Origin of the sequence: Kineococcus sp. R86509 (assembly GCF_042466365.1) — a bacterium.
GTDB lineage: Bacteria > Actinomycetota > Actinomycetes > Actinomycetales > Kineococcaceae > Kineococcus.
This window is the reverse complement of record NZ_JAXHCE010000001.1, coordinates 2741681-2857023: the sequence shown is the minus strand read 5'-3', so window position 1 is coordinate 2857023 and position 115343 is coordinate 2741681. Positions and strand designations below refer to the sequence as shown.

Annotated in this window: 110 protein-coding genes and 3 tRNA genes (2 of these 113 running past the window's edge); 66 read left to right on the top strand and 47 right to left on the bottom strand. The window is 72.2% G+C overall.

The window, feature by feature from the left end:
- Positions 1-1804, top strand: partial view of an EAL domain-containing protein gene (locus SJY07_RS14080; protein ID WP_328293613.1) — the 3' portion only. It extends 908 nt beyond the left edge of the window; the window shows 1804 of its 2712 coding nt (coding positions 909-2712); its start codon lies off the left edge, out of view; it ends in the stop codon at positions 1802-1804.
- 42 nt (positions 1805-1846) lie between these two features.
- A complete protein-coding gene (locus SJY07_RS14075) occupies positions 1847-2374 on the top strand; it encodes an FBP domain-containing protein (protein ID WP_328293614.1) in 528 nt (175 codons plus the stop codon).
- 20 nt (positions 2375-2394) lie between these two features.
- Here SJY07_RS14075 and SJY07_RS14070 read toward each other — a convergent pair whose 3' ends face one another.
- Positions 2395-3219, bottom strand: a complete 825-nt coding sequence (locus SJY07_RS14070; protein ID WP_328293615.1) for an SDR family NAD(P)-dependent oxidoreductase — start codon at positions 3217-3219, stop codon at positions 2395-2397.
- Positions 3220-3350: 131 nt separating this feature from the next.
- On the opposite strand from SJY07_RS14070, the gene SJY07_RS14065 reads away from it, so the two are divergent.
- The 4 genes from SJY07_RS14065 (at position 3351) to SJY07_RS14050 (ending at position 6756) form a co-directional block, all read left to right on the top strand.
- Positions 3351-3884, top strand: a complete 534-nt coding sequence (locus SJY07_RS14065; protein ID WP_328293616.1) for a TetR family transcriptional regulator — start codon at positions 3351-3353, stop codon at positions 3882-3884.
- A gap of 180 nt (positions 3885-4064) precedes the next feature.
- Positions 4065-5090: a carbon-nitrogen hydrolase family protein gene (locus SJY07_RS14060; RefSeq protein WP_380159940.1), complete on the top strand. Its 1026-nt coding sequence runs from the start codon at positions 4065-4067 to the stop codon at positions 5088-5090.
- Between the two features lie 104 nt (positions 5091-5194).
- On the top strand, positions 5195-5602 hold the full coding sequence (locus tag SJY07_RS14055) for a YciI family protein (protein ID WP_380159938.1): 408 nt from the start codon (positions 5195-5197) through the stop codon (positions 5600-5602).
- A gap of 8 nt (positions 5603-5610) precedes the next feature.
- On the top strand, positions 5611-6756 hold the full coding sequence (locus SJY07_RS14050) for an RNA polymerase sigma factor (RefSeq protein WP_380159936.1): 1146 nt from the start codon (positions 5611-5613) through the stop codon (positions 6754-6756).
- Here SJY07_RS14050 and SJY07_RS14045 read toward each other — a convergent pair.
- A complete protein-coding gene (locus SJY07_RS14045) occupies positions 6734-7210 on the bottom strand; it encodes a hypothetical protein (protein WP_380159934.1) in 477 nt (158 codons plus the stop codon). The two genes, SJY07_RS14050 and SJY07_RS14045, sit on opposite strands and share 23 nt — an antisense overlap.
- Positions 7201-7773, bottom strand: a complete 573-nt coding sequence (locus SJY07_RS14040; RefSeq protein ID WP_328293621.1) for a sigma-70 family RNA polymerase sigma factor — start codon at positions 7771-7773, stop codon at positions 7201-7203. Before SJY07_RS14040 ends, SJY07_RS14045 begins: the two co-directional genes overlap by 10 nt.
- Positions 7774-7947: 174 nt before the next feature.
- Here SJY07_RS14040 and SJY07_RS14035 point away from each other — a divergent pair, with 174 nt between their 5' ends.
- From SJY07_RS14035 to SJY07_RS13995, 9 genes are all read left to right on the top strand, one after another.
- Positions 7948-8430 carry an Asp23/Gls24 family envelope stress response protein gene (locus SJY07_RS14035; RefSeq protein WP_380159932.1) on the top strand — a complete coding sequence of 161 codons (483 nt, stop codon included), beginning with the start codon at positions 7948-7950 and terminating at the stop codon, positions 8428-8430.
- Complete coding sequence (locus tag SJY07_RS14030) at positions 8427-8735, top strand: hypothetical protein (protein WP_328293623.1); 309 nt, start codon at positions 8427-8429, stop codon at positions 8733-8735. The genes SJY07_RS14035 and SJY07_RS14030 overlap by 4 nt, the downstream gene beginning before the upstream one ends.
- Positions 8736-8767: 32 nt before the next feature.
- The gene (locus SJY07_RS14025; RefSeq protein WP_380159929.1) at positions 8768-8944 is read left to right on the top strand and encodes a DUF2273 domain-containing protein; all 177 of its coding nucleotides are present in this window, start codon (positions 8768-8770) and stop codon (positions 8942-8944) included.
- Positions 8937-9347 (top strand): Asp23/Gls24 family envelope stress response protein, encoded by a 411-nt coding sequence (locus SJY07_RS14020; protein ID WP_380159927.1) that lies wholly within the window; start codon positions 8937-8939, stop codon positions 9345-9347. Before SJY07_RS14025 ends, SJY07_RS14020 begins: the two co-directional genes overlap by 8 nt.
- On the top strand, positions 9344-9883 hold the full coding sequence (locus SJY07_RS14015) for a DUF6286 domain-containing protein (protein ID WP_380159926.1): 540 nt from the start codon (positions 9344-9346) through the stop codon (positions 9881-9883). The genes SJY07_RS14020 and SJY07_RS14015 overlap by 4 nt, the downstream gene beginning before the upstream one ends.
- Positions 9880-10443: a hypothetical protein gene (locus SJY07_RS14010; protein WP_380159924.1), complete on the top strand. Its 564-nt coding sequence runs from the start codon at positions 9880-9882 to the stop codon at positions 10441-10443. The genes SJY07_RS14015 and SJY07_RS14010 overlap by 4 nt, the downstream gene beginning before the upstream one ends.
- A gap of 127 nt (positions 10444-10570) precedes the next feature.
- The gene (locus tag SJY07_RS14005) at positions 10571-11542 is read left to right on the top strand and encodes a glycoside hydrolase family 6 protein (RefSeq protein WP_380159922.1); all 972 of its coding nucleotides are present in this window, start codon (positions 10571-10573) and stop codon (positions 11540-11542) included.
- 17 nt (positions 11543-11559) lie between these two features.
- Positions 11560-11632, top strand: a tRNA-Gly gene (locus SJY07_RS14000).
- A gap of 31 nt (positions 11633-11663) precedes the next feature.
- Positions 11664-12077 carry a hypothetical protein gene (locus SJY07_RS13995; protein WP_380159920.1) on the top strand — a complete coding sequence of 138 codons (414 nt, stop codon included), beginning with the start codon at positions 11664-11666 and terminating at the stop codon, positions 12075-12077.
- On the opposite strand, the gene SJY07_RS13990 is transcribed toward SJY07_RS13995, so the two are convergent.
- Together SJY07_RS13990 and soxR are read right to left on the bottom strand one after the other, a co-directional pair.
- Complete coding sequence (locus SJY07_RS13990) at positions 12064-14124, bottom strand: SpoIIE family protein phosphatase (RefSeq protein WP_328293630.1); 2061 nt, start codon at positions 14122-14124, stop codon at positions 12064-12066. The two genes, SJY07_RS13995 and SJY07_RS13990, sit on opposite strands and share 14 nt — an antisense overlap.
- A gap of 20 nt (positions 14125-14144) precedes the next feature.
- Positions 14145-14630: a redox-sensitive transcriptional activator SoxR gene (gene soxR, locus SJY07_RS13985; protein ID WP_380159917.1), complete on the bottom strand. Its 486-nt coding sequence runs from the start codon at positions 14628-14630 to the stop codon at positions 14145-14147.
- A gap of 62 nt (positions 14631-14692) precedes the next feature.
- Between soxR and SJY07_RS13980 the strand changes: the two genes are divergently transcribed.
- Positions 14693-15361, top strand: a complete 669-nt coding sequence (locus tag SJY07_RS13980) for a VOC family protein (RefSeq protein WP_380159915.1) — start codon at positions 14693-14695, stop codon at positions 15359-15361.
- A gap of 30 nt (positions 15362-15391) precedes the next feature.
- A complete protein-coding gene (locus SJY07_RS13975; protein ID WP_380159913.1) occupies positions 15392-16432 on the top strand; it encodes an LLM class flavin-dependent oxidoreductase in 1041 nt (346 codons plus the stop codon).
- 56 nt (positions 16433-16488) lie between these two features.
- Here the strand turns inward: SJY07_RS13975 and SJY07_RS13970 are convergent, their stop codons facing one another.
- From SJY07_RS13970 to SJY07_RS13955, 4 genes are read right to left on the bottom strand one after another with little or no spacing between them, the layout of a single operon-like run.
- Positions 16489-16770 (bottom strand): DUF3618 domain-containing protein, encoded by a 282-nt coding sequence (locus tag SJY07_RS13970; RefSeq protein ID WP_380159911.1) that lies wholly within the window; start codon positions 16768-16770, stop codon positions 16489-16491.
- A complete protein-coding gene (locus SJY07_RS13965) occupies positions 16767-17231 on the bottom strand; it encodes a phage holin family protein (protein WP_328293635.1) in 465 nt (154 codons plus the stop codon). The genes SJY07_RS13970 and SJY07_RS13965 overlap by 4 nt, the downstream gene beginning before the upstream one ends.
- A 43-nt stretch (positions 17232-17274) precedes the next feature.
- Positions 17275-18909, bottom strand: coding sequence for an L-glutamate gamma-semialdehyde dehydrogenase (gene pruA / locus SJY07_RS13960; RefSeq protein WP_380159909.1), 1635 nt, complete (start codon positions 18907-18909; stop codon positions 17275-17277).
- Between the two features lie 24 nt (positions 18910-18933).
- Positions 18934-19854, bottom strand: a complete 921-nt coding sequence (locus SJY07_RS13955; RefSeq protein ID WP_380159907.1) for a proline dehydrogenase family protein — start codon at positions 19852-19854, stop codon at positions 18934-18936.
- Between the two features lie 89 nt (positions 19855-19943).
- Here SJY07_RS13955 and SJY07_RS13950 point away from each other — a divergent pair, with 89 nt between their 5' ends.
- The 4 genes from SJY07_RS13950 to SJY07_RS13935 all read left to right on the top strand — a co-directional run bounded on the left by SJY07_RS13950 (position 19944) and on the right by SJY07_RS13935 (position 23847).
- Positions 19944-21038 carry a PucR family transcriptional regulator gene (locus SJY07_RS13950; protein WP_380159905.1) on the top strand — a complete coding sequence of 365 codons (1095 nt, stop codon included), beginning with the start codon at positions 19944-19946 and terminating at the stop codon, positions 21036-21038.
- A gap of 250 nt (positions 21039-21288) precedes the next feature.
- Positions 21289-22512 carry an MFS transporter gene (locus tag SJY07_RS13945; RefSeq protein WP_380159903.1) on the top strand — a complete coding sequence of 408 codons (1224 nt, stop codon included), beginning with the start codon at positions 21289-21291 and terminating at the stop codon, positions 22510-22512.
- Positions 22513-22546: 34 nt separating this feature from the next.
- Positions 22547-23359 carry a PHP domain-containing protein gene (locus SJY07_RS13940; RefSeq protein WP_380162323.1) on the top strand — a complete coding sequence of 271 codons (813 nt, stop codon included), beginning with the start codon at positions 22547-22549 and terminating at the stop codon, positions 23357-23359.
- Positions 23356-23847, top strand: coding sequence for a hypothetical protein (locus SJY07_RS13935; protein ID WP_328293641.1), 492 nt, complete (start codon positions 23356-23358; stop codon positions 23845-23847). The genes SJY07_RS13940 and SJY07_RS13935 overlap by 4 nt, the downstream gene beginning before the upstream one ends.
- A gap of 2 nt (positions 23848-23849) precedes the next feature.
- On the opposite strand, the gene SJY07_RS13930 is transcribed toward SJY07_RS13935, so the two are convergent.
- The 3 genes from SJY07_RS13930 to SJY07_RS13920 all read right to left on the bottom strand — a co-directional run bounded on the left by SJY07_RS13930 (position 23850) and on the right by SJY07_RS13920 (position 26865).
- Positions 23850-24350 (bottom strand): GNAT family N-acetyltransferase, encoded by a 501-nt coding sequence (locus SJY07_RS13930; protein WP_328293642.1) that lies wholly within the window; start codon positions 24348-24350, stop codon positions 23850-23852.
- Between the two features lie 4 nt (positions 24351-24354).
- Complete coding sequence (locus tag SJY07_RS13925) at positions 24355-26349, bottom strand: SpoIIE family protein phosphatase (protein ID WP_380159900.1); 1995 nt, start codon at positions 26347-26349, stop codon at positions 24355-24357.
- Between the two features lie 72 nt (positions 26350-26421).
- Positions 26422-26865, bottom strand: coding sequence for a MarR family winged helix-turn-helix transcriptional regulator (locus tag SJY07_RS13920; protein ID WP_380159898.1), 444 nt, complete (start codon positions 26863-26865; stop codon positions 26422-26424).
- A 71-nt stretch (positions 26866-26936) separates the two neighbouring features.
- Between SJY07_RS13920 and SJY07_RS13915 the strand changes: the two genes are divergently transcribed.
- Together SJY07_RS13915 and SJY07_RS13910 are read left to right on the top strand one after the other, a co-directional pair.
- Positions 26937-28757: an ABC transporter ATP-binding protein gene (locus tag SJY07_RS13915; protein WP_328293645.1), complete on the top strand. Its 1821-nt coding sequence runs from the start codon at positions 26937-26939 to the stop codon at positions 28755-28757.
- A gap of 150 nt (positions 28758-28907) precedes the next feature.
- Entirely contained in the window at positions 28908-29606 is a 699-nt protein-coding gene (locus tag SJY07_RS13910; RefSeq protein ID WP_380159895.1) for a DJ-1/PfpI family protein, read from the top strand.
- A gap of 52 nt (positions 29607-29658) precedes the next feature.
- Here the strand turns inward: SJY07_RS13910 and SJY07_RS13905 are convergent, their stop codons facing one another.
- On the bottom strand, positions 29659-30891 hold the full coding sequence (locus SJY07_RS13905) for a diguanylate cyclase domain-containing protein (protein WP_380159893.1): 1233 nt from the start codon (positions 30889-30891) through the stop codon (positions 29659-29661).
- Between the two features lie 99 nt (positions 30892-30990).
- A complete protein-coding gene (locus SJY07_RS13900) occupies positions 30991-31563 on the bottom strand; it encodes a TetR/AcrR family transcriptional regulator (protein WP_328293648.1) in 573 nt (190 codons plus the stop codon).
- 78 nt (positions 31564-31641) lie between these two features.
- On the opposite strand from SJY07_RS13900, the gene SJY07_RS13895 reads away from it, so the two are divergent.
- Both SJY07_RS13895 and SJY07_RS13890 read left to right on the top strand, forming a co-directional pair.
- Positions 31642-33225 (top strand): MFS transporter, encoded by a 1584-nt coding sequence (locus SJY07_RS13895; protein ID WP_380159890.1) that lies wholly within the window; start codon positions 31642-31644, stop codon positions 33223-33225.
- Between the two features lie 44 nt (positions 33226-33269).
- Positions 33270-33695 (top strand): ChaB family protein, encoded by a 426-nt coding sequence (locus tag SJY07_RS13890; protein WP_380159888.1) that lies wholly within the window; start codon positions 33270-33272, stop codon positions 33693-33695.
- 25 nt (positions 33696-33720) lie between these two features.
- Here SJY07_RS13890 and SJY07_RS13885 read toward each other — a convergent pair whose 3' ends face one another.
- Positions 33721-34305, bottom strand: a complete 585-nt coding sequence (locus tag SJY07_RS13885) for a hypothetical protein (RefSeq protein WP_380159886.1) — start codon at positions 34303-34305, stop codon at positions 33721-33723.
- A gap of 18 nt (positions 34306-34323) precedes the next feature.
- Between SJY07_RS13885 and SJY07_RS13880 the strand changes: the two genes are divergently transcribed.
- The 6 genes from SJY07_RS13880 (at position 34324) to SJY07_RS13855 (ending at position 45036) form a co-directional block, all read left to right on the top strand.
- Positions 34324-34932 carry a hypothetical protein gene (locus SJY07_RS13880; RefSeq protein WP_380159884.1) on the top strand — a complete coding sequence of 203 codons (609 nt, stop codon included), beginning with the start codon at positions 34324-34326 and terminating at the stop codon, positions 34930-34932.
- Between the two features lie 119 nt (positions 34933-35051).
- Positions 35052-35708 (top strand): PilZ domain-containing protein, encoded by a 657-nt coding sequence (locus SJY07_RS13875; RefSeq protein WP_328293653.1) that lies wholly within the window; start codon positions 35052-35054, stop codon positions 35706-35708.
- A 171-nt stretch (positions 35709-35879) separates the two neighbouring features.
- Positions 35880-38627, top strand: coding sequence for a hypothetical protein (locus tag SJY07_RS13870; RefSeq protein ID WP_380159881.1), 2748 nt, complete (start codon positions 35880-35882; stop codon positions 38625-38627).
- A 2-nt stretch (positions 38628-38629) separates the two neighbouring features.
- On the top strand, positions 38630-40150 hold the full coding sequence (locus tag SJY07_RS13865; RefSeq protein WP_380162321.1) for an AAA family ATPase: 1521 nt from the start codon (positions 38630-38632) through the stop codon (positions 40148-40150).
- A 93-nt stretch (positions 40151-40243) separates the two neighbouring features.
- Positions 40244-42385: a site-specific DNA-methyltransferase gene (locus SJY07_RS13860; protein ID WP_380159879.1), complete on the top strand. Its 2142-nt coding sequence runs from the start codon at positions 40244-40246 to the stop codon at positions 42383-42385.
- The gene (locus tag SJY07_RS13855; RefSeq protein WP_380159877.1) at positions 42382-45036 is read left to right on the top strand and encodes a DEAD/DEAH box helicase; all 2655 of its coding nucleotides are present in this window, start codon (positions 42382-42384) and stop codon (positions 45034-45036) included. Before SJY07_RS13860 ends, SJY07_RS13855 begins: the two co-directional genes overlap by 4 nt.
- Before the next feature lie 27 nt (positions 45037-45063).
- On the opposite strand, the gene SJY07_RS13850 is transcribed toward SJY07_RS13855, so the two are convergent.
- Positions 45064-48033: an ATP-dependent helicase gene (locus tag SJY07_RS13850; RefSeq protein ID WP_380159875.1), complete on the bottom strand. Its 2970-nt coding sequence runs from the start codon at positions 48031-48033 to the stop codon at positions 45064-45066.
- Positions 48034-48589: 556 nt separating this feature from the next.
- On the opposite strand from SJY07_RS13850, the gene SJY07_RS13845 reads away from it, so the two are divergent.
- Positions 48590-49255: a class I SAM-dependent methyltransferase gene (locus tag SJY07_RS13845; protein WP_380159873.1), complete on the top strand. Its 666-nt coding sequence runs from the start codon at positions 48590-48592 to the stop codon at positions 49253-49255.
- Here SJY07_RS13845 and SJY07_RS13840 read toward each other — a convergent pair.
- From SJY07_RS13840 to SJY07_RS13830, 3 genes are read right to left on the bottom strand one after another with little or no spacing between them, the layout of a single operon-like run.
- On the bottom strand, positions 49201-50247 hold the full coding sequence (locus tag SJY07_RS13840) for a GGDEF domain-containing protein (RefSeq protein WP_328293659.1): 1047 nt from the start codon (positions 50245-50247) through the stop codon (positions 49201-49203). The genes SJY07_RS13845 and SJY07_RS13840 overlap by 55 nt on opposite strands.
- A gap of 27 nt (positions 50248-50274) precedes the next feature.
- A complete protein-coding gene (locus SJY07_RS13835; RefSeq protein WP_380162319.1) occupies positions 50275-51396 on the bottom strand; it encodes a class I SAM-dependent methyltransferase in 1122 nt (373 codons plus the stop codon).
- Between the two features lie 7 nt (positions 51397-51403).
- Positions 51404-51973, bottom strand: a complete 570-nt coding sequence (locus tag SJY07_RS13830; RefSeq protein WP_328293661.1) for a TetR/AcrR family transcriptional regulator — start codon at positions 51971-51973, stop codon at positions 51404-51406.
- Between the two features lie 110 nt (positions 51974-52083).
- On the opposite strand from SJY07_RS13830, the gene SJY07_RS13825 reads away from it, so the two are divergent.
- A complete protein-coding gene (locus tag SJY07_RS13825) occupies positions 52084-52905 on the top strand; it encodes a type II CAAX prenyl endopeptidase Rce1 family protein (RefSeq protein ID WP_328293662.1) in 822 nt (273 codons plus the stop codon).
- A gap of 7 nt (positions 52906-52912) precedes the next feature.
- Here the strand turns inward: SJY07_RS13825 and SJY07_RS13820 are convergent, their stop codons facing one another.
- Positions 52913-54358 carry a CCA tRNA nucleotidyltransferase gene (locus SJY07_RS13820; RefSeq protein WP_380162317.1) on the bottom strand — a complete coding sequence of 482 codons (1446 nt, stop codon included), beginning with the start codon at positions 54356-54358 and terminating at the stop codon, positions 52913-52915.
- Between the two features lie 124 nt (positions 54359-54482).
- Between SJY07_RS13820 and SJY07_RS13815 the strand changes: the two genes are divergently transcribed.
- The gene (locus SJY07_RS13815; RefSeq protein ID WP_328293664.1) at positions 54483-54959 is read left to right on the top strand and encodes an NUDIX hydrolase; all 477 of its coding nucleotides are present in this window, start codon (positions 54483-54485) and stop codon (positions 54957-54959) included.
- 7 nt (positions 54960-54966) lie between these two features.
- On the top strand, positions 54967-57129 hold the full coding sequence (locus SJY07_RS13810; protein ID WP_328293665.1) for a DUF6049 family protein: 2163 nt from the start codon (positions 54967-54969) through the stop codon (positions 57127-57129).
- On the opposite strand, the gene murJ is transcribed toward SJY07_RS13810, so the two are convergent.
- Positions 57106-58782, bottom strand: a complete 1677-nt coding sequence (murJ, locus tag SJY07_RS13805) for a murein biosynthesis integral membrane protein MurJ (RefSeq protein ID WP_380159869.1) — start codon at positions 58780-58782, stop codon at positions 57106-57108. The genes SJY07_RS13810 and murJ overlap by 24 nt on opposite strands.
- A 92-nt stretch (positions 58783-58874) precedes the next feature.
- Here murJ and SJY07_RS13800 point away from each other — a divergent pair, with 92 nt between their 5' ends.
- The gene (locus tag SJY07_RS13800) at positions 58875-60026 is read left to right on the top strand and encodes an NlpC/P60 family protein (RefSeq protein WP_380159867.1); all 1152 of its coding nucleotides are present in this window, start codon (positions 58875-58877) and stop codon (positions 60024-60026) included.
- A gap of 1 nt (position 60027) precedes the next feature.
- Here SJY07_RS13800 and SJY07_RS13795 read toward each other — a convergent pair whose 3' ends face one another.
- The gene (locus tag SJY07_RS13795; RefSeq protein ID WP_380159865.1) at positions 60028-60963 is read right to left on the bottom strand and encodes a hypothetical protein; all 936 of its coding nucleotides are present in this window, start codon (positions 60961-60963) and stop codon (positions 60028-60030) included.
- A 164-nt stretch (positions 60964-61127) separates the two neighbouring features.
- Between SJY07_RS13795 and SJY07_RS13790 the strand changes: the two genes are divergently transcribed.
- From SJY07_RS13790 to trxA, 5 genes are all read left to right on the top strand, one after another.
- Positions 61128-62705: a hypothetical protein gene (locus tag SJY07_RS13790; protein ID WP_380159864.1), complete on the top strand. Its 1578-nt coding sequence runs from the start codon at positions 61128-61130 to the stop codon at positions 62703-62705.
- Positions 62702-63298: an RNA polymerase sigma factor SigM gene (sigM, locus tag SJY07_RS13785; RefSeq protein WP_328293670.1), complete on the top strand. Its 597-nt coding sequence runs from the start codon at positions 62702-62704 to the stop codon at positions 63296-63298. Before SJY07_RS13790 ends, sigM begins: the two co-directional genes overlap by 4 nt.
- 71 nt (positions 63299-63369) lie before the next feature.
- On the top strand, positions 63370-64134 hold the full coding sequence (locus SJY07_RS13780; RefSeq protein WP_380159861.1) for a hypothetical protein: 765 nt from the start codon (positions 63370-63372) through the stop codon (positions 64132-64134).
- A 119-nt stretch (positions 64135-64253) separates the two neighbouring features.
- On the top strand, positions 64254-65294 hold the full coding sequence (gene trxB, locus SJY07_RS13775) for a thioredoxin-disulfide reductase (RefSeq protein WP_328293672.1): 1041 nt from the start codon (positions 64254-64256) through the stop codon (positions 65292-65294).
- A 26-nt stretch (positions 65295-65320) separates the two neighbouring features.
- On the top strand, positions 65321-65644 hold the full coding sequence (gene trxA, locus SJY07_RS13770; RefSeq protein ID WP_328293673.1) for a thioredoxin: 324 nt from the start codon (positions 65321-65323) through the stop codon (positions 65642-65644).
- Positions 65645-65694: 50 nt separating this feature from the next.
- On the opposite strand, the gene SJY07_RS13765 is transcribed toward trxA, so the two are convergent.
- On the bottom strand, positions 65695-66357 hold the full coding sequence (locus tag SJY07_RS13765) for a GNAT family N-acetyltransferase (protein WP_380159858.1): 663 nt from the start codon (positions 66355-66357) through the stop codon (positions 65695-65697).
- Between the two features lie 141 nt (positions 66358-66498).
- Here SJY07_RS13765 and SJY07_RS13760 point away from each other — a divergent pair, with 141 nt between their 5' ends.
- Entirely contained in the window at positions 66499-67860 is a 1362-nt protein-coding gene (locus SJY07_RS13760; protein ID WP_380159856.1) for a PLP-dependent aminotransferase family protein, read from the top strand.
- The gene (locus SJY07_RS13755) at positions 67857-68804 is read left to right on the top strand and encodes a D-alanine--D-alanine ligase (protein ID WP_380159854.1); all 948 of its coding nucleotides are present in this window, start codon (positions 67857-67859) and stop codon (positions 68802-68804) included. Before SJY07_RS13760 ends, SJY07_RS13755 begins: the two co-directional genes overlap by 4 nt.
- Positions 68805-68863: 59 nt before the next feature.
- Here SJY07_RS13755 and SJY07_RS13750 read toward each other — a convergent pair whose 3' ends face one another.
- The 8 genes from SJY07_RS13750 to rpmH form a co-directional block, all read right to left on the bottom strand.
- A complete protein-coding gene (locus tag SJY07_RS13750; RefSeq protein ID WP_380159852.1) occupies positions 68864-70039 on the bottom strand; it encodes a ParB/RepB/Spo0J family partition protein in 1176 nt (391 codons plus the stop codon).
- Positions 70036-71355 (bottom strand): ParA family protein, encoded by a 1320-nt coding sequence (locus SJY07_RS13745; protein WP_380159850.1) that lies wholly within the window; start codon positions 71353-71355, stop codon positions 70036-70038. Before SJY07_RS13745 ends, SJY07_RS13750 begins: the two co-directional genes overlap by 4 nt.
- A gap of 20 nt (positions 71356-71375) precedes the next feature.
- The gene (gene rsmG, locus SJY07_RS13740; protein WP_380162315.1) at positions 71376-72140 is read right to left on the bottom strand and encodes a 16S rRNA (guanine(527)-N(7))-methyltransferase RsmG; all 765 of its coding nucleotides are present in this window, start codon (positions 72138-72140) and stop codon (positions 71376-71378) included.
- Positions 72141-72187: 47 nt separating this feature from the next.
- Positions 72188-72748: a protein jag gene (locus SJY07_RS13735; RefSeq protein WP_380162313.1), complete on the bottom strand. Its 561-nt coding sequence runs from the start codon at positions 72746-72748 to the stop codon at positions 72188-72190.
- 77 nt (positions 72749-72825) lie between these two features.
- Positions 72826-73842 carry a membrane protein insertase YidC gene (gene yidC, locus SJY07_RS13730; protein ID WP_380159848.1) on the bottom strand — a complete coding sequence of 339 codons (1017 nt, stop codon included), beginning with the start codon at positions 73840-73842 and terminating at the stop codon, positions 72826-72828.
- A gap of 31 nt (positions 73843-73873) precedes the next feature.
- On the bottom strand, positions 73874-74149 hold the full coding sequence (gene yidD / locus SJY07_RS13725) for a membrane protein insertion efficiency factor YidD (protein WP_328293682.1): 276 nt from the start codon (positions 74147-74149) through the stop codon (positions 73874-73876).
- Complete coding sequence (gene rnpA, locus SJY07_RS13720) at positions 74142-74507, bottom strand: ribonuclease P protein component (protein ID WP_328293683.1); 366 nt, start codon at positions 74505-74507, stop codon at positions 74142-74144. Before rnpA ends, yidD begins: the two co-directional genes overlap by 8 nt.
- A 19-nt stretch (positions 74508-74526) precedes the next feature.
- Complete coding sequence (rpmH, locus tag SJY07_RS13715) at positions 74527-74664, bottom strand: 50S ribosomal protein L34 (protein WP_012085693.1); 138 nt, start codon at positions 74662-74664, stop codon at positions 74527-74529.
- A gap of 526 nt (positions 74665-75190) precedes the next feature.
- Between rpmH and dnaA the strand changes: the two genes are divergently transcribed.
- The 12 genes from dnaA to SJY07_RS13655 all read left to right on the top strand — a co-directional run bounded on the left by dnaA (position 75191) and on the right by SJY07_RS13655 (position 89523).
- Positions 75191-76765 carry a chromosomal replication initiator protein DnaA gene (gene dnaA / locus SJY07_RS13710; RefSeq protein ID WP_328293684.1) on the top strand — a complete coding sequence of 525 codons (1575 nt, stop codon included), beginning with the start codon at positions 75191-75193 and terminating at the stop codon, positions 76763-76765.
- Positions 76766-77706: 941 nt separating this feature from the next.
- On the top strand, positions 77707-78834 hold the full coding sequence (gene dnaN, locus SJY07_RS13705; protein ID WP_328293685.1) for a DNA polymerase III subunit beta: 1128 nt from the start codon (positions 77707-77709) through the stop codon (positions 78832-78834).
- Between the two features lie 26 nt (positions 78835-78860).
- The gene (gnd, locus tag SJY07_RS13700; protein ID WP_328293686.1) at positions 78861-79808 is read left to right on the top strand and encodes a phosphogluconate dehydrogenase (NAD(+)-dependent, decarboxylating); all 948 of its coding nucleotides are present in this window, start codon (positions 78861-78863) and stop codon (positions 79806-79808) included.
- Between the two features lie 7 nt (positions 79809-79815).
- Positions 79816-80991, top strand: a complete 1176-nt coding sequence (recF, locus tag SJY07_RS13695; protein ID WP_328293687.1) for a DNA replication/repair protein RecF — start codon at positions 79816-79818, stop codon at positions 80989-80991.
- Positions 80984-81589 (top strand): DciA family protein, encoded by a 606-nt coding sequence (locus SJY07_RS13690; RefSeq protein ID WP_328293688.1) that lies wholly within the window; start codon positions 80984-80986, stop codon positions 81587-81589. Before recF ends, SJY07_RS13690 begins: the two co-directional genes overlap by 8 nt.
- A 265-nt stretch (positions 81590-81854) precedes the next feature.
- Positions 81855-83927, top strand: coding sequence for a DNA topoisomerase (ATP-hydrolyzing) subunit B (gene gyrB, locus SJY07_RS13685; protein ID WP_328293689.1), 2073 nt, complete (start codon positions 81855-81857; stop codon positions 83925-83927).
- Between the two features lie 60 nt (positions 83928-83987).
- Complete coding sequence (gene gyrA, locus SJY07_RS13680; protein ID WP_328293690.1) at positions 83988-86726, top strand: DNA gyrase subunit A; 2739 nt, start codon at positions 83988-83990, stop codon at positions 86724-86726.
- A 137-nt stretch (positions 86727-86863) separates the two neighbouring features.
- The gene (locus tag SJY07_RS13675; RefSeq protein WP_380159842.1) at positions 86864-87235 is read left to right on the top strand and encodes a DUF3566 domain-containing protein; all 372 of its coding nucleotides are present in this window, start codon (positions 86864-86866) and stop codon (positions 87233-87235) included.
- 71 nt (positions 87236-87306) lie between these two features.
- Positions 87307-87380 (top strand) — tRNA-Ile (locus SJY07_RS13670).
- Positions 87381-87454: 74 nt separating this feature from the next.
- Entirely contained in the window at positions 87455-87856 is a 402-nt protein-coding gene (locus SJY07_RS13665; protein WP_380159840.1) for a VOC family protein, read from the top strand.
- Positions 87857-87914: 58 nt separating this feature from the next.
- A complete protein-coding gene (locus tag SJY07_RS13660; RefSeq protein WP_328293693.1) occupies positions 87915-88916 on the top strand; it encodes an ATP-binding protein in 1002 nt (333 codons plus the stop codon).
- Between the two features lie 7 nt (positions 88917-88923).
- Positions 88924-89523, top strand: a complete 600-nt coding sequence (locus tag SJY07_RS13655; protein ID WP_380159838.1) for a hypothetical protein — start codon at positions 88924-88926, stop codon at positions 89521-89523.
- Positions 89524-89653: 130 nt separating this feature from the next.
- On the opposite strand, the gene SJY07_RS13650 is transcribed toward SJY07_RS13655, so the two are convergent.
- Both SJY07_RS13650 and SJY07_RS13645 read right to left on the bottom strand, forming a co-directional pair.
- The gene (locus SJY07_RS13650) at positions 89654-90289 is read right to left on the bottom strand and encodes an isochorismatase family protein (protein ID WP_380159836.1); all 636 of its coding nucleotides are present in this window, start codon (positions 90287-90289) and stop codon (positions 89654-89656) included.
- 127 nt (positions 90290-90416) lie between these two features.
- Positions 90417-91034 carry a CGNR zinc finger domain-containing protein gene (locus SJY07_RS13645; RefSeq protein WP_328293696.1) on the bottom strand — a complete coding sequence of 206 codons (618 nt, stop codon included), beginning with the start codon at positions 91032-91034 and terminating at the stop codon, positions 90417-90419.
- 122 nt (positions 91035-91156) lie between these two features.
- Between SJY07_RS13645 and SJY07_RS13640 the strand changes: the two genes are divergently transcribed.
- Positions 91157-91708 carry a hypothetical protein gene (locus tag SJY07_RS13640; protein ID WP_380159833.1) on the top strand — a complete coding sequence of 184 codons (552 nt, stop codon included), beginning with the start codon at positions 91157-91159 and terminating at the stop codon, positions 91706-91708.
- A gap of 29 nt (positions 91709-91737) precedes the next feature.
- Here the strand turns inward: SJY07_RS13640 and SJY07_RS13635 are convergent, their stop codons facing one another.
- From SJY07_RS13635 to SJY07_RS13625, 3 genes are read right to left on the bottom strand one after another with little or no spacing between them, the layout of a single operon-like run.
- Positions 91738-92298, bottom strand: a complete 561-nt coding sequence (locus SJY07_RS13635) for an SET domain-containing protein-lysine N-methyltransferase (RefSeq protein WP_328293698.1) — start codon at positions 92296-92298, stop codon at positions 91738-91740.
- A gap of 15 nt (positions 92299-92313) precedes the next feature.
- Positions 92314-92922 (bottom strand): flavin reductase family protein, encoded by a 609-nt coding sequence (locus tag SJY07_RS13630; RefSeq protein ID WP_328293699.1) that lies wholly within the window; start codon positions 92920-92922, stop codon positions 92314-92316.
- Positions 92923-92944: 22 nt separating this feature from the next.
- Complete coding sequence (locus tag SJY07_RS13625) at positions 92945-94336, bottom strand: polysaccharide biosynthesis tyrosine autokinase (RefSeq protein WP_328293700.1); 1392 nt, start codon at positions 94334-94336, stop codon at positions 92945-92947.
- 179 nt (positions 94337-94515) lie between these two features.
- Between SJY07_RS13625 and SJY07_RS13620 the strand changes: the two genes are divergently transcribed.
- The 3 genes from SJY07_RS13620 (at position 94516) to SJY07_RS13610 (ending at position 97941) form a co-directional block, all read left to right on the top strand.
- On the top strand, positions 94516-95910 hold the full coding sequence (locus SJY07_RS13620; protein ID WP_380159830.1) for a sugar transferase: 1395 nt from the start codon (positions 94516-94518) through the stop codon (positions 95908-95910).
- Positions 95907-97034 (top strand): glycosyltransferase, encoded by a 1128-nt coding sequence (locus tag SJY07_RS13615; RefSeq protein WP_380159828.1) that lies wholly within the window; start codon positions 95907-95909, stop codon positions 97032-97034. The genes SJY07_RS13620 and SJY07_RS13615 overlap by 4 nt, the downstream gene beginning before the upstream one ends.
- A gap of 64 nt (positions 97035-97098) precedes the next feature.
- Entirely contained in the window at positions 97099-97941 is an 843-nt protein-coding gene (locus SJY07_RS13610; protein WP_380159826.1) for a hypothetical protein, read from the top strand.
- A 4-nt stretch (positions 97942-97945) separates the two neighbouring features.
- Here SJY07_RS13610 and SJY07_RS13605 read toward each other — a convergent pair whose 3' ends face one another.
- From SJY07_RS13605 to SJY07_RS13595, 3 genes are read right to left on the bottom strand one after another with little or no spacing between them, the layout of a single operon-like run.
- Entirely contained in the window at positions 97946-98596 is a 651-nt protein-coding gene (locus tag SJY07_RS13605; protein WP_328293704.1) for a hypothetical protein, read from the bottom strand.
- Positions 98593-99978 (bottom strand): hypothetical protein, encoded by a 1386-nt coding sequence (locus tag SJY07_RS13600; RefSeq protein ID WP_380159823.1) that lies wholly within the window; start codon positions 99976-99978, stop codon positions 98593-98595. Before SJY07_RS13600 ends, SJY07_RS13605 begins: the two co-directional genes overlap by 4 nt.
- On the bottom strand, positions 99969-100250 hold the full coding sequence (locus SJY07_RS13595; protein ID WP_380159821.1) for a hypothetical protein: 282 nt from the start codon (positions 100248-100250) through the stop codon (positions 99969-99971). Before SJY07_RS13595 ends, SJY07_RS13600 begins: the two co-directional genes overlap by 10 nt.
- 225 nt (positions 100251-100475) lie before the next feature.
- Here SJY07_RS13595 and SJY07_RS13590 point away from each other — a divergent pair, with 225 nt between their 5' ends.
- Both SJY07_RS13590 and SJY07_RS13585 read left to right on the top strand, forming a co-directional pair.
- Positions 100476-101327 carry a hypothetical protein gene (locus tag SJY07_RS13590; protein ID WP_328293707.1) on the top strand — a complete coding sequence of 284 codons (852 nt, stop codon included), beginning with the start codon at positions 100476-100478 and terminating at the stop codon, positions 101325-101327.
- Between the two features lie 90 nt (positions 101328-101417).
- Positions 101418-101576: a hypothetical protein gene (locus tag SJY07_RS13585; protein WP_328293708.1), complete on the top strand. Its 159-nt coding sequence runs from the start codon at positions 101418-101420 to the stop codon at positions 101574-101576.
- 1 nt (position 101577) lies between these two features.
- Here SJY07_RS13585 and SJY07_RS13580 read toward each other — a convergent pair whose 3' ends face one another.
- From SJY07_RS13580 to SJY07_RS13560, 5 genes are read right to left on the bottom strand one after another with little or no spacing between them, the layout of a single operon-like run.
- Entirely contained in the window at positions 101578-103029 is a 1452-nt protein-coding gene (locus SJY07_RS13580) for a lipid II flippase MurJ (protein ID WP_380159818.1), read from the bottom strand.
- Complete coding sequence (locus SJY07_RS13575; protein WP_380159816.1) at positions 103029-104174, bottom strand: glycosyltransferase family 4 protein; 1146 nt, start codon at positions 104172-104174, stop codon at positions 103029-103031. The genes SJY07_RS13580 and SJY07_RS13575 overlap by 1 nt, the downstream gene beginning before the upstream one ends.
- Positions 104171-105259 (bottom strand): glycosyltransferase, encoded by a 1089-nt coding sequence (locus SJY07_RS13570; RefSeq protein WP_380159814.1) that lies wholly within the window; start codon positions 105257-105259, stop codon positions 104171-104173. Before SJY07_RS13570 ends, SJY07_RS13575 begins: the two co-directional genes overlap by 4 nt.
- Positions 105247-106605: an O-antigen ligase family protein gene (locus tag SJY07_RS13565; protein WP_380159813.1), complete on the bottom strand. Its 1359-nt coding sequence runs from the start codon at positions 106603-106605 to the stop codon at positions 105247-105249. Before SJY07_RS13565 ends, SJY07_RS13570 begins: the two co-directional genes overlap by 13 nt.
- The gene (locus tag SJY07_RS13560; RefSeq protein WP_380159811.1) at positions 106602-107723 is read right to left on the bottom strand and encodes a glycosyltransferase; all 1122 of its coding nucleotides are present in this window, start codon (positions 107721-107723) and stop codon (positions 106602-106604) included. The genes SJY07_RS13565 and SJY07_RS13560 overlap by 4 nt, the downstream gene beginning before the upstream one ends.
- A gap of 110 nt (positions 107724-107833) precedes the next feature.
- On the opposite strand from SJY07_RS13560, the gene SJY07_RS13555 reads away from it, so the two are divergent.
- Together SJY07_RS13555 and SJY07_RS13550 are read left to right on the top strand one after the other, a co-directional pair.
- Positions 107834-107950 (top strand): DLW-39 family protein, encoded by a 117-nt coding sequence (locus SJY07_RS13555; RefSeq protein ID WP_328293714.1) that lies wholly within the window; start codon positions 107834-107836, stop codon positions 107948-107950.
- Positions 107951-107962: 12 nt separating this feature from the next.
- Positions 107963-108035: transfer RNA gene (locus tag SJY07_RS13550), tRNA-Ala, on the top strand.
- Positions 108036-108153: 118 nt separating this feature from the next.
- Here SJY07_RS13550 and SJY07_RS13545 read toward each other — a convergent pair.
- Positions 108154-109224: a GGDEF domain-containing protein gene (locus SJY07_RS13545; RefSeq protein ID WP_380159808.1), complete on the bottom strand. Its 1071-nt coding sequence runs from the start codon at positions 109222-109224 to the stop codon at positions 108154-108156.
- A gap of 232 nt (positions 109225-109456) precedes the next feature.
- Between SJY07_RS13545 and SJY07_RS13540 the strand changes: the two genes are divergently transcribed.
- On the top strand, positions 109457-111793 hold the full coding sequence (locus SJY07_RS13540) for a putative bifunctional diguanylate cyclase/phosphodiesterase (protein ID WP_380159807.1): 2337 nt from the start codon (positions 109457-109459) through the stop codon (positions 111791-111793).
- Positions 111794-111857: 64 nt separating this feature from the next.
- Here SJY07_RS13540 and SJY07_RS13535 read toward each other — a convergent pair whose 3' ends face one another.
- Positions 111858-112757 (bottom strand): hypothetical protein, encoded by a 900-nt coding sequence (locus SJY07_RS13535; protein WP_380159805.1) that lies wholly within the window; start codon positions 112755-112757, stop codon positions 111858-111860.
- Between the two features lie 174 nt (positions 112758-112931).
- On the opposite strand from SJY07_RS13535, the gene SJY07_RS13530 reads away from it, so the two are divergent.
- Together SJY07_RS13530 and SJY07_RS13525 are read left to right on the top strand one after the other, a co-directional pair.
- Positions 112932-113456, top strand: coding sequence for a peptidylprolyl isomerase (locus SJY07_RS13530; RefSeq protein ID WP_328293718.1), 525 nt, complete (start codon positions 112932-112934; stop codon positions 113454-113456).
- Between the two features lie 52 nt (positions 113457-113508).
- On the top strand, positions 113509-114333 hold the full coding sequence (locus SJY07_RS13525) for a rhomboid family intramembrane serine protease (protein WP_380159803.1): 825 nt from the start codon (positions 113509-113511) through the stop codon (positions 114331-114333).
- Between the two features lie 224 nt (positions 114334-114557).
- Here the strand turns inward: SJY07_RS13525 and SJY07_RS13520 are convergent, their stop codons facing one another.
- Positions 114558-115343, bottom strand: partial view of a hypothetical protein gene (locus SJY07_RS13520; RefSeq protein ID WP_380159802.1) — the 3' portion only. It continues 123 nt past the right edge of the window; the window shows 786 of its 909 coding nt (coding positions 124-909); its start codon lies off the right edge, out of view; it ends in the stop codon at positions 114558-114560.

Here is a 115343-nt window from a genome sequence, read left to right as displayed (position 1 = left end):
CGCCCTGCGCGCGACGCTGGACATCGCCGCCGGCCAGGCCGTCGCCACCGCCGAGGCCTACCGCACGCAGGCCCACGAGGAACTCGTGAAGTACGCCCTCATCACCGCCGTCCTGCTCGTGCTCTCCGTCGGCGGCACGCTCTACACCAGCCGCTCGATCGGCGGGCCGCTGGCCCGCCTCGCCGGGGCGGCCGAGGCGATCAGCCTCGGGGAACTCGTCGACGTCGTCGTCGAGGGCCCGCCGGAGACCCGCACCGTCGCCCGCGGTCTCGGCGCGGCCGTGGCCAGCCTGCGCTCCGTGCAGGCCCAGGCCCAGGCCGTCGCCGACGGCGACCTCGACGACGAGATCCTGCGACGTCCCGTCGGCGGCCCGCTCGGTCGCGTCGTGCACGCCTCCGTCCAGCAGATCCTCGGGGCGATGCACGAACGGGAGCAGCTGCAGGAGGACCTGGCCCACCAGGCGACCCACGACGCCCTCACGACCCTGCCCAACCGGGCCGAGGCCCTCGCCCAGACCGACCGGGCCCTGCGCCGCACCCGACGCACCGGCGAGCGCGTCGGACTGCTGTTCATCGACCTCGACCAGTTCAAGGCGGTCAACGACTCCCTCGGTCACGGCGCGGGCGACGCCGTGCTGCGCACGGTGGCCGAACGGCTGCGGGAACGCGTCCGCGCCGTCGACGTCGTCGCCCGCCTCGGCGGCGACGAGTTCCTGGTGCTCGTGGAACCCGTCCCGGACGAGAGGGGACTGCTCGACCTCGGGCACGCCCTCATCGAGACGGTGTCCGCACCGATCGGCCTCGCCGGGTCCAGCGAGACCCAGGCCCGCGTCGGGGCCAGCATCGGGGTGGCGTTGAGCCGTCCCGACGAGGCGCTCGACGACACCCTGGGCGCGGACCGCCTCCTGCAGGAGGCGCACACCGCCGCCTACCGCGCCAAGGCCGCCGGACGCGGTCGCGTCGAGGTCTACGACGACGAACTGCGCCAGGCGCTGGCCACCCAGGCCGCCGTCGAGGAGGGACTGCGCCACGCCCTCGTCGCCGACGAGCTCGTCCTGCACTACCAGCCGGTGACCGACCTCGCGACGGGTCGCGTCCGCAGCGTCGAGGCCCTCGTCCGCTGGGAGAAGCCCGGTGAAGGACTCGTCCCGCCGGGCAGGTTCATCCCGATCGCGGAGAGCTCCGACCTCATCTGCGACCTCGGCCGGTGGGCGCTGAAGACGTCGCTGGAGCAGCTGCGGACCTTCGACGCCGCCGGCGGGAAGTGCGCGGGACTGCGCGTGGCCGTCAACGTGTCCGGGCGGCACCTGCGCTCGCCCCGCCTCGTCGACGACGTCCGGGAGGCGCTCGCGCTCGCCGGGGCCTCCCCCGACCGCCTCACGCTGGAGATCACCGAGACCGTCATGGTCGAGGACCAGGGCGCCTGGTCGCGCCTGGCGGAGCTGCGCGCGATCGGCGTCCGCGTCGCGATCGACGACTTCGGCACGGGCTACACCTCGTTCGGGCAGCTGGCCCGGGTGCCCGTCGACGTCCTGAAGATCGACAAGAGCTTCGTGGACTCCGACGACCCCCGGACGGTCGAACTCGTGCGCCTCGTCGTCGGCGCCGCCCGCAGCTTCGGCCTCGGGGTCGTCGCCGAGGGCGTCGAGCAGCCGGAGCAGGTGCACGCGTTGCAGGCCACCGGGTGCGACACCGTCCAGGGCTTCTACTTCTCCCGCCCGGTCCCGGCGGACCGCCTCGAAGGAGCCGTCCGCGGCTGCCAGGACATCTTCGACGAGACCTGCCGGTTCGAGACGGCGAGCTGACGGGCGTACTCTCGCGGAGGTTTTTCCTCCGAGGGAGATGACGTGTCAGTTCTGCCGCACAACGGTTCGGCCCTGGACGCCGGTCACGTGACCGACGACGCGATCCGCTCGACGATGACGAACTGCTCGCGCGGCGAGGCGCACCGCATGCGCGTCCCCGAGTGGGTGCACGGGAGCGACCCCGCGCACGACGTCGTCGGCTGGCGCGACCCGAAGTCGCCCGAGCGGGGCTGGATGCTCGTCCCGCTCGGCCGGGCCGTCGTGGGTCTGGCGCTGCGCGCCACCCCGGGCAAGGGCGTCCGCACGACCGCGATGTGCGACCTGTGCCGCACGACCCGCGCCCCCGGCGAGGTGTCGCTGTTCGTCGCCGCCCGCGCGGGCGCCTCGGGCCGGAAGCTGAACACCGTCGGCACCTACGTCTGCACCGACCTCGCCTGCGCGGACAACGTCCGGGTGCTGCGCCCGACGCCGACGCTGAAGCCGGACCCGGGTCTGAGCATCTCCCAGCGCGAGGCCGCGCTGCGCGAGCGCGCGGCGGCCTTCGCCGAGAAGGTCCTCGCCACCGTCTGAACCCGGGTCCGGCGGCCCGCTCAGATGGCGGACCAGCCCCCGTCGGAGGGCAGCACGACGCCGTTGACGTTGGCCGCGTCGTCGCTGAGCAGCCAGGTGATGCTCGCGGCCAGCTGCTCGGCCGTGGCCGGGGCGGGCACGATGGCCTGCATGATCGGGCCGACGACCCGCGCCGCGTGCTCGGACCTCATGGGGGCCTCGATGTTCGTGGCCACCGCCCCGGGAGCGACCGCGTTGCACCGGATGCCCTGCTTGCCGTGGAAGACGGCGACGCTCTTGGTGAGCCCGTTCACGGCGTGCTTGGAGGCGGTGTAGGCCACGCCGGAGGCCGAGGCGCGCAGGCTCGCCTCCGAGGAGACGTTGACGATCGCGCCGTGACCGGCCTCGAGCATCACCGGCAGCACCGCGCGGATCAGCCGCATCGGGGCGGTCAGGTTGACGGCGAGGACGCGGTCCCAGGTGGCGTCGTCGACCTCGGCGGGCGGCAGGAAGGCGTCCATGATGCCGGCGACGTTGGCCAGCGCGTCGATCCGGCCGCCCGCGGCGTCGACCACGGACCGCACGCCGTCCTCGCCGGTGATGTCGCCCACGACGGGGACGAGGTCCAGGTCGGGGTTCTCGGCGACCAGTGCGTCGAGGCGCTCGGCGACGACGTCCGCGGCGACGACCCGCGCGCCCTCGGCGGCCAGGCGCAGCGCCGTGGCGCGGCCGATGCCCGACCCGGCCCCGGTGACGATGGCGGTCCTCCCCGCGAAGCGTCCGGGCACGTGCGCGGGGACGGGCGCGGACGCTGCAGACTGCGGCGGGAACTCCGGGGCAGCGGCACCGGCAGGCGTGGTGGACATGGCGTCTCCTTCGACGATCGGACGTGGTGAGCACATTGAAGCACTCAGTGCATCAACCGCCCGAGGGGAGCCCACCCCCTCGGCGCAACCCCGGCCGACCCCCCGCGACGTCCGCCGCGGAGATCGCCGCCGTGGCACTGGCCCTGTTCGTCGAGCAGGGCTTCGAGGCCACGACGATGGACGACGTCGCCCGCGGGGTCGGCATCGCCCGACGGACCCTGTTCACCTACTACCCCGGCAAGAGCGCCATCGTCTGGGAAGGCCGCAAGGAGGCCGACGACGCGATCCGGGACGCCCTGGCGGCCGCTCCGGAACAGCTCACCTGGCGCGAGGCCCTGGTGCAGACGCTGCCGCGCACGCTGCGCTACCCCGGAGACGACACCGCCCTGCTGCGTCAGCGGCTCCGGGTCATCGGCGGGACGCCGTCGTTGCGGGCCCACCTCCTGGTGGAGCAGGAGGCCGCCGCCGACGTCGTCGCCGCCTTCGTCGCGCGACGTCGGGGGACCGGGGCCGACGACGTCGCCACGCAGGCGGTCGCGCGGGCCGTCCTCGCCGCGGTGTCGACGTCCCTCGTGCGGTGGGCCGGTTCCGAGGACCCCGACCCGCGGGAGGTGATGACCCGCTCCCTCGCCACCCTCCTGGGACTGGAGCGAGGAGAGCGTTGACGACCTCCCCCCGACGGGGCAGGGTGGAGGTACGGCGTGGCTCACGCCCAACCTCCTCGGCCGACCCCAGCTCGGCCCACCGCGGAGGCAAAGGGGTTCGCGCCTCGGGTCCGCTGTCGTGGTCCGTTCCGTCTCGGCCGCGTCGCTGGGGGGCACCGGTTCGAGGCGCGGAAGGCCCACGTGACAGCCCGCAAGAACTTCAAGCGCCTCGTGCGTGCGCGCGCCGCCCGCACCGGCGAGTCCTACACGGCTGCCCTGCGGCACTTCCTCCCCACCGTCGAGGAGACCACCGTGACCGACCACCACCCGTTCCGTCTCGCCGTGGGGCAACTGCCCGTGCACGGCGACCCCACCGACGCCGCCGCCCTGCGCGACGCCGGGACCCGGATCCGCGACCTCATGCGGCGGGCCCACCGCACCGGCGCCCGGTTGCTGCACCTGCCCGAAGGGGCGACGTGCTTCCCGGACAAGCTCGTCGTGTCCAGCACCCCGGGTGCTCCCGGGCCGGCCGACTGGAGCACCACCGCGTGGGACGTCCTCCACGCCGAACTCGAGCAGACCGCTGCTCTCGCAGGCGAACTGTCGCTCTGGACGGTCCTCGGCTCGACGCACCGGCTCACCCCGCCGCTGCGTCCGCACAACAGCCTCTACGTCCTCTCGGCCGCCGGTGCGGTCCACACCCGCTACGACGAGCGGTTCATGTCGCACACGAAGACGACGTTCATGTACTCCCCCGGCCGCGAACCCGTCACCTTCGAGGTCGACGGTCGTCGCTTCGGCTGCGCCCTGGGGATCGAGTGCCACTTCCCCGAGGTGTTCGGGGAGTACGAACGGCTCGACGTGGACTGCGTGCTGTTCTCCAGCACCGGCGACGGCGCGGGGAACGCGGCGACGTTCGCGCTGGAGTGCCGGGGGCACGCTGCCACCAACGGGTTCTGGGTGAGCTTCGCCGTGCCGCCGCAGGCGGAGGCGTCGGCGAGCTCGGGGGTCGTCGCCCCCGGGGGCCGGTGGCTCGGGCAGTGCTCGCCGGGCACCGACCCGGGCACCGACCTGGCCACCGACCTGGTCACCGTCGAGCTCGACGAGGGCGCCCCCGACGTCGAGGTGGCGGTGACGAAGGCGCGGCCGTGGCGCCGGGTGGCCCGGCAGGCGTCGACCGCGGATCCCGTGGACGACCCACGCAGCCGCGAGCGCGCCGCGTTCTGAGGAGGTGCGCCACGATGTCGAGAACGATGTCGAGAACGCGGGACCGGCTCCGTCCCCGCAGTGACCGTGACCGGTGGAGGTCACGCCGACGAAGGAGACCCACGATGGCGAAGTACCTGCTGCTCAAGCACTACCGCGGCGCCCCGGCCCCGGTGAACGACGTGTCGATGGACCGGTGGACGCCGGAGGAGGTCTCGGCGCACATGACGTACATGAACGACTTCGCCGAACGCCTCGTGGGGTCGGGCGAGTTCGTCGAGGGTCAGGCCCTGGCGCCCGAGGGGGCCTGGGTCCGCTACGACGGGGAGGGGCGGCCGCCGGTCACCGACGGGCCGTTCGCCGAGACCAAGGACCTCATCGCGGGCTGGATGGTCATCGACGTCGACAGCTACGACCGCGCCGTCGAACTCGCCGGGGAACTGTCCGCGGCCCCCGGCGCGGGGGGCCGGCCGATCCACGAGTGGCTCGAGCTCCGCCCGTTCCTGGCCAACCCGACCACGACCGGGGACTGAGCGCGGCGGTGGACGAGGACCTGCTCCGGACCCTCACCCCGAGGGTGCTGACCGTCCTCGTCCGCCGCGGGGCCGACTTCGCCGCGGCCGAGGACGCGGTGCAGGAGGCTCTGGTCGAGGCGGTGCGGGTGTGGCCGTCCGAGCGCCCGCGGGACCCGGAGGGGTGGCTCGTCACGGTGGCCTGGCGCAGGTTCCTCGACGCCACCCGCGCCGAGTCCTCCCGCCGGCGGCGGGAGGAACGCCGGGACCGGGAACCCGCCACCGGCCCGACGACGTCGCGGGACGACTCGCTGCAGCTGTACTTCCTCTGCGCGCACCCGTCGCTGACCCCGAGCTCGGCGGTGGCGCTCACGCTGCGCGCCGTCGGCGGACTGACCACCCGGCAGATCGCCGCGGCCTACCTCGTCCCGGAAACGACCATGGCGCAACGCATCAACCGTGCGAAGCGCACGGTAGCCGGGGTCCGGTTCGACACCCCCGGCGACGTGGCGACCGTGCTGCGGGTGCTGTACCTGGTGTTCAACGAGGGGTACTCCGGCGACGTCGACCTCGCCGCGGAGGCGATCCGGCTGACGCGTCGGCTCTCGCTCGCCGTCGAGCACCCCGAGGTCCGCGGCTTGCTGGCCCTGATGCTGCTGCACCACGCGCGCCACGCCGCGCGGACCGCCCCCGACGGGTCGCTGGTGCCGCTGGCGGAGCAGGACCGCTCGCGCTGGGACACGGGCGCGATCGCCGAGGCGGTGGCGATCCTGCAGGCCGCCCTGGCCCGGGACCGCTTGGGCGAGTTCCAGGCCCAGGCCGCCATCGCCGCCCTGCACGCCGACGCGACGAGCACGGAGGCGACCGACTGGGTCCAGGTCGTGGAGTGGTACGACGAACTGCTGCGCCTCACCGACACCCCCGTCGTGCGGTTGAACCGGGCGGTCGCGCTCGGGGAGGCCGACGGGCCGCGGGCCGGGTTGGCCGCCCTCGCCGAGGTCGACGCCGCGACCCCCCGCCACGCGGCCGTGGCGGCGTTCCTGCACGAACGCGACGGCGACCTCGCGGGCGCCGCGCGGCTCTACGCCGAGGCGGCGCTCGCGGCCGGGAACCTGGCCGAGCGCGAGCACCTGATCCGCCGGGCCGCCCGGCTCAACGCTCGCCTCCGCGACTGAGGGCCCGCGACACGTCGGCGACGTGGACGTCGACGAGCACCTGGTCCGCCTGCGGGGCCGCGTCGCCGAGGACCGTCCGGAGTCGTTGCAGCACAGCGCTTCGGACCTCGCGACCCAGCGACGGGAGGTGCACGCCGTAGCCGGCGGAGACGTCGACCACGACCGTCTCGAGGTGCTGCGCCTCGTCGGTGGCGCAGCTGATCGCGAGCGCCGAGACCCCCGTCACCGCGTCGACGGCGGGCCGCAGCTGGGTGACGAGGACGTCGCCGCTGAGCAGGAACTCGCCGAGCTCGTGGGCGCCGACGACGGGGTCGGCGGGGCGGAAGGCGCGACGGACGCGGTCGAGGACGGCGGCGCGCACGGCCACCCAGCCCGTCTCGGTGTGGGCGCGCAGCGCGGCGGTCGCGAGGGCCAACGCCTCGTCACCAGATCGCGGTTCGCGGTTCACTGCCATCCCTCCAGGGTGCTCGCCAACGCGGTGCGCGCTCGTTCGAGGAGACCACGGACCGCGGTGCTCGTCGTGCCGAGGACCTCCGCGATCTCCTCGTAGCTCAGTTCCTCGACCTCGCGCAGGATCCAGGCCGAGCGTTGTCGCGGGGGCAGCAGCTGCAGGGCCAGGTCGAGCGCCTCCCGCAGCGCGGCCGCCTCGCTGGTCCGGGCGGGGTCGGCGCGCAGGTCGCGGATCTGGTCGCGGACCTCGTCGAGCTCGACGTCGAGGACGAGGTCGTCGTTCTTGCGCCGGGAACGGCGGAACACCTCGTGGCGGCAGATGGTGAACAGCCAGGTGCGCACGGAGGAGTCGCCGCGGAAGTTCTTCAGACCGCGCCAGGCCGCGAGGAAGGTCTCCTGGACGCAGTCATCGCTCTGGCTGCGGTCGTCGAGGAGCCGTGCGGCGTAGCGGTAGAGGGAGGGGCCGTGGCGTTCGACGAGTTCGGCGAAGGCGTCGCGGTCGCCCATGGTGGCGAGCGCGGTGAGGGTCGCGTCATCCCTGGTCCCGTCCGTGGATCCGTCGTGCATCGACCTGCCGACCCCCTGTTCCGTCCTGCCGCATCAGAGCACGGGCGGCGCTGGACCACCCGTCGAAACCTGTGGTGCAGGTCACACTCAAGGTCGCGTGACGTTTCCCCGGCGGCTCCCTCTACCCCCTGTGAACGCGGCAACCACGCCGCGGGACGACACGAGGAGAAACTCATGACCCAGACCGCCGACCAGAAGTCGACCATCACCTCCACCGGGGCGACCGCCACCTCCACCGCTCCCTCCGGCCTGGCCTCCGCGCACGGCGTGACGACCATCGCCGACACCGTGGTCTCGAAGATCGCCGGGCTCGCCGCGAAGGACGTCTCCGGTGTCCACGCCCTCGGTGGCGGCGCCGCCCGCGCCGTCGGTGCCCTGCGCGAGCGCATCCCCGGCAGCCGCACCAACCACTCCCAGGGCGTGTCCGTCGAGGTCGGCGAGCGTCAGGCCGCCGTCGACATCGAGCTGATCGCCGAGTACGGCGTCGCCATCGCCGACCTCGCGACCGCGGTGCGCCGCAACGTCATCAACTCCGTCGAGCGCATGACCGGGCTCGAGGTCACCGAGGTCAACCTCGAGGTCTCCGACGTGCACCTGCCCGACGAGGACGACGCCGAGGAGACCCCGGTGCGCACCACCACCACGCGCGTCCAGTGACACCCGCCGATCCCAGCGACGTCCCGGAACTGGCCGACGCCCTCGCGGCCGCTGTGCTCCAGGTCCCGGGCGTCGTCCGGCTGAACGCCGGAGCGCTCGGTGAGATCGGCACCTACCTGCCGGGTCGCCGCGTCGCCGGCATCCGGCTGGGCAGCACCGAGGCACCGACCGAGGTGCACGTCGTGCTCCAGCCGGACGTGCCGCTCCGCACGGTCGCCCAGGCCGTGCACGTCGCCGCCGGTGAACTCCTCACCGCGGCGGGCGCCCGCCCCGAGGTCCGCGTCCACGTGGACGACCTCGCGTGAAAACCTCTGAAACCCCCTCGAAGGGAACTGTCATGTCCTCCTCCACCACGGGCCTGATCGCCGGCCTGCTGCTGGTCCTCATCGGCGCGACCGCCGGTTTCGGCTGGTTGCTGCTGGGCGTCCTGCTCGGTGCGATCGGTTACCTGATCGGTGCCCACCTGGAGGGGCGGGTCGACCTGACGTCGTTGCTGCCGGGCCGTCGTGGCTGACACCCTCGCGCCGGAGCGCCTCGAAGCGGGTGAGCGGGGGCGTCTCGTCGTCTCCGAGCGCGCGGTGTCCCGCATCGTCGAGGCCGCGGCCGCCGTACCGGGCACGCGACGCACCTCGAGCGCGAACCCCCGCACCGCGGCGGCGGCCGTCTCCGGCGTCGTGGACAGCGTCCTCGGGCGCTCCTACCCCGACGTCGACTGCACCGTCGCCGGTCACCGGGCCCGGGTGAAGGTCGAGGTCGCCGCCGTGTGGCCGGTGCCCGCCCCGCAGGTCGCGGCCCGCGTCCAGGCGGCGGTCACCGAGGCCCTCGACCACTACGCCGGGATGACCGCCGACGACGTGTCGGTCGTCGTCGCCACCTACGTGACCGACCAGCCCGAGACCACCAGGAGGGTGTTGTGAGCAGCTCCGAACGCGCGGCCGCCGCGCGCACCGGCTCCGGTCGCATCGGCGCCGTGGGTCCCGTCCTGGCCGTGCTGCTGCTGGCGCTGGCCGTCGTGCTGGGCCGGGAGGCCGGGATCGGCCTGGGCTGGTTCGGCGGGGGCCGCTGGCTCCCGTCCCTCGCGAAGTCCCTGGACGGTCTCGCACCGTCCGGCGCCCTCGTCGCGGTGTGCTGCGTCGCGATCGTGCTGGGCGCGTGGCTGGTGGTGACCGGGTTCGGTCGCCGCTCCCGCCGCGCGATCTCGGTCGCCGGCGCGGCCGGGGTCCACCTCTCCACCCGTGACGTCGCCCGCCTCGCCTCCGGCGCCGCCCGTCGCTGCGACGGGGTGCTCGAGGCCAAGACCACCGCGTCGCGCAAGACCGTGTCGGTCGCGGTGCAGGCCACGTCCGCGGACGTCCGCGAGGACGTCGCCCGGGCCGTGGCGGCCCAGCTCGCCCCCCTGTCCCGCGCTCCCCGCGTCCGGGTGCGGGTCAACGCACCGGAGGTGCTGTCGTGAAACGCGGAGTCCTCGCCCTGGACCGGACGCTCGCCGTCCTCCTCGGTCTCGTCCTGCTCGCCGGCGGGGTCGCCGGGTTGGCCTGGTGGACGGGTGACCTGCTGCCCGACACCACCCTCGACACCGGCGCGGTCACCTCGGCGCTCGACGCCGGGTGGTTCCCCGCGGCCTGCGGGGCGGTCGCCGTCGTCCTCGCGCTGCTGGCGCTGTGGTGGCTGCTCGCGCACCTGCCGCAGCGCAGGATCGGGGCGGTGCTGCTGCCCGGTTCCGGTGGCCGGGGCACGTTCCAGGTCAACGGTGACGGCCCGACCCGGGCCGCCGCGCAGGTCCTCACGGGTGTTCCCGGGGTCCGCTCGGCCAGTGGCCGCCTCGTGCACGACCGCGGGAACCTCGTCGCGGAACTCTCGGCGACCGTCGAACCCCGCGCGGACCTCGGTGAGGTCGCCGCCGCTGCCGCGGAGATCCGTGGGCAGCTGCTCGAGGTCCTCGGCCGGCCCGACGTCGTGGGCCGGGTGCGCCTCAGCGTCGCCCGCGCCGACCGTGGGGCCCGCGTCGCCTGACCCCACCCGTGAGGGCTGTTCGGGGGGTGAGTGAGGGCCGTGCAGGTGACGGAGCGTCACAGGGCGGGGTCGTCCGGGTCTACTGGGACCGCGGGACGGCCCCGCCGCTGTGCGTGCTGGGGGTGTCGTGGCTCGTCGTCGCACGAGCGCGCTCGGGGTGGTCGGCGGTCTGCTGGTCGCCCTGACCTGCGGGGGCGGTGGCACCGGTGAGACGGCGGGACCCCTCAGCGGGCAGTCCCTGTACGCGGACCCGGACTCCTCGGCGCGGCGCCAGCTCGCGGCCTACGAGGCCGAGGGCCGGACCGCGCTCGCCGAGCAGCTCCGGCCCCTCGCGCAGGAGCCCACGGCGACCTGGTTCACCGGCGACCCGCCCCGTGCGGCGGCGCAACGGCTGACGACGGCGGCCGCGGCGACGGGGAGCCTGCCCGTCCTCGTCGCCTACGACATCCCCGACCGGGACTGCGGGTCGCAGTCCGCCGGGGGTGCCGCCGACGGGGCGGCCTACCTCGACTGGATCCGCGAACTGGCCGCCGGGATCGGGGACCGGCCCGCCGTCGTCGTCCTCGAACCGGACGCGATCCCGCTCTCGATCACCGGGTGCCCCCACCTGGACCCGCGGGCGCGCTACGGCCTGCTGCGTCAGGCCGTCGAGGTCCTCACCGCCCTGCCGCAGACCCACGTCTACCTCGACGCGGGGCACCCGGACTGGGTGCAGGACCTCCCGGTCCTGGCGGTGGCGTTGCAGGCCAGCGGGATCGACCGGGCCGCGGGCTTCTCGCTCAATGTGTCGAACTTCGAGACCACCGCCGCGAACGTCGCCTACGGTCGCCGGTTGTCGAAGCTCTCGGGCGGCGCGCACTTCGTCGTCGACACCAGCCGCAACGGCTCCGGAGCCCCCGACACGGGCGACGAGTTCGCGTGGTGCAACCCCGCCGGGGCCACGATCGGGCGGGTTCCGAGCACCTCCACGGGCGAGCGTCTCGTCGACGCGTGGCTGTGGGTGAAGCGTCCCGGGGAGTCCGACGGCGCCTGCCGACCGGGTGAACCCGCAGCCGGGGAGTGGTGGCCGGAGTACGCCCTGGCGCTTTCAGCCGTGTAGAGTCGGTGACGCACGTTGCGGACGTAGCGCAGTTGGTAGCGCATAACCTTGCCAAGGTTAGGGTCGCGAGTTCGAGTCTCGTCGTCCGCTCTCACGCAGCACAGCAGGTACGGTCCCTCTCATGAGGGGCCGTTCTGCGTTCTGGACCGCCTTCCGCGCCTGGCGGAACCTGCCGGTCAGCACCCTCGCCCTCCTGTGGGCCCGCGCGCACGGCGCGACGATCGCCCTCGGCGACGACCTGTTCGTCGAGTGCTCCGGGATGCCGCGCGGGAGCTACGGCCGGGGCGGGACGACGCTCGGCAACGTCTGGTTGCACGGCGGGCTGGGCGGGCCGCAGCGACGGCGCCACGAGCTCCGCCACGCCGACCAGTACGCGCTGCTCGGCACCACCCCGTTCCTCGCCCTCTACGGCCTGAACGCGCTGGTGACCCGCAACCGCCCGCACCACAACGTCTTCGAACGCTGGGCGGGACTCGAGGACGGCGGCTACCGACACCCGCAGCGGACTCGGGACCGGGACCTCAGGACGGGATGACGGCCTCGTCGAGGGGGTCCGGGCGGACCCGCACCGCCAGGACCGCGACGTCGTCCTCGGCGTGGCCGGCGACGTGTTCCAGCACGGCGTCGCAGATCTCGGCGGGCGAGCGGTCGGCGAACCCCGCGGCGGTCTCCGCGAGCCACTGCAGGCCGTCGTCGATCGAGGCGCCGCGGCGTTCCACGAGCCCGTCGGTGTAGAGCAGGACCGTCGCGCCCGGCGGGAGGCCGTGGACGTGGTCGGCCCGGACGAACTCCGCCTCCAGGCCCAGCAGCAGGTCCGGCCGGGTCCGCAGGAGCTGGCTCGAACCGTCCGGCGAGACGACCAGCGGCGGGGGGTGGCCGGCGTTGGACCAGCGCAGCCGCCAGTCCTGCGACCCGTCGAGGGGTTCGATCGTGGCGAGCACGCCGGTCGCCAGCGCACCGACCCCGAGGTCGCGCATCGCCCGGTCCAGGGCGGCGAGCGCCGCGGCGGGCGAGACCTCCAGGGAGTAGCCGATGCCGCGCAGCAGGTTGCGGACCTGACCCATCGCGGCGGCGGCGTCCTGGTCGTGACCGGTGACGTCGCCGATGACCAGGCAGGTGGTGCCGGAGGCGGTGAGGAAGGCGTCGTGCCAGTCGCCACCGACCTGAGCGTGCTCGGCGGCGGGGAGGTAGCGGACGGCGATCTCGAGGTGCTGGGGCAGCGGCGCCGACGTCAACAGGCTGCGCTGCAACGTCTCCGCCAGGCTGCGGACGGCGGCGGCCGCCTTGCGTTCGGAGCGCAGCGCCCGGACCCGGTCCAGCGCCTGCGCGGTGGAGGCGGCGAGGGCGTTGAGGAGGTCGTCGTCCTCGGCGGTGAGGACGCGGTCCCGGCGCCAGGAGAGGCCGAGGGCGCCGACGACGCGGTCGGTCAGGCGCAGCGGCCAGGCGGCGCTCGTGCCGGGGCCGTCGTCGCGGACGACCGGTGCCCCGCCGAGGGCTCCCGCGAGCGCGGCGGCCGCGGGGTCATCGACGTCGCCCAGGACCTGCAGGCTGCGGTCCTGGAGGACCCCGAGCACGATGCCGTCGGCCTCGAGCAGGCCGATCGCGCCGCGGCCGAGGACCTGCAGGACGTCGTGCTCGTCCTGGGCGTCGGGCATGGCCTGGGCGACGGCGACGAGACCGGCGAGGCGCCGGGCCTGCCACTGCTGCAGGTCCGCGCGGCGACGTTCGGCCTCGTAGGACGCGGCGGCGGACAGGGCGTCGCCCACGGTGGCGGCGACGAGGCGGAGGAAGTCGCGGTAGGTGGCGTCGAGGGCGATGTGGTCGCTGAGCACGGCCGCCAGGACCCCCTGGGACTCGCCCCCGAGGGCCGCCGGGATGCGGACCCAGGCGAGTCTCGGCGCACCCGGTTCGTCCTGCACGAGGACCTGGCGGGGGCTCAGCACGGACGGCGGGGGCGGCAACGTCGACTCGTGGCCGGGCAGCTGGAGGTCGACCGCCCGCAGGTCCGCGGGCAGCGTCGTCAGCACGTCCAGGGCGCGCTTCGCCAGTTCGAGCGGCGGCTGCAGCTCGGTGGCGAGGTCGCCGAGGCGGCTGAGGAGTTCGAGGCGACGGTGGTCCTGCACCTGTCGGGTGGTCTCCGCCGCGATGTCCACCACCCCGGCGATGGCCCCGCCGTCGTCGCGGACCGGGGAGTAGGAGAACGTGAAGAACGTCTCCTCCAGGAACCCGCTGCGGTCCATCATCACCGGCATGTCGGTGAACCAGACGGCGTCCCCGGTCATCGCCCGGGCGAAGAGGGGTTCCAGCTCCGCCCAGGTCTCGGCGAAGACCTCGCGGACGGGGCGTCCCAGCGCGGGGTGCTTGCGGCCGATCGTGTCGGCGTAGACCTGGTTGTAGAGCATCGTGAGGTCGGGGCCCCAGGCGATGAGGACCGGGAACCGCGTCTCGAGCGCGAGCTCGAGGGCTCGGCGGAGGGTGCGGGGCCACTCGTCCGGCGTCCCCAGGGTCGTCGCGGACCAGTCGACGGCCTCGTAGGCCGACCGCAGGTCTGCCGCGGAGCCGAAGGGCAGACTGAACACCACCCTGGCAATGTAACGGCGATCTAGGGCCCGGGTTCCCTCCCGAGCTTCGCCGGGGCGTGCTCGGCGTCGCGCAACCAGCGCGAGCCGCTGCCCTCGTCGCGGGCGGCGTCGTGGGGGTTGAACAAGGTGCAGCGGGTCAGCGAGAGGCACCCGCAGCCGATGCACCCGGTCAGCGACGTGCGCAGGGCCTGCAGCTCCCGGATGCGCGCGTCGAGGAGCCGCTGCCAGACCTCCCCGACCCGCGACCACTCCCGGGCGGAGGGGGCCCGGTCGGGCGGCAGGGTGTCGAGGGCCTCGCCGATGTCGGCCAGGGAGAGGCCGACGCGCTGTCCGGCGGCGATGACGGCGAGGCGCCGCAGGACGTGACGGGGGAAGCGGCGTCGCCCCCCGGCGTCGCGGACCGGGCTGAGCAGCCCGCGTTCCTCGTAGTAGCGCAACGCGGGGACGCTGAGTCCCGCGCGTTCGGCCACGGTGCCGATGCTCAGCAGGTCGTCTCGCACGCTCACCCGGGCAGCATCCGGCACGAGGGGATTGACCTCAAGCTCGCTTGAGCTGGTGACGTGTCGGCGTGCGCATCGACCACGTGCAGTTCCCCGTGCCGGACGTCTCCGCCGGCACCGCCTTCTTCCGCGACGTGCTGGGCCTGCCCGTCGACGGGGGGCTCGTCCAGGTCGGCCGGAGCCGGTTGCGGCTGGTTCCCGCCGCCGACGCGGTCCCCGCGACGCAGCACCTGGCGTTCTCGGTGCCGGGCGACGCGGGCCGCGCGGCGCACGACTGGCTGGCGCAGCGGGTGGAGCTCCTCGGCCACGACGGGCAGGACCTGTTCGAGGCGCCACCGTCCTGGGACGCCTGCTCCAGCTACTTCCTCGGCGCCGACGGGACCGTCCTGGAGCTGATCGCGCGTCGGCGACGGCCGGAACGTCTCGGCGGCGACGACTTCGGGCCCGGGCACCTGCTGGCGATCAGCGAGGTGGGGATCCCGGTGGCGTCGGTGGCGGAGGCCCGGCGGCGACTGGCGCGCGAGGTGGGGGCGGCGCCGTTCGGGGGTCCGGGGTCGGAGACGTTCAGCGCCGTCGGCGACGACGACGGGCTGCTGGTGCTCGTCACGCCCGGTCGGGCCTGGTTCCCGACGCGGGACCACCTGGCCCGGCCGTCGCGACTGGTGGTGGACCTGTCCGGGACGCGGAGTCGCGGTGAGCTGGTGCTCGACGACAGCACGCTCGTGCGGTATGATTGAGCCTTCAAGCACTTTACCTGGAGGCAAGTCGTGGAGATCGGCGTCAGCGCGTTCGCGGAGACCACCGAACACCCGGAGACGGGCGCCCTGCTCAGCCACGCGGAACGGCTGCGCGAGATCGTCGAGGAGATCGAGGTCGCCGACCAGGTCGGCCTCGACGTCTACGGCCTCGGCGAGCACCACCGTCCCGACTACGCCGCGTCCGCCCCCGCCGTCGTGCTGGCCGCGGCGGCCGCGCGGACCACGCGGATCCGGCTCTCCAGCGCCGTCACCGTGCTGAGCTCCGAGGACCCCGTCCGGGTGTTCCAGCAGTTCGCGACCCTCGACGGGCTCTCGAACGGCCGCGCCGAGATCATGGCCGGCCGCGGGTCCTTCATCGAGTCGTTCCCGCTGTTCGGCTACGACCTCGAGGACTACGACGACCTCTACGCCGAGAAGCTCGACCTCCTGCTGAGGATCCGCGAGAACCCCGAACGCGTGAACTGGTCCGGCGGGAGGTTCCGGGCCGACGTCCCCGGCCTCGGCGTGTACCCGCTACCCGTGCAGCAGCCGCTGCCGGTGTGGATCGCGGTCGGCGGGAACCCGCAGTCCGTCGTGCGCGCGGGGACCCTCGGCCTGCCGCTGGCCATCGCCATCATCGGCGGGATGCCCGAGCAGTTCGCGCCGCTGGCCGACCTCTACCGCGAAGCGGGCGCCCGGGCCGGCCACGACCCGTCGACGCTGCGGATCGCGACCCACTCCCACGGGTTCGTGGCCCCGACGACGCAGCAGGCCACCGACGTGCACTTCAAGCCCTACCAGGCCGTCATGAACGGACTCGGCCGTGAGCGCGGCTGGAACCACTTCTCCCGCACCAGCTACGAGGCGGCCCGCAGCCGCCGTGGCGCCCTGCTCGTCGGGTCGCCGGAGGAGGTCGCGGAGAAGATCGTGAAGCAGCACGAACAGCTCGGGATCGACCGGTTCATGCTGCACGTCAGCGCCGGGACGATGCCGCACGCCGACGTCCTGCGGGCCATCGAACTGCTGGGCACCGAGGTCGCCCCCCTGGTCCGCAAGGCCCTCGCCCCCTGACCCGTGATCCCGCTGGGAGACCCAGCGGGATCACGGGTGGGGTCGTGGACCCGAGGTCAGCGCTTGCGCACGACCAACCACACGGCCAGCGCAGTGACCACCACGATGCCGGCGATCAGCACACCGCTCTGCTGCGTGCCGGAGCCGGGGGCGCCGGCGCTGACCTCGTGGACCTTCGCCTTGACGTCCTCGACCTTGGCGCTCGCCTGCGCCTTCACGTCGGCCTTGGCTGCGAGCGCGTCCGCGGTGGAGGCCAGGCGGGCGCGGGTCTCGGCGATGTCGCGCTCGAGCCCCGCGCGGTCGGTCGGGACGGCACTGTTCGGGAGGCTGTCGCTCATCGCTGGAACCCTTCCTTCACGGCGTTGACGTCCTGCTTGACGCTGTCCACCGTCGCCTGCGGAAGCGCCGGGGTGACCTGCTGGAACTCCTTGCGACCCACCAGGGCCAGGGCGCCGGCGACGAGGAACAGCACGACCCCGACGATCAGGGCCGCGAGCCAGGCGCTCACCACCATCGCCAGCGCCAGGATCGCGGTGGTCACGAGGGCACCGAAGCCGAAGAAGGCCAGCAGGCCCGCCCCCGAGAACATCCCGAGGCCGAGACCCGCCTTCTTGCCCTTCTCGGTCAGCTCGACCTTGGCGAGCGCGACCTCGTCACGGACGAGGTGGGACACCTGTTCGGTCAGCTGACCGATCAGCTGCCCGACGGTCTCGTCCGCGCGCGTCGGGGACTGGACCGGTCCCGGTCCGTGCGAGACGCTCAGGTCGTCGCTCCGGGTGGACCCCGTGGGTTGGCTCATGCCCCATGACTACCCGTGTTCGGCCCGGACGACACCCCGAAGCTCACCGCATGTGCGGGTACACGTGGTCCGTCGGCGCCACGAACGTCTCCTTGAGGGCCCGCGGGCTGGTCCAGCGCTGCAGGTTGAGGATCGAACCCGCCTTGTCGTTGGTGCCCGAGGCCCGGGAACCACCGAAGGGCTGCTGGCCGACGACCGCGCCGGTCGGCTTGTCGTTGACGTAGAAGTTGCCCGCGGTGAAGCGCAGCGCCTCGGAGGCGTGGGCCACGGCGGCGCGGTCGGTCGCGATGACCGAACCGGTCAACCCGTAGGGGGAACCCGCGTCGACCGTCCGCAGCGTCTCCTCCCAGGCCCCGGGGCGCGCGTCGTCGAACACGTGGACGGCGAGGACCGGACCGAAGTACTCCGTGCAGAACGCGTCGTCGGTGGGGTCCTGCCCCAGGACGACGGTAGGGCGGACGAAGTAGCCCTCGGAGTCGTCGTAGGTCCCGCCGGCGGCGACGGTCAGGCCGGGTGTCGCCTTCGCGCGCTCGATCGCGGCGACGTTCTTCGCGTAGCTGCGGGCGTCGATGACGGCACCGCCGAAGTTCGAGAGGTCGCTGACGTCGCCGAAGCGCAGCGAGTCGACCTTGCCGAGGAACTCCTCCCCCATGACGTCCCACACCGACTGCGGGACGAAGGCGCGGGACGCGGCGGAGCACTTCTGCCCCTGGTACTCGAAGGCGCCGAGCAGCATGGCGTTGGACAGGATCGCCGGGTCGGCCGAGGGGTGGGCGAGCACGAAGTCCTTGCCCCCGGTCTCACCGACGAGTCGCGGGTAGGTGCGGTAGTTCGCGATGTTCTCGCCCACCGCACGCCACAGGTGCTGGAACGTCGCCGTGGACCCCGTGAAGTGGATCCCGGCGAGGTTGCGGTCCGCGAGGACGACCTCGGAGACGTCCCGGCCGTCACCGGTGAGCAGGTTGATCACCCCCGGGGGGAGTCCCGCGGCCTCCAGCAGCTTGAGCGTCCACCACGCCGAGAGCGTCTGCGTCGGGGAGGGTTTCCAGACGACGGTGTTGCCCATGAGCGCGGGCGCGGTCGGCAGGTTCCCCGCGATGGCGGTGAAGTTGAACGGGGTGATCGCGTAGACGAACCCCTCGAGCGGACGGTGGTCCATCCGGTTCCAGACGCCGGGGGAACTGACCGGCTGCTCCGCGAGCAGCCGGCGCCCGAAGGAGACGTTCCAGCGCCAGAAGTCGACGAGTTCGCAGGGCGCGTCGATCTCGGCCTGCTGCGCGGTCTTGGACTGCCCGAGCATCGTCGCGGCCGCGATCTTCTCGCGCCACGGACCGGAGAGCAGGTCGGCCGCGCGCAGGAACACCGCGGCGCGGTCGTCGTAGTCCATCGCGGCCCACGCCGGACCGGCCGCCAGCGCCGCGTCCACCGCCTGCCGGGCCTGTTCCCTGGTGGCCGTCCCGAACGTCCCGAGGACGCTCGCGTGCCGGTGCGGCTGCACGACGTCGACCTTCTCGCCGCCGCCGAGGACGGACTTCCCCCCGATGGTCTGGGTGAGTTCCACGGGGTTGCCCGCCTGCTCGGCGAGGGACTCCAGCAGCAGCTTCCGCTCGGGGCTGCCGGGGGCGTAGCCGTGGATCGGTTCGTTGCGGGGGGCGGGGACGTCGGTCACGGAGTGCACGTCTGATTTCCTTCCGGGCCGGGGTCAGCCGGCGACGAGGGAGCGGGCGAAGAAGGCGAGGTTCGCGGGTCGTTCGGCGAGGCGACGGGAGAAGTAGCCGTACCAGTCGGTGCCGTAGGGCACGTAGACGCGGACGGTGTGCCCGGCCCGCGCGAGGCGGAGCTGCTCCCCGGACCGGATGCCGTAGAGCATCTGGAACTCGGCGGTCCCCTCGGGACGGCCCCGCAGGAGCGACTCGGCGAGGTTCACGAGGCGCAGGTCGTGGGTGGCGATCATCGGGTAGGCACCGCCCTCGAGCAGGACCTTCAGGGAGCGGACGTAGGCCTTGTCGACGTCGGCCTTCGCCGGGTACGCGACCTCGGGGGGTTCGTTGTAGGCGCCCTTGACGAGGCGGACCCGGGAACCGGGCACGGCGAGGTCGCGGGCGTCGCCCTCGGTGCGGCGCAGCATGGCCTGCAGGACGCAGCCGGTGCGGGGGAAGTCCTGGCGCAGGGCGCGCACGGTCTCGAGGGTGTCGTCGACGCGGGTGTGGTCCTCCATGTCGACGGTGACGTCGACACCGTGGGCGCGGGCGAGCTCGGCGAGGGCGTGGGCCCGTTCGGTGGCCGCTCGCGGACCGGCCGGACCGAGGCCCTGACCGAGCGCGGAGAGCTTGATCGAGATCTCGTTGCCCGCGGCCAGCCCCTCGGCCGCGAGGCGTTCGACCACGTCGCGGTACCCCGCGACGGTCTCGTCGGCCTGGCTCGCCTCGGTGATGTCCTCCCCGAGGCGGTCGAGGCTGACGGCGATGCCGTCGCCGTGCAGGGCGCGCACCGCCGCGGTGGCGGCGTCGACGTCGTCACCGGCGATGAAGCGGGCGACGACGGGGCGGCTGAGGCTGCTGCCGGTCACCAGGGACCGCACGCCGCGGTTGCCGGCGACGCCGAGGAGGAGTTGTCCGAACACACCTCGACGCTAGGACCCCGCGGGCTCCGGGGCCACTGACGAACGTCAGGTCTTCGACCTTCCTCGTCGTACAGGTGGATGATGAGCGGGTGAACCCGGCCGACCAGCTGCAGGACCTCGTCGACTCCGTCGCGGAGCAGACGGGGGCGCCGGTGACCCTGGAGGACCGGGACCTGCTGCTGGTGGCCTCCTCCGGCCACGACGAGGTCATCGACGACGTGCGCCGCAGCTCGATCCTGCGCCGGCGCTCCGACCCGGTCGTGCAGCAGCTGTTCGCGGGCTTCGGCATCGCCCGGGCGACCGGACCGCTGCGGATCCCGGGCGATCCGGGCGCCGGACGCCTCCCGCGGTGGTGCGTACCGGTGCGCTGGCGCGGCGTGACCTACGGCTACCTGTGGCTGCTGGACCCGCACGAACGGGTCCAGGCCACCCACCTGGACCGGGTCCGGGACGCCCTCGACCTCGTCGCGGCGCACCTGGCGACCCGGGCCCGCGCCGCCGACCGCACGACCTGGGCCGTCGGGGAACTGCTGTCCAGCGACGCGGGCTCGCGGGCGCAGGCCGTGGAGGAGCTGCAGCGCGACGGGCTGCTGCCCCCGGTCGTGACCGTCGTGGCCCTCGCCCCGGCCGACGGCGGCCCGACCGGGACGGTCAACGGCTGGCTGCTGCCCCGGTCGGTGCTCGTGTCGGCGGTCGGGCACCGGGCGGCGCTGGTCGTGCCCGGATCCCTCGACGGAGCCGGCATCGCGGCGCGCGCGGCGGCCGCGCTGTCGTCCCAGCACCCCGCGGGGGTCGCCGTCGGGGTCTCCGGGACCGTCAACGCGACGCAGGCGCACACCGGGTGGCAGCAGGCCGACGCCGCACTGCGCTCCGGGGGCGCCGGCGTCCGCGAGTGGGAACGGTTGGGCGCGTTGCGGCTCCACGCGCTCGCCAACCCGGTCGCGCTGTCCACCGTCGTGCGCGACGAACGGGCCGGGCGGTTGTTCGCCACCGAACCGGAGCTGGTGGAGACGGCGAGGACCTACCTCGACCTGGCCGGCAGCGCGCAACGCACCGCCGCCGCGCTGTCGATCCACCGCCAGACCCTCTACCACCGGCTGCGGCGGATCACGGCGGTCAGCGGCTACGACCTGGACGACGGGCGGGACCGGTTGGCGCTGCACCTGGCGCTGGTGCTCGGGTGAGCGGTCGCGGCGTCGCACCCACCGGTGTCACCACGTGGGGCGAGGTCTGGGTGCGCCGATCGTGGCGTCCTCACGACCGGTTCGTCCCACCGACGGCTCACTCCACGACGGTGCCGGCGCGCTGCTCGGTTAGCGTGGCGGGGTGATCACGCTCCAGGGATAGGTCGGGCTCGCCGCACGAGCCACCCGACCCCCGTCGGGACGACCGGCCGCGCCGGCGTTCCGGCCTGCCCTGAGGGAGATCTCCCCCGTGTCCCACCCCGAACGGGTGGCGGACCGTCGCACGCTCCTGGCCCTGCCCGGAGTGCCGCTGGTGTTCGTCGCCTCGAGTCTCGTCCGCCTGTCCTACGCCACCCTCGTCCTGTCCCTGCTGCTGACGGTCCAGACCGCCACCGGCTCCTACGCGGTGGCCGGCACCGCGCTCGGCGCGTACGGCGTCACCGGGTTCGCCATGCCGCTGAAGTCCCGGTTCCTCGACCGGCGCGGAGCCCGCCGGGTGCTCCCGTGGATGAGCGTCGGCTTCGCCGTGGCCATGCTGTCGCTGACCCGCACGTCCTCACCGGTCCTGTGCTGCGCGGCCGCCGTCGCCGCGGGCGTGGCCGCCCCGCCCGTCGGGCCCACGGTCCGGGCCGCGTGGGCCCGGCTCACGCCCCGACCGCCCGCCCGGCAGCGGGCCTACGCCCTGGACGCCGTCGTGGAGTCGGCGCTGTTCGCCGTCGGTCCGGTGGTGGCCAGCGCGACGGCGGTGACCCTCGGACCGGCGGGGGCACTCGCCGTCACCGCCGGGACCCACGTGCTGGGGTCGGTGCTGATGTCCCGTTCTCCCCTGCTGACCCGGGTCGCGGCGCCCGCTGCGACCACCACCCGGCCGTCCCCGACCCGGAACCTCCTGGGCCCGCTGACCCGGCCGGGGTTCGCAGTCCTGCTGCTCTTCACGTTCGGCACCGGACTCGCGAACGACCCCCTCGAGGTCGCCGTCGTCGCACGCGGACAGGAAGGTTCCGCCGTGACCGCTGGACTGCTGCTGGCGGTGCTGTCGATCTCGGCGGCGGTCTCCGGTCTCACGTGGGGTCACGTCGTCGGGCGCTGGTCCCCGCTGCGGCGGGCGGCGGACTGGACGGTGCTGGCCGTCCTGGCGACGGTGACCGCGCTCGCGGCAGTCGTCGCGGCCCTCGGGTCCGGGTCGGTGCTCCTCGTGGTGGCCCTGGTCGTGGTGGGTTCCGCCAGCGCACCCCTCGCGGTCGTCACCTACACCGCCGCCGACCGGTTGGGCGGGCAGGACGGTGGTTCGGAGGCGACGAGCTGGGTGAACGCCGCGACCAACCTCGGGGCGTCCCTCGGCACCGCGGGTGCGGGTCTCCTCGTGGAGTCCGGTGGGAGCGCGGACGCGTTCCGGGCGGCCGCCGTGGTCGCGGGGGTCGCCGGTGCGGGGGCCTGGGTACGCCGCGCACGGGAGCGTCGGCGCGGGGTTTGACACCGGCAGCCACCGGGGGTCGGATGAGGAGGTGCTGCCCGCCGACGGTCACGTCCACAGCCAGTTCTCCTGGGACGCGCGGACGGTCGGGTCGATGACGGCGACCTGCGCCCGCGCCGTCGAGATCGGGTTGCCGTCCATCGCCTTCACCGAGCACGTCGACTTCACGCCGTTCCGGGCCGGGTTCCTCGTGGACCAGCACCCCGACCTCGTCACCGACGGGATCCTGCACGCGCCGCCCCTGGACGTCGACGGGTACCTCGCCGCGATCGAGGAGTGCCGGGCCCGGTTCCCCGACCTCACGATCCTCACCGGGATGGAGGTCGGGCAACCGCACCTGCACCGCGAGGAGGTCGCCGACCTGCTGCGCCGTGGTCGGTTCGACCGGGTCGTCGGCTCGCTGCACTGCCTGCCCGACGGGGACTCCCACGCCGAACCCTGGTTGCTGTTCGAGCACCGGGAGCCGGTCGAGGTGTTCCGCGAGTACCTCGCCGAGATCCCGCGGATGGTCGCGGGGTCGGACGCGTTCGCGACGTTCGCGCACATCGACTACCCGGTGCGCAGCTGGCCCGGGACGTTCGACCCGCGGGAGTTCGAGGAGGAACTCCGGACCGCCCTGCGGTCCCTCGCCGCGGGGGGACGGGCCCTGGAACTCAACACGAGGTTGCCGCTGCACCGCACGATCCTGGGCTGGTGGCCGGAGGAGGGTGGGCGGCTGCTGACCTTCGGCAGCGACGCCCACGTCCCCGAGGCGGTCGGAACGGGTTTCGCCGCGGCCGCGGACGCCGCGGGGGCGGCCGGTTTCGTCCCGGCGTCGCGGATCGAGGACCCGTGGGTCCTGGGGTGACCCCGTGGTGGGAGGACGTGCACGGCGACCCGTGCCGGGAGTGCGGGACGTCCTGGGTCGTGCCGTTCGAGGTCGCCGTCGAGCACATCGCCGGAGTTCCGGAACGATTGGCGGAACTGCTCCCCCGCGCCGGGCCGCCGGCCGACGGGTGGTCGGCCACGGAGTACGTCGTGCACACCGCCGACACGTTGCGCTCGTGGGCCGAACGCCTGGCGGCCGCCCTCGCGGGGGACGCGCGGGTCCCTGCGGGGCACGACGCCGACGACCTCGCGCGGGCCCGCCGGTACGGGTCCTTCGACGCGGGCGCCGCGCTGTGGACGGTGCGGCGGGCGACCGCCGACTGGTGCGACGTGGTCGTCGCGGCGCAGGCCGCCGGAGTTCTCGTCCGCCACGCCTCGCGGGGTTCCCTCACCGCGCACGACGTCGCGCTGCGGAACCGGCACGGCGTCCTGCACCACGTCCGGGACGTGGAGGCGCTCGTCCGCTGAGGTCAGCGTTCCCGGACCAGCACGAGGACCTCCCGGAGCCCGCCGCCGATCTCGTGCCGGGTCCTCCCCTCCCGGCGGAACCCGACCCGTTCCGCCACTCGGATCGACGCGGAGTTCCAGGGTTCGACGTGGGCGAGCAGTCGGCGAGCCGCGGGGAGGTTCCCCGCGAACTCCACGAGCAGCGCCAACGCCTCGGTCGCCACTCCCCGTCCACGGGCCGAGGGGACCACCCCGTACCCGACGGTGAAGACCCCGGGGGAATCCGTGAACCACAGTCCGGCCGAGCCGAGGGCCCGGTCGGAGGAGACGTCCGCGATCGCGAACGACCACCCGATCCCCTCGGCCAGCCGCCCCTGCTGGCGCTCGACCCACGCCCGGGCCTGCGCCTCGTCGGCGTTCGCGGGCAACGAACCGGTCAGCGGGACGTAGGGGTCGCTCGAGAGTTCCACCGCCATCGCGGCGTCGTCGAGGCGGAACCCGCGCAGGACGACCCCGGGGTCCACGCGGTCAGCGGATCCGGACGGCGACGAGGGCGACGTCGTCCTCGGGGTGGGCGGGGAGCAGTTCGCGCAGCAGCACGTCGCACAACTCCTCCAGACCCAGGTCGGCGTGCTGGGAGACCGCCTCGAGGAGGCGGGCGGTGCCGACCTCGACGGACTGGTCGCGGCGTTCGACGAGGCCGTCGGTGTGGAACAGGATCGTGTCGCCGCTGCGGAGCAGGAGTTCACCGTCGTGGCGGGCGGTGGTGGGGTCGATGCCGAGCAGCAGGTCGGGGCCGTCGCGGCCGTCGGCGACGACGAGGGGCACCACGACGCCACCGGCGCGCAGCATCACGGGGCTGGGGTGACCGGCGCTGGAGAACTCCAGGAACACCCCGTCGCGTCGGGGTTCGAGCCGTCCGACGAGGGCCGTGGCCAGGGTTTCGACCCCGAGGCCCTCGATCGCCGCGTCCAGCCGCGAGAGCAGCCCGGACGGTCCGTCCGGAGCCGCGAAGGCGATGCCGCGCAGCAGGTTGCGCAACTGGCCCATCGCGGCGGCGGCCCCGATGTCGTGGCCGACGACGTCCCCGATGACCAACGTCGTCGCCCCGTCGGGTTGGGGGAACGCGTCGTACCAGTCGCCGCCGACCTGCGCGGCCTGGGCGGCGGGCAGGTAGCGGACGGCGGTCTGCCAGTGCGGGGACTGCGCGGGCGGGGTGAGGAGGTCCCGTTGCAGGCCTTCGGCGATGCGCTGCTGCTGACCGTAGAGACGGGCGTTGTCCAGGGCCAGCGCCGCGCGTTCGGCGACCCCGGAGGCCGTGGCGACGTCCTCGGAGTCGAAACCCCGTCGCTGCCGGCCCCGGGCGAGGGTGACCAGGCCGACGGTCCGGCCGCGGGCCCGCAACGGCAGCACGATCGCCGACCGCGGGTCCAGCGCCCGGGCGTGGTCCTGCGCCTCACCGGGGCCGAGGACGGCGCAGATCGCGTCGACCGCGGGTTCGGGCAGCACCACGGGGCGGCCGCTGCGGATGGCGTCCTGCACGTAGGACGTGCCCTCGGCACCGCGCAGCGACCGCAACCGGGTGCGCGCGTAGTCCTCGATGAGCCCCTGCCGGGCGGGGTCGACGTGCTGGGTCCCGACGTCGCGCAGCTCACCGTTCTCGTCGACGAGGGTGACGATGCACCAGTCCCCCAGCACCGGGACGAGGACCCCGGAGAGCCGCGCGACGGCCGTCTCCGCGTCCAGCGTCCCGGACAGGTGCGCACCGACGCCGGCGAGGAGCTGCACCTGCAGCGCAGCACGTTCCGCGGCCTCCTCGGCGGCACGACGGGCCGCGGCGGGCAGCAGCAGGACGCTGGTCCCGGCCCCGTCGGGCCAGGCGCGCAGCTCGCACCACACGGCCAGCGGGTCGGGGTGCAGGAGCTCCAGGCTCGCGGAGTTCCCCGTGCGCGCGACCTCGAGGAGGACGGCGTCGAGTTGGGAACCGGCCGAGAGCGGGAAGACGTCCCCGAAGTTCCGCCCGAGCAGTTCCGAGCGCGGTCGCCCGATCAGCCGTTCGGCCTCGGCGTTGAGGTGGCGCAGGACGCGGTCGCCGTCGAGGGCGTAGTAGGCGGCGGGCAGGGACTCGAGGGCGCTCGCGAGACCGAGGACGTGGTCGCGGGTGGTGTCGTAGGCGACACCGAGCAACCGTTGCGGGACACCACCCTCGACCAGGACGCGCGCGCGGACCCCCATCCAGCCGAGGCTCCCGTCGCGACGACGGAACCGGAACTCGTGGTGGAGCGGCTCACCGGTGCGCACGGCGGTGGTGACGGCGTCGCGGAACTCGACGAGGTCGCCGGCGACGACGACGTCCTGCAGCCGGGCCTCGTAGCCCCGGGCCGTGGTGTCCTCGGGGTGCTCGAACAACGCGGCGAGGGCGTCGTCGGCCACGAGCCGGGCCGCGCCGAGGTCGTACTCGAACGACGCGACTCCCGCGGCCTCCATGGCCAGGTCGAGACGGACGCGGGTCGGGTCCAGCACGGGCGTCGTACCTCCCTCACGGTTCGCGTGACCTGCCGACTGTACTGGCCGGACGGGCTCCTCCCGGGGTCCTCACGCGGACCCGGGCTCCTCGCCCAGCGCCTCCTCGACCCGCCGGAGCAGGTCCAGCAGCGAACGGCGGTCCGGGGGGTCGAGGACCGCGAAGGCCCGGGCCGCGCTGTCCCGCGAGCGCCGGCCCAGCTCCTCGAGGACCCCGGTGCCCGCAGGGGTCAGTTCCAGCAGCAGCGAGCGACGGTTCCCGGGGTCGGTGGCCCGGCGCAGCAGGCCGGCCTCCTCGAGCGGGTCGACGAGGTCGGTGAGCGAACGCGGCGCGATGTGCAGGCGGGCGGCGACCTCGCCCATCCGGGGCGGGGTGGCGCAGCGGCCGACGACGCGCAGGACCCGGCCCTGGGCGGGGGTGATGGCGAGGTCCTCGACGTCGCCGTGGCTGCGTCGGCGCAGGCGCCACTGCACGGAGCGCAGCGTCTCGAGGAGTTCGCCGTCCAGGTCGTCCACGTCGACACCTTACCGGATCGTGAGGTAGCCTCATCGTGAGGTATCCACACGATCTGTTTGGAGGTGGGCCCGTGCGCGGAGATCCCAACCGCGATCCCTTCCGGCCCGGCAAGGCCGACACGTCCGACCCGGGCCGCCCCCAGCGCGACGAGGTGCGCCGGGTCCTGCGGCTCTTCCACCCGCACCGCCGGACGCTGGCCGTCGTCGGCGTTCTCATCGTCTTCTCCGCCGTCACCGGCGTCGCGTCACCGTTCCTCATCCGCGAGGTCGTCGACGTCGCCCTGCCGGACGGGAACCTGCACCTGCTGGCCTGGCTCGCGGCCGGGCTCATCGGCATCGTCGCGGTCAGCACCGCGCTCGACGTCGTGCAGGGACTGCTCACCACCCGGGTCGGGCAGGCCGTCATGCACGGTCTGCGGACCGCGCTCTACACGCACCTGCAGCGCATGTCGCTGGGGTTCTTCGCCCGCACCCGCACCGGTGAGGTCCAGTCGCGCATCGCCAACGACATCGGCGCGATGCAGACCGTCGTCACCTCCACGGGCGCGGACCTCGTCCAGAACCTCGCGACCGTCGTCGTCACCGTCGTCGCGATGCTCGCGCTGGACTGGCGGCTCGCGCTGTTCTCGTTCTGCGTGCTGCCCTTCTCGGTGTGGCTGAACCGCCGCGTCGGTCGGTTGCGCCGACGCATCACGGCCCGACGCCAGCGCCAGCTCGCGGAGATGTCGGCCACCGTCGAGGAGACGTTGTCGATCTCCGGGATCCTGCTGACCCGCACGACCGGGCGCACCCCCGAGGTCGTCGAACGGTTCACCCGGCAGTCCGACGAGGTCGCCGCCCTCGAGGTGGGGTCGGAGATGGCCGGCCGCTGGCAGTGGTCGCTCATCACCCTGACCATGGCGGCCGTCCCCGCCCTCACCTACCTCCTCGGCGGCTGGATCCGGGGAACGGGCACGGCCCTGAGCATCGGGACCCTCGTCGCCCTCGTCACGTTGCAGGGGCAGCTGTTCCGGCCGCTGGGGGCGCTGCTGCGGATCGTCGTGCGCCTGCACGCCTCGATGGCGTTGTTCGCGCGGGTCTTCGAGTACCTGGACACCCCGCCCGAGGTCGTCGAACGTCCCGACGCCGTCGCCCTCGAGGACCCCCGCGGGCACGTGCGGTTCTCCGACGTCACCTTCGCCTACCCCGGCGCCGAGACCGACACCGTGACCGGGATCGACCTGGACGTGCCGGCGGGTTCCTCGCTGGCCGTCGTCGGCGCGACCGGTTCGGGGAAGACGACGCTCGGGTACCTGCTGTCGCGGTTGTACGACGTCGGCTCCGGCGCGGTGACGATCGACGGTCACGACGTCCGGGAACTCACCGCGCGCTCGCTGTCCGACACCGTCGGCGTCGTCACCCAGGAGACGTTCCTGCTGCACGCCAGCGTCGCCGACAACCTGCGCTTCGCGAAGCCCGACGCGACCGACGACGAGCTGCGGAACGCGGCCCGGATCGCCCAGGTCGACGACGTCATCAGCGCGCTGCCGCAGGGCTACGACACCGTCGTGGGGGAACGGGGGTACCGGTTCTCCGGTGGTGAGAAGCAGCGGATCGCGCTGGCCCGCACCGTGTTGCGCGACCCACCGGTGCTGCTGCTGGACGAGGCGACGTCCGCGCTGGACACCCGGACCGAGCGGGCGATGGCCGCCGCGCTGGAGCGGTTGTCGAGCGGACGCACCACCGTGACGATCGCGCACCGGCTCTCGACCGTCCGCGACGCGGACCAGATCGTGGTCCTCGACCACGGCCGCATCGTCGAACGCGGGAAGCACGCGGACCTGCTCGCCGCGGGTGGGCGCTACGCCGAACTCGTCGCCGCCGACGAGGCGCGCGCGGAACTGGTCCAGTAGGAGGTGCCCCGGGGAGCGGTCTCCCCGGCTCCGCGCCGCCCTCGTCGAGGGTGCGCACGACGCGACGTGCAGGAAGACGTGGCAGGAAATCGACCGGACACGGCGTTCCTGCCCCTCCTCCCCGCCGGCGCCGTCCACCACGCTGACCTCGTGACCTCCCCCACCCCGCGACCCGCACCCGACCTCCCGGCCACCTCGGCCGCTGGTGCCCACGCAGCGATCCGCGTGGGCATCGTGCTCTTCGACGAGGTGGAGGTGCTGGACGCCTGCGGCCCCTTCGAGGTGTTCGGCGTCGCCAACCGCCTCGCCGCCCGCGCCGGGCGACCCGCCCCCTTCGAGCTGGCCCTCATCGCCACCGGAAGGCGTGTCGACGCGCCTCCGGGAGCACGGGCCCGCGGGGGGCTGCGACTGGGCGCCGACCACCACCTCGACGACGCCCCCACCTGTGACGTGGTCCTGGTGCCCGGCGGCGTGGTGGACGACGCGGCCCGGGACCGGGAGCTGCTGGCGTGGCTGCAGCGCAGCCGCAGCCACGCCCGCGTGATCGCTTCCGTGTGCACCGGCGCCTTCGTCCTCGCAGCCGCGGGCCTGCTCGACCACCGCCCCGTCACCACCCACTGGGAGGACGTCGACGACCTGCGCGCCCGCTGGCCCCACCTGCACGTGCGGGACGACGTGCGCTTCGTCGACCACGGCGACCTGGCCACCAGCGCCGGCATCAGCGCCGCCCTCGACCTCGCCCTGCACCTGGTGGCCCGACTCGCCGGTCACGACCTGGCCGTGGCCACCGCACGCCAGATGGACTACGCCTGGCGCCAGGACCCGGACGAGACCAGCGCCTCGGCGTGAACGCACCGGGCACGGCGACGCCGGACCCGCGTTCGGCGTCGCCGTGCCCGGATCAGGAGGTGGGGCGCTTGGCCGCCGCGACGGCGTCCTCGGCCCGCTGCAACAACGAACGCACGCCGGTGTCGAAGGGTGAGCGGCACTCCAGCGGCGTGGCGCGCACGACGGCGACGGTGACGCCGACGTCGGGGTCGTCGCTGCGTCGACCGCGGGTGGGCAGCGGAGTGGGCGGGGTCCAGCCGGTGACCGCACGGGCGAGGCGGGCGGCCTCCTCCTCGTCGAGGCCGGGGAGCACGACGGCGAACTCGTCCGCGCCGAGGCGGCCGGCCGTCGCGCTCGGCGGCAGCGCGGCGCGCAGGTGCGCGGCGAAGGCGATGAGGACGGCGTCGCCGGTGGCCAGGCCGTAGGAGTCGTTGACGGCGCGGAAGCCGTCGAGGTCCGTGGCGAGCACCCAGACCGGCTCGTCGTTCTCGGCGGCGGCGGTGAGGGCCGCGGCGAGACGTTCCTGCAGCAGGCTGCGGGCGGCGACGCCGGTGAGCGAGTCGCGGTGGGTGGCCTTCGCGATCTGCGAGGCCCGGTCCCGCAGGGCGCGGGTCGCGGCGCGCAACGACTGCTCGAGCTCGCGGACCGGGGTGATGTCGCGGCTGACGAGGATCGCGCCGACGTAGCCGCCGCCGGGATCGAGGACGGCGGTCGCCGCGCTGTCGACGACGATCTCGCGGCCGCCGTGGGTCGTGAGCTGCACCTCCACGCCGTACCAGGGTTCCCCCGCGACGAGGGCCGTCCGCATCGCGTCGAGGTCACCGGGGTTCCCCACGCTGCGCGCGAGGCTGCGGGCCGAACGACCGGTCGCGTCGTGGGCCGTGACCCCGTAGAGCTTCTCGGCACCCTTGTTCAGGGACAGGACGAGACCTTCGGCGTCGATGGTGACGATCGCGTCGCTGACGTGCTCCAGCAGCCCCTCCAGGAGGCGACGGCTGACGACCCCGGCGTCGCCCGTCGAGACGCGCAGCGCGGTGTGGCGGACCTCGTCGACGTCCCAGGTGACGACGGCCCCGTGGACGAGCCGGCCGAGGGAGTCGTGCAGCTCGACGGGACCGGTGCTCGGGGGGACCTGCCCGAGGACGTCGAGCACGGGAGCGCCGAGGACCTCGCCCGCGGTGCGACCGAAGACGTTCTCGGCGGCCGTGTTCCAGCCGACGAGGAGTCCGTCGCGGTCGAGCGACCAGGTGGGGTCCGGGAAGTGGTCGAGGAAGCGGCTCGCCACGTCCCGCTGCTCGAGCTGCACCGCGTCGCCCCCTCGTGGAGTTCGTCCGTGGCCCCGAGGGGCCCTACCCCTGGAACTTCGGCGGCGGCGCGGTGCGGCGCGAGGGGCTGAACGGGTGGCTCAGGCCCCGCCGTCGGCGTGTTGGCTGGACTCGACGAGCTGCTGGACGCGGGCGACGACGTCGTCGAGGTCGGGGGTGGGGATGCCCATCGAGGAGGAGGCCCAGAGGCCGTCGCCGATGCACTGCACGAGGCGCGCGAGCACGCGGTCGCCGCCGACCTGGACCTCGATGAGCTCGCGCCAGGCCTCGTTGATCGCCGCGTAGGCCGAGACCGTGCGGGTGTCGCCCTCCTGGGCCAGCCGCATGGTGGCGATGATCACCCGGCTCAGCGGGTCCACCACCTCGTCGCCCTGCAGGCCCTCGGTGGCGGAGGTGCGCACGTAGTAGACGGCGGGTCCCTCGGGGGCGGTGCGCATCTGCTCGAGGTCCTCGGCGGCCAGCTTCCGGAGCCGCTCCAGCAGACCGTCGACGAGGGCGTCCTTGGACCCGAAGTGGTAGAGCAGCCCGCCCTTGGAGACGCCGGCCGCGGCGGCGACGGCCTCCAGCGTGGCCGAGCGGGCACCGCTGCCGACGACGATCTCGGCGAAGGCGTCGACGAGGCGGTCGCGCGTCGCGGCGGGGTCACGGGCCATTCGGAGCAGGGTAAACGACTTTGCACTGTACCGTCCGGACGGTACAGTAGAAGGACCACCGACTCGAGGAACGAGAGCATGACCCCGCCCACCCAGCACTCCGCACGCCGTCCCGCCGAGCTCCCGGTGGACCCGGGCGTGCCCGCGACGACGCGTCGGCAGTGGGCGGCGCTCGCGGTGCTGGTCCTGCCCGTGCTGCTGATCTCGATCGACATGACCGTGCTGAGCTTCGCGCTGCCGGCCATCAGCGAGGCGATGGCCCCGACCGGCACCCAGTTGCTCTGGATCGTGGACGGCTACTCGCTGGCGATCGCGGGTCTGCTCGTGACGATGGGCACGCTCGGTGACCGCTACGGCGCGCGGCGGATGCTGCTCATCGGTGGCGCCGGGTTCGGCGTCGTCTCCTTCGTCGCGGCCTTCGCGGACACCGCGACGGCCCTCATCGCCGCCCGGATCGCCCTCGGCGTCTTCGGCGCGACGCTCATGCCGTCGACGTTGTCGCTGCTGCGCAGCACCTTCACCGACCGCGAGCAGCGCCGGACGGCCTTCGCCGTCTGGGCCGGCGGGTTCGCCGCCGGTGGCGCGCTGGGCCCGATCGTCGGCGGCTGGCTGCTGGAGCACTTCTGGTGGGGTTCGGTCTTCCTGCTCAACGTGCCGTTCATGGTCGCGCTGCTGGTGCTCGTGCCGCTGCTCGTCCGCGAGCGCCCCACGGCCGCCACGCACGGCCGCATCGACGTGCTGAGCGTGGTCGTCTCGATCCTGGCGCTGACCGCGCTGGTCTACGGGATCAAGACCCTCGCCGAGCACGGCGTCCAGACGACCCCGGTCGCGACGATCGCCCTGGGCGTCGGGCTGGGCGTGGTGTTCGTGCGCCGGCAGCTGACGCTGGCGGACCCGTTGCTGGACGTCGACCTGTTCCGGCTGCCGGTCTTCCGCAGCTCCGTGCTGGCCAACCTCATGAGCATCTGCGGGATGACGGGGATGCTGTTCGCGGTCTCGCAGTACCTGCAGCTGGTCCTGGGGCTGCGGCCGCTGACCGCGGGGTTGCTGCTGCTGCCGGGCGCCGTGGTGACCTTCGGGTCGGGGCTGCTCGCGGCGCGGTTGGCCCGTCGCCTGCGCCTCGACCTGCTCATCGCGACCGGTCTGCTGCTGGGGACGCTCGGCTACGTGATCATGGCGTTCCTGGGGTCGGGATCCGGTTCGGGTGCGGCCCTCCAGCTCGCCGTCGCGTTCGCGGTGCTCTGCGCGGGGGCGGGTCTGGCCGAGACGCTGACCAACGACGCGATCCTCTCCGCGGCGCCCGCGGAACGTTCCGGTGCGGCGTCGGCGATCTCGGAGACGGCCTACGAGGTCGGTGCGGTGCTCGGGACGACGGTGCTGGGCAGCGTGCTGAACGCGGTCTACCGCAGCCGGATCGAGGTGCCTGCGAGCGCGTCCGCGGAGCAGGTGTCCGCCGCGCGGGAGACCCTCGGCGGGGCGGTCGAGGTGTCGGCGGCCCTGCCCGACGGGTCGGTGCTGCTGGACTCGGCGCGGACGGCGTTCGCCCACGGCCTGGACGCGACGGCGGTGGCCGGGGCCCTGCTCACCGCGGGTGCCGCGTTGGTGGTGTGGCGTTCGCTGCGGCCGCGCGCGCACGCCGAGGTCCCCACCCTCACGCGCTGAGTCCTCGAGATGTCGGCGCGACGACCCCGTCCTACCGTCGTCGCATGCCGAAGACGACGCGATCGGGCAAGCCCGTCGAGAGCGAGTTGCCGAGCACGCTGCAGCGCTCGGACCAGAAGGCCAAGGACACGTTCGCGAAGGCGCACGACTCCGCCGAGGAGCAGTACCACGACGGCGGCCGGGCCAACCGGGTCGCGTGGGGTGCGGTCAAGCACACCCACGAGAAGGTCGGGGACCACTGGCAGCCCAAGGAGGACGGCCGGAAGGGCCCGTCGGACCCGCAGTCCGAGGGGAACGTCGACACCCACCGACGCTCCTCTGGCGGGGTCGACGAGCACGCGACGAAGGAGCACCTGCTGGGGATCGCCCGCGAGCTCGACGTCCGCGGGCGGTCGTCGATGACGAAGGCCGAACTGGTGCAGGCGATCCGGAAGGCCAACGACGCGGCGACGGCGAAGGCGCGGGACTGACCTCAACCGGTCGGGGTTTGCGAGGTCAGGAACGGCGCAGCAACGGGGCCGCGCACCGGCGGTGAGCGGCCTCGACCTCGTCGAGCTGCGCCTGGGCGCGGTCGGCCAACCCGCGGACGGGGTGGGTCCAGTCGGCCCGGTCGTCGGCGACGAGCTCACCGAGCAGGCGGGCGGCGACGGCACGCCGGTGCAGGCTGCCGAGCACGTCCTCCAGGGCGAGCAGACCCTCGACGACCGATTCGCGGGTCGGGTGGGTGGGGATGACGCTCGCCACCCGGTCGACCGCGGGGACGCGCTGCAGCAGCGGGCTGAGGCGGCCCGCGTAGGCGGAGAGCCAGCTGAAGCCGACGACGGCCCAGTCGGTCGAGGCACCGAGGCGCCGCATGGCGGTGCGCAGGGCGGCGCGGTCGGCGGCCACGTCACGGCGTACCCGGAGCAGGGTCGTGCGCTCGGCGATGAGCGCGTCGGAGGCGGCGGCGCGACGCAGCTGCTCGGCGACGCCGGTCACGGCGGCGAGCTGTTCGTTGAGGTAGGCGCGCAGCGCCGGATCGGCAGGACCCTGGGCCGATCGGCGACCCGACAGCAGGGCGACGGAGGGGATCTGCAGCACAGGAGGACGCTAACCCCCATGGAGTTCCTGCGCGCCCTCCCGGTGTTGCCCGTCCACGACCTCGACGCCGAGATCGCCTTCTACCAGGCCCTGATGTTCCACGTGCAACACCGCGAGGACGACTTCGTCGCCCTGCAGCGCGATGCGGTGCTGTTCGGCCTGCGCTCCGTCGAGGTGGCGGTCCCGCCGCCGGGCCTGTCCTGGCAGCTCGAGGTGGACGACGTCCCGGCCGTGCTGGCGCTGGCCCTGGAGGCGGGGCTGGTCGTGGCCGAGGAACCCCAGCGACGCGGCGGCGAGTGGACGCTGCGGCTGCAGACCCCCGCCGGGTACGAGCTCGTCCTGGAGGGGCCGGCCGGCTCCCCGCTCGAACCGGACGTCCGCGCCCTGGCGCTGGCCCTCCCGGAGGTCGTCGAACTGGTCGACTCCGCGGGTCGGACGGAGTTCCGCCGCGCCGGCGGGGCCTGGCTGGTGCGGTTGTCGGCGGGCGTCGCCGAGGTCCACGTGCAGGGGGTGACACGCGTCGAGCTGGCGACGGCGAGCGCCGACCACGTCGAGGAACTGCTGCGCTCGGCGTGGGAGGAGAACAGTCCCGCGCCGGTCGACCTGGGGCCCCTGAGAACGGAGTGACGGTTGTGACTCAGCGTGGCTCCGACCGGCGGTGACCTGCGACGTTCGGGTCGAGTGGGCCCCTGATGTGACGTAGCGTGCTGATTCGGTTACACATTCGCACACAGCTGGGGGATCGCATGGACGGCGCGCAGGGCGGCATGCTCATGACCGAAGGACCGGCGGTGGACACCACGGTCACGCTCATGCCCACGACGACGACGTCCGGTGCCGCGGCCGTCTGGCACACCGGCACCGTGCGCTCCTGGACGGCGGGAGCCGCCGGCCTCGTCATCACCAGCCACGTCAGTGCGACCCCCGACACCGTCGAAGCCCTCGACGGCCAGCGCGTCTGGGTCAGCACCGACGCCGGCGACTCCGGCTCCGTCACCCCCCACGCCGTCTTCCAGGCCGTCGCCCAGGCCCACCGCGACGACGAACTCGCCCTCACCGGCGTCATGCTGCTCGCCTCCGAGACCCGACGAGGCGCCGTCCGCGCCCCCGCCTCCGTCCCCGCGCACCTGACGATGGCCGAAGGCGTCGCCGACGTCCGCACCATCGACTACTCCCGCACCGGCATGCGCATCGAAGGCGCGATGGACATGCCCGCCCACACCGACGTCGACGTCTCCCTGGAACTCGGCGACGGGTTCGAGGTGCACGCCCGCGGCGAGGTGCTGCGCGTGGACGAGGAGTCCGGCGAGGCCGTGGTGCGCTTCGTCGAGCTCGAGGAGGGCGCGGCGCAGGCGCTGGAACGCAGCGTGCTGAGCGAGCTGGCCAAGCAGTCGCGCAGCTGACCACCGTGGAGCGACTCCCAGACTCTCTGTCTCCACGCGCCAGCCGAACCGCGCGGATAAGACTCGACGCTGGATTCGCCTGACTTGAGCAGTGGCGCACGTCTTGCGATCTAGAGTCGGGTCATTGTGCGTATCCGGTCCGAAAGCGACCGACGTCCCGGAGGTGACCAAGTGCCGGCCCAGGCCATCGGCGGCGGATCGAGCGCCGTCGCCGCGTCCTCGCATGCAGCATGCGCTCGTTTCCGCGGCACGGACCCGTTGATCACAGGCCAAACGCGTCGTGGCCTTGCCCAGCACCTCGGCTTCGCCGATACGTCGGGCGGAATCCCTCAGGCGCGGTGGATGCGTGCGATGACGTTCGAACGGCTCGTCAAGCACGAGAGCTTTGCGAGCAAGGTCGCCACTCGGACAGTCGGGTACCTGGAGCTGAGACGCCCTGACGGCGTCGTCACGGTCGACGGGCACGTGAGCGTCGAGACGACGGCTCGCCTCCTGGAAGAGGCGCACGCCCGGGCGGTCAGCGCGAACCACGTCACGCTGATCCACCAGCTCGCGGTGCCGTTCGTCGGCTTCGAGGACGTTCGCGCGACGGACGTGAAGCCGGACTTCGCCGTGGTCGCCCCCATGGAGGACCGCACCGGCTCATGGCTCGTCATGGGTGACGCCAAGGACTACGAACGGATCCGTTCCCGCATCGACGATTCCCGGATGCTGAAGGGGTTCCTGCAGGTCGCCGTCGGCGCGGAATCCGCGCGGGCCTGGTCGCGCCTACCGACCGGCATGGGTGTGCACACTTTCGGTGTCCTCGCCGTACCGCGCAACTCCTTCCTGCAGCCCGAGCCCGTGGTCGAGAACCTGCACGACTACCGGGAGGAGGTGCTGCTGCGCATCGAGGAGCGCCGTGCGGAGGCCGCAGCGACTCAGTTCGCCCCCGGTACCGACAACGTCCAGAACCTTGTCGCACACCTGGAGGCAACGTTCGATCCGGCGGCCTGTACGACGTGCACGCTCTTCGCGTACTGCCGCTCGGAGTTGCGGAGGTCGGAGGACCCGGCCGACCTGCTCGTCGAGTTGGGCCTCAGGCGCGACCTCCGCAAGCAAGCCCTTGGGCTCGTCGACGGCACCACCAAGCTCGGTCGGGTCCCAGCGTCTGTCGCGTCCACCATCGCCGCCACGCTCGACGGCGTCGCCCAGCTCACGGGTCAGCTCCGCGTCGACCAGGCAGGGGCTGCCGGCACGGTGAACATCGTCATCGCCAAGTCGGACGCGGCTGCGCTCGGGATTCACGGCATCGCCGTCCAGCGCGTCTCCGCCGACGGCCGGGGTGCGTGGGACGCCAAGGCGTACGACGACCCCCAGTCGCCCGAGACGCGCCGAGACGTCATGCGCGTGGTCGGCAAGGCGCTGACCCAGGCGATGCGAGAGCGTCGGGAGGCTGCGCCCGACGGCGCGACCCAGGACGCCGTGCACCTCGTGGTGCCGGACCAGCCGACGGCGGACGTCCTCGCGTCGATCGCCGACAACCTCGCCGGCGTGGAACTGAGCCGCCTGCGCTGGCAGCAGGACAAGGAGCAGCGGCGCCCCCAGCTCACCTACGACGGTGAGCCCGCCGTGGTCCCGCCGAAGATCAACGAGTCCGAGCGGACCGCGATCGCCCTGCTGCTCGAGGACGACCGTGCGCGGGCGCTCACGCTCCGTGCCCCGATCATCAACCTGCAGACCGTCCTCACTCGGCACGTCGTAGCGGGCGGTCCGGCCTCGAACGCCGGCCGTCTCGACTACCTCGTCGGGTGGGCCGAGGCGGACTCAACGAAGCCGCTCGACCACCGTGCTTTCGCGGACGGCATCGAGGAGAGCGCCCACACTCCCGGCGCCCGTCTCACCAATCAGCGCTCAGACGCGATCCACACAGCCCTCGTGGGTCCGCGCGGCCGCAAGCCCGCAACGGGTGCAGCTGACCTCACCACGTACCGGGAACTCGTGTTCGACGAGCTCGCGTACAAGTCCAACGTCGTCGACCGCGCTCGCGACTGCCTCGAGACCCTTCCCTCCTCAAAACTCCAGCCCGCCTACCAAGCGATCGAGTCCGACGCGCAGGCGGTCTGGCGTCGTCGACTCACCCTGCACGCCTCTGACCTCGTCCGGTTCGGCCGCACCTACCGCACCTGGCGCAATTCGCAGGTCCCGATGATCGAGAGCGATGGGGCCTGCTCAGCGCAGCTGCTCGTGCTGTCGAACCCGCAGGCCGCGCACGACGCCGCCACCGAGGCGGGGAACCGGCGAGTCGCCTTCGCGGAGGTCGTTCGCCTCGACCCGCTCATCATCGACCTCGACTCGCGCCGGATCACCGAAGGCGAGCGGATCGTGCTGCTGACGGTCAACGACCAAGCCGTCGTCGATGCGCCGACGACCGTGGTGGACACAACACCGAAGGGCGCCTTCAAGATCGACGGTCTCGCGATCGGACCACTCGACCGCAGCGGAGTCGACGTGACGGCGCCCCCGACGTACTTGCGCTGGAGTCCTCACACTCTTCCTCTGACCCTCGGCGTCGGGGACAAGCTGGTCGTCGCGGACCGGGCCTGGTTCCCGGAGTTGAAGAACAACAAGAGCCTGAACATCAGCAAACCGAAGCTAGACGAGATGTCGGCGCCGAAGTCGACCTGCTCGCACACGTCGTACGACGACGATCCCCAGGCTCACCAGTGGTGCTGCCGCTCGCACGAGAGTCGCGAGGCCGAGTTCTCGGACGACATCGCCGCCCGCCGCGCCCGGGGCGAGCTCAACCCCGAGGTGTGGCCGCCGGTCCGCGACGGCGACGCCTTCGAGGTGTCGCCGGCGGGCGCGGCGACGGGCAACCCGTACGACGAACAGCAAGAGCCCGTCCCTGACGACCAGACGATCGACGACGTGGAGTGACGATGATGGACCAGGAGGGCCCCTTCACCCCACCGACGTACGTCGCGCACAGCGAGGTCCACCACGCGGCCGCCGCCCGCCAGAACGACGAGGTCGCAGCGGCAGCCTCCACCGAGCTCAAGGCCATGCTCTCGGGCACCTCCCCGATGGAGCGGATCCTGCTCAAAGCCGCGGCCGGTGCCGGCAAGTCGTACGCGCTCAAGCGCATGGTCGCCGAGGCCGTCACGCACCCGAACTGCGCCCGCGTGGCCGTGGTCGCCTTCCAGAACAAGCAGATCCGGGATCTCGCACCGGCACTCGGTGAGGCGCTCGGGCGGGACGCCGTCTGCTTGTTCGCCGCGCAGGCAACGTGGGGCGACATCCCCGACGAGGTCTTCGAGAAGGTTGAAGTCGCCACCACGGCGACTGCTATCCCGCAGAGCGCGGTCGTCGTCATCGCCACCGTGTCGAAGCTCGGCGCGATGGGCGAGCTCCGACGCCTCACCGACCACCTCGGCTCCGGCCACAGCAGCGGGTCACCGTTCGACGCGCTCTTCGTGGACGAGGCGTGGCAGGTCGCGCACCACCTCTTCGACAAGATCACCAAGGTTGCGCCGAAGTGGGTCGGCGTGGGTGACGTCGGCCAACTGCCACCGCTCGAGGCCGGTCAGAACCCGTGGCGCGGCGACCCCGGGTACAACCCTTACCGCGCTTGGCCCACGGACTACGACGGTGACGCCCGCACCTGGACCCGCGAGCTGCCCGCCGTATGGCGCCCGGCGGCCGGCCACCTCGCCCTCTGGCGGGCGTTTTACCCGGAATGGGAGTCGCTCGAATGCGTTGCCGGCCCTGGCGACCGCGCTGTCGACCTCGGCACGATGTCCGGCCCGGAGACGGTGATCTGGCAGCAGGTCGGCACGGGCGTACCCACGCTGCTCGAGGTCGACGGCCTCCCCGAGCCCGAAGCAGCCGACGTGGACCTCCCTCTTACCGACTTCGTCGAGGAGCTGCTGGACTCGTTCTTCGCGGCCGGCCCTTCCCTGATCCGAGCGGAGTACGACACTGACGATTCCGGGCGGTCTACCGGGATCACCACCACGTTGCGCAGCGGCGGTCCGCACCAGGACCCGCTCGTCACGATCCTCGCGACACGCAACCAGTCTGTCGACGACGCTGAGCAGGCGGTCGAACGGCTCCGGAAGAGGCATGACCTCACGGACCGCGACCTCGTGGCGTCCACCGTCGACTCCTGGCAGGGCCGCACGAACGGCATCACGATTGCGGTCCACCCGCTCAACGGGGCGGACGAGCTCGACTCGTTCAACTCAGCGTTCGGGCGTCTCGCGGTGGCCTGTACGCGAGCTACACACGGCCTGCTCATGGTGACCCGACCGGGCCTGGACACGCTTCTCGGCGAGGCGCCCGCCCGCCCGGGCACTCCGTTCGGAGAGCCCGGCAACCGCCAGCTCCCACGGCAGACCCATCAGCGCATCCTGGCGACGTTCGCGCGGGGCCAGATCGACGTGTCCGACGACGATGAGTGATCCGCCTTCCAGATGCCCGAACGATCCCCCGGCTGTGTCTCCACCCTCTGGAAAACTTCCGTAGAACCAGCAACGCAGCGGCAAAGGAACACCATGTCCCGACTGAACGATCTGCTTCGGCGCCTCGACGCCTCCGACCCCGACCTCGCCAAGGACCTGCGCCGCGAGGTCGACGCCCTCGCCGACCGCCGCTCGTTCGGACTCAACTTCGAGCGACACGTCCCGGAGGCCGTTGAGCTCCCCGGCCGCCCCGTCCGCAAGGGCGACAAGGTTCGCGTGCTCGCACCACGCGGTTCAAGGATCGCGTACCAGGACGAGCGGCTGTGGCGGGTTATCGGCATCACCAAGAACGACGAGGGCACACGGAACGCGTCGCTCGAACTGCTCGCAGGCGGTGAGCAATCCACATCGCTGGTTGACGACCTCATCGTCGTCGCAGAGTTCCGCGACCCAATCTACCCGGGCCTTGTCTCGACCGGAACGATCGAGCGCGGCGACGGCAAGCCGTTCCACACGGTCATTAATGCGGAGAACTATCACGCTCTCCAGACACTACTTTTCACTCATCGAGGCAAGGTCGACTGCATCTATATCGACCCGCCTTACAACACGGGGGCCAAGGACTGGAAATACAACAATGACTACGTCGAGGGCGACGACCTCTATCGCCACTCGAAGTGGCTCGCCTTTATGGAGAGGCGACTGCTCCTAGCCCAAGAACTGCTCAATCCCAAGGATTCCGTACTGATCGTTACGATTGACGAGAAAGAATACCTGCGAACGGGCCTCTTACTTGAACAGACCTTTCCGGACGCTAGGATCCAGATGGTCTCCTCGATTATCGCCCAAAAAGGAGTCGCGCGATCACAACAGTTCTATCGCACCGATGAGTACATCTTTTTCGTTGCATTCGGATCCGCCGCAGTCGCTAAACTCGCGCTCGCCGATGAATGGCAGCTTGGCAAGGGTACGAGCGCTGCAGCAGGCGGTGTCGTTTGGTCCCAATTGCGCCGAGCTGGCACGAACTCGCTTCGGACGGACCGGCCCCGCCTCTTTTACCCAATCTACATCGATCCGACAGGTCCTAGGATCGTCGGCGCAGGCGATCCGCTCTCATTGAGCGCAAATCGATCGACCGTCGCCGCTCCCGACGGAGCGATCATCGCATGGCCGCTTCGACCAGACGGCGTCGAGGCAAACTGGCAAATCTCTCCGACCGCACTGATGAGCTTGGTCACAAAAGGGTTCGTGCGCATTGGGCGCGCGAACGCCAATGGCTATCCAATCTCCTATTTGAAGCGCGGAAGCATCGAAAAGATTGAGCAGAGCCTGGTAGCGATAGCTGGACGAGACCCGGTGGATGGACATGTGCTTCTCGACTCTGGTGAGTACGAGCACACGTTCATCCCTGGCACCCAGTGGAACATCTCAAGTCACGATGCGACCTACCATGGCTCGCAGTTACTCAACAAGCTGATCGGTCAGGGGAGGTTTTCGTTCCCGAAGTCCGTGTACGCCGTCGAGGATGCCCTTCGCTTCTATGTTGACAACAAGAAAAACGCAGTAGTTGTCGACTTCTTTGCAGGTTCGGGAACCACGGCTCATGCAGTGATGCGACTTAATCGCGCCGACGGCGGGGCCAGGCAGTCGATTCTCGTGACAAACAACGAGGTGAGCTCAGACGAAGTGGCAGCCTTGCGCACGGCGGGATTTCGCCCGGGAGACGATACCTGGGAAAGCAAGGGCATTTTCCGGCTCGCGACAGAGCCTAGAATCCGCGCGGCTGCGCTAGGCGTCGACAAACAAGGCATCCGGATTGACGGCGACTACAAGTTCGGGCAACAGTTTCCAATCGCAGAGGGGTTCGCTGAGAACGTCGAATTCTTTACCCTCACCCACGAAGCACCCTTACGGGTCTCATCGAATCGCGAGTTTCGCAAAGTTGCCCCATTACTTTGGATGCGGGCGGGGTCACGCGGCCGACGGATTGAGGACATTTCGGCGGGGTGGGACGTCGCCGACAGCTACGGCGTGGTCGCGGACCTCGACCAGTCAGGGCAGTTCGTGAAGGCGGTTGCGGCGAGCGGAACGATCACTCACGCGTTCATCGTGACGGACGAGGACCGCCTGTTCGAGGCCGTCGTCCGTGAACTTCCCGAGGGTGTCGAGCCTGTTCGGCTATACGAGGCGTACATGCGCAACTTCGAGATCGAGACGGGCAGGAGCGTGCTGTGAAGTTCACGCTGAAGGACTACCAGGAGGACGCTGTCGACGACGTCCTGAACGCCCTGGAGCGTGCGACGACGTCCTGGCAGCGCGACGGCGAGGTGTCGTCGCTCGCGCTGACCGCCCCGACTGGCGCAGGCAAGACCGTGATGGCGGCGGCCGCGATCGAAGCGCTCTTCTACGGTTCGGAGAAGTTTGACGTCGAGCCCGACGAGGGTGCCGTCGTCCTTTGGTTCTCGGACGACCCAAGCCTCAATGACCAAACTCGCGGTCGCCTCATGGACGCGTCGGAGAAGTTCACGCCGTCCGACCTCGTGACGATTGAGCCGCCGTTCTCTCGTCCGAAGCTCGACCCGGGCAAGGTGTACTTCCTCAACACAGGCAAGCTCACCAAGAACTCCCTACTGACGCGTGGACACGTTGCCGATCCGGACGCGCAGGACGCCCTGGACATTGCGATCACCCCGGACATGCAAGGCCACACCGTCTGGGAGACGATCGCCAACACGATCCAGGACGAGGACCGAACTCTCTACCTCGTCTTGGACGAGGCACACCGCGGTTTCAACACCAAGGTCACGCGCGACAAGTCAACGATCGTCCAGCGACTCGTCAACGGTCACGCCGGATACCCGCCGATCCCGATCGTGTGGGGCATCTCGGCCACCATTGAGCGGTTCCAGACCGCGATGAAGGAGGCCGACGCGGCGACCGATCGCCGTCGGCTCTTCCCGCCGGTGAACGTGGACCCGAACCGGGTGCAGGAGTCCGGGCTCGTCAAGGACGTCGTCTCGCTCAACATTCCGAACGAGTCCGGCAACTTCGACACAGCCCTCGTCACGCTGGCTGCAGAGCGGCTCGTGGAATCGACCCGCCGCTGGGCGAAGTACTCGAAGGCGCAGGGGTTCACGGAGACCGTCACACCGCTGCTCGTCTTCCAGACGCCCAACACGCCCGACCCTGATGCAATCAGCCATGCACTCGACGCGATCGCGCAGGTGTATCCGAACCTCGGCGAGGGCAACGTCGCGCACGTGTTCGGCGAGCACACTCAGCAACGGTTCGGCGGCTGGAACGTCGACTGGATCGCGCCACAGCGCGTCCAGGATGAGACCAGCATCCGTGTTCTCATTGCGAAGGACGCGATCTCGACCGGCTGGGACTGCCCGCGCGCCGAGGTGATGGTGTCGTTCCGGCCCGCGAAGGACAACACGCACATCACCCAGCTTCTCGGGCGCATGGTCCGCAACCCGCTCGCCCGCCGCGTTCCGGGCGACGAGCGCCTCAACTCGGTCGAGTGCATCCTGCCGTTCTTCGACCGCACCACGGCCGGTCAGGTGGTCCGCTACCTGACTGGGCAGCTCGAAGAGATGCCCGGCAAGGAGACCAAGAAGATCCTTCTTGACGGCCGTGAGCTGCTACCCAACCCGAACATCACCGACGCGGTCTGGGCGGTGTGGGACTCGCTGCCCACGCAGACCCTGCCGAAGCGCGGCGCACGCCCGGTCAAGCGACTCGTAGCGCTTGCCCAAGCTCTCGCCCAGGACGGGATCCTGCCGGGAGCGTTGTCGGCGGCCGAGCAGGAGATGCACGCAGTCCTTGACGGTTACGCGGTCCGGTACAAGAACCTCCTCGACGAACAGGTGGGAGAGGTCCACCGCGTCGACGTGCAGGAGATCTCGGGCTCGACGTCGTCGAAGAAGCTCTCGTACCGCGAGTTCTCCATCCGTGCCGACGACCGCGCCATCCGGTCTGCCTTCGAGGACGCGAAGAAGGCGTTCGGCGCAGACATCGCCCTCTCGTACGTCGACCACCTCGCAGGCGAGGACACAGACGGGGACGACGACGGCCTGCGGGACGCGTACGTCCGAGCGTCCGCGCTCGCGACGATCCCGGAGGTGCGGGAGAAGGTTGACCAGGAGGCGACCGCCCTTGTCGACAAGTGGTTCGCCGTACACCGTGTAGCCCTCAAGGGGCTCCCGGACACGCGCCAGGACGAGTACAAGGACATCCGGGCGATGACGACCGAACCCCAGCGCGACACACTCAGCCGCCCGCGCTCGCGCATGGAGGAGTTCTGCGACAAGGAGGCCGACGGCACGCTCTCGCTCGACATCAAGGCACCGCTCGTCCCGCTTCACCTGATGTCGACGCCGGACGGCAACTTCCCGTTGTCAACCCTGAACAACTGGGAGCGCCGGGTGGTCCGAGCGGAGCTTGACCGTCCCGGCGCCGTCGGCTGGTACCGCAATCCTCCGCGCGGCGCGGGCGACTCGTTTGCGATCTCGTACCGCAACGACAAGGGCAACTGGGCGGGCCTCTACCCAGACTTCTTGTTCTTCCACGAGGTGAACGGTGAGGTCCGGGCATCGATCGTCGACCCACATGGTCATCACCTGTCGGACGCCTCGATCAAGCTGCGCGCGTTGGCCGACTTCGCCGAGGAGTACGGCGACTCGTTCCATCGGATCGAGATGCTGTCGCAGCTCGAGAACACGCGTTCGATGCGCGTCCTCGACATGAAGGATCCTGAGGTCCGCGCCGCAGTCCGGAACGAGGCGAGGCCGGCAGTCGAGATCTACCGCTCCGACCTGGCGATTGAGTTCGACCTCGACAGTTGGCACACCGGCGCCCGCACGGACAAGGGTGGCGTCTCCTAACACGATCACGCGGCGGCCGCTCGGTCCCTACCGAGTGGCCGCCGCGTTGCAGACGCGCCGGACGTCGCACGCGCGGCACTTCGCCTTCTCGGGCCGCGGCTCGAACTGACGGCGACGAAGGCTGTCCACCGTCGCGATGACGCTCGCCTCTGCGTGTGAGAGCGCGGCCGGGTCGACGGCGACCTGGTAGCGGACCGTCGTTCCCATGTCGTCGACGAACGCGCCCACGACGTCGAGCCCCTCCCTCTTGCCGGCCTCGGCGTAGATCTGCAACTGGAGCGGGTCCGGTTCGTCGCTGATCGACGTCTTGTAGTCGACGATGGCGAGACTGCCGATCTGCCCGTCATGCTCGTCGTAGATGACGTCCGCGCGGCCGGACACCACGGCACCGTCGAGGTAAAGCTCGAACGGGCGTTCCGTCGCCCACGTGCGCAACAACTCGCTCGAATGGTCGCGCACATACCGCTGCACGAGTCGTTGCGCTTTCTCCCGCATCTCCTTGTGACCGGCCTTGTTGGCGTACGGCAGGAAGAATTCAGAGTTGAGCAGTGCGTCGATCTGGGCCACTGTCGGTGGCTCGCCCGTCGCCTTCGTGCGCTCGGCGATGACGCGCATGGTGTGGTGCACCGCGTTGCCGTACCCGAGCTCCGGCTGGATGGTCGGCATGAACCCAAGTTCGCTCTTGAGCAGGTACCCGCGAGGGCACGACTCGAACGCGGCGAGCTCACTGTAGGTGACGGCTAGTTCCTTCGCGCCGCCTACCTGCTTGCCCGATATCTTGACCGGCTCGCCGTGCTGCGTGAACTCCGTCATCACGTAGTCGAGGTACCGCGAGACTCGACGAACCTTTCCTCCGGCGAATCGCGAGTAGGCGGAGAGGAACACGGCGTCGCGTGCCCGCGTGATGGCGACGTAGAACAGTCGGCGCTCGTCGGCGTCCGTCCCTTCGTACCGGGTGCGGTCGAACCGGCCGAGCAGTGAGGTCGGCCAGTCTTGCGCATGCCCGATCTTGCTGGACGGGAACCGGGTCGTCACGAGGGACGGGAGGAACACGACGGGCCACTCGAGACCCTTGGAGCCGTGCACCGTGCCCAGAGCGACGCCGTCGGCGACGAGGTCCTCCTCGCCGGCGAAGTCGTCGTAGGAGCCGTTCGCGTAGTTCGCGAGGAGGATCGCGAAGTTGCGGTAGAACCACTCGCCACCGCTGCGCGCGCCGACCTGCTCGCCGGGGGCGTTCGGGTCGCGTCGTGACCGCCAGCTCACGCCCTCGTAGTCGGCGAGGACGTTCGTGAACCGGGCAACCGTCCCGAGCCGGTTGCGCACCAGCGCACTCGACAGGTCCCAGGTCTTCACGCCGAGCATTCCGACGAGGTCGTAGAAGTCGCCGACCAGACTCTCGTTGAACGTGCTGGCCAGCGCTTTGCCCTTCCACGCCGGCAAGTGCTCGACGAGCTTTGCTCGTTGGCCCTCGCTCAGCTCGAAGACGGCGGAGTAGCTGTCGAGCAACCGTTCGAGCCTGACGACCTCGCGACCCGCGTACGTGTCGGCGGACCAGTCGACGTCGGCGATCCAGGCGTACGTCGCCGCGAAGACCTCGGCCTCGGGCTGCACGAACAGGCCGGTGCGCCCACCCGGCTGGACAGGGATACCGGCTGCGTCGAGGGCACGCATGATCGCGGGGTACGCGGCCCTGCCGCGCACGAGGATGGCGACGTCTCGGTACTGGACGCCCCCGGCTCGCAGGTCGGCAATCTTCTCGGCGATCGTCGCGGCGTCGTCGTCCTCGGTGCCGGGATGGTGAGTGAACCCGACGGACGGGCCCTGCGCTGGCCGGAACGGGTTCATCACCTTGTCGATCCGGCCCGGGATCGTGCCTGCGAACAGGTTCGCGAGTTCGACGATTCCCGGACGAGACCGGCGGTTCGTCAGGAGCTTGAACCTCGCGACACTCGGGTGCCGCTGGTCGAAGGTGACGATGTTCTCGACCGCCGAGCCGCGCCACTGGTAGATCGCCTGGTCGTCGTCACCGACGACGACGACGTCTGCCGAGCCCTTCGGCTTGGCGAGAAGCTCGATGAGTCGTTCTTGTGCCGGGTTGACGTCCTGGTACTCGTCGACGATGAGGTGCTTCAGCGCCGCGGTCACGGCGGCGTGCACGGCGGGGTCAGCCAGCGCCTCAACGGCTCTGACGATCTGCGTACCGAACGACATGAACTGGTAGCGGTCGAGCATCGCGTAATACTCGACGACGGCCGCCTTGAAGTCGTCGTCAGGAAGGCCAGCGAGGTCAATCAGCTCGTTCTCGATGACGTCGACACCGCGCTGGAACTTCCTGATCCCCGCGAACGTGCGCTGGTTCGCGTCGATCTTCTTGAGTCCCAACAGGTAGTTCTCCCGGTACAGCAGGTTGGTGAGCTGGTTCTCGTCGAGCGGCGTGTAGGTCTCGTACTTCGGGACGTACGTCTGGAGCAGCCGGAAGCAGTAGGCGTGGATCGTGCCCACGAACAGTCGCCCGAGCTGGTCGCTCGCGTCCGGTCCCTCCAGCGCCGTCACGCGCTCGCGGATGCGCTCCTTCAGCTCGCTCGCGGCCTTCTCGGTGAAGGTGAACGCGACGATCGATTCAGGCGGCTCACCATCCGCGAGGAGTGAGGCGACGCGTTGCGAGACGACCTCGGTCTTGCCGGACCCCGCGGCCGCGATGATCTGGATGTGGCTGCCGCGATGGGCGACAGCCTTCGCGGCGTCACCCTCGAGGCGCGGAATGTCCGCGACGAGCGGTGCTTTCCTCTCGTGCGACGGCAACGCCGGGCCGGGAGCCACACCGATGAGCGTCGGGGTCGCCAGTGAGCGCACAGTCTCGTCTGGGTACGTCGACGACGGACGTGTGGTGCCGGCGGCCGGGACCGGCTGCGTAGACGGACGCTCAGCTCGAACCGTGAACGGCGCGGGCGGCGGAACGCTCGGCGCGCTGCCAGTCGGCTTGAACTTGAACTTCACGCCACTCCCCTTCTCGCCTCGTGCCAGATCGCCACGACTTCAACAATAGGCGGACCACGTTGCGCGACCCAGCTCCGCATCGCGTCCGCTGTGATCATCAGCCGACCGGGCACCTGTGCCACACACCCGCTGGGTCTGCACGGCCTGTTCACCACCGTCAGCCCCCTACCGAGATGACGCCGGACCGCAGCTGCACGACAACCGACTCAAGCAGGATTTCGGATTTGCTGACGGCCCCGCTATCAACGTCGACCCGCCGATTGGGACGGTCAGGACGAGAGGGCACGGAACCACCCGGCAGGGCGGGGGTGGGCGTCGCCACTCGAGCGACCGCACCTCTTCCCCGATGCCGCCGCGATACGGGTCGACTGCTGGCCTCCCTCGTGGTGCTGCAGACCTTCACCACCGGCCAACACCTCGTCCTCGACGCCCGGGACCGCCGGGTTGGTCGTCACCGTCCTCGCGCTCCTCTGCCAGGCGTCGTTCATCGCGTCGTGGTCCTCGCTGCGCTGACCGCGGCGGGGCTACGAACGGTGAGATGGGGTTGACTCCACGGGTGACGCACGACGACAGCGAAGCCATCGAGCTCTACTACGACGACTTCGCCCCGCACTACGTGCCGGGCTGGCGGTCGCTGGAGCACTACGGCCCGCTCGTCGCGGACTTCCTGCTGCGTGAGGTGACGCCGGAGTGCCGCGTCCTCGACGTCGGCTGCGGGCCGGGGCAGCTGACCCGCGACCTCGCCCCCGACGTCCACGTCACGGGTACCGACCTCTCCCCCGGCATGCTCGCGGAGGCGAACCTCGGCCGGCCCGACGGTCGCTACGAGCAGCACGACTTCCACGACCCCTTGCCCGGTTCCTGGGGACGCTTCGACGTCGTCGTCGCCGTGGGCTGCCTGGAGTTCTGCCGCGACCTGCCGGGGACGTTGGGCAACCTCGCCGACGTGTGCGCGCCCGGGGCGCGGGTGCTGGTCGGGATCGTCGAGGACCGCACCACGCCGGGCAGTTCGCGGCGCGCGTTCTCCGAGGACGGGCTGCCCGGGATCGACATGCACGCCTACGACGCCACCGCGCAGCTCGCGGCGATCACCGCGGCGGGGTTGTCGCCGTGGTCGTACCGGTTCGTGCCGGCCTGGCGCCACGACGAGTACTCCTACGTCGTGCGCTACGGGTTGTGGGAGCTGCGCGCGGACGGGACCGGAGCACTGAGGGTGTCGTAGTCGACGAGGCGTCCCTTGCCGGCCCGCTTGGCCGCGTACATCGCGGCGTCGGCGCGACCCAGGAACTCCTTGGCGTCGAGGGTGGGTGCCTGCCCCGGGAGGTGCGCCAGCCCGACGCTGACCCCGACGGTGATCGCCGTGCCGGCGATCTCGTGCCGGCCGGCCAGCACCGCCTCGGCCCGCTTCGACACCTCGCCCACGCTGAGCCCGCTCTCGACCAGCAGGGCGAACTCGTCACCGCCCAACCGGGCCAGGGTGTTCCCCGGCTGGATGATCGGCTGCCAGTGCTGCGCCAGCGCCACCAGCACCTCGTCGCCCGCGGCGTGGCCGAGGGTGTCGTTGACGCTCTTGAAGTCGTCGAGGTCGAAGAGCAGGACGGTCAGGGCCCGGCCGGTGCTGCGGTGCAGGTCCAGGGCGTGCTCGAGCCGGTCGGCGAACACCGCCCGCGTCGCCAACCCGGTCAGGTGGTCGCGGGTGGCGAGGCGACGCAGTTCGGCCTCGCGCGCGAAGGCCCGTTCGCGCAGCTTCTCGGCGACCAGGATCTGACCGAGCAGGGCCGCCAGCAGGTCCAGCAACGGCTGCAGTCCCCGTACGGTGGCCGGGTCGAGCTCTTGCGGGTGGAAGCCGCAGACGGTTCCGAAGACCTCGACGTCGGTGCGGATCGCCGCGCCCACGTAGGCGCGGACGCCCCACTCCCGGACCGCGGGCCGGTCCGCGTAGGCGGGCACGAGGAGGGTCGCCCCGGTGGAACCGGCCTCTCCCTGCGTCATCGCCTCGCACAGCGACCCCCGCCAGGGGACCCGGTCACCGTTGACCGAACCGTGGAGGTGGTCGCGGACCTCGAGGAGGACCTGTTCCTCCCCGTCGCGACGGGTGACCGCCCACATCCCCAGCGGGAGCTGCGCCTCGAGGTGCTCCAGCACCCGGGACGCGGCCTCGGCGAAGGAGAGCAGGGTCGAGGAGGCCTCCTCACCCACCGCGGTGCACGTCATGGGATCTCTTCGACCGGCCGGGGCCCTTCATTGAGCCGAGTCCACCCGAGTGCTGCGCGTGAGGGTGAACTTCGGGGTGCGGGCGACCTGGCGGGTCGGTCCGACGACGCGCTCGAGCTCTCCGCGGTAGGTGAGGTGGGAGTTCCAGACCGTCAACAACGTGCCACCGGGCGCGAGCACGCGGGCCGCCGCCCGGAACACCTTCGAGGCGATCGCCGCGTGGACCGTCGCGCCCGCGTGGAAGGGCGGGTTCAGCAGCACCAGGTCGACGCTGGCGTCGGGGATGCACGCACCGGCGTCGTCACGGGTGACGGTGACGGCGACGCCGTTGGCCGCGGCCGTCAGCTCGGCGCTGGCGACGGCGTCCGCGGACTCGTCGGTGGCGAGGACCCGGGCCGCGGGGAACGCCCGGGCGGCCGCGGCGGCGAGGAGTCCGGTACCGCAGCCGAGGTCGAGGACGGTGCCGGGATCCGACCGGGCCACGACGTGGAGGTGCTCCAGCAGCACCCGGGTCCCGATGTCGATGCCGGCGCCCGCGAACGCCCCGCCCACCGCGCAGGCCCAGAGCCCGACGTCGTCGTGGTGGACCCGGCGGGGCGCGGCCTCGGCGACGTCGGCGCGGGGCCCGGACGCACGCAGCACCCGGGCCTTCTGCCGGCCGAGGCTCGCGTCCACCTCGGTGAACGCGTACCCGAGGACGTCGTTCATCCCGCGCGTCATGTGCTTGACCCGACCACCCGCGAACACGCGGACGTCCGGGGCGGCGTGCCGGGCGATGAGCCGTGCGGTGGCGTCGAGGGCTTCGAGGCTGCGCGGCAGCTTCACCAGCACCACGCCCGCGCCGGCCACCAGCGCGGCGTTCGGCACGGGGTGGGAGCGGAACCCGTCCAGGCCGAGGGTCGCGGCGTTCGCGGCGAGCGCGAGCTCCCCCGACAGCCGGTCCTGGTGGACGCGGACCCGCGCCGGGTGGTGGCCCGCGAGCGCCCCCAGGGTGATGGCCCCGTAGTCGTCGCCGATCACCGCGACGTCGGCGCCCGCGAGCGCCGGGGCGGCCTCGTCGAGCAGGAGCCGGTCCGCCGCGTCGACCGCGACGAGTTCGGGCGCCTCGATGTCGGGCCGGCGCCGGAGGACGTCGAAGACGGGTGGGATCACCGCGTCACGATAGTGGCCAGCGTTCCAGCAGGTCGTCGAGCAGACGCGAGGTGCGGTCGGGGCCCATGCGGCCGTCCTCGGCGATGCCGGCGACGGCCAGGCCGTCGAGGACCGCGAGCAGGTGCGCAGCGGCGTCGTCGTCGGCGGGGGTGACGGCGGCCGCGCCGGGGCGACGGGCGGCGAGCAGGGCGGCGAAGACCGCCTGCAGGGCCGCCCACTCACGGCTGTGCAGGGCGGCGATCTCGGGGTCGACGGCGGCGCGGGCGACGAAGGCCAGCCACACCCGGGCCTCGTCGCGGCGCCGGTCGTCCAGGGGGAGCAGCTGCCGGGCCAGGGTGCGCAGGCGCTCCGTCGGGTCCGCGTCGGCGGCGGCGGTCTCGAGACGGGCCCGGACGCGTCGGCCGACGAGTTCCACCGCGGCGACCAGGAGCTGCTGCTTCGTCCCGTAGTGGTGCTGGACGGAGCCGGGGCTGACGCCGGCGCGCGCCGCCACCGTGCGCACGCTGACGGCTTCGACCCCGCCGGCGGCGACCAGGTCGAGCGCGGCGAGCGCGATGGCCTCTCGTGCGGACACCCGTCCCCCTCCGTCCGATCCGTCAGGCCGACACCTTGCGCCCGGTACGACCGTATCGTCACCATGGCTCCATGCTCCGATACAGTCGTATCGTCCGTGGTCGTCGGTCCGTGCCCGCGTGGTCGGCGCCGGTCAGCTGGGCCGTGTTCGTCCTGGCCCTCGGTCTCGCCGGTGTCGCCGCCGCCGCAGCCGAGGTCGGGACCGGCGAGGGGTGGTTCGTGCGGGCGGCCCCGGCCCTCACGACGCTGCTGGTCGCCGTCCCCCTGCTGCTGGTGGTGCACCGTCGCCGGCGCACGGTGCTGGCCCTGCGGAACCCCCGTCAGGCGGTGGTCGGCGCAGGCGTCGTCCTCACGTCCGCCGTCGCGGTCTTCGGGGTGGGTGCGGCCGCCGGCGCCACCCGCGTCAGCGGGGTCGACGCCTCCGTGCTGGTGACCTTCCTGGTGCTCAACACACTGGCCGCGCTGGCCCTGGAGGCGGTGCCGGAGGAGCTGGCGTTCCGGGGCGGGGTGTTCGGGGCACTGGCGTCCCGGGTGCCGACCCTGCCGGCCGCCGCCGCGACCACGGCCCTCTTCGTGCTGGCGCCGGCCGCGTCGATCTCCCTCACGTGGGCGGTGGGCTCCGCCCTGGGCCTGCCGGTGCCGCCCCCGACCTTCGCGCCGGGCGGGCAGGACCCGGTGGCCTACGCGGTGCTGCTCGCCGTCTTCGGGTCGATGCTCGTGCTGGCCCGGCTGGCGACGGGATCGGTGTGGGCCTGCGTCGCCGCGCACCTGACGTTCCTGACCGTCAACCGCACCGTGTTCCCCAGCGCGTCCTTCCGCACCGGGGTCGACGTCGCCGTCGCTCCCGGGGCCGAGCTCCTCGTCCTGGTCTACCTGGGCCTGGCGACGGCCGGGTTCGCCGTCCTGGCCCGGCGACACCGGACCGGGCGCTGACCGGGGTTCAGGACCCGGCGGACTCCGGCTGCTCGGCCCACCACGCGCGCAGCTCCTGCTCTGCGACCTCGGGCCCCAGCGGGCCGCGGTCCATCCGCAGCCCCAGCAGGTGCTGGTAGGCGCGGCCGACGACGCGGGAGGGTCCGATCCCGAGCAGCGCCATGATCTGGGTGCCGTCGAGGTCGGGACGGATCGAGTCGAGCTCCTCCTGCTCCCGCAGGCGGGCGATCCGGGTCTCGAGGTCGTCGTAGGCGTCGGAGAGCCGCTTGGCCTTGCGGGCGTTGCGGGTCGTGCAGTCGCTGCGGGTCAGCCGGTGCAGGCGCGGCAGCAGCGGGCCAGCGTCGGTGACGTAGCGGCGGACGGCGGAGTCCGTCCACTCCCCGTCGCCGTAGCCGTGGAAGCGCAGGTGCAGCTCGGTGAGGCGGGCGACGCTCTTGATGGTGTCGTTGTCGAAGCGCAGGGCCTTCAACCGCTTCGCCACCAGCTTGGCGCCGACGACCTCGTGGTGGTGGAAGCTCACGCCGCCGCCCTCCTCGAACCGGCGGGTGCGGGGCTTGCCGATGTCGTGCAGCAGCGCGGACAGCCGCAGCAGCAGGTCCGGGCCCGGCACCTCGTCGTCGGGGCCGGAGCCCTCCAGGGCGATCGCCTGCTCGAGCACGGTCAGGGAGTGCTCGTAGACGTCCTTGTGCCGGTGGTGCTCGTCGATCTCCAGCTGCAGCGCCGGCAGTTCCGGCAGCACCCGCTCGGCCAGGCCGGTGTCCACCAGCAGCCGCAGACCCGCCACCGGGTCGACCGCGAGCAGCATCTTCTCCAGCTCCACCCGCACGCGTTCGGCCGAGACGATGGTGATCCGCTCGGCCATCGCCGTCATCGCGGTCACGACGTCGGGCGCGACCCGCATCTTCAGCTGGGCCGCGAACCGGGCCGCGCGCATCATCCGCAGCGGGTCGTCGGAGAAGGACCGCTCGGCCGTCCCGGGGGTGCGCAGGACGCCCGCGGCGAGGTCGGTGAGACCGTCGTGCGGGTCGGCGAAGTCCAGCGACGGCAGCCGCATCGCCATCGCGTTGACGGTGAAGTCGCGCCGCGACAGGTCCCCGACGAGGTCGTCACCGTAGGCGACCTCGGGTTTGCGGGAGTCGACGTCGTAGCTCTCGGAGCGGTACGTCGTCACCTCGACCACGACGTCCTTCTTGCGCGCGCCGATCGTGCCGAAGTCGCGGCCGATCTCCCAGTGCGCGTCACCCCAGGCCTTCAGCAGCCGGACGGTGTCGTCGGGGCGGGCGTCGGTGGTGAAGTCGAGGTCGGCGGAGCGGCGCCCCAGGAAGGCGTCGCGGACCGGCCCGCCGACGAGGGACAGCTCGAACCCGGCCCGCTCGAAGACGCGGCCGAGGTCGACCAGCAACGGCATGACCGGTTCCAGCGCGGTGATCGCGCGCGTCCTGGCCTGCTCCATCGCCTGCTCGAGGGCGGTCTTCGGATCCGTCGGGGCGCTTCGAGCGAGCGGGTCTGGCAGCACGGGGTGCAAGCCTGCCACGTCTACGCCCGAAGCCGTGCGCGCTGCTGGCTAGAGTGAGCCGATGGTCAAGCCTGCCCGGGAGCCGCGTCGCCGGCTGCCCACCGTGCAGGAGACGTCCTCGGGTGGGCTCGTCGTCGACCTCTCGACCGGGGTCCCGCGGGCCGCGGTGATCTGCCGGCTCAACCGCGCGGGGCGCCAGGAGTGGTGCCTGCCCAAGGGTCACCTCGAAGGCGAGGAGACCCTCGAAGAGGCCGCGGTGCGCGAGATCGAGGAGGAGACCGGGATCCGCGGCGAGATCGTCGAGGACCTCGGCAGCATCGACTACTGGTTCTCAGCCGACGGCCGTCGCATCCACAAGGTCGTGCACCTGTTCCTGCTCAAGGCGACCGGCGGCACCCTGACCGTGGAGAACGACCCGGACGCCGAGGCCATCGACGTCGAGTGGATCGCGTTCAGCGACCTCGACGCACGGCTCGCCTTCCCCAACGAGCGTCGGGCCGCCCTCGCCGCGACCGCACTGCTGGGCGAACTGGCGTGACCACCGCATGAGCGGGAACGGCCCGAGCCGGCGGCAGCTGCTCGCCGGTCTCGCGGGCGGTGGTGCCCTGCTCGCCGCCGCCGCCCCGGCGCGGGCCAGCACCGCGAAACCCACCCCGGAGGACACGGCGGAGACCACCGCGAGCACCCTGCCGGCGCGCGTCGTCCTGCTGGAGGTCACCCCGTCGGCCTACTCCGCGGCCGATCCCGCCCGCTCGACGATCCTCGTGCGGGCCCGGGTGGAGAACACCGGGAGCGACGCCCTGACCGGTCTGACGGCCCGGCTCGTCGCGCAGCGCTCGCCGTCGGTGGCCCGTTCCGCCCTCGACGGCTGGGCCCGCGCGTCGGAGCGCACGTCCATCACCCGCTCCTCGGCGAGCTCCGAGGACGTCACCGTCGGCACCGGTGACCTCGCCGTCGACGAGAGCGCCGAGGTCGAGCTGACCCTGCCGGCGGCCGCGCTGGGCAACGGGGTGGGGGCGCACCTCGCGGCCGTCGAGGTCTCCGACAAGAGCGGCAAGGTCGGCGGTGCCCGCACGTTCCTGGTCTCCGCCCCGCAGGGCGTCACGCCGACGCCGTTGACGCTGCTGCTGCCGCTGGTCGCCGGCCGTGACGGCTCGGCGAGCGGGCTCGCGAGCGCCGTCGAGGGCCGCCTCGCGCCGCTGGTCAGCGCCAGCGCCGACCCCCGGGTCGCGTGGGCGCTCGACCCGGCCCTGCTCGCCGCGGCCGCGAACGTCACGACGGCGGGGACGAGCGGTCAGCCGACCGCCTCGAGCACCCCGCAACCCACCGTGGACGAGAGCCGGACCGTCTCGGTCTGGCTGGCCGACCTGCGGGCCGCCGCGACCGGCCGCGTCGTCGTCGCCCTGCCCTACGGCGACCCGGACCTCGCCGCCCTGGACCGCTCCGAGGACGGGCCCGACCTGCTGGGACGCTGCGTCGCCGCCGGGGCCGGGGCCTTCGACGACCTCGGCGCGGTCGTGGTCCGCGACGTCGCCTGGCCCGCCGACGAGGCCGCCGACGACGACCTGCTGGCGCTCGCGCTGGGGGTCGGGGCCTCCACCGTCGTCCTGGACGACGCCTGCCTCCCGCCCGACGTGGACCTCACCTACACCCCGGCGGGGCGGGCGAGCGTGACGGTGCTCGACTCCGTCGTCGAGGCGGTGGTGGCGGACCGGACGATGTCGTCGGTGCTCGCGGACTCCGTGGACGCCGACCAGGTGGTGCTCGTGCGGCAGCGGCTCATCGCCGAGGCCGCGACGACGACGTTGCAGCGCCCGAGCGACGCGCGCGGTCAGCTGCTGGTGGCCCCGCGCAGCTTCAACCCCGTCGCCGGGGCGATCGAGGCGCTCGTCGCCGACGTGGAGGCGTCGGGGTGGGCGAGCTGGCAGTCGCTGACCGACCTCATCGCCACCGACCCCGGACCGGGGTCGCGCTCCGGCCCGGAGATCGCGACGGCCACCGCCCGCGCCGCGCTGCCCGCCCGCCACGTCGCCGACGTCGAGTCGGCCCTCACCGAGGTCGACGACTTCTCCAGCGCCCTGCAGACCACGGACGGCCGGCCCGACGCGGGGCTGCTGACCCAGCAACGGGCCGCGTTGCTGCTGCTGGGGGCGTCCTGGCGGGGGCACACCGATGAGCTCCCCGCCGCGCGCGAGACGCTGGAACGGACGGTCGCCTCCCTCACGACGGGCATCAGCATCGCCGGCGGCAGCGTCCGCAACCTGGCCGCCGAACGCAGCGAGCTGCCGATCACGCTGGTCAACGAGCTGGACGTCCCGGTGCAGGTGGACCTCGTGCTGACGCCCCGCAGCCCGCGGGTCCAGCTCGACGCGGTGCCCCGTCAGACCGTCCCCGCCCGCAGCCAGCAGCGCGTCGGGGTGCCGGTGCGCGCGCTGGCCAACGGCAGCGTCGTCGTCGAGGCGCAGCTGCGGACCCCCGCCGGCAGCGCGATCGGGGCGCCCGTCGCGGTGGACCTCAACGTCCGCGCCGACGTGGAGAACTGGATCAGCGGGGTCGTCGGCGGGGGCGCGGCCGCGCTGCTCGTGCTCGGGGTGGTCCGCGCTGTGAAGAAGGGCCGGCGGCGCGTCGACGAGGCCGAGCACGCCGACGTGACCCCCGCCCCCGCCCACCAGGACGAGGACGAGTCAGCGCCGACCGGGCAGGGGTAGCCGCCGCAGCAGCGGCGCGACCAGGTCCTCGAGCTCGCGGACCCGCATCACCCGGCTGAAGGCGACGAAGACGGCCAGGACGACGACCCCACCGACGAGGACGACGGCGATGTTGGGCAGCCGGCCGTCCACCGGCCCGACGAACCAGGTGCCGGCGAAGCCGATCCCGCCCGCGACGACCGTGATGACGAGGACGCGCACCCCCGTGCGGAGCAGCAGGTACCCGTCGATCCCGTGCCCGTCGAGGTGGTTCAGCCGACGCCGCAGCAGGACCAGTCCGACGACCCCCGCGATCACATTGGCGACGCTCATGGTCACGCCGACGCCGACGACCGTCCACTGCGCGGGGACCGCGAGCCAGCAGACCAGGTTGCCCAGAGCGGTCACGACGGCGTTGACGGTGGCGACGACGAAGGGCGTCTTCGCGTCCTCGTAGGCGTAGAACACGCGACTGACCAGGTAGTTCACGCTGAACGGGACGAGGCCCAACGACATCGCGACGAGCACCTGCCCGATCGGCCGGCCCCCGGCGAACATCGCCGATCCCAGGGCCGGTCCGAGGGCGACGAACCCGGCCGTGGCCAGGGCCCCCGTCACCGTGACCGTGCGGGCACCGGAGGAGAAGTCCCGGCGCACGGCGGCGACGTTCCCGACGGCGGCCGCGGTGCTGATCCGGGTGAACAGGGCGGTGACGAGCGACACCGCGACGAGCGAGTGCGGCAGCATGAAGAGCAGGTAGGCGTAGGTGTACGAGGCACCGGTCGCCCCGTCGATCCCGGCCTTCGTCAGCTCCTGCCCGGCGTTGTTCGACGTGTTGGTGGTGAAGAAGAAGACGAGCTGGCCGACCACCACGGCGGCGAACGTCCAGCCCGCGACGCGGCCGGCGCTGCGCAGGCCGAAGCCACGGAAGCCCCAACGCGGTCGGTAGTGGAAACCGGCGCGACGCAACGGCCAGAAGAGCACGAGGGCCTGGGCGACGATGCCGAGCGTCGCCGTTCCCGCGAGCAGGGCGATCATCCACGGTTCCCACTGGTCGGCGCGCAGCTCACCGGCGTTCGGGACCATGACCATGAAGACGACGAGCCCGGCGATCGCGACGACGTTGTTCAGCACCGGCGCCCACATGAACGGCCCGAAGCTGCCCTTGGCGTTCAGCACCTGCCCGAGCACGGTGTACAGGCCGTAGAAGAAGACCTGCGGGAGGCACCAGAAGGCCATGGCCGCGGTGAGCGTGAGCCACTCCGGCGGGAAGGTCGTGGCGTAGGCGTGCACGACCAGCGGTGCGGCCAGGGTCACGGCCACCGTCGCCACTGCCATGATCACGAGGGCGAGCGTCACCAGTCGGTCGACGTACTCCTTGCCGCCGTCGGGTGCCTTCAGCGCCCGGACGATCTGCGGGACGAGGACCGCGTTCAGGACGCCCCCGGCCAGCAGCATGTAGAAGAGGTTCGGGGCCTTGTTGGCGACGTCGAACGTCTGGGCGCCGATCTGCGTCGTGGTGCCGATGGCGGCACCCTGGACGACGCTGCGACCGAACCCGAGCAACCGCGACACCAGCGTCCCGCTCGCCATCAGCGCGCTCGACCGGGCGAGGGAGTCCCTCGCCGCGGGCTCGTCCGGCGTGGCCGTCGTCTGGTCCTGCGGTGCACTCACACCGACGATGGTGGCGGATCGGTGCGCCAACCGGGTCATCACTCCCCCGTCGCGTCAAGGTCTTCACACGCGGTGACGACTCAGAACAGGTGATGAGCGTCAGGCGGGTCGTGTCGACGGGTGTGCTGACGCTCGCCCTCTTCGCACCGCTCGGCTCCGCGGGCCTGGCGCACGCGGACCCGGCGCTCGCGCCGCGCAGCCAGACTCTCAAGACTCAGGCCGACGCGTTGCGCGCCCAGGTCGAGGCCCTGCAGCTGCAGCAGTCCATCGCCACCGAGGCCTACGACACCGCCGTCGAGGACGCCACCACCGCCATCTCGGAGGAGGTCCGGGCGCAGTCGGCGCTCGACGCCGCCACCGGAGACAGCGCCACCGCCACGCAGGACGCGACGCGCCGGGTCCGCTCCCTCTACATGAGCGGCGGCTCCGCGTCCCTGACCAGCGGCATCAGCCGGGTCCTCTCGAGCGGCGACCTGGACGACGTCGACGCCACCGCCCGGGGCGCGCTCCTCGCCCGCAGCGTCGTCGCCGACGACACCACCACCGTCACCGCCGCCGCGACGGCCCGCGCCGGCGCGGCCGCCGCCGAGGCGCACCTGCAGCAGGTCCGCGTCGCGAAGACCACCGCCCAGGCCGCCGCGAAGACGGCGGAGGAGCAGGTCACCACCGCTCTCGCCCAGCAGCGGACGCTGCTGGCGGCGGCCGACACCGCGGTGGCGCAGGCCGTCGCGGACGAGGAGGAGCAGGCCCGCCAGGCCGCGCTCGCCGCGGCCGCCCAGCAGGCCGCCGCGGCGGGGGTCGCGGACGCGAAGGCCAGGGACGCCTCCTCCGTCGCGGACACTTCGTCGGTCGCGGACGCCGTCGCGGGCGCCTCGAGCACGGCCACGGCGGCGATCGCCGCGGCCTGGACCCGCGAAGGGATGTCCTACGTGTGGGGGGCGACCGGTCCGACGACGTTCGACTGCTCGGGCCTCACGCAGTGGGCCTACGCCCAGGCCGGGATCTCCATCCCCCGGACGTCGCGTCAGCAGTACGCGGGCCTCCCTAAGGTGCCGCTGAACCAGTTGCAGCCCGGTGACCTGGTCTTCTACGCCAACGGCAGCGACCCGTCGAGCATCCACCACGTCGCGCTGTACCTCGGCGACGGCAAGGTCCTGCACGCCCCGCACACCGGCGACGTCGTCCGCGAGGCGGGCGTCGCGATGTCCGGCCTCTTCGGCGCCGTCCGCCCCTCGGCCGCCTGACTCAGCGGGACGCGAGGACGGCGAGGGTCACGCTCGCGACGTCCTCGACGACCGCGGCCTGCCAGTCCGGGACGAACTCGCCGGCCCAGGACCGCCAGGACGCTCCCGCGATCGACCCGGTGAGGGCACCGAACGCCCCGGCGAGCACGGGCAGCGCCACCCGCCGGTGCTCACGACGGGCCAGCGCCACGGCGCCCCCGACGCCGGAGGCGATCCGGGCGGGCAGCCCCGCGGCGGACAGCCGGCTCGGGGTGGCGGGCTGCTTGTCCTGGTAGAGCTCGAACCCGAGCCCGGCGAGGGCGAGGGCCTTCGCGGGCGACGACGACCCCGTCAGCGCAGGTCCGGCGAACCCGAGCGAACTGCGGCCGCCGGTGGCCACCCCGAGCAGGGCCGAGCGCGCCACGAGACCGGCGGAGGCCTTCGCGGGCCGGTCCACGACGGCGGTCGAGCCCCGGCGGACACCAGGGTCGACCAGACGCAGCGTGGAGTGCGCGGCGACCCCGAACGCGAGGTGCGGTACGGCGTCGGAGACCCAGTCCTGCGGGGTCCACTCCCGCAGGTCCGTGACCCCGAGGGCGGCGGCGGGCAGGTCGGTGGCGGCCATCGCGGCAGCCCCGGTGACCACCGCGCCGACCCCGCGGGGCAGTCGCAGTCCCGCCGCGCGGACGGTCCCGACGAGCGCCCCGACGCCCAGCCCGGCGACCGTGCCGGACAACGCCCCGAGTGCGGTGAGCCGGTTGCCGCGCTGGGCTGCGGACCCACCGACGGGTCGACCGAGGTGATCGGCGAGCGCCTCGACGGTGTCCGCCGGCATGGTGCTGGCCTCACGTCCCCGCCAGGCCATGTCGGCGTAGGTGACGGCGTTCAGGACCGCGGTGCCCACGGCACCGGCGGCGAGTCCACCGAGGAGGCCACGGGAGGTTCGGCTGGAGTTCACGGTCACATGCTCGGTCCCGGGACGCCGGTCCGCGCGCCCGGACCGTCCCGTACCGATCGCGCCCTAGCATGGTGCCCGGGACCGCGCACGCGGCCTCGCGATCACGCACGGGTCACCGGGGGGTACGTCTGGACGGGGTAGGCCGCAACGCGGGCGACGAGCTCGTGGCCGACCGCTACGCCCTGGACCGGGAGCTGTCGGTCGCCACCGAGCTGGGGACGCGGGAGTTCCGCGGTCGTGACCTGACGCTGGACCGGCCCGTCCGCGTCCGCACGCTGCCCGCCGGCGACACCCGGGCCGAGGAGTTCCTCGACGCCGCCCGCCGCGCCGCCATGATCACCGATCCGCGCATCCCCCGCATCCTCGACGCGGGCACCGACCTGACCGCCGCCGACGGCACCGCCACGGTCTTCGTCGTCGAGGAGTTCGTCGAGGGGCGCTCCATGAGCGACCTGCTGCGGTCCGGTCCGATGAAGCCCGCCGCCGTCCGCGCCCTCGTCGGCGAGGTCGCCTCCGCGCTCGACGTCGCCGCCCGCCGGGGACTGCACCACACCCGCCTCACCCCCGACGACGTCGTCCTCGGCCCCGACGGGGTCGTGCGGGTCCGCGGGGTGGGGATCGAGGCGGCCCTCGAGATCGACCCGCCCGCGCTCTCCCCGGCCCGCGCGGCGGTGCTGGCCAACCGCGCCGACGCCGTCGCGCTCGTCGCGCTCGTCTACGCCGGACTCGTCGCGCGCTGGCCCGCGCTGGAGGCGCTGGCCCCGCACGCCGGCCTCCCGCAGTCGCCGACCACTGACGGTGAACCGTTGCCGCCCAAGGACATCAGGCCCGACGTGCCGAACGACCTGGACACCCTGTGCAGCGTCACGTTCGGCCCGCACGAGGACGGCCCGCGCGACCCCGCGGAGCTCGCCCTGCAGCTCGCGCCGTGGACGATGGCGCCCTGGGAGGAGACCCTGCGCCGGATGCGCGGCGAGGCCGCGACCAAGGAGTTCCGGGGTCGGCTGAAGAACCGCGACGAGGTGGTCCCCGAGGAGGAGCCGCCCGTCCCGTTCACCCGCCCGCACACCACCGCCCGGCCCCCGCGCGACGACTCCCGCCTGGTGCTGGCCATCGTCGGCGCGGTGATCGTCGTCGGGCTGGTGCTCGCGCTGTGGCAGTTGAGCCGGATCGCCGTGCCCGACATCCCGACCAGTGCCGCCAGCGCCCCGGCCCCCGCGACGACCTCGGCGCCCGCCGCGACGAGCGCCCCCGCGGTCTCGCCCAGTGCCGCCACCCCGCCGCCGGTGACGCCGATCGTGCTGCCCGTGGCCTCCATCGCCGCCCTCGACCCGCAGGGCGGCGGGGAGTCCTCGGCGACGGCTCCGCGGGCGATCGACGGCGACCCCGGAACGGCGTGGGAGAGCCAGCGCTACAACTCCGCCACGTTCGCCGGTCTCAAGGACGGCATGGGCCTCGTGCTCGACCTGGGCGTCGAGGCCGACGTCAGCCAGGTCCAGCTCACCGACGGCGGTGACGGCGGGTCGGTCTCGTTGCTGACGGCCCCCGGCCCGGCCCTCGACGGCTCCACCCCCGTCGCGAGCGCCCCGGCCGGCGGGGCGCAGACGCTGACCCCCGCGCAGCCGGTCCGCAGCCGCTACCTCGTCGTCTGGTTCACCCAGCTCCCGACGACCGACGGCGTCTTCCGGGCCCGCGTGGCCGAGATCGCCGTCACGGGGACGATCCCCACCCAGGCGCCGTGACCCCCGCGGGAACCGGTGCGCCGGTGGACCCGCGCACCGACGCGGAGCTCCTCGCCGCGCACGTCGCGGGCGACCCGGAGGCCTTCGGCGAGGTCGTCCGCCGGCACCGCGACCGGCTGTGGGCCGTGGCGCTGCGCACGACGGGCGACCGCGAGGAGGCCGCCGACGCCGTCCAGGACGCCCTCGTCTCGGCCCTGCGCGCGGCCGACCGGTTCCGCGGGGACTCCGCCGTCACGACGTGGCTGCACCGGATCGTCGTCAACGCCTGCCTCGACCGGGCCCGGCGCAGGGCCGTGCGCCCGACCCGTCCCCTCGAGGAGGAGGTCGGTCCCGGCGGGGACGAGAGCGCCCGCACCGGGGCGGCGCTGGCCGTCGTCCAGGACGCGACCCCGCACGTCGAGGCCGGGCTCGACGTCACCCGCGCCCTCGCCCGCCTCCCCGAGGCCCAGCGGGCGGCCCTGGTGCTCGTCGACATGTACGACGTCCCGGTCGCCGAGGCCGCCGAGATCCTCGGCGTCGCGGTGGGCACGGTGAAGTCGCGGTGCTCGCGCGGACGGGTGACCCTGGCCGAGCTCCTCGGCGATCGGGTGTGAGCGCGGGGAACCGTTGAACGTCGCACGACGTCACACCCCTGGTCGAGTTCGGAGACGGGAGGAGGTCCGCGGTGAGCGAGGAGTTCGGGGAGAGCACCGAGGACGAGGTGCTGAGCCCCCAGGAGCAACGGGTCCGTGACCGGTTGCGCGGAGCGGCCGACCTCGGTCCGATGCCCGACGACGTCGTGGCCCGCGTCGACGCGGCGCTCGCGGCCGTGCGCACCGAGACCCCCGTCGCCTCGCTGGCCGCCCGTCGGCGCCCGTCGCGGTTGCCACGACTGCTGGCCGCGGCGGCCGCGGTCGTGGTCGTCGGGGGCGGCGGCTTCTGGCTCTCGCAGGACCACTCGCTGTCCGGGGCGTCCTCTTCGACGGCCGCCGGTGGTGGCTCGGTGGCGATGGGTGAGTCCGTGCCGCCGTCGGCGAAGGTCCTGCTCAGCGGCAAGGACTACACCGACGCCACCGCCGTCCAGGACCTCGCCGAGGACACTCTCGACGAGGGCGCCCCCACCGGGGGTTCCGCGCCCGACGCGACCCCGGGGCTGGACGCGGCCGACAAGGGGCGGACGATGCTCATGACCCCGCAGGACACGGAGTCCGCGACGAGCGACCCGGCGCAACGCCCGGCTGCCGAGAAGGCTCTGGCCTGCACGAAGAGCCTCGGGGTCGACCCGGACTCCGTCCTCGCCGTCGAGATCGCGACCTGGCGCACCACACCGGCCGCTCTCGTCGTCCACACCACCACCGACGGGGCCGAGGTCGTCGTCGTGGCCCTCGACTGCGTCCCCGGAGACCCCGCCTACAGCCGGGTCGACGTGCCCCTCCCGAACGGTTCCTGAACGTGGTGTGAGGGTTCGGCGCCGGGAACAGCGCACCCCTACGATCGGTTGAAGAAGCAGCAACGCCGGAGCCCCGTGACCGCGGGGTCGGCACCGATCGAGGAAGCAGGTCCGCACAGGTGAGCGACGCCACCACGAACGAGATCCGCGAAGTCATCGTCGTGGGTTCGGGCCCCTCGGGCTACACCGCGGCGCTCTACGCCGCCCGTGCGGAACTGCGGCCGCTGGTCTTCGAAGGATCGGTGACGGCCGGCGGTGCGCTGATGAACACCACCGAGGTCGAGAACTTCCCGGGCTTCCCGGAAGGGATCATGGGCCCGGACCTGATGGACAACATGCGCCAGCAGGCCGAGAGGTTCGGCGCCGAGCTGATCACCGACGACATCGTCGACGTCCGCCTCGAGGGTGACGTCAAGGAGGTCGTCACCGGCTCCGGTGAGACCTACCGCGCCCACGCGGTGATCCTCGCGCTCGGTTCGGCCTACCGTCAGCTCGGTCTCCCGGACGAGAAGCGGCTGTCCGGTCGTGGCGTGAGCTGGTGCGCCACCTGTGACGGCTTCTTCTTCCGCGAGCAGGACATCGTCGTCGTCGGCGGCGGGGACTCCGCGGTCGAGGAGGCGACGTTCCTCACCCGTTTCGCCCGCACCGTGACGATCGTGCACCGACGGGACGAGCTCCGCGCCTCGCGCATCATGGCGAAGCGCGCCGAGGACAACCCGAAGATCAAGTTCGTCTGGAACTCCGCCGTCACCGGCATCCTGGGCGAGAACAAGGTCGAGGGCCTCACGGTGCAGGACACCGTGACCGGTGAGACGAGCGAGATCGCGGCGACCGCGCTCTTCATCGCCATCGGCCACGAACCGCGCACCGACCTCGTCAAGGGGCAGGTCGACCTGGACGAGAACGGGTTCATCCTCGTCGAGGGTCGCAGCACCCGCACGAACCTGCCCGGCGTCTTCGCCGCCGGTGACGTCGTCGACCACGAGTACATGCAGGCCATCACCGCCGCCGGCATGGGGTGCTCCGCCGCCCTGGACGCCGAGAAGTTCCTCGCCGCCCGCGGTGACGTCGCGCAGGACGAGCAGCCCCCGCGCGAGGAGACCCGGACGCCCGACGTCGCGGACTCCGACACCGTCGACCGCCCGCAGCCGCGGGTCTGACCCCCACCCACATCAGGAGAACGACCATGAGCACCACCCACGTCACGGACGACACGTTCGACGCCGAGGTCCTGCAGTCCGACAAGCCCGTCCTCGTCGACTTCTGGGCGCCCTGGTGCGGCCCGTGCCGTCAGGTCGCCCCGATCCTCGAGGAGATCGCCGCCGAGAACGCGGACAAGATCACCGTGGTGAAGGTCAACACCGACGAGAACCCGAAGATCGCCGCGAAGTACGGCGTCACGTCGATCCCGACGCTGAACGTCTACTCCGGTGGTGAGGTCGTCAAGACGATCATCGGCGCGCGGCCCAAGCCCGTGCTGCTGAAGGAGCTCGACGACTTCGTCGGCTGATCCCGTTCGCGGAGAGCGCCGGTCCCCTCGTGGGGGCCGGCGCTCTGCTGTCAGGGGTGGGCTACCCCGGTGAGGGTCTGGACCCGGATGCTGCCGAGCAGCCGCTCGAGCGCCGCCTCGACGTCCTCGCGCCAGCTCAGCGCCGTCTTCAGCTCCAGCCGCAACCGCGGGTAGCGGTGGTGGGGACGCACCACGGTGAACCCGACCGACTCCAGCAGGTGCGCGGGGAGCACGCAGGGGTCGCCGTGGTCGTGCGGGGACTCCTCGCTGCCGTCACCGCCGACGGCCGCCGCCGCCCCGCCGAACGCCTCGACGGCCTTCACCCCGCGTTGGGTGAGGTCCTTGGCCGCGCCCTGCAGCAGCATCCGGGCCAGCCCTTCGCCCCGGAAGGCCGGTTCGATCCAGCCCGTCGTCAGCAGGACGCTGTCACCGCTGACCGGCGAGGTGGGGAAACCCGTCGAGCGGGGTGAGTAGACCGGCGGGGCGTACATGACGAACCCGGCCGCCTGGTCGTCGACGTAGACGAGCCGGCCGCACGGACCCCACTGCAGCAGGACGCTGGAGATCCAGGCCTCCTTCTCGAAGTCCGGGTACCCCGCCGCGGCGGCCCGCTGGGCGGCTCCGGCGTCGAGTTCCCAGAAGACGCACTGCCTCGACTGCTTGGGCAGGTCGGCCAGCGTGTCGAGCGTCAACGGCGCCATCCGACGACCCACCGGCGTCAGCCTCCCCAGTCCCGCTCGGCGTCTCGACGACGCGTCCGCGTTGCGTCCACGCGTCGAACGCATCCTAGGTGGCAGTCTCGGAGAGTGCGACGAGCACTCGTCCACCCAGCACCCGTGTCCCAGGAGGCCGTCATGAGCCAGCACCGCCCGCCCTCGAGTCCCGGTGACGCGTCCCCCGCGTCGGCGGCGGCCGGGGCCGGAACTGGGGCTGGCCGGAGGTTGGACCGTTGGCGGTCCGCCTACGCCGAACGGACCGCCTCGATGACCGCGTCGGAGATCCGGGCGCTGTTCGCCGTGGCGAACCGGCCCGAGGTCGTCTCGCTCGCCGGCGGCATGCCCTACCTGCCCGCGCTCCCCCTCGACGCCATCGCCGAGATCTCCGCGCGGTTGATCTCCCAGAAGGGAGCCGTGGCCCTGCAGTACGGCTCCGGTCAGGGTGAGGAGGTGCTGCGCGAGCAGATCGTCGAGGTCATGCGCCCCCAGGGCATCGAGGCCCACCCCGACGACATCGTCGTGACGACCGGGTCCCAGCAGGCCCTCGACCTCGTGTCTCGGATCTTCCTCGACCCGGGTGACGTGGTCCTCGCCGAGGCGCCCAGCTACGTCGGTGCTCTCGGGGTGTTCCGCAGCTACCAGGCGCAGGTCGTGCACGTGCCCCTCGACCACGACGGACTGCAGCCCGCGGCGCTGGAGGAGGCCCTCGTGCGCCTCCGGGCCGAGGGCAAGCGGGTGAAGTTCCTCTACACGGTGCCGAACCACCACAACCCGGCGGGCGTGACGCTCTCGTTGGAACGGCGGCGGGAGGTCCTGGCCATCGCCCGACGCCACGAGCTGCTGATCCTCGAGGACGACCCGTACGCGCTGCTGGGCTTTGACGGCGACCCGCTGCCCGCGCTCCGCTCGATGGACCCCGAGCACGTCGTGCACCTGGGGTCCTTCTCCAAGACGTTCGCGCCGGGCTACCGCGTGGGGTGGGCCGTCGCGCCGCACGCCGTGCGGGAGAAGCTCGTGCTGGCCTCGGAGTCGGCGATCCTCTGCCCGACCTCCTTCGGCCAGTTCGCGATCGCCGAGTACCTGTCGAGCTACGACTGGATGGGCCAGGTCAAGGTCTTCCGCGAGCTCTACCGCGAGCGGCGCGACGCCATGCTGGACGCCCTCGCCACGCACCTCCCCCGAGCGACGTGGACGCACCCCGTCGGCGGGTTCTACGTGTGGATGACGTTGCCCGACGGTCTCGACGCGAAGGCGATGCTGCCGCGCGCCGTCACTGGCCGCGTCGCCTACGTCCCCGGCGGCGCCTTCTACGCCGACGGGAGCGGTAGCCGGTCGGTGCGGTTGTCGTACTGCTTCCCGCCGGCCGAACGGATCCGTGAGGGTGTCCGCCGCCTCGCCGCCGTCGTGCAGGACGAACTGGACGTGGCCGAGACCTTCGGCCCCGTCACCCCGCGCGCCGGTCGAGCCGGCCACGACAACCCCGGACCGGAGCTGGCATGACCCGCGACCTGCACGTCGCCGTCCTCGCGGGCGGTCTCTCCCACGAACGGGACGTCTCCCTGCGCTCCGGTCGCCGGGTCGCGGACGCGTTGCGCTCCTCCGGCTGCGAGGTGACGATCCTCGACGCGGACGCGCACCTGCTGCCGACGTTGGCCGCCCAACGACCCGACGTCGTGTGGCCCGTGCTGCACGGGGCGATCGGGGAGGACGGCGCGCTGCGTGACGTCCTGGAACTCCTCGGGCTCACCTACGTCGGCGCCCGCCCGGGGGCCTGTCGACTGGCCTGGGACAAACCCATCGCCCAGAGCATCGTCGCGGCGGCGGGGATCAGGGTCCCCCCCTCGATCGCGCTGCCGCACGCCACCTTCCGCGACCTCGGAGCCCAGCCCGTCCTGGCCGCAGCCGCCGATTGGGCGGGCTTCCCGCTCGTGGTGAAGCCGAGCCGGGGAGGCTCGGCGCTGGGGGTCGCCGTCGTCGGGGAACCGCGGGACCTCGCCCGCGCCGTCGTGGACTCGTTCGCCTACGGCGACACCGCCCTGGTCCAGCAGCACGTCCCGGGGGTGGAGGTGGCCGTCTCCGTCGTCGAGATCGACGGGCAGGTCCAGGTCCTGCCCGCCGTCGAGATCGTCGCCGACGGCGGCTCCTACGACTACGCGGCCCGCTACACCGCCGGGACCACGGAGTTCTTCGCACCGGCCCGGTTGTCCGTCGACGACGCCGAGCGGCTGGCCGGGACGGCCCGGGGTGCGCACGAGGCGCTGGGACTGCGCCACCTGTCCCGCATCGACTTCATCGTCACCGACTCCGGTGATCTGGTGTTCCTCGAGGCGAACGCCGCCCCAGGGATGACCGAGACGTCGTTGCTGCCGCAGGCCGTGGAGGCCGCGGGGCTGGAACTCGACTCCGTGTACCGCTCCATCGTGGAGAGCGCGCTCCGGAGCTGACCTGCGGACGTGCTACGGGCGGCGCGTCGGGTGGGGGGTCACCGGCGCGCCGCCCGTGCTCAGGGGGTGGGTGTGGCGTCGAGCAGGCGGAGGATCCGGTCGAGGTCCTCCAGGCCGGCGAAGTCGACCGTCATGCGCCCGCGGGTGCGTCCCATGCTGATCTTCACCCGGGTGTCGAGCCGGTCCGCCAACGTGGAGGCGCGGTCGTCCAGGTCCGGCTGCGCCTGCGCGGGGTTGCGGCGTCGCGGCTCGTGGTCCGCGTCCCCGAGGGAGATGATCTCCTCCACGGCGCGCACCGAGAGACCTTCGGCGACGACCCGCTGGGCGAGACGTTCCATCGCCGCGCCGTCCTCGAGCGACAGCAGCGCACGAGCGTGGCCGGCGGAGATGACGTTCGCCGCCACCCGACGCTGCACCAGCGGCGGCAACTTCATGAGACGCAGCGTGTTGCTGATCTGCGGACGTGAGCGGCCGATGCGTGAGGCGAGTTCCTCGTGCGTGCAGCCGAAGTCCTCGAGGAGCTGCTGGTACGCCGCCGCCTCTTCGAGCGGGTTCAGCTGGCTGCGGTGCAGGTTCTCCAGCAGCGCGTCGCGGAGCAGGTCGTCGTCGGCGGTGTCGCGGATGATCGCCGGGATGGTCTCCAGGCCGGCCTCGGTCGCGGCTCGCCACCGACGCTCACCCATGACCAGCTCGAAGCGCGGGCTGCCGTCCTCCGCCGGGTCCGAGGACCGGACGACGATGGGCTGCAGCACCCCGATCTCGCGGATGGAGTGCACGAGTTCGGCGAGCTCGTCCTCGTCGAACACCGTGCGCGGCTGACGGGAGTTCGGCACGATCGCGGTGACGGGGACCTCGGCGAAGCGCGCCCCGGGCACGTCGACCAGGCCATCGTCGGTCGTGGCGTCGGTCGTGGCGTCGGTCGCGGTGGGTTCGACCTCGACCTCCGGGGTGATCTCCGGCTCCAGGGGGGCCTCTGCGGGCGCCTCCTCGGTCGTGACGACCGCGAGGTCGCCGATGCGTTCCTCGTGGCTCTCCGGCGCGTCAGGCGTCTCGTCGACCGTCGTATCGGTCTCGTCGGAGCGCTGGTCGAAGAAGAGGTCGACCGGACGTCCCCCGGTGCGCATCGCCGGGGGCAGCGTGGCGGTTCCCATGCCGACCCGGCTCGAGGTCGTCGGTCCACCGCTGGGGATCAGGGCACCGAGTCCCCGGCCGAGTCCACGTCGCTTGTCGCTCACGCTCCACCTTCCTTCGACGCGAACCCACGTCGCGTCCCCGTTCCATCACTCCACCGCGCCCACGGGTCCGCCACAGCGGGCGGCGCTCCCACGGCAGCATCCCCTGCAGGCGCGACCGTTTCGTGGACGCCACGCTGGGCGATCTCACGCGCCGCCTCGAGGTAGGCCAGGGCACCGGAGGACGACGGGTCGTACGCCATCACTGTCTGACCGTGGCTCGGTGCCTCCGAGATCCGCACCGAGCGGGGGACGAGAGACCTCAGGACCTGCTGCCCGAAGTGCTGACGAACCTCGTCCACGACCTGGGCGGCCAGCCGCGTGCGACCGTCGTACATGGTCAGCAGGATCGTGGTGACCTCGAGGTCCGGGTTCAGGTGCTCCTGGATCAGCTCGATGTTCGCCAGGAGCTGGCTCAGCCCTTCGAGTGCGTAGTACTCGCACTGGATGGGGATGAGGACCTCCGGGGCCGCGACGAAGGCGTTGATGGTCAGCAGGCCCAGGCTCGGCGGACAGTCGATGAGGACGTAGTCGATGCGCCGCTCCCCGGCCTTCTCCAAGGCCTTCAGGTACTTGGCGAGCGCACGTTGCAGACGCATCTCACGAGCTACCATGGAGACCAGCTCGATCTCAGCACCGGCGAGGTCGACCGTCGCCGGCGCGCACCAGAGGTCGGGAGCCTCGTCGCAGCGCTGGACGACATCGGCCAAGGGTTTGCCCTCGACCAGGACCTCGTACACGCCGGGCACGTCCTGGTGGTGGTCGATCCCCAAGGCCGTCGAGGCGTTTCCCTGCGGGTCGAGGTCGAGGACGAGGACCTTCAGCCCCGCCGCCGCCAGCGCCGAAGCGATGTTGACCGCGGTCGTCGTCTTGCCGACGCCGCCCTTCTGGTTCGCGATCGTCATGACACGGGTTTCCGTCGGCAGCGGGAAGCGCTCCGACACCGTCGCGCGCCGTGTTTCACGTGGAACCGGAGGGAGCTCCTCCTCGGCTTCCTCGAGCTCGTCGACTTCGTCGATCACCGGGAGGGTCTCCACCGACGTCAGGATGGGCGGAGCAACGGGCGTTTCACGTGAAACGTCCACCAACTCTGACTGCGGCTCGGTTTCACGTGAAACGGGCGCTACCGGCTCAATGGCGACGAGCAGCGTTTCACGTGGAACATCGACGTTAATGGTGTCGACGTGCACCTCGGTTTCACGTGAAACGTCGACAGCCTGAGGCTCATCGAGCATCAGGGCGGAGACCGAGAACCACCCCAGGTGCCCCGAGCCGTTCGACGCCGGCCGCGAGCTGCTGAACCAGCCGAGCTGTGCCACTCCTCGTTCCTCTCCCTCACTCATCGACGGTTGCCCTTGCCGGGGCGGCGCTTCGCCACGGCCGGTGCGCCCGGTGCAGGTGCAGCGCGCAGCGGACCGTGCCCCCGGGCCACCCGCACCACGGTCGTCCCCGTGCCGTCGTCGGGTCCGACGCTCAGTACCTCGGGAGCCGTCGTGATGCCCATCTGCTGCAGGGTCGCAGCTGCGGCGGCGATCTCCTCGGAGGCGCTCCGGCCCTTGATGGCGATGAGGTGCCCACCGGTCACGACGAGCGGCAGCGCCCAGCCGTAGAGAGTCTTGAGCGGAGCGACGGCTCGAGCCGTGACGACCGCAGCGGAGAACTCACCCCGCACGTCCTCAGCGCGACCCCGCGCGACCGCGACCTGGTCTCGCAGGTCCAGTTCGGCGATCGCCTCGCGGAGGAAGGTGTAGCGCCGTTCCAGCGGCTCGACGAGGCGGATGTGGAGGTCCGGCCGGGCGAGAGCGAGCGGGATGCCTGGCAGACCTGCACCGGAGCCGATGTCGATGACCGACGACCCCTCGTCGATGACTTCACTGAGGTAAGCACAATTGAGGATGTGCCGGTCCCAGAGCCGCGGGACTTCACGCGGGCCGATCAACCCCCGCTCGACACCGGCCGTCGCAAGGAGCTCGCGGTAGGCGGCGGCGCGATCGGCGCGGTCCCCGAAGACGCGTGACACCGCCTCGGTCGGGACCTCGGAGGAACTCTCGGAAACGACGGAGGGCGGTGGCGTTTCACGTGAAACACCACCGCCCTCAGGCACCTCATCAGACACCCCGTCACCCTATCGGCTGACGGGAGCCTGCCTGTTCAGTCGTCGTCGCCCTGTGGACCACTCTCGATGACGGTGGGGAGCACCACGACGCGACGACGGGGCTCTTCACCTTCGGACTCGCTGAGCAGACCGGCCGCGGCCACGGCGTCGTGCACGACCTTGCGCTCGAACGCGGGCATGGGTTCGAGGCGTTCGGCCGAGCCGCTGGCGCGGACCCGGGCGACGACCTCACCGGCGAGGCGCACCAAAGCGCCGCGCTTGGTGAGGCGGTGCCCGGCGACGTCAAGCATGAGCCGTGTGCGGTCTCCGGTCTGAGCCTGGACGGCCAGGCGGGTGAGCTCCTGCAGCGCCTCGAGGACGTCGCCGCTCGCACCGACCAGCTTTTCGAGGGCGGGTGTACCGGCCTCGTCCGCGACGATCGCGACCGACGCACGGCCGTTCTCGATGTCGATGTCGATGTCACCGTCGAGGTCGGTGATGTCCAGGAGCTCTTCGAGGTAGTCGGCGGCGATGTCGCCTTCCTCCTCGAGTCGCGACTTGGCCGATCCGCGCTTCGGAGTCTCTTCCGTCGCGGCGGCGGCCTCGGTCTCTGCCACCGAGGTCTCCTCGACCGCGTCCGTCGTGCCGTTCACAGGTCCTCCTGGGTCTCGCTGTGCAGCTGGTTCTGAGGTGTTCAGCGGTTCGGGCCCTGGCTGGAGCGCGGACCGCCGGGACGGCGCTGCTCACGGCTGTCGCCGCGCTTGGGCTGCTGACGCTGCCGGCGGGCCGGGGCGTTGGTGGTGTGCTCGGCAGTCACACCAGTGCCGGACGGGCCCGACGTGTCGGTCGTGAGGACCTGACCACGGCGGGCGGCGCGACGAGCCTTGCGCTCCTCGAGCTCCTTCTCCGCCACCGACCCCGGGTTGGGCATGCGCCGGATGACGAAGAACTGCTGCCCCATGGACCAGACGTTCGTGGTGAGCCAGTACAGGAGGACACCGATCGGGAAGTTCACGCCGGAGACGGCGAAGATGACCGGCAGCACGTAGAGCATCAGCTTCTGCTGCTGCGCGAAGGGGTTGCCCTCCATCGACGCCGACGACGTGTTCTTCGCCATCAGCTGGCGCTGGGTGATGAACTGCGACGCCGACATGAGGACGATCATCACTGCGGTGAGGACGATCGTGTTCCACTCACCCGTGGTCCACGACTTCAAGAAGATGTCGGAGAGCTGAGAGCCGAAGATCGTCGCGTTGTCGGCCTGCTCCACCAGAGTGGCGTTCAAGGGGCCGATCGACTTGCCCTGGCCGATGCCGTTGAGCGTGTGGAACAGCGCCAGGAAGATCGGGGACTGCAGCAGGATCGGCAGGCAGCTCGCCATCGGGTTCGTCCCCGACTCGCGGTAGAGCGCCATCATCTCCTGCTGCATGGCCTGGCGGGACGCAGGATCGTTCTTGCCCTTGTACTTGGCCTGGATCTTGCGCATCTCGGGCTGGATGACCTGCATCCCCCGCATGGCCTTGATCTGCTTCACGAAGAGCGGGATCAGCAGGATGCGGATGACGACCACGAGGCCGACGATCGACAGCGACCACGCCGCACCGCCGGCGGGGTTGAACCCGATGGCCGTGAACAGGTCGTGGAAGCGCACCATGATCCACGCCACCACCCATTGGATGGGATGGAGCAGCTGGTAGAAGAAATCGATCATCGTGCGGCTTGTCCTCTCACAGGGGTCGGGCTCACGGGGCCTTCACCCGCGAGTGGCCCTTCGGCGGAACGGGGTCCACCCCACCAGGGTTCCACGGGTGGCAGCGGAGGAGTCGTCGGACGGCGAGCCAAGTCCCGACGAGAGCACCTCGGGTGCGCAACGCCTCGACGGCGTAGGCGGAACACGAGGGGTAGAAGCGGCACGTGGGGCCCAGGACGGGCGAGACGAGCAGCTGGTAGATGCGCACCAGCCCGACCAGCAGCGATGCCGGCCAGCGCAACGGGTGCCACCAGTGTCGGTCAGGCACGAGCCGTCGCCTCGACCGGGAGGAGACCCAGCCGGCGCAGGCCCTTGTCCACGTCGGCGGCGAGCTCGGCCGAGGTGGCGTCGCCGGCCGCGGGGAGCGCCCGCACGACCAGCAGACCGCCCTCGGGGGGCAGGACGACCAGTCGGGCGGACGCCAGGTGCCGCAGCCGGCGTTGCGTGCGGTGCCGGACGACGGAGTTGCCCACGGCCTTGGACACGACGAAGCCCACCCGCGTGGGGTGGGCTCGGTCGGTCGCCGTCCAGTGCAGGACCAGACGACGGGTTCCGGCACGCGTGCCGTGCTTCAGGGCGACGGTGAAGTCGTCCTTGAGGCGAAGGCGGTGCTCCGCTGACAGCACGCGGGCTGGGGGAACGGCGTCAGGCGGAGATCTGCGCGCGGCCCTTGGTGCGACGCGCCGAGAGGATGGCGCGGCCGGCACGGGTCCGCATGCGAAGACGGAAACCGTGCACCTTGGCGCGACGACGGTTGTTCGGCTGGAAGGTGCGCTTGCTCACGTCAGTACTCCAAGACTCGGGCGGGACTCGTGCGGGCGGGCCCCGCCGTACTGCCGGACCGTGGACCCGGGACGAACCCGGGGACGGGCGGCGATGCGGAGCGCAATCTCCAGCAGGGTACGGTCCCGAACCGACTGCGGTCAAAGCGCGCAGGGTCTGCCCGGCGACGACGGCGCGACCGCCGTCCACAGGACGCGCGAGCGGGCCCTCCGGGGGACGCCGGGAAGGTACCGTTCCCGTCAGGTCCGGCGGGAGACGACCCGCCGAGACCGCGGTCCTCGACAGGCGCCGCTCCAGGCCCCGCTCGACGGGGACGGGCGTGGCAGTGGCGGCCGGACGTCGTCGGGGAGGACGCCACTTGAACAGTGGCCGTCGCGTTGTTACGGTCCCGCTCGACGTACCGACGCCCGCACCGCTCGAGGTGCTGCGACGGACATCTCGTGTGCCCCGACCGTCTTCCACAGCTGTGGACAGGGTTGTGGACGAGACCCGTCCGACGGATCCGGTACGACGGGAGAGGGCTCGAGTGGAGACCGACAGCGGGGACTTCCCCAGCGTCTGGGAACGTGCCATCGCCCAACTGGACGACGGCGTCACTCAGCACCAGCGGGCGTTCGTGCGCCTGACCCGACCCCTCGGCCTGCTCGACGGGACAGCTCTGCTCGCCGTGCCGAACGACCTCACCAAGGACGTCATCGAGCAGAAGGTCCGCGAACCGCTGACCCGCGCCCTCTCTGAGGTCTACGGCTCGGCGATCCGTCTCGCGGTCACGGTGGACCCCTCGATCGGGCAGATGCTCACCCCGGAACGCACCGGCGAGCTCGTCGACGGTCTCGACGGGGTTCCCAGCGTGGAGCGCGAACGGGTCTCGGCCCTGCGCGGCATCGATGGTGAAGGTGATCCCGGTCGGTACTCCCGCACCGACGAGCGTCACCTGAGCGCCGTCGAGGAGGATTCCCCGCTCGACGATTCCGACCCCGACCTGCTGTTCACCGGCTACAAGGTCGACCGGGGCGCCGGAACGGGCCGCCAGGCCCCGCGGAACCGTTCCACGACGAAGATCGAGAACGCCCGGCTGAATCCGAAGTACATCTTCGAGACCTTCGTCATCGGCGCCAGCAACCGTTTCGCGCACGCGGCCGCGGTGGCCGTCGCCGAAGCCCCGGCGAAGGCTTACAACCCGTTGTTCATCTACGGGGAGTCCGGGCTGGGAAAGACGCACCTGCTGCACGCCATCGGGCACTACGCCCAGAACCTCTACCCCGGTGTGCAGGTCCGGTATGTGAACTCCGAGGAATTCACCAACGACTTCATCAACTCGATCCGCGACGACAAGGCCCAGGCGTTCCAGCGCCGGCACCGCGACGTCGACGTCCTCCTCATCGACGACATCCAGTTCCTGTCGAACAAGGTCCAGACGCAGGAAGAGTTCTTCCACACGTTCAACACGCTGCACAACGCGAGCAAACAGGTCGTCATCACCTCCGACCTGCCGCCGAAGCAGTTGTCCGGCTTCGAGGAACGCATGCGGAGCCGTTTCGAGTGGGGCCTCATCACCGACGTCCAGCCCCCGGACCTGGAAACGCGCATCGCCATCCTCCGCAAGAAGGCGATCGGGGAACGCCTCGAGGTGCCCGACGACGTGAACGAGTACATCGCGTCGAAGATCTCCTCGAACATCCGTGAGCTCGAAGGCGCGCTCATCCGCGTGACGGCGTTCGCCAGCCTGAACCGGCAGCCCGTCGACATGCAGTTGGCCGAGATCGTGCTGCGCGACCTCATCCCCAACGACGAGAGCCCCGAGATCACGGCCGCCGCGATCATGGGCCAGACGGCGTCGTACTTCAGCATCACGTTGGAGGACCTCTGCGGGACGTCCCGTTCGCGGACCCTCGTCACCGCCCGCCAGATCGCGATGTACCTCTGCCGCGAGCTGACCGAGCTGTCGCTGCCGAAGATCGGTCAGCACTTCGGCGGCCGCGACCACACGACGGTCATGCACGCGGAACGCAAGATCAAGCAGCAGATGGCCGAGCGGCGCAGCACCTACAACCAGGTCACCGAGCTCACCAACCGCATCAAGAAGCAAGCGGGCGCCTGACCCGACGCTGAGCCCCGACGACGACAGGTCCGGGGTCGGCAACGCAGAGACGCGAACGCCCCGGTCGTGCCGGATCCAGCGTGGGATCCGGCACGACGGGGCACACGTCGTGGTGGTCGCACTGCCACTCCTCCTGACGCCCGCGGGGCGCCCCCGACTCAGCCCCCGCGGCGAAGCCCATGACGTCTCCCGCGGCCTCCTGACGCCGCCGTTCAGGCCGTCGGCGCCCGAGCCGTCCCGCCGTGTGCTGACGCGTGCCCGGCGCCGGCCGTCGAGCCGTCCTGCGCGGGCGACCGCTCGAGGTCGCCGACGTCCCTCACCCCTGACGGAGAGTCGGTCCGGGCGCCGTCAGACCTCGTCGGAAAAGTTCTCCACAGTTGTCCACATGCTGGGGACAGGGTTGTGGACAGAGAAGCCCACACCCGTGGACAACCCGGTGGACGAGAGGTGGATCCAGCAGGGACAACCTGGGGACAGCGGTGGACAGACCGCCTCGGGAACGCGTACCTGTGGATGACCCGGTTCGCCCGTCCCCATGCCGTCCACACCCCCGAGAGGGGGTCAAAAGGACTCTGACCTGCGACGACGCCGAGTTGTCCACAGGGTCCACAAGGGTTACGACTACGACTGATCTATCCATGGAGAATCCCGTCAGCCCACGTCCAGTGTGGACAGGTTGTGGGGAAGGGCGGCCTGGAGGAAGACTGAAGGGCCCGGAGGCCTGACCCTGTTCGAACAAGGTGTGGGGTACCCCTCGGCACGTTGATCACGCAGCGTGACCTCGAGGTGAGGGTCTTCTAGAAGTCTGGGACGACGGATCTCCCCGACCCTGTGGAGGCGCGTGCACCGGCGTCGGCGGTCTCCACTACTGTCGGAAGCCGCTCGTCCTGCTCCCTGCCGGACGGGGGACGCGACAGAGGTTCGAGAGAAGGCGGTGCCCGGTGGAGTTGCAGGTCGAGCGCGACGTGCTGGCCGACGCCGTCGCGTGGGCAGCCAGGGCCTTGCCCTCCCGGCCTCCTGTGCCCGTCCTGGCCGGTGTCCTCCTCGAGGCCACGGACGAGGGCTCCCTGAAGCTGTCGACCTTCGACTACGAGGTGTCCGCCCGGGTCGAGCTGCCGGCCGACGTCCGCACAGCCGGGCGCGTCCTGGTCTCCGGACGACTGCTGGCCGACATCTCGCGCAGCCTCCCGAACCGTCCGGTCACCCTCACCACCGAGGGCTCCAAGGTCGTCGTGACCTGCGGGGCGAGCCGCTTCACCCTGCTGACCATGACGGTCGACGAGTACCCCGCCCTGCCGTCGCTGCCGGGTTCCTCCGGTGAAGTGCCGGGAGCCGAGTTCGTCGAGGCCGTGGCGCAGGTGACCGTGGCGGCCAGCCGGGACGAGACCCTGCCGATCCTCACCGGGGTCCGGATGGAGATCGAGGGCGACCGGCTCACGCTGCTGGCCACCGACCGCTACCGCCTCGCGGTGCGCGAACTGCGCTGGAACCCGAGCAGCCCCGACATGTCCGCCGTGGCCCTGGTCCGGGCCCGGACGCTGTCCGACGTCGCCCGTTCGCTGGGCTCCACGAGTTCGCTGACGATGGCCATGGCCGACGGCAAGAGCGACCTCATCGGCTTCCAGGCCGGCGGTCGCTACTCGACCTCGCTGCTCGTCGACGGTGAGTACCCGAAGGTCCGGGCGCTGTTCCCGGCCGAATCGTCCACCCACGCGGTCGTCTCCACCGCCGCCCTGACGGAGGCCGTCAAGCGCGTGGCCCTCGTCGCGGAGCGCAACACGCCCGTACGGTTGCGCTTCGAGGACGGCGTGCTCTCCTTGGAAGCGGGCCAGGGCGAGGACGCACAGGCGACGGAGGCCCTCGAGGCCGCGCTCGTCGGTGAATCGATCGCCATCGCCTTCAACCCGCAGTTCCTGCTCGACGGCCTCGGGGCACTCGGTGCCCCGTTCGCCCGACTGTCGTTCACCCAGTCGACCCGCCCAGCGGTCCTCACCGGCCAGGCGGACCTCGAAGGGGACGACGACGACACCTACCGGTACCTGCTCATGCCGGTCCGGCTCGCCGGCTGAGCCCGGTCAGTCCACATGAGCCCGGTGTGAAGGCCGGGCACGAGAAGGGAACGTCTGGCATGCACATCGGTCTCGTCGGTCTCGGCAAGATGGGCGGGAACATGCGTTCCCGTCTGCGCGACAAGGGTATCGAGGTCACCGGGTACGACCCGAACCCCGACGTCACCGACGTCGCGAGCCTCGCGGCCCTGGTCGAGGCGCTGCCCTCGCCGCGCGTCATCTGGGTGATGGTCCCCTCGGGCAAGATCACCCGCGACACCGTCGCCAACCTGGCTCCGCTGCTCAAGGACGGTGACCTGGTCATCGACGGCGGCAACTCGAAGTGGACCGACGACGAGATCAACGCCAAGCTCCTCGCCGAGCGCGGCACCGGCTACCTCGACTGCGGCGTCTCCGGTGGCGTGTGGGGCAAGGACAACGGCTACGGCCTCATGGCCGGTGGCGCCAAGGGCCACGTCGACCTCGCGATGCCGATCTTCGACGCGCTGCGTCCCGAGGGTCCGCGCGAAGAGGGCTTCGTCCACGCCGGCGGCGTCGGGGCGGGCCACTACTCGAAGATGGTCCACAACGGCATCGAGTACGGCCTGATGCACGCCTACGCCGAGGGTTACGAGCTCCTCGAGGCGAAGGGGATCATCCACGACGTCCCGGCCGTCTTCAAGGCCTGGACCCGGGGCACCGTCGTCCGCTCCTGGCTGCTGGACCTCATGGTCCGCGCCCTGGAGGAGGACCCCAAGCTGGACAACATCCGCGGCTACGCCCAGGACTCCGGTGAGGGCCGCTGGACCCTGGAACAGGCGATCGAGAACGCCGTCCCGATGCCGGTCCTCGCGGCCGCGCTCTTCGCGCGCTTCTCCTCGCGCCAGGAGGACTCGCCCTCGATCAAGGCCGTCGCCGCCCTGCGCAACCAGTTCGGCGGGCACGCAGTGACGCAGGCCGGGCCCTCCTCGGGCACGGGCTCCGTGAACGACTGACCCTCGCGTGCACGTCGCGCACCTCTCGCTCGTCGACTACCGCTCCTACCCGAGCCTCGAACTGGACCTCCGCCCCGGCACGACGACCTTCGTCGGGCTGAACGGGCAGGGCAAGACCAACCTGGTCGAGGCCATCGGGTACGTCGCGACGTTGGACAGCCACCGGGTCTCCGGTGACGCGCCCCTCGTCCGGCAGGGAGCGGAGCGTGCCGTCGTCCGCGCTCAGCTGGAGCGCGGCGGCCGGCGGGCGCTGGTCGAGCTGGAGATCACGCCGGGCAAGGCGAACCGGGCCCGCCTCAACGGCAACCCGGTCCGCCGGACCCGTGACGTGCTCGGCGTGCTGCGCACCGTCCTCTTCGCCCCCGAGGACCTCGCCCTCGTGAAGGGCGACCCCGGCGAGCGGCGTCGCTACCTCGACGAGCTGCTGGTCACCCGCTGGCCGCGGGTCGCCGGGGTGCGGGCCGACTACGACCGCATCCTGCGGCAGCGGACGGCGTTGCTGAAGTCCGCCGGCGCGGCCATGCGCTCGGGTCGGGCGGACACCCACACCCTCGACGTCTGGGACGAGCACCTGGCCACGACGGGGGCGGAGCTGCTGTCGGCCCGCCTGGCGCTGCTGGCCGACCTGCGTGCACCCGCCGACTCCGCCTACCGCTCGGTGAGCGGGGGACAGGGCGACCTCGAGCTGGGGTACCGCTCGGCGCTGCCGCTGCTGGCGGAGGGGGTCGCCACGACCCCGGGCGGGGAGGTGCCGACGCGCGAGGAGCTGCGCGAGGGCCTGCTGGCCTCGATGGTCGAGAACCGCAAGGCCGAGCTCGACCGCGGGGTCTGCCTCGTCGGCCCGCAGCGCGACGACCTGGTGCTGACCCTCGGCGGGATGCCGGCCAAGGGCTACGCCAGTCACGGCGAGAGCTGGTCGGTGGCGCTCGGCCTGCGGCTGGCGAGCTACCGGCTGCTGCTCGCCGACGACGAGATGGACGATCCCGGGGGACCGGTCCTGATCCTCGACGACGTCTTCGCCGAGCTCGACGCCGGCCGCCGCGAACGGCTGTCCGCGATCGTCGCCGACGCCGAGCAGGTCCTCGTCACGGCCGCCGTCCCCGAGGACGTGCCCGCTGCGCTGCAGGGGGAGCACGCCGACCGGGTCCACGTCACGACCGGGGTGGCGGTCCGCGGTGACTGACCAGCCCGGCGCCGAGAACGAGGACGCGGAGAGCGGGGACGCGGAGCCGGGTCCCGAGGAGGAGCTCGACGACACCCTCGGCGCCGACCTCGCCCGGACCGCGCTGGGTCGGGCCCGCGCCGCCGCGGCGGCCAAGGGGCTGCGCCCGGGACGCGTCCCGCTGGGTGGTCCGAAGACGCGCGAGGAGTGGAAGGAGGCCCGGCGCAACACGGCCGGGCGGTCCGGGGCCCACCCCGACGCCCGCGACCCGCAGTCCCTGGACTCCACGCTGGGGCGTCTCGTCGGGGAACGCGGGTGGGAGCAGCCCGTCGCCGTCGGCGGTGCGTTCGGCCGCTGGGACGTCGTCGTCGGGCCCGAGCTCGCCGGGCACTGCACCCCCGAGACGCTCAAGGACGGCACGCTCGTCGTCCGCGCCGAGTCGACCGCCTGGGCCACCCAGGTCCGCCTCCTCACCAGCCACCTCGTGCGGCGCCTGGACGAGGAGCTCGGTCACGGGGTCGTGACCAAGGTCGTCGTCCGCGGGCCGCAGGCCCCGTCGTGGCGCAAGGGTGGTCGTACCGCCCCGGGCGGTCGCGGACCCCGCGACACCTACGGCTGAGGAGTCCTGGCCCAGATCCGGCGCTGAAACGTCCGGCACCCCTCTCGTGTGGTCCCCCACGACAACGGGGGTCGAACCGCTCAGGGGGCGCGCTGAGGCGCGCTGAGTGAGAGGCCCCGGTCACTTCGGGGTAGACTGTGCGGTGAACCTGGCGGTCAGAGGGCGCACGTCCTCGTACTGCTCGGCCACGTACGTCCGGCCCTGTGGGTGCGCGCCGTCCGCGGGCCGCGCCGACCGCCTCGACGCGGAGGGAGAGCACCCGCTCGTGCCAGACGAGGAACGTCCCGAGGACAGCCAGGAAGCACAGCCCGCTCCGGAGGACGCCGCGTCGCTCGCGGACGCCGTCACCCCGGACGGTCAGCCGAACCCGGAGTACGGCGCCGACGCCATCCAGGTCCTGGAGGGTCTCGAAGCGGTCCGCAAGCGTCCGGGCATGTACATCGGCTCCACCGGTGAACGCGGTCTGCACCACCTCGTCTCCGAGATCGTCGACAACTCCGTCGACGAGGCCCTCGGGGGGTACTGCGACACGATCGACGTGACCCTGCTCGCCGACGGCGGCGTCCGGGTCGTCGACAACGGCCGGGGGATCCCCGTCGACGTCATGCCGGGCGAGGGCCGGCCGGCCGTCGAGGTCGTGCTGACGGTCCTGCACGCGGGCGGCAAGTTCGGTGGCGGTGGCTACGCGGTGTCCGGTGGTCTGCACGGCGTCGGCAGTTCCGTCGTCAACGCCCTCTCCACCCGCCTCGACGTCGAGGTCTTCCGGCAGGGCTTCGCCTGGCGCCAGTCGTACGCGAACGGTGTGCCGCTGGCGCCGCTGGTCAAGGGCGAGGCGACCGATCGGACCGGGACGACGATCACGTTCTGGGCCAACGACGAGATCTTCGAGACCACCGACTACTCCTACGAGACCCTGCGCACGAGCTTCCAGCAGCGGGCCTTCCTCAACAAGGGCCTCACGCTGAACCTCACCGACGAGCGCGCCTACCCCGAGGACGAGGCCGACGACGGCGCCACGGACGACAAGCCGGTCCGCTCGGCGAGCTACCGCTACGACGACGGTCTCATCGACTACGTCAAGCACATCAACGCCCTGAAGAAGAACGAACCACTGCACGACACCGTGATCTCCCTCGAGGCGGAGGACACGGAGAAGGGCATCGCGGTCGAGATCGCGATGCAGTGGACGACGTCGTACTCCGAGGCCGTCTTCACCTACGCCAACAACATCAACACCTCCGAGGGCGGGACGCACGAGGCGGGTTTCCGCACCGCGCTGACCAACCTCGTCATCGAGTACGCCCGCGCGGCGAAGCCGAAGATCCTCGAGGACAAGGACAACCTCGAGGGGTCGGACATTCGTGAGGGTCTGACCGCGATCGTCTCGGTCAAGCTGACCGAACCGCAGTTCGAGGGTCAGACGAAGACCAAGCTGGGCAACACCCTGGCCCGCACCTTCGTCCAGGCCCAGGTCCGCGAGCACCTCGGGCACTGGTTCCAGGCCAACCCCAAGGAAGCCTGGACGATCGCGAAGAAGGCGCAGGCGGCCTCGGTCGCGCGGTCCGCGGCGCGCAAGGCCCGTGAGGCGAGCCGGAAGTCGCTGCTGGAGCGCAACTCGTTGCCGGGGAAGTTGAAGGACTGCCAGTCCAACAACCCCGTCGAGTGCGAGGTCTTCATCGTCGAGGGGGACTCCGCCGGTGGTTCCGCCACCCGTGGTCGCGACCCGCGCACCCAGGCCATCCTGCCGATCCGCGGGAAGATCCTGAACGTCGAGAAGGCCCGGTTGGACCGCGCCCTGGGCAACCAGGAGGTGCAGGCCCTCATCACCGCGTTCGGTACGGGCATCGGCGAGGACTTCAACCTCGAGAAGCTCCGTTACCACAAGATCATCCTGATGGCGGATGCCGACGTCGACGGTCAGCACATCCAGACGCTGCTGCTGACACTGCTGTTCCGCTACATGAGCCCGCTCGTCGAGAACGGTCACGTGTACCTGGCGCAGCCGCCGCTGTACCGGCTCAAGTGGATGGGTGGTGCGGCCCACGAGTTCGTCTACTCCGACCGGGAGCGCGACGCGATGATCGAGGCCGGTCGCGCCGCCGGGAAGAAGCTTCCCAAGGAGAGCGCCATCCAGCGCTACAAGGGTCTGGGTGAGATGAACTGGGACGAGCTGTCCGAGACGACGATGGACCGGGCGCACCGGACGCTCCTCCAGGTGACCCTCGAGGACGCGGCCGCCGCCGATGCCGTGTTCTCCGTCCTCATGGGTGAGGACGTCGAATCGCGCCGGAGCTTCATCCAGCGCAACGCCCGCGACGTGAGGTTCCTCGACGTCTGATCGATGTTCCACGTGGAACGTCCGACGCCGAGACCGTGACCTGAGAGGCAAACCCCCGCCGTGAGCGAGAGCACCACCGAACCCCCCACCGACGACCGCGTCCAGCAGGTCGACCTGCAGGCGCAGATGCAGCGGTCCTACCTCGACTACGCGATGAGCGTCATCGTCTCGCGTGCCCTGCCCGACGTGCGGGACGGTCTGAAACCCGTCCACCGCCGGGTGCTGTACGCGATGTACGACGGGGGTTACCGCCCCGACCGTGGGTACTACAAGTGCGCCCGCGTCGTCGGCGACGTCATGTCGAACTACCACCCGCACGGTGACAGTTCCATCTACGACGCCCTCGTGCGCCTCGCCCAGGACTGGTCGTTGCGTTACCCGCTCGTCGACGGGCAGGGGAACTTCGGTTCGCCCGGCAACGACCCGGCCGCGGCCTACCGCTACACCGAGTGCCGGATGGCGCCGCTGGCCATGGAGATGGTTCGCGACATCGACGAGGAGACCGTCGACTTCTCGCCGAACTACGACGGTCGTTCCCAGGAACCCGACGTCCTGCCCAGCCGGTTCCCGAACCTGCTGGTCAACGGTTCCGCCGGCATCGCCGTCGGCATGGCGACGAACATCCCGCCGCACAACCTGCGCGAGGTCGCCGAGGGTGCGAAGTGGCTGCTGGACAACCCGGACGCCGCCGAGGACGAGCAGACCGCCGCGCTGCTGCAGCGCATCAAGGGCCCGGACTTCCCCACCGGTGCGTTGATCCTCGGCCAGCGGGGGATCCAGGACGCCTACCGCACCGGGCGCGGCTCCATCACGATGCGCGCCGTCGTGGAGGTCGAGGAGATCCAGGGCCGGACCTGCCTCGTCGTCAGTGAACTGCCGTACCAGGTGAACCCGGACAACCTCGCCGAGAACATCGCGAACCTCGTCCGCGACGGCCGGCTCACCGGCATCGCCGACGTGCAGGACCACACCTCCGGGAAGACCGGACAGCGCCTCGTCATCATCCTGCGCCGTGACGCCGTCGCGAAGGTCGTGCTGAACAACCTCTACAAGCACACCCAGCTGCAGACGAACTTCGGTGCGAACATGCTGGCGCTGGTCGACGGCGTGCCGCGCACGCTGCCGATCACCGCGTTCCTCAAGCACTGGATCACCCACCAGCTGGAAGTCATCCAGCGCCGCACGCGGTTCCGGCTGCGCAAGGCCGAGGAGCGCGCGCACATCCTGCGTGCGCTGCTCAAGGCGCTCGACGCCATGGACGAGGTCATCGCCCTCATCCGCGCCAGCGCCACCGTCGAGATCGCCCGTGACGGCCTGATGGAACTCCTCGACATCGACGAGATCCAGTCCCGCGCGATCCTCGAGATGCAGCTGCGTCGTCTCGCCGCGCTGGAACGTCAGCGCATCACCGACGAGTACGACGAACTCATGCGGCTGATCACGGACTACAACGACATCCTCGCCCGTCCGGAGCGGCAGCGACAGATCGTCCGCGACGAACTGGTCGAACTGGTCGAGCGCTACGGGGACGAGCGCAAGACGCAGATCCTGCCCTTCGAGGGCGACATGACGGCCGAGGACCTCATCCCCGTCGAGGACGTGGTCGTCACCGTCACCCGCGGCGGGTACGCCAAGCGCACCAAGACCGACCTCTACCGCGCGCAGCGGCGGGGTGGGCGCGGGGTGCGCGGTGCGAGCCTGCGCGAGGACGACGTCGTGGAGCACTTCTTCACGACGACGACCCACCACTGGTTGCTCTTCTTCACCAACCTGGGCCGGGTCTACCGGGCCAAGGGCTACGAACTGCCCGAGGGCGGCCGGGACGGACGTGGGCAGCACGTCGCGAACCTGCTGGCCTTCCAGCCGGGCGAGAAGATCGTCGCCGTCCTCGACATCGAGGACTACGAGCAGGCGCCGTACCTGGTGCTCGCGACCCGCGGCGGCATCGTCAAGAAGACGAAGCTGTCCGAGTACGACTCCAACCGCTCGGGTGGTCTCATCGCCATCAACCTCCGTTCCCACGCCGGGGCCGAGGGCGAGGAGGAGGTCGACGACGAACTGTTCGGTGCGACCCTCGTCAGCGAGAACGAGGACCTGTTCCTCGTGTCGCGCAAGGGGATGAGCGTCCGGTTCGAGGCCACCGACGAGAACCTGCGCCCCATGGGCCGGGCCACCTCCGGGGTCACGGGGATGAAGTTCCGCGGCGACGACGAGCTGCTCGCGATGGCCGTCGCCCGCGACGACCTCTACGTCTTCGTCGTCACCGAGCACGGGTACGCGAAGCGCACCGCGATCGCGGAGTACCGCAAGCAGGGACGCGGTGGCCTCGGCATCAAGGTCGCCAAGCTGACCGACGAACGCGGTGACCTGGTCGGGGCGCTCACCGTCGCCGAGGACGACGAGGTGCTCGTCGTCATGCAGGCCGGCCGCGTCGTCCGCTCCCGCGTCGACGAGGTGCCGGCCAAGGGCCGCGACACCATGGGCGTCACGTTCGCCAAGCCGGAGAAGGGCGACAAGATCCTCGCCGTCGCCCGCAACGTCGAGCGGGTGATCGACGTGGAGCTGGGAACCGACGACACCGACGGCGCGGACGACGGCACCGACCCCGTCACGACCGAGCCGGACCCGGACATCGCGGGCTCCGGGGACGACCTCGCGGCCGCCGAAGGGGTGGATGAGCTGCCGAACGGTGGAGCACCTGTGCAGGAACCGGCGAACGACCCTGTGGGTGGGGCAGTCGATGGCGTACCGTCGCCGGAGGCCTCGGACAGCGAGGACGAACCCGGAGGTGACGAGTGACCCCCGCCGAACGCGCGACCGCGTCGTCGGCCCAGTCGGCCAGTCAGGCCGCTAGGTCCGCGACGTCCTCGGCAGGACAGCCCTCAGCAGCACAGGCGACCACCGCGGGGCAGGCTCAGGCCCGCCCCCGCAGCGGCGTGGACTCGGTGCCCCGTCGGGTGCGGTTGACGCTGGCGCGGGTCGACCCGTGGTCGGTGACGAAGCTGTCGTTCCTGCTGTCGGTGGCCGTCGGGATCGCCCTGGTGGTGGCGACCGCCGTCATCTGGAGCGTGCTGAACGGGATGGGTGTCTTCACCGACCTCAACGGCCTGCTCAAGGACGTCGTCGGCAACGAGGTGAAGTTCAACCTGCTCGACTACGTCGGGTTCGGCAAGGTCATCTCGCTCGCCACGGTCATCGCCGTCGTCGACGTCGTGCTGCTCACGGCGCTGTCGACGATCATCGCCTTCCTCTACAACGTCTCGTCCGCGCTGGTCGGCGGGTTGCACGTCACCCTGTCCGACGACTGAATCCCGGTTCGGAGCACGGCCCCGAGTCGGGTAAGGTTGACGATGCCGCGCGCGCAGAGCGGGTGGCATGAGGGCCTATAGCTCAGTTGGTTAGAGCGCTTCCCTGATAAGGAAGAGGTCGGAGGTTCAAGTCCTCCTAGGCCCACCCTGGAACCCCCGGAGATCGTTCTCCGGGGGTTCTCTCGTGCCTGCGGTGAGCGTGCGGTGCACCCTGGGACGATGACGACGTCGTTCCCCCGGCTGCTGCACACCGTCCTGGACACGACCGACGCCCGCGGCCTCGCGGAGTTCTACCGGGAACTGCTGGGGCTGCGCTACCGCCCGGGCGACGAGGGGACCGGGCCGGCGCAGTGGCTCGTCCTCCTCGACGGTGACGGCGCGCGGGTCCTGGCCTTCCAGCAGGTCGAGCAGCTCGCCCGCAGCACGTGGCCGGCGGGTGACGTCCCGATGCAGGTGCACGTCGACTTCACCGTCCCCGACCGGGCCGCCCTGGAGCACCACCACGCCCGGTCGCTGGCGTTGGGCGCGCAGGTGCTGGTGGACCGCACCGACGATCCCGAGGAACCGCTGTACGTGCTCGCCGATCCGGCGGGTCACCCGTTCTGCCTGTTCGTGGGGTGAGGGGCTCGGTGCTCGCGACACTGGTGTGACGTGGGGTGACTCACGGTAAGTTGCTGGGGTGGAGGCACGGCTGCTGGCGACCGCGGCGCACGTCAGGGCACTCGTGGAGAGTCACAGCGCGGGCGACGACGTGCGGTTCCGCGCTGCCGTGGCCGAGGTCCTCGAGAAGGCCGGGCGCTCCAAGGAGGTCGAGGAGCTGCGCGGGTTGCTCGAGACCCGCCGGGCCAGCGTCCGCCCGCAGGCGCCCCCGCAGCCGGCCGCGCCGTCCTCGGTCGCGCAGCCCCGCGGTGAGCTCGCCCAGGTCCTCACCGTCTCGCTGCCCACCGTCGGGTTGGCCGACCTCGCCCTCGGCAGTGACGTCATGGCCCGCCTGCACCGGGTCCTCACCGAACAGCGACACGCGGACACGCTGCGGGCCAAAGGGTTCGACCCGCTGCGCAAGCTGCTCCTGACCGGGCAGTCCGGGACGGGCAAGTCCATGACGGCCGAGGTCCTGGCCGCGGAGCTCGCGCTGCCCGTGTTCGCGGTCCGCCTCGACGTCTTCGCCGACCTCGCCGCCGAGGACGCCATCGCGAAGCTGTCCCTGGTCTTCGACCTGCTGGCCCAGAGCCGCGGCGTCTGCCTCTTCGACGACGTCGACGCCCTCATCGACCCCGACGGCGGTGAGCGCAGCCGCTCCCGGCTGCGCGACGTGCTGCGCGCGTTCACCGGGATGCTGGAACTCGACGCCTCGGCCAGCGTGCTCGTCGTCACGACGAACCGTCCGCAACTGCTCGACCGGCCGGTGCTGCGCCGCTTCGACACCGTCATCGACTACCCGCTGCCGAGCACCGGTGTCGTCCAGGAGATCGTGCTGCGCCGGCTGCGCGGGTTCGACCTGAGCACCGTGGAGTGGCCCCGGGTCGCCTCGACCGCCAGCGGACTGAGCCACGAGCAGGTGGCGGCCGCGGCGGCGCTGGCCGCCAAGCAGTGCATCCTCGACGGCGCGCCGCAGGTCGAGACGGGCGCGCTGCTGGCGGCGCTGCGCGAACGACGACAGATGCTCAAGATGGCTCCGTGAGCCCCTCGTGAGGACCCGGTTCGAGGTCCTCGTCGTCTGCACGGCCAACATCAGCCGTTCACCGATGGCCGCTGCCCTGTTGCGCCACCACCTCGGTGCGCGCTTCGGCGAGGCCGCCGCGACGATCCGGGTGACCTCCGCCGGGACGATCGCGCTGGTCGGCGAACCGACCGACCGCGCCGTGTCGGAGGTGCTGCGTGCGCTGCGGCGTCCCGTCCCCGAGCCGACCCCGGCCCGCCAGGTCGACCCGCAGCTCGTCGGCGCGGCCGACCTCGTCCTGACCATGACCCGGGACCAGCGCGCGCACGTGATCACGACCGTCCCGCCCGTGCAGCGGCGTGTGTTCACGGTGCTGGAACTGGCCCGGATCTCCCGCCGCCTCGGTGAGGACCACCGACTGCCCGCGAGCGCCGCCCCTGCCGCCGGTCTGCGCTCCCTGGTGACCGCGGCCCCCGCGTGGCGCGGGCCGACCGCCCCCCGGGACCAGGCCTCCGACGACGTCGCCGACGTGCACGGGCAGAAGCTCGAGGAGCAGCTCAAGGCCGGGCGCCGCCTCGACGAGGCGTTCGCGGCGCTCGTGGCCGCGTTGCCCGCGCCTCCGGCCTGATCCACCGGCCGTCGGCGCGGCCTGGTCCGCCGCTCGCCGTGCCGACGAGCCTGAACCCGTCGGCGGCGATGACCGCCTGCACGCCCAGCACGCTGCGCACGTCCTGGAGCGCTTTCCGGACGGCCCGCGATCACCCGCCGACGCGCGCGCGGCCGCGGACCGCGGAGTCGACGAGGTTGTCCAGGGGCAGGGGCTGCGCCCCGGCGACCGCCTCGACCCACTGCTGCGTGGTGGCGACCGCGGCGAAGTTGGAGTGCAGCAGGACCATGAGGGTCTCGTGCAGCACCGACGCGGGGACGTGGCCGACGGCGTTGTCCAGGTCGATCGCCCCGCTGGCGTCGGAGAGGACCTCGGCGGAGAACCCCAGGCCCTCCGCTTCCACGGCGCTGGCCAGGTCGCAGTTGTTGGTCATGAACCCGACGATCGTCACGGTGTCGACGTCGCGTTCGCGCAGCCGGTCCGCGAGACCGGTGCCGGCGAAGACGCTGCCGAAGGACTTGCTGATCCGCTCGTCCCGGGGGTCCGTGACCGCGAGGAGGTCGGGGTGCAGGTCGAAGCCGGGGGACCCGGCCGCGAAGATCGGTGCTCCGGCGGGCATGGCGTGCTGCACGAGCACGATCGGGACGTCGTGCGCCCGGGCGGTCTCGACCGCGCGGACGACGTTGGCCAGCGCGTCCGCGGGTGCGGGGTGCTGGATCGTCAGGGGGCCGCTGAAGTACTCCTGCTGGACGTCGACGACGACGAGGGCGCGGCGGGGGGAGGTCATGGTCGCTCCTGGTGAGGTGGTCGCGGGGCGGGGTGGTGATCGGTCCGGGCTCCCCGGGTGGGGACGTCCCCACGCTACCTGCACATCACGTCAAAGATGGCTTTTCTCCGTGAGATTCAGTACCTGCTCAGGCGGGTTGGCCGGTCCGGCGGGCGTAGGAACGGGCCGCCCGGACGCGATCGCCGCAGCGCGTGGAACACCACTGCCGCCGGCCGTGGGTGCGCAGCATGAAGCGGTCACAGGGTGCGGCCGCACAGGTCGCCAGCAGGGTGGCGTCGGCACCGGTGAGCACGTCCACGACGTCGGCGGCGATCGCGGCCATGGCGTGCTCCACGACCTGGGTCGCCGGGTGGGTCAGCTCGCTGGTGAACCCGGCCGGAGAGCCCCACCGCAGCAACCGGACCGCCGGCGTGCGGGTCAGGGCGTCGTTCAGCGCCTCCACCGCACCAGCGGACGGTGCCTCGTCGGCGACGGCCGCCGACAGCAGGTCCCGGACCGCGTCGCGCAGAGCGGTGAGCCGGTCGGCGCAGTGACGCTGCAACTGCGCGTCGCTGGGGGCCAGGTCGTGGGCGATGAGCCAGGCGGTGGCCGCGGCGGGGGTGGGCAGCAGTTCGACCACCTCGTGACCGGCGCCACCCCGACCGGCGACGCGCAGCGTGCTGTTCGCGAGCTCCAACCCCACGTGGGCCGCGGTCCCCGGCGCCGGCGGCAGCGGCGGGGTGGACGCGATCAGCGGTTCGGGCACTGGTTCACGCTAACACCGCCGATCGTCCGTGAGAGGCGAGACGGAATCGGTGCCCGGATGTTCGTGGTCCCGCGCTCCGCCGCGGCAGCCGCGCAGGTCGTCGACCACTCTGGGGTGAGGACGTGGACGGGCTCGCTGCTGCCGCCGGGGTGCTCCCCGTCTTCGTGATCGTCGGGCTCGTCGTGTGGCTCACCACCCGGGCCGCTGAACGCTCCGCGCGCTGGTGCGCGCTGGTGCGCGGTGGTCTGCGGTGGTCTGCGGAGTGTCCGCCGTGGTGCTCCTCGGACCGGCCCTGGCCGGTGGCGGGGAGTGTCGCAGCGCTGCTGATCGGCGAGGAGTTCCTCCGTGGGGGTACCCAGCCGGCGACGACCTGCCGCGGCAGGTCGTCCCCGCGCGGTGACGTCAGGGACGTCGAGGTCGGCCCCCGGCGCGGCCTCGACCTGCAGGCGGCCCGTCCCCGTGGGCCAGGGGGGCTCCCCGCCGTCCAGGCGCAGGAACGGCCGGGAGCAGGGCCGCAGGACGACGGCGTCCTCCACGAGGTGCAGGGCGACCACCCGCCCGCGGACCCGTTCGTGCGGTCGACCGCCGAGGTCGTGGTGGGTCTCGACGAGGTAGGTCCACGACGTCGTCGCGGGCGATGGCCGCGCCACAGCACTCGTGCTCCCAGTCGTTGACCTCGACCTCGACGTCCACGGGGGCACGCTCACCCCGGACCTGCGGCCCCGTCCAGCCGCGGACGCCGGGAACCGGCGATGCGCTCGCGCAGGATCGGCACCCAGTGCGGCCCGTACCCCACCTGCAGCGTGGGCAGGCGCCAGTCCCGGCCGGTGACCCGACCGCGGCAGGACAGCGCCCGGCACGAGCACGACATCGCGAAGTCGGGGTCGTCCGTGATCGTCGCGTAGTCGAGGGTCAGTTCCTCGCCGGCGGTGACGTCCCGCCGCGCGACGACGGTGTACGGGTCGACCCACCAGGTGTTCGGGTCGCAGCTGTGGTTGCCCGCGCGCTGGGGCGCGTCCGGGGGTAGGACCAGGTTGAGGTCCGCCCCGACGGAGAGCGTGTCCACGTAGGTCCCGGACCTGGCCGCGTCGGCGAAGAGCCGGTGCTGCTCGGCGTCGGAGACGAGGCGTCCGCCGAACCGGCTGACGACCGTGCCGGCGCGCAGGGGGCCGGTCGCGAACAGACCGACCCCCTCGATGGGTGAGCGGTCGACCCGGGCCAGGGGAGTGAGCCGGCAGTCGGGTCCGGGCGGGGACAGTGGCACTGACGGCGTCACGACTCAGGCGGGCCGGTCCATCCGCAGTCGCCGTTCGGCGCTGATCGTGAAGTAGTCGCTCGGGCCGCCGCCGCGCAGCAGCGGGTCCGCGGCGAGGGTGTCGAAGACCCCGTCGACGAGCACGCTCTCGTCGACGTGCACGACGACGACCTCACCGAGCACCAGCCACGCATCCACCCCCGCCCCGGCGGCGTCGGTGAGTTCCTGCACCCCGCTGACCCGGCACTCGAAGGACACCAGGCTCTCCGCGACCCGCGGCGGCCCCACCTCCAGCGACGCCTCCGGCGTCAGCCCGGCGAGGGCGAACTCGTCGACCTCGGGACCGACCGCGGCGGAGGTGGCGTTCATCCGCTCGGCCAGGTGGGCGGAGGCCAGGTTCCAGACGAACTCGCCGCTCGCCTCGGCGTTGGCGACGCTGTCCTTGCGCCCGATGCTGGAGAACCCGACGATCGGCGGGCGGTAGGCGAAGAGGTTGAAGAAGCTGTAGGGCGCGAGGTTCAGCGTCCCGTCGCTCGCCTGCGTCGAGACCCAGCCGATGGGGCGCGGCGCCACGATCGAGTTCAGGGGGTCGTGGGCGAGGCGGTGGCCTTCGCGGGGTCGGTAGGAGTGCACGAGCCGCGACGCTAGCCGCGTCTCAGCGTTCCAGCACGACGGCCTCGGCGTCCTCGGGGACGGTCGGTTTGTAGCCGTAGCCGTACTCGTAGGCGTAGGAGAACTCCGACGCCTTCGCCGGGACCATCGTCAGCACCCCGCCCAGCACCCGCGCGTCGACGGCACGCAACCGTTCCAGGCCGCGGGTCAGGTGGTCGCGGGTCGTCTTGCCGTGCTTGACGACCATGATCGCCCCGTCGGTCTGGCGGGCCAGCACGGCGGCGTCCGCGACGGGCAGCAGCGGTGGGGAGTCGATGATGACGAGGTCCGCGCGCTCGCGCAGCCGCGTCAGCAGGTCCGACATGTGCCGCGACCCCAGCAGGGCCGCGGGGTTGAGCGGGATGGGACCGCTGGCCAGGACGGACAACCCGGTGTCGCCGTAGGGCTGCAGCACGTCGTCGAGGTCCGCGCGGCCGGCGAGCACCGTCGTGAGGCCGGCGCTGTCCTCGACCCCGAGGTAGTCCGCGACCTTCGGCAACCGCAGGTCACCCTCGACGAGGATGACCCGCATCCCCGCCGTCGCAGCCGTCAGGGCGAGGTTCACCGCGGTGGTGCTCTTGCCCTCACCGGGAAGCGCGGAGGTCACGACGAGCACCTGGGGCGGGTGGTCGACGTCGGCGAACTGCAGGTTCGTCCGGATCTGGCGCAGCGCCTCCGACTGCGGGGAGCGCGACCCCTCCAGCACGAGTTCGGGGCGCGGACCGCCCGGGCCGTCGGGGACGGATCCGAGGGCGGGGGCGCCGTGGTCGGTGATCGTCGTCAGCGACTTCACGGTCGTGTCGAGCACCTCGCGCAGCACGGCGAGACCGGTTCCGAGGACGACACCGGCGAGCAGGCCGAGGGCCAGCGTCCGGGGCAGGTTCGGCGCGATCGGGTCCTCGCGGACGACCGCGGGCCGCAGCACGCTGACCCGGACCGGGCTCATCGTGTCGGGGGTGGCCTGCTCGAGTTCGCTGACGGCGGTCCCGAAGTGCTTGGAGATCGCGTTCGCGACGTCCACCGCCAACCTCGGCGAGGACTCGTCGACGGTGACCTCGATGAGGACCGTCCCCAGCGGCGCGCTGGAGTTCACGTGGCTCGCCAGCGCACGGGCCGTCGTCTTCAGACCGAGCTCGTCGATGACGGGCTGCAGCACCTTCGGGCTGGTCAGCACGCCCGTGTAGGACTGCACCCGCTGCTGGGTGAACATGCTGCCCTGCATGAGCGCCGTCGCGTTCCCGGTGTCGTACATCGACACGAACAGCAGGCTGTCCGCGCGGTAGACGGGTGCGCTCGCGCTGAAGGCCCCGACGCCCGCCCCGGCGCCGAGCAGCACGGAGAGGATCACCAGGATCCAGTGCTTGCGCAGCGCGCGCAGGTAGTCGACGAGTTCCACGGACGTCCATCGGCCGTCCCCGTCCGCACCTGACCCCGGCCCCCGGGGCCGGGACCCGGACGCCCGGGCGCGACGGAGGCGGCTTCGGGCCTCAAGTCGACACGCCGGGCGGACGACGTTCACGGGGTCAGGCCCGGGCTTCGTGCCATCGGGCGTCCGAGGTGGAGGACCGCGTGACCATGGCCAGTGATCCGAGCACGGGTGTGCGCCCGGCCGATCGCTGGGTCTCGTCCGGGATCGGACGCACCCACGGACCCAGGTCCCAGCTGGGGCTGCTGCTGCTGGCCACCGACGCCGTCTGCGTCCTGGCCGTCGTCCTGCTGCTCGGCCACGACGAGCCCGCCGTCCTGGTCTTCTCCCCCGCCGTGCTGGTCGTCCACGCCTTCGCGGGTCTCCACCAGCCTCGTCTCGACCTCAGCATCCTCGACGACCTGCCCCTCCTGCTCGGCGCGGCCATCGCCGCGATCGGTCTCGCCTCCATCGCCCAGGGGGCGCTGGGGATCGGGCAGATCGACGGGACCGCGCTGCGGGCCGTCCTCGTCCAGACCGCGCTGTTCACCGTCGTCCGCACCGTCGTGTACTCCGTCCGCCTCCGCCACCGCCTGTCCCGCCGCGTCGCGTTGCGCACCCTCGTCGTCGGGTGCGGTGGCCTCGGTGCCCAGCTCGTCGAGATCCTCGGCTCCGGCGAGCACGGACTGCTGCCCGTCGGCTTCATCGACGACGACCCCCGACTGCCCGCCGCGGCGCGACCGCTGCCCGTCCTGGGCGGCATCGCCGACCTCGAACGGCTCGTCGCGGAGCACGAGGTGGCCATCGTCGTCATCGCCTACTCCAACGCCCCCGAGATGGTCGTCGTCGACGTGCTCCGCGGGTGCCAGGGCCTCGACGTCGAGATCTTCACCGTCCCCCGGTTCTGGCAGGTCACCAACACCCAACGTTCCGTGCAGTCCGTGCGCGGCGTCCCGCTCGTCCGGCTGCGCCGCCCCGCGTTCCGCGCCTCGAGCTGGCGGCTGAAGCGGGTCATGGACGTGACCGCCTCCGCGATCGGGCTGCTCGTCCTCAGCCCGGTCATCGCCGCGTGCGCGCTCGCCGTGCGCCTCGAGGTCGGCCCCGGTGTCCTGTTCCGCCAGGAGCGCGTGGGCATGGACGGCCGGCACTTCCCGCTGCTGAAGCTGCGCACCCTGCGGGTGGACGACGCCGAGTCCGACACCCGCTGGAGCGTCGGCGAGGACAGTCGGGTGGGGCCCCTCGGCCGGTGGCTGCGTCGCCTCTCCTTCGACGAACTGCCCCAGCTGTGGAACGTCCTGCGCGGCGACATGTCGCTCGTCGGACCGCGTCCGGAACGTCCGCACTTCGTTGAGAAGTTCACCGTCGACTACGACGACTACCTCTGGCGCCACCGCGTGCCTGTGGGCGTCACCGGATGGGCCCAGGTCCACGGCCTGCGCGGCGACACCTCGATCTCCGAGCGCGCCCGCTTCGACAACTACTACGTCGAGAACTGGTCGTTGTGGCTCGACGTCAAGATCCTGCTGCGCACCGTCGTCCAGGTCGTCACGGCAGCCGGCCGGTGAAGCCCCTCGTCCTGGTGCTGGGCACCGCCGACTGGGACGCCGTCATCGCGACGAACCAGCACCACGTCAGCGCGGCCCTCGCGCAGCGCTGGCCGGTCCTGTTCACCGAGGGAGCCGGCACCCGACGACTGCGGCCCTCCGACGCCCGTCGCGTCCTGCGCCGGCTGCGTCCCTCCGTCCCCGTCGCAGGACGTTCGCTCCCGTCCGGGCTCGAGGTCGTGAGCACCCGGCTCGTCCCGCACCACGCCCCCTCGACCCGCGCGGTCAACGCCCGGCTGCTGCGCCGCCAGGTCCGGCGCTGGATCGAGCACGACGGGCCGCGGCTGCTCTGGACCTACACCCCGTTCACCTACGGCCTGGAACGTCACGCCGACGCCGCCGTCTACCACCTCGTCGACCTGCTGCACGAGAACCCCGGCGTGCACCGGGGACGCCTCCTGGCGGCCGAACGCGTCCTCGCCCGTGGGAGCGACCTGGCCGTCGCGACGAGCCCCGTCGTCCAGGCCCACCTCGACGCTCAGGGGTTCACCCGGACGACGTGCCTGCCCAACGTGTGCGACGTCGACCTCTTCGCCGCGGCTCGCGGACGCGGTGTTCCACGTGGAACCACGGTCGTCTTCGCCGGGACGCTGGCCCCGCACAAGGTCGACCTGGCGCTGCTGGCCGACCTCGCCGCCTCCCTCGGGACCGCGCGACTGCGGTTGATCGGACCCGTGACCGACTCCGCGGCAACGGATCCCGCGTGGTCTCGGCTGATCGCCGCCGGCGCCGAGATCGTCGGTGCCCTCCCCGCGGCGGCGCTCGCCGACGAACTCGCCGCCGCCACGGTCGGGATCGTGCCCTACCTCGTCTCGCCCCTCACGGTGGGCATCAGTCCGCTGAAGACCTTCGAGTACCTCGCCGCGGGACTGCCCGTCGTGAGCACGCCGTTGCCGGCCGTCACCGCGGTTCCGGGCGCGGTGTTCGTCGCCGACCGCGAGGCGTTCGTGCGCCAGGTCCTGCACGTGCTCGCCGTCGACGACCCGTCGCGACCCGAACGCGTCGCCGCGGTGGCGCAGGGACAGGACTGGACCTCGCGGGGACGGGAACTGCGGGCGCTCGCCGGGGCGCTGCTCGCGGCGTGAGCCGGTCGGGTGGCGACCTCCCGTTCTCGCCCGGAGCGGTCGGGCCCTGATCCATCCTGGAGAGATGGCCCGCAGGATTCCCACGTTCGAGGAGTGGTCGGCGACGGCCCAGCCCGTGCTGTCCGCCGGCCTGGACCACGCCCGGCGTCCGGCGTGGCTGGTCGACGCCGCCGGGGAGCGCCTCGACCCCGCCGTCCTGGGCTGGGCGCGGATCGTCGAGGACGGACTGCCGGTCGTCGACGCGCCGCAGGACGACTCCGGCGTGCTGGAGACCGCGGCGACGATCGGTGTCGGGGTGGTGCTCGGGATCGGGTTCCTCGGGATGGCGGCGTTCCAGGTGGTGAGCGGCGGGGCCGGGGACCTCGGCTGGTTGGCGCGGTCGGGGGGCTCGGGCCGGCAGGAGTTCCGCCAGCCGGAGTCCTGGGGACGCTGGACCGCGCCCCGGTCGGTGACGTGGACCGAGGCGCCGGCGCTGCGCTTCGTCGAGGGCGGGGTGCTGACCGGTCTGCCGCAGATCATCGACGCAGCCCGGTCCCGTCGAGGTCACGAGCTGAAGCTGCGGGTCGGGCGTGACCACCTGGAGTTGTTCACGGTGCGCCGCTCGCGGGGCCGCTTCCGCTGGGAGTCCACCGACGTCCCCGTCTCCCGGCCCGTCCCCGACGGCTGTGCACCGAGCTGGCGGGTGCCGCACACGGAGGTCGTCGGAGCGGAACTCCTCCGGTCGGCGAAGGGTGAGCACTGGAGCGAGGTCGAGCGCTACGTCTTCGCGCTGACCTTCGCCGACGGGAGTTCGCTGCACCTGGACCTCGAGACCGGACGCGGAGACTCCGCGAGGCAGCTCGTCCGCCGGCGGGCGGGTCTGCCGGGGCCCTGGAGCGAGCCGCGACCCGCCGAGGCCGCCGGCTGAGAGCTCAGGCCGCCGCGACCTCGGCGACGAGGAAGCGGACGGAGCTGACGACGGCGGCCGCGAGGTTGCTCACCGAGCCCCAGACGTGCAGGGCGGGGGAGTCGATCGTCACGACGACGACGGAGCTCCCTGCGGGGTGCGGGATGTGGACGTCGAAGCGCCCGTGGTCGAGGAACGGTCCGTCCTCGGCGGGCGCGGGGTCCGCCGCGAAACTGCGCCGCTCGAACCGGGTGTCGACGACGGCCGGCCCGCAGGGCAGGTCCAGCCAGCGGACGTCCGCGGGACCGTCCGCCGGAGAGTGCCTGCGCTGCAGCAGTTCCAGGATGCCGCGGGCGGCGACCTCGGGGTCGTCGTGCGCCGACGGTGAGCGCGACACCGACAGCGTCACCGGGGCGATCCCGCCCTGCTCGTCGCCGAGCAGCCCCAGGGCGGCGAACCCGACCTCGATCGCGGCCGCGGCCTGGGCGCGCAGCAGCACCAGGATCCGGGTCGCGACGACGAGGCGGTGCTCGTCGCCGCCGTGCGGCAGCAGCCCGGTCACGAGGTCCTCGAACGCGTCGGGGTCGGGCATCCCCTCGGCGTCGAGGTCGAGGGGGAGGGCGTGGAAACCCGCCGGGACGACCAGTTCCAGGCCGAGGTCTTCGACGGGGTTCACCGGGAGGCTCCCTGGACGGCGGCGACGAACGGGTCGCTGGGGTGGGGCTCGCGCGGGTTCGCTGCGGCCCAGGCCTTTCCGGCGACCGTGGTCGCCATCTTGACGTGGGCGTCGACGACCCTGGCCGCGACGCTCGAGGTGTCCGCGATGACGAGCTTCGCCGCGGCGGGGACCTTCGTGCCGATGACCCCCGCTGCGGCGTTGACGGCCTTCGTGCCCACCAGCTGACCGGACCCGAACTTGATCTCCGCGCCGGCGACGGCCGTCTTCGCACGCTCGGCGAGCGAACCGGGCTTCACCGTCCACGTGGGGACCTGCGTCTTCACGGACTTCTCGACTCCGGTCAGGAACGTCCCCGCCTTGCCCGGCAGTTTCGAGGCCTTGGTGATGTCGAAGGCCTTGGCCGCCCACGGCACCTTGGCCGCGGTGCCCTGGACCGCCTCACCGGTGAGCCTGTAGGTCGACGCGGCACCCTTCGCGATCGCCTCGGCGCCCTCGCCGGCCGCCTTGACCCCGGTGAACGCAGCGCCCAACGGGATCAGCCCGAGGGCGTCCCCGGCGAGCGTCACGACCCCCACGTCCGCCCCGGCGGCCTTGGCGATCCCGTGGGCGGCGAGTGCGCCCGCACTGGTGAGCAGTGCGCCGGCGGCGAAGACCGCCCCGGCCGGTTCGAGCCAGGACGTCAGGATCGCGAGGGTCGCGAACACCGACGACAGCGTCGAGAGCGCGTCCCCGACGGCAGCGAAGTCGTCGGCGTGCTCCTGGACCCAGTCCCAGGTCTTCTCCCATCCGTCGGCGACGGTGTCGCCGATCTGCTGCCAGAGGTGGTGCTGGAGCGCCTGGTCGGCGGCCTTCTCGAGCGCGGCGCCGACCTCGTCGGCGGCGTCGAGGTAGCGCTGGTGCAGGTCCAGCGAGCGCTTGCGGACGGCCGTGAGCCCCGCCTGGGCGGAGTCGACGGCGTCGGCGAGCTCCCCGACGACCCGCGCGGTGTCCTCGGGAGCGGTGACGCGGGGCTGGTTCCGGGCGGCCTGCGCGGCGCTGACCCCAGCCGCCGCGGTGGCCGCCTCGCGTTCGAGCCGCTCGGCCTCGGCCTGGAACGCGGCGAGCTGGGTCTGCCACCGCAGCAGGGCGTCACGCCCGGTGTCGAAGGCGTCGCGGGCCCGCTCGACCAGCGGCAGCAGGTCCTGGTGGGTCTGGTCGACGAAGGCCTGGGCCGCCTGGCCGCGCCACTCGCCGGCCTCGATGCGGCGCAACCGACCTGCGGTGTCACCGAGGCCGCCCGCCAGGTCGCGCAGGGAGCCGGCGAGGGAACCGGTGCCGTGCACGTCGCCCGGGGTGGGGTCGGCACCGAGGTGGGGGAAGCTGCGCACGGTCACCGGCACGACTCCGAGAGCCTGGTGTCGACGTCGGCGAACGTCTTCTCGATGACGTCGAGGTCGGCGCTCGCCGTCCCGACCTGGTCGGCGAGCCTGCCGAGGCCGTGGTTCCAGTCGTCGGAGAAGTCCTCCAGGCGCCGGATCAGCTTCGGGGCCCCGAGCGCAGCGGTGTCGTGGCCGCCGAGGCGGCGGCGGGCGGTGCTGAGGTCGTCGGCGACGCAGCGCAGGTCACCTCGCAGGGACGTCACGGCGGCGTCGGTCAGGCGCAGGTCGGACACGGGAACCTCTCGGGACGGGGGGCTGGGCCACCACGGTCACCCGCGGGCCGGTCTCGCGGGGCTCGATCCCCTCGTGGTCCGCCCGATGGCGCAACGGACCTCACCCACCCGTCGGGGACCGCTCACGATTCGCACCCGCCCCGTGACACCAGGGCCTTCGCCCGCTCGGGTGCCGCGTGCCCGGTCGGGCCCCGGGACGGCGGTGAGCTGTTCCACCCTGGAGTCGTGGCCCGTGATCTCCCCTCGTTCGAGCAGTGGCTGTCGACCGCCCGGCCGGTGGCGAGCGTCACCCTCGACGCCTCGCTCCGTCCTGCGTGGCTCGTCGACGCCGCCGGTGACCGGCTCGACCCCCGGGTGCTGGGCTGGGCTCGCGTCCCCGCGGACGACGCACCGCTGGATCCTCCCGAGCAGGACCGGTCGAGTGCCCTGACCACCGCGCTCGAGATCGGTGGCGTGGTCGTCGCCGGGGTCGGACTCCTCGGGCTGGTGGCGTTGATGGTGGTCGGCGACGCCGCCGGGGCGGCCACCGGGTGGTCCTCGGGGGGCTCCGGCCAGGACGAGTTCGTCCAGCCGGAGTCGTGGGGGCGCTGGACCGAACGTCGTGAGGTGGAGTGGGTGCACGCTCCGGCGCTGCGGTTCGTCGAGGGCGGGGTGCTGACGGGGCTCCCGCAGACCATCGACGTGAAGCGCAGCGACAAGAGCGGGATCCTCCCGCGCGAGCGCCTCGTGCTCAGGGCCGGGGAGGAGCACGTCGAACTCTTCGTCCAGCGCCGTTCCCGGGGTCGCTACCGGTGGCGCTCCACCGACGTCCTCGCGTCCCGGCCCGTCCCGGCGCTCTGCGAACCCGACTGGCGGGTGGCCCACGGCGAGATCGCCGGGGCGGAGTTGCTGGACACGTCGAAGGGGCAGGACGGTTCGGAGAGCCGGCGGGTCGTCCTCGCGCTGACCTTCGCCGACGGGAGCGCGCTGCACCTGCGACTCGAGAGCGGACAGGAGAACCAGGTCGTGCAGGTCGTGCGGCACCGCGCGGGCCTGCCCGGCCCGTGGCGCGAGACGGAGCTCGCGGACCAGCGCTGAGGCGTGCCGCGCCGCAGGTCCAGGTGGGCGACCACCCCGGACTCGCGGCGATCCTGGCCCCAGGAGCGCGCCGAGGCGCATGCTGGTCCCATGACCGACGCGAAGGACCCGCGGGCCCGGTTCCGTACCCTGCCCGACCCCGTGCGCCTCGAGGACACCGTCGAGACCCACGACCCGTTCCCCCCGACGCCCGACCCCGCCGAGGCCCAGGACCCCAACCGCGCCGCCGCACTGCGCTGGCCGCTCTGACTCAGCGCACCAGCGCGAGGACGACCCGGCGCCACGGCGCCAGCACCAGCACCGCGACCGCGAACACCGCCAGCACGCACCCGCCGACGGCGACGAGCCCCGGCCACCCCCGGGCGGGGGCCCACGCGCACGCACCCCACGCCACCAGCGCCACCGGCACGCACGCCCCGACCCAGCGCCACAACGTCCGCGAGACCCCGAGCACGTGCGCGGCGACGGCGGCTGTCACCACGGCCCCGGCCGACGCGGCCAGCCCCAGGGTCACCGGGCCCAGCAGCGCGTGCAGCGACACGTTCACCGCCAACGTCACGACCAGTCCCGCCAGCAGCGACCCCGCCGCCACCGTGTTCTCGTTCGCCGCGTTCAGCGCCTTCACCAACACGTACGCGCACGACTGCGCCCAGAAACCCAGACCGAAACCCGTCAGCACCGACGCCGACGTCGCCACCGCGCCCGCGTCGAACGCACCGCGGGCGTAGAGGACCTCCACCACCTGCGAACTCCCCACCGCCAGCACCACCGAGACCGGCGCGACGACGAGCAGCAACCCCGGCAGGATCCCGGCCAGGCGCTCGCGGGCGACGGCGGTGTCCAGACCGGACAACGCCGCCAGCCCGGCCAGGCCCAGCGGGACGGCCAGCAGGTTCACTCCCGTGCTCGCCACGAACCGGGCGTAGTCGACGGCGGCGACGACCTGGTCCCCGAGCAGCGAGGCGACGATCCGCTCGGTGACGACGGAACCCTGCAGCACGAGGGGCAGCAGCAGCAACGGCCGCAACCGTCGCCACAACCGCCCGCGCAGTTCCCGACCGCCCACCCCCGAGACCGGGGGCAGGAACCCGCGGCGGCGTACCGACGCGTACCCCCAGGCGTGCAGGACGAGGTAGGCCGCGGCGAAACCCCCGGCCAGGACGACGGGTCGGTGCAGCAGCCAGGCCAGTCCCAGCGACGCGAGCATGCCGAGGTTCTGCGCCGTCGCCCGCGCGCTGGACAGCCGGAACCCGTCGTGGGAGATCTCCAGGTAGCTCAGCAGCGAGAACTGCAGGTAGCTGGGGATCCCGACGGCCATCACCCGCAGGAACTCCGCGGACGCCGACGCCGCCCCGGCGTCGAGGCCCGGCGCGAGCAGGTCCACCGCCGGCCGGGCGAACACGAGCAACCCGACGGTGAGGATCCCGGACAGCACCCAGAGGGCCGTGCGCAGTCCGTGGAACAGCGTCGCCGCCCGGGCCGGATCGGTGCTCAGGAGTTCCTTGTGCAGCGGCAGGAACCCCGCGGTCAGCACGTCGGCGGTGAAGAAGTCGACCGGCACGAGGGTTCCGGTCTGCGCGACGCGGGTCGCCGTCGCCGGGATCCCCGTGCCGTAGGCCGCGGCGAGCAGGACCTCGCGCAGCATCCCCAGCAGTTTCCCCGCCAGACCGCCGAGCACGAGACGCTGGACGGCGGCCCGCATCAGCCGACGCCCAGCAGGTCCGCGTAGCGCGCGGCGACCCCGGCGAGGTCGTACCCCGCGGGCAACAGCGAACTGCTCGAGCGCCCCCGCGCGAGGACGGTGCGGACCGCCTCCAGCAGCGCCGTCGGGTCGCTCGCGTCGACCCTGGTCACGGCATCGCCGGCGCCGGTGACCTCCGCCGTGGTCAGGGCCGTCACGGCCGGGGTCCCGCAGGCCAGGGACTCCAGGACGGCCATCGGCAAGCCCTCCCGCCACTGCGAGGTGAGCAGCGAGACGTCGGCGGCCGCGTAGAGGGCCGGGACGCGTTCCCGGGCTACGGAACCCAGGAACCGGACCCGTGCGGAGACCCCGAGTTCCCGGGCGAGGTGTTCCAGCGCGGCGCGGTCGGGACCGTCACCGGCGAGGACGAGGAAACCGTCGAGCCCGGAGAGCAACCGCACCGAGCGGTCGGCGCGCTTCTGCGGGTGCAACCGGCCGGCCACCAGCAGCAGGGGAGGACCGGCAGGGATCGACAGCTCCGCCCGCAGTCCCGCAGCCGCGACGGGGTCGGGACGGAACACCGCACCGTCGACCCCGTTGGGCAGCAGGTGGATCGGTGGCATCCCGACGAGGCTGCCCAGCGGTGCCCGGGAGAGCGACCGTTCGACGCTGGGGCCGATGGCCACGACGTCGTCGAACCTCCGGTACGTCGCGACGTCGCGCAGGAGTCCCCGGACGTTGCGGACCGAGGACACCGTCGGCCGCAACCGGTGGCTGCCGAGCTTCGAGGCGAGTTCCATGACGGAAGTGCCGTGCGCCTGCATGACCGCGCGGGCGCCGGAACCGGCGACCAGGTCCACGCCGGAGAACGCCCCTGCGCTGATCGAGAGGACCCCACCCACGTCACCGTCGGAGAGTTCCTCCACCAGCGCCGCGCGGGAGGCCCGCCACCACGCCGCGGAGTAGCGTCCGCTCGGGGTTCTCGGCAACGCCCGCAGCCGCACCCCGTCCAGCACGAAGTCGTCGGGACGCCCGGGAACGGAGGTGGTCAGCACCGTGACCGCCGTGGTCCAGGCGAGTTCCCGGCACAGGTCCCAGGCCACCGACTCCATCCCGCCCACGTGGTGCACGGGCAGGCCGCGGGTCACGACGACGACGCGCTTCACCGCCGCACCAGCCCGTCGAGGAGTTCCTCGAGCCGCGCGGTCCGACTGTTCACGTCGAACTCCCCGGTGACGTGCTCGCGTGCCGCCGAACCCAGCCGGGCGGCGAGCTCCGGGTCGTCGAGGACGCGGCGCAGCGCGGCGGCCAACGCCACCGGATCGGCCTCGGGGACCAGCAACCCCGTGACGCCGTCGACGACGGCCGACGGGATCCCGCCGTGCCGGCTCGCCACGACGGGACGACCCAGCGCTCCCGCTTCCAGCAGCACCTGGCCCAGTCCTTCCTGGTCACCGCTCGGAGCGGTCGTCGAGGGCAGGCACAGCACCGCGGAACGCGCGACGAGTTCCAGCGTGGCGGTGTTGTCGAGGCGACCCGCGAACCGCACCCGGTCACCCAGACCCAGTTCGCCGACCAGGTGCGTGAGTTCCCCGAGCAGCGGTCCGTCGCCCACGCACGTCAACCGGACGCCGGGGAGTTCCGCGAGCGCCCGCAGCAGGTGGACGTGGCCCTTCTTCGGGACGAGTCGCCCGACGTGGACGATCGTGCGGGGTTCGGGTTCCCCGGCGGCGGGGAGCTTCCGCAGGTCGAGTCCGAGGTGGTGGGTCACGGTGCGGTCCGCGGGGAAACCCCGCTCCAGCAACCGGGTGCGCAGGTGTTCTGAGACGGGCAGGAACAGCTCACCCTGGCGGGCCAGCCGCGCCCTGCGGCGGGCGTACGTCACCCAGGACGGCGTCCGGGCGCGCAGCAGTGCGGCCGTGGTGGTCGTCGCGTCGAAACCGTGGAAGACCGTCGCGAGGGGGACACCGGCCCGGCGGGTCGCGGGCAGGACGCAGGAACCCTCGACCCCGAAGTGGGCCAGGACGGCGTCGACCCGCAGGTCCCGCAGCAGCCGGGTCATCGGGGCGGACCCGAGGCCGGCGGTGTGCGCTGCGGCGCCGCGGCCGAGCACAGCACCGGACAACCCGGCGGGAAGGGCGTCGCGGGAGAGCAGGACGGGTTCCCAGCGCGTGAACGCCCGCGCCTGTTCCAGCACGAACGTCTCGGAGGCGATCCCGAACGTGTGCCGCAGGACGGCTACGCGGGGCACGCCGCCTCCTGGGGTTCGACGGCCCGGGCGGCCTGGACCCGGGTGGCGACGAGGGCCAGCAGCATGGCCAGCAGGATCATCGACTTCGACTCGCCGTAGATCGCGGTGTTGTCGCCCATGCCGTGGATGAGCACCCACCACCACGCCCCGAGGGCGAACGCCGCCGTGCGGGCGACGGGGGTTCCCACGGTGGTGACGACGGTGCGGGTGAGGACGACGAGGATCGTGACCGCCATCGCCAGCAGGGCGGCGACGCCGGGTAGTCCGGCGGCGGACCAGGCGGCGATGAAGAGGTTGTGCGGGGGCAGGGTCGTGATCCCCAGGGACGCGAACTGCGCGATCGTCAGGTCCCAGCCACCGTGGCCGAGGCCGAGGACGAGGTGTTCGCGGAACATCTGCAACGCGAAGTCCCACATGGGTTGCCGGCTCTCGAGGCTCTCCGTGGACGCCTCGGCGTAGCCGGGCACGAACTTCTCGAGGATGCCCGGGAGGACCCACGCACCGAGACCGATCGCTCCGGCGGCCTGCGGGAGGAACCACTTCGCGTTGGGCCGGCCGAGGACCTGGACGCCGCGGACGGCGACGGGCAGCAGCAGCGCCAGCGCGGCCGCGGTCTTGGAACCGGTGGCGAACGTGGCCGACCAGCAGACGAGGGCCCCCGCGGCGTAGAACCGGCGGCGGAGCCCGCGCTGACCGACCCCGAGGGCCAGGAAGGAGAACGTCGCGACGCCGAGGAACATCGACGACACGTTGGCGTTGATGAAGAATCCGCCGGCCTTGTCGGGGTCGGTGACGTTGTTGGCGGAGCCGTTGAAGAACGCGGTGATCGCGTCGGGACCCACGATGAGCGTCGCGAGCGGGGAGTGCAGGAACGTCGACTCGACCGCGGGCAGCAGGCGGAACGTCCAGACCAGCACGGCGTTGAGCAGGGCCCAGAGCAGCACGATGGTGAACGGTCCGGTCAGCGCACCGGGTCTCGACCGCTCGACCCGCGTCGCGTAGAGCACGAGGAAGAGGAACGACACGATCCGGGCGACCTCGAGGATCCCGTACATGGGCACGGGCGACCATGCGATGGCGAGGCCCTCGGCCAGCGCCAGCAGCAGCACCACGCGGAACACCGGGTCGCGGACGGGGAGTTCCTTGCGCTCCAGCAGCCAGCAGACGGCGATCAGGATGACCCAGCACTGGCTCAGCGGCAGCGACAGCTTGCCCAGCGGCCCGACGAACAACTGCGGCACGGCGAGGAACGCCGCCACCGACAACCGGGTCCGGTCGGAGGCGGTGACGCAGAACAGCAGACCGGTGAAGGCCCCGGCGGCCGCGAGCCCGAGTTCCAGGATCACCCGCGCCCCCCGGCGTGCCGCTCGACGAAGGCCGCGACCTCGTCGCGGAAGCGGGTGACGTCGAAGACCTTCGCGCGGTCGCGGCAGGCCGAGGGCAGGCAGCCCTCGGCCCGCGCCACGGCGGCCGCGAGCGTCTCGACGTGCAGGTCCTCCACGAGCGCCCCGCTCACCCCGTCGAGCACGGTCTCGCCGGAACCTCCGCGGGCGGGCGCGACGACGGGGGTCCCCGAGGCCATCGCCTCGACGGGCACGATGCCGAAGTCCTCCACCGTCGGGAACAGCAGCACGCTCGCCCGGCGGAGCAGTTCGCGGACCTGCGGCCGGGTGGGGGAGTCGAGCACGAGCACGGGGACCCGGCTCGTCGCCGCGCGCTCGCGCAGCTGCGCGAGCAGCGGTCCCCGGCCGGCGACGACGACGGCCCGCCCGAGGCGTTCACCGACGTCGATCGCCGCGAGGTGGTTCTTGTAGGGCACGAACCGGCCGAGGGCGAGGAGGAACCCCGCCGGCAGGTCGAGGGTGTCCGGCGCCTCGTCGGCGAAGGAACCCACGTCGACGGGTGGGTGGATGACGACGGCCTCGCGGTGCCAGAACCGTTCGACGCGGGCGGCGACCTCGGCGCTGTTCGCGGCGATCGCGGTCAGCCCGGCGGCGGCCCGGCGGTCCAGCACGGACAACGCCCGACGGGCCGGGGCCAGCAGCGGTGACGTGCCGCGACCGTCGAGTTCGGGGCTCCACACGTAGCGGGCGGGGGTGTGGACGTAGGCGAGGTGCACCCCGTCCGGGGCGACGAGCCGGTTCGAGGTCGCGAAGGCGTGGTGGGAGGTGAGGACGAGGTCGTAGCCGCCCTGGACGTCGCGCGCGTGCGCCCACCAGGCCGGGGCCATCAGCGGCAGGGCCAGCGCGCGGTGCCCCCGGAGGGCGTCGAGGGCCGTCGTCCGCACGCGTCGCCCGCCGAGGTCGAGGACGACGCCCGGTTCGGCGCTGAGGGCGTGCAGGTCGGCGTCGGGGAACTGTCCCGCGAGGACCTCGAAGACCTGTTCCGCCCCGGCGCGCGCCGCGATCCACTCGTGCACCAGCGCGGTGCGCGGGTGGCTGCGGGACCTCGGGGGCGTCGGCATGACACCCACCGGTCGGCACCCGGCCCGCAGACCTGAGTCCCGGGCGATCACCCGGGGTCGCGCGTGCTAGCTTTTTGCCGTCGTCTCGACCACGTCCTGGAGGTTCCCCGGTGAAGAAGCTGCTGTTGGTGGCGGTGCTCGCGGGTGCCGCCGTCGTGTGGCGCCGCAAGGCGTCGGAGAAAGCCGAGCGCGACCTCTGGGCCGAGGCGACCGACTCGGTCCGCTGAGGTCCACCCTCCGGGGGCATGGCGCAATTGGTAGCGCACCTGCTTTGCAAGCAGGGGGTTAGGGGTTCGAGTCCCCTTGCCTCCACCGGAACCCGTCGAGGCCGGTCACGCGAGAGCGTGGCCGGCCTTCGTCGTCCACCCCCTGACCCTCGACCTCCGTGGCACGGTGCACCGCGTGCGCATCGACGCGGGGGGCCGGCGGGTCAGGCGGCGTCGACGCAGACCCGGTCGCGACCCTCGACCTTGGCCCGGTAGAGCAGGCGGTCGGCGCGGCCGTACAGGTCGTCCAACGAGCCGGACGCGTGCGCCGCCGTGGCCGCGACGCCCGCGCTGACGGTCACCGCCGGGCCGTCCACGTCCGCGCTGACGGCGGTGCGCAGCCGTTCCGCCAGCGCCGCCACGTCGGCGAGGTCGGCGCCGGGCACGACGACGAAGAACTCCTCGCCGCCGACGCGCGCGACCAGGTCACCCGGTCGCACCGTCCTCGTCAGCACGGCGGCGACCCGGCAGAGCACCTCGTCGCCGGTCTGGTGCCCCAGGGTGTCGTTGATGCGTTTGAAGTGGTCGATGTCGAGCAGCACAGCGCCCGTCGTCGACGGGTCGGGGCCCGGTGCGCCGCACGGGGCGACCTCGAGGGCCGCGCTCAGTCCCCGCCGGTTCAGCAGGCCCGTCAACGGGTCGTGCGCGGCGAGGTGGTCGGCCCGTTCGAGCGCGGTGACCGCCCGGTGCAGCGCGGCGTCGAGACGTCGGCGCAGGATGAAGAACCCGCTGACGGTGATGACGAGCACCATGTCGACGGCCAGCACCCGCGCCATCCGGACCAGGGGGTCCCCGGCGATCGCGAGGACGAGGCTGGAGGCGGTCCCGCCGGCCAGGGCCAGGTGGAGGAGCATCGAGCGGATGCTCGTGAACATCGCGGCGTAGAGCGGGCCGACCACCAGGGCCATCACCGCCTCCTGCCGGAACGCGGGATCGCGGACGCACAGGGTGAGGACGGCGATCAGCAGGGTGGCCCACACCGACCACCAGCTCTGGGGTCTCCGGGTGCGTCGGTGCTGCAGGACGGCCAGGGCGGCCACCGGCTGGGCGAGGACGCCCGCCCCCAGGACCACGGGCACCGTGCCCGGACGCAGGATCTCGGGGACGAGGGTCACGACCGCGACCGCCAGCAGCAGCAGGGCGGGCGCGCACAGGGCGATGAACACCTGACTGGCCCGCAGGGACGTCGCCGCGTCGTCGAGCCCGCGTTCCGCCCCGGGGCCCCGCGGTCTCACCACCATCTCCCGCACAGCCCGCGCGTCCCCGATCCGTCGATGCTGCACCCGCCGTCGCACCCGTCGCACGACCCTCCCCACCATCGGCACCCAGGAGGCCCTTCCGAAGCGGTGCACGCACACCGTGGCCGTTCGACGCCGGACGTCCCCGCGAGACGGTCAAGGCCCCGCCCGCACCAGCCGACGTGAGACAGGGGCCCGGCGCGGGTCGCCGAGTCCGGGAGGTGGTCGAGTGCGCGGTCCGTCCCTGCGGGCCACCGCGACCCGGGTCGCGGTGGTGGTGATGGCAGTGGCCTTCGCGGCCTCCTGCGCGTGCGTCCCCCTGCGTCCCCTCCTCGACCGCACGTTCGGCGGCGCGCCGGTCTCGACGGTCGTCGACCTGGTCCTCTACAACGTCGTCTACGTCAGCGCCGCCGCCGGGTTGTTCCTGCACGCCTCCCCGTCCCGGCGCGACGCCGTCGGCTGGCGCGTCCTGGCGGTCGGCATGCTCTGCACCGCGGTCGGGAACGTGTGGTTCTCCCTGGTCCTGGCCCAGCTGCCCGTCGTCCCCTACCCCTCCCTCTCGGACGCGTTCTACCTGTGCTGGTACCCGGCCTGCTACCTGGCGATCGTGCTGGTCCTCACCGCCCACGTCGGGCGGTTCCCGCTGAGCGTGTGGCTCGACGGTCTGGTGGCCGGCGCCGGGGTGGCCGCCGTCGCGGCGGCGTTGTGGTTCCGGCCGCTGACCGCGGTCGACCCCAGCGCCCCCCTGCTCACCGTCGTGGCCTCCATCGCCTACCCCGTCTTCGACCTGCTGCTCCTGGTCCTGCTGGTCGGGGTGCTCTTCATCCTGCGCACCGCGACCCGCGACTGGGTCCTGCTCCTGACCGCCGGGCTGGCGGTGACCACGGCCAGCGACATCGTCCTGTCCACCCGGACGGTCGAGGGCAGCTACGTCCAGGGCGGCTGGGGGGACGTCGGGTTCCTCGCCGGGATCGTCCTCATGGCGTTCGGGGCGCACCGCAGCCACCGGGCCCGCACCGTCGACGCCCTCGAGGTCCTCACCCGTCGCCGGGGTGGCTCGCTGCGTGTCCTGCTCGTCCCGCTGCTCAGCGCCGGCGCCAGCCTCGTGCTGCTCTTCCTCGGGCAGGGGGACCGGTTCCCGCCCGTCGCCGGCGCCTTCGCCGCGGCCTGCGTCTCCGGGGCCGGGCTGCGCGCCGCCATGACGTTCCGGGAGCTGGGCCGCTTGGCCGACGTCCACCGGGAGGCCCGCACCGACGACCTGACCCGCCTGCCGAACCGCCGCGCCCTCTACGAGGAGTGCGACGCCGTCCTGGGCGCCGCCGCCCGGGAGGGCACGAGCACCACGATGCTCCTGGTCGATCTGGACGGGTTCAAGGACGTCAACGACAGCCTCGGTCACAGCGCCGGCGACGAACTCCTCGTCGCCTTCGCCCGTCGGGTCGAACGCGTCCTGCGACCGGGTCAGCTCTTCGCCCGCCTCGGCGGTGACGAGTTCGCCCTGCTGCTCCCGGGCACCGGTGAGGCCGACGGCGTGGCCCTGGCCGCCGACGTCGTGCGCGCGGCCCAGGAACCGTTCACCCTGAGCACCGCCCGCATCACCGTCGACGCTTCCGTCGGCGTCGCCGGCACGTCCGGTGGGCCCGAGAGCCGCGGCGCGCTGCTGCGGATGGCCGACGTCGCGATGTACGCGGCGAAGGGCAGCCCACGTCGGGTCTGCACCCCTGCCGACGCCGGTGCCGGTCACGTGGGGGAGTTCAACCTCGCCCTCCTCTCGCGCCTGCGCGACGGTCTCACCGGCGACCCCGCCCGGCGCGCCGCCGCCGGACACGTCGAGGTCCTCCTGCAGCCCAAGATCGACCTCGGCGACGGGACCCTCAGCGGCGTGGAGGCCCTGGCCCGCTGGCGCGACGCCGACGGAACCCTGCTGCCACCCAGCGAGTTCCTGCCCCTCATGGCCCGGGCCGGTCTGCTGCCGGCCCTGGCCTCGGAGGTCCTGCACGCCGCGCTGCACGCCGCCCGGCGCCTGGCCGCCGGGGGTCTGGACGTCCCCGTGGCCGTGAACCTGTCCGCCGTCGACGTCCAGGACCTCACCCTCGCCGCCCGCCTGGCGCAGCTCCTCGGCGAGTTCGGTCTACCGGCGTCGGCGCTGACCGTGGAGCTCACCGAGGACAGCCTCGTGACCGACCCGGAACGGGTCGCCGGGGTGCTCGCGTCCGTCCGGGCCCTCGGGGTGCACGTGAGCCTCGACGACTTCGGGACGGGCTACTCGTCGTTGTCCTACCTGCGGCGGCTGCCGGTCGACGAGGTCAAGCTCGATCGGTCCTTCACCATCGGCATCGGCAGCGACCCCGCGGCGGAGGCCGTCGTGCGCCACACCGTCGGTCTCGTCCACGCCCTCGGACTCCGCCTCGTCGCCGAGGGCATCGAGGACGCCGCGACGGCGGAGGTCATGCGCCGCCTGGGCTGCGACCAGGGTCAGGGCTTCCTGTGGTCGCGTCCGGTGACCAGTGACGAGCTGCTCCGTTCACGGTGGGTCGTCACCCCGGAGGTGCCCGCCACGACGTGACGGAGGGTCCGGCGTGACTGGACCGGGTAGGTCCCGGCACGCCGAACCCTCCGTCAGGACAGGCTCAGTCGCCCTTGAGCTCGTCCGGGGTCGCGTCCGTGACGGTCCCGGGGGTGACGGTCTCCGGCGTGGTGTCCGGGGTCGTCTCCGGCGCGGTCGCCTTCTCGAGGTTCTCGGTCGAGGCCTCGGTCTTCGGGGTCACGGGGGTGCTCGCCGCGGGAGCGGGGGTCCAGGCCGCGCCCGGTGCCGCCCACGGGTCCTCCTTCTTGCCCCGGGTCGCCGCCCACACGGCGGTTCCACCGGCGGCGAGGATGGTGAGGACCAGGAACTTCTTCCCCGCGCCACCCTTCTTCTGCTTCTTCTTCGCCGCTGCCTTCGTCACCACGGCCAGGGTGGCGGCGGGGTGCTTCTTCGCGGTCTTCGCGGTCTTCCGGGCGACCTTCTTGGCACCCTTGGCGGCGGCCGCAGCCGCCGCCGCCCGACGTGCGGCCTTCTTCGCCGACTTCTTCGCGGAGCGGCTGAGGGGCTTCTGGACCGACTTCTGCGCGTCCTTGGCGTTGCCGACGGCGTCCTTCACGGCGTCCTTCACCGTGTCCGACGTCGACGCGGCCGCCGCCGTCGCGGCGGCGACGACGGGGGCCGCCGCGTGCTGCGCGGAGTCCCGCGCGGTTCCGGCGGCCTCCTGCACGGCCTCGATCAGCTTGGGCAGCAGGTCGTCGACGATCTTGTCGCGGGCGCTGTCGACCGCGGGCGAGACCCGCTGGGCAGCGGCCTCCACGCGCGGCGCGGCGGCCTCGAGGGAGCTGTTCCAACCCTTCTCGAGGCGGGGCTGTGCCCAGTCGACAGCGGCCTCGACCTTGGGCGTGGCCCAGTCACGGGCACTCCCGACGGCCGGTCCGACCTTCTCCGCCAGCGCCGCACCCTGGGCCTGCAGCTTCTCGGTACGACTCTTGCTCAGCGACATCCGATCCTCCTCCTGCGTCGTCGTGCTCTGTCGTCGCCAACGTCCGGCGTCCCGGGCAGGTGCCCCGGACCACGGAGAGCGACGATCACCACCGCTCATCCCACCGCAGGTGGAGGCAGACCGCCAGTAGACGCCCGCAGGAAGGCGTGCAGGGGTCGTGGAAGGATGGCCGCCATGTACGCCACCCTGCACACCAACCACGGCGACATCCGCCTGGAACTGTTCGAGAACCACGCCCCGAAGACGGTGGCGAACTTCGTCGGCCTCGCCGAGGGCACGAAGGAGTGGCAGGACCCCGCCACCGGTGAGAAGAAGTCCGAGCCCTTCTACGACGGGCTCACCTTCCACCGCATCATCGACGGCTTCATGATCCAGGGCGGGTGCCCGCGCGGCGACGGCCGCGGCGGTCCCGGGTTCCAGTTCGACGACGAGATCCACCCGGACCTGCGCTTCGACAAGAAGTACCTGCTCGCCATGGCCAACGCCGGCAAGATCGCCGGTCACGGCACCAACGGCTCGCAGTTCTTCATCACCGTGACGACCACGCCGCACCTCAACGGCAAGCACACCATCTTCGGTGAGGTCGCCGACGAGGCCAGCAAGGCCGTCGTCGACGCGATCGAGAACGTCCCCACCGGCCCCGGCGACGCCCCGCGCGAACCGGTCGTCATCACCAGCGTCGACGTCGAACGCGACTGAGACCACAGCTCTGAGCACGAACGACGGGGGCGTCCCGCACGTTGGACCCCACGTGAGCGACGTCCCCGTCTGTCCCCGGCACCCCGACCGCGAGTCGTGGGTGCGCTGTCAGCGCTGCAACCGGCCCGCGTGCCCGGAGTGCCAGCGCCCCGCCGCCGTCGGCGTCCAGTGCGTGGACTGCGTGGCGGCGGGCAACCGCGACGTCCGCACCGCCCGGACGAGCTTCGGCGGCGCCCTGCGCAGCGGTGACACCGTGGTCACCAAGGTGCTCATCGCGCTCTGCGTGCTCGCCTTCCTCGGCGGCAAGGTCGTGCCCGACTCCTTCTACTACCAGTTCGCCCTCGTGGGGGACGGGTACGGCGGCTCGTTCGCCTCGGGGGAGTGGTGGCAGCCGGTCACGGCGGCCTTCCTGCACGGCAACACCGTGCACCTGCTCTTCAACATGTACGCGCTCTGGATCACGGGGCAGTACCTGGAACCCCTGCTGGGCCGGTTGCGCTTCTCCGCGCTCTACCTGGTCTCCGTGCTCGGGGGCGCCGCCGGGGCGTTGCTGCTCGCCGCGCCGTTGACCGTCACCGTGGGGGCGTCCGGGGGCATCTTCGGCCTCTTCGCCGCCATGTTCGTCGTCAACCGCCACCTCGGTCGTCAGACCAGCCAGATCGCCGTCCTGATCGTGATCAACTTCCTGATCGGCGTCTTCGTGGCCGGGATCTCCTGGCAGGGCCACCTCGGTGGACTGCTCGCCGGGGCGCTCGTCGCGTGGGCGATGGCCCGTGGACGCAAGGGCAACCCGGTCCTGCAGTGGGCCGGCACAGGTGCTGTCGCCGTCGTCGTGGTGGGCCTGCTGGCCTACGCGGCAACGGGTTCACGCTTCTGAGGACGCCCGCCGTCGTCCACAGGCCGTTCGCACAGGTGTGCGAACGGCCTGACGTTCATCCACCGCGTGTGGGTACCTCTGTGGATGGAACGGCTCGTTTCCCACATCTATCCACAGGGTGTGGATGAAGCGGTGGACAAACTCTGTGGACAACCGAGGCGTCATCCCCCGGCTGTCCACACGTCATCCCCAGGCAGTGGACAACGGTCCACCGCACGGATGCGTCAGGCGAGCGCCGACGGTTCCCGTTCGGCGGCCCAGCGCAGCGTCTGCGCGGCGAGGTCCTCCCAGTAGCGGGGGCGTCCGGCGGGGGCGGGCGCGAGCCAGCCGTCCTCCATGTGCGTGCACACCGCGGGGTCCGCGGCGGCGAGGCGACGACGGCGCGACGGCGTGCGCAACGACGCGACGTCGACCGCGCCGCGGACGGTCGTCAGGTACGCGGCACGGGCCAGCCGCACCGCCGGGTTCGACGACGCACCCCGGTGGTGCGAGACGAGGTCCCGCAGCCGGAAGCGGGGGATGCCCTGCACGGCGAGCAGGCTGGTGTGGTCGAAGTCGCCCCCGGAGAAGCAGCACAGGACCAGCAGCCGGTGGTCCTGGCGCAACGCCCCCACGCGGACGGCGAAGGTGCTCGTCGTCGACTCGTGCGGCACCCAGCGCACGACGTCGGCGGGCAGGCTGTCCTCCCCGCGGGAGGTGCGCGGACGGCGCCACTGCGGCACCCGGCCCTCGATGTCGTCGTGCGTTCCGACGCCGTAGGGCGCGAAGTACTCCGCGCGCGCCGTGGCGGCCGTCGCGACCAGCGAGGTCAGCGCGTCCGGGCGCCACAGGTAGTCGTCCTCGGCGAACAGGACGACGTCGTCGTCGGCCCAGTCGGAGCGGACGGCGAGGCGCAGCGCGGCGAGGTAGCTCGCCCGGTTGCTGCCGCCGGTGATCGCGGAGACCCGGCCGTGCTCGCGCATGAGCGTGAGGCGCTCCTGCGGGATCGGACCGTCGTTGAGGAACACCAG

Coding starts and splice junctions, on each gene's coding strand:
- SJY07_RS14070 (WP_328293615.1), bottom strand. CDS start 3,219: ATGTCCACCACGCCTGCCGGTGCCGCTGCCCCGGAGTTCCCGCCGCAG.
- SJY07_RS14055 (WP_380159938.1), top strand. CDS start 5,195: ATGGCGAAGTACCTGCTGCTCAAGCACTACCGCGGCGCCCCGGCCCCG.
- SJY07_RS14045 (WP_380159934.1), bottom strand. CDS start 7,210: ATGGCAGTGAACCGCGAACCGCGATCTGGTGACGAGGCGTTGGCCCTC.
- SJY07_RS14040 (WP_328293621.1), bottom strand. CDS start 7,773: ATGCACGACGGATCCACGGACGGGACCAGGGATGACGCGACCCTCACC.
- SJY07_RS14035 (WP_380159932.1), top strand. CDS start 7,948: ATGACCCAGACCGCCGACCAGAAGTCGACCATCACCTCCACCGGGGCG.
- SJY07_RS14025 (WP_380159929.1), top strand. CDS start 8,768: ATGTCCTCCTCCACCACGGGCCTGATCGCCGGCCTGCTGCTGGTCCTC.
- SJY07_RS13995 (WP_380159920.1), top strand. CDS start 11,664: ATGAGGGGCCGTTCTGCGTTCTGGACCGCCTTCCGCGCCTGGCGGAAC.
- SJY07_RS13970 (WP_380159911.1), bottom strand. CDS start 16,770: ATGAGCGACAGCCTCCCGAACAGTGCCGTCCCGACCGACCGCGCGGGG.
- SJY07_RS13965 (WP_328293635.1), bottom strand. CDS start 17,231: ATGAGCCAACCCACGGGGTCCACCCGGAGCGACGACCTGAGCGTCTCG.
- SJY07_RS13900 (WP_328293648.1), bottom strand. CDS start 31,563: ATGGCCCGTGACCCCGCCGCGACGCGCGACCGCCTCGTCGACGCCTTC.
- SJY07_RS13895 (WP_380159890.1), top strand. CDS start 31,642: ATGACCCCGCCCACCCAGCACTCCGCACGCCGTCCCGCCGAGCTCCCG.
- SJY07_RS13890 (WP_380159888.1), top strand. CDS start 33,270: ATGCCGAAGACGACGCGATCGGGCAAGCCCGTCGAGAGCGAGTTGCCG.
- SJY07_RS13880 (WP_380159884.1), top strand. CDS start 34,324: ATGGAGTTCCTGCGCGCCCTCCCGGTGTTGCCCGTCCACGACCTCGAC.
- SJY07_RS13875 (WP_328293653.1), top strand. CDS start 35,052: ATGGACGGCGCGCAGGGCGGCATGCTCATGACCGAAGGACCGGCGGTG.
- SJY07_RS13865 (WP_380162321.1), top strand. CDS start 38,630: ATGATGGACCAGGAGGGCCCCTTCACCCCACCGACGTACGTCGCGCAC.
- SJY07_RS13860 (WP_380159879.1), top strand. CDS start 40,244: ATGTCCCGACTGAACGATCTGCTTCGGCGCCTCGACGCCTCCGACCCC.
- SJY07_RS13840 (WP_328293659.1), bottom strand. CDS start 50,247: ATGACGTGCACCGCGGTGGGTGAGGAGGCCTCCTCGACCCTGCTCTCC.
- SJY07_RS13820 (WP_380162317.1), bottom strand. CDS start 54,358: ATGGAGCAGGCCAGGACGCGCGCGATCACCGCGCTGGAACCGGTCATG.
- SJY07_RS13815 (WP_328293664.1), top strand. CDS start 54,483: ATGGTCAAGCCTGCCCGGGAGCCGCGTCGCCGGCTGCCCACCGTGCAG.
- SJY07_RS13810 (WP_328293665.1), top strand. CDS start 54,967: ATGAGCGGGAACGGCCCGAGCCGGCGGCAGCTGCTCGCCGGTCTCGCG.
- SJY07_RS13800 (WP_380159867.1), top strand. CDS start 58,875: ATGAGCGTCAGGCGGGTCGTGTCGACGGGTGTGCTGACGCTCGCCCTC.
- trxA (WP_328293673.1), top strand. CDS start 65,321: ATGAGCACCACCCACGTCACGGACGACACGTTCGACGCCGAGGTCCTG.
- SJY07_RS13760 (WP_380159856.1), top strand. CDS start 66,499: ATGAGCCAGCACCGCCCGCCCTCGAGTCCCGGTGACGCGTCCCCCGCG.
- SJY07_RS13755 (WP_380159854.1), top strand. CDS start 67,857: ATGACCCGCGACCTGCACGTCGCCGTCCTCGCGGGCGGTCTCTCCCAC.
- yidC (WP_380159848.1), bottom strand. CDS start 73,842: ATGATCGATTTCTTCTACCAGCTGCTCCATCCCATCCAATGGGTGGTG.
- SJY07_RS13665 (WP_380159840.1), top strand. CDS start 87,455: ATGACGACGTCGTTCCCCCGGCTGCTGCACACCGTCCTGGACACGACC.
- SJY07_RS13650 (WP_380159836.1), bottom strand. CDS start 90,289: ATGACCTCCCCCCGCCGCGCCCTCGTCGTCGTCGACGTCCAGCAGGAG.
- SJY07_RS13620 (WP_380159830.1), top strand. CDS start 94,516: ATGGCCAGTGATCCGAGCACGGGTGTGCGCCCGGCCGATCGCTGGGTC.
- SJY07_RS13610 (WP_380159826.1), top strand. CDS start 97,099: ATGGCCCGCAGGATTCCCACGTTCGAGGAGTGGTCGGCGACGGCCCAG.
- SJY07_RS13585 (WP_328293708.1), top strand. CDS start 101,418: ATGACCGACGCGAAGGACCCGCGGGCCCGGTTCCGTACCCTGCCCGAC.
- SJY07_RS13580 (WP_380159818.1), bottom strand. CDS start 103,029: ATGCGGGCCGCCGTCCAGCGTCTCGTGCTCGGCGGTCTGGCGGGGAAA.
- SJY07_RS13560 (WP_380159811.1), bottom strand. CDS start 107,723: ATGCCGACGCCCCCGAGGTCCCGCAGCCACCCGCGCACCGCGCTGGTG.
- SJY07_RS13535 (WP_380159805.1), bottom strand. CDS start 112,757: ATGTCGCTGAGCAAGAGTCGTACCGAGAAGCTGCAGGCCCAGGGTGCG.
- SJY07_RS13530 (WP_328293718.1), top strand. CDS start 112,932: ATGTACGCCACCCTGCACACCAACCACGGCGACATCCGCCTGGAACTG.